At 35.7% G+C, this 83,630-nt stretch carries 55 protein-coding genes, 1 tRNA gene and 1 rRNA gene (2 of these 57 only partly in view); 19 read left to right on the top strand and 38 right to left on the bottom strand.

What is annotated here, in order from left to right; genetic code table 11:
• The 11 genes from PBT91_RS02285 to PBT91_RS02235 form a co-directional block, all read right to left on the bottom strand.
• Positions 1-1,307: ribosomal RNA gene (locus PBT91_RS02285) — 16S ribosomal RNA — on the bottom strand (it extends 221 nt beyond the left edge of the window).
• Positions 1,308-2,016: 709 nt separating this feature from the next.
• The gene (locus PBT91_RS02280) at positions 2,017-3,927 is read right to left on the bottom strand and encodes a putative porin (protein ID WP_270060195.1); all 1,911 of its coding nucleotides are present in this window, start codon (positions 3,925-3,927) and stop codon (positions 2,017-2,019) included.
• A gap of 116 nt (positions 3,928-4,043) precedes the next feature.
• The gene (locus PBT91_RS02275) at positions 4,044-5,363 is read right to left on the bottom strand and encodes a RagB/SusD family nutrient uptake outer membrane protein (RefSeq protein ID WP_270060194.1); all 1,320 of its coding nucleotides are present in this window, start codon (positions 5,361-5,363) and stop codon (positions 4,044-4,046) included.
• Positions 5,364-5,417: 54 nt separating this feature from the next.
• Complete coding sequence (locus PBT91_RS02270) at positions 5,418-8,477, bottom strand: SusC/RagA family TonB-linked outer membrane protein (protein WP_270060193.1); 3,060 nt, start codon at positions 8,475-8,477, stop codon at positions 5,418-5,420.
• Positions 8,478-9,158: 681 nt separating this feature from the next.
• On the bottom strand, positions 9,159-9,437 hold the full coding sequence (locus PBT91_RS02265) for a RagB/SusD family nutrient uptake outer membrane protein (protein WP_270060192.1): 279 nt from the start codon (positions 9,435-9,437) through the stop codon (positions 9,159-9,161).
• A gap of 30 nt (positions 9,438-9,467) precedes the next feature.
• Positions 9,468-9,674: a hypothetical protein gene (locus PBT91_RS02260; protein ID WP_270060191.1), complete on the bottom strand. Its 207-nt coding sequence runs from the start codon at positions 9,672-9,674 to the stop codon at positions 9,468-9,470.
• A 114-nt stretch (positions 9,675-9,788) separates the two neighbouring features.
• Positions 9,789-10,022, bottom strand: a complete 234-nt coding sequence (locus PBT91_RS02255) for a RagB/SusD family nutrient uptake outer membrane protein (protein WP_270060190.1) — start codon at positions 10,020-10,022, stop codon at positions 9,789-9,791.
• 668 nt (positions 10,023-10,690) lie between these two features.
• The gene (locus PBT91_RS02250; protein ID WP_270060189.1) at positions 10,691-12,097 is read right to left on the bottom strand and encodes a RagB/SusD family nutrient uptake outer membrane protein; all 1,407 of its coding nucleotides are present in this window, start codon (positions 12,095-12,097) and stop codon (positions 10,691-10,693) included.
• 11 nt (positions 12,098-12,108) lie between these two features.
• Positions 12,109-15,129, bottom strand: a complete 3,021-nt coding sequence (locus tag PBT91_RS02245) for a SusC/RagA family TonB-linked outer membrane protein (protein WP_270060188.1) — start codon at positions 15,127-15,129, stop codon at positions 12,109-12,111.
• 205 nt (positions 15,130-15,334) lie between these two features.
• On the bottom strand, positions 15,335-16,957 hold the full coding sequence (locus PBT91_RS02240) for a RagB/SusD family nutrient uptake outer membrane protein (protein ID WP_270060187.1): 1,623 nt from the start codon (positions 16,955-16,957) through the stop codon (positions 15,335-15,337).
• A gap of 22 nt (positions 16,958-16,979) precedes the next feature.
• Positions 16,980-20,111 (bottom strand): SusC/RagA family TonB-linked outer membrane protein, encoded by a 3,132-nt coding sequence (locus PBT91_RS02235; RefSeq protein ID WP_270060186.1) that lies wholly within the window; start codon positions 20,109-20,111, stop codon positions 16,980-16,982.
• A gap of 383 nt (positions 20,112-20,494) precedes the next feature.
• On the opposite strand from PBT91_RS02235, the gene PBT91_RS02230 reads away from it, so the two are divergent.
• Complete coding sequence (locus PBT91_RS02230; protein WP_270060185.1) at positions 20,495-21,097, top strand: ribonuclease HII; 603 nt, start codon at positions 20,495-20,497, stop codon at positions 21,095-21,097.
• On the opposite strand, the gene lipB is transcribed toward PBT91_RS02230, so the two are convergent.
• Complete coding sequence (gene lipB / locus PBT91_RS02225) at positions 21,087-21,806, bottom strand: lipoyl(octanoyl) transferase LipB (protein WP_270060184.1); 720 nt, start codon at positions 21,804-21,806, stop codon at positions 21,087-21,089. The two genes, PBT91_RS02230 and lipB, sit on opposite strands and share 11 nt — an antisense overlap.
• Positions 21,803-21,961, bottom strand: a complete 159-nt coding sequence (locus PBT91_RS02220) for a YqaE/Pmp3 family membrane protein (RefSeq protein ID WP_270060183.1) — start codon at positions 21,959-21,961, stop codon at positions 21,803-21,805. Before PBT91_RS02220 ends, lipB begins: the two co-directional genes overlap by 4 nt.
• 152 nt (positions 21,962-22,113) lie before the next feature.
• Between PBT91_RS02220 and lysS the strand changes: the two genes are divergently transcribed.
• The 3 genes from lysS to PBT91_RS02205 all read left to right on the top strand — a co-directional run bounded on the left by lysS (position 22,114) and on the right by PBT91_RS02205 (position 27,215).
• Positions 22,114-23,805, top strand: coding sequence for a lysine--tRNA ligase (lysS, locus tag PBT91_RS02215; protein WP_270060182.1), 1,692 nt, complete (start codon positions 22,114-22,116; stop codon positions 23,803-23,805).
• Positions 23,806-24,007: 202 nt separating this feature from the next.
• Positions 24,008-26,497 carry a zinc-dependent metalloprotease gene (locus PBT91_RS02210; protein WP_270060181.1) on the top strand — a complete coding sequence of 830 codons (2,490 nt, stop codon included), beginning with the start codon at positions 24,008-24,010 and terminating at the stop codon, positions 26,495-26,497.
• Between the two features lie 253 nt (positions 26,498-26,750).
• Positions 26,751-27,215, top strand: coding sequence for a hypothetical protein (locus PBT91_RS02205; protein WP_270060180.1), 465 nt, complete (start codon positions 26,751-26,753; stop codon positions 27,213-27,215).
• A gap of 69 nt (positions 27,216-27,284) precedes the next feature.
• On the opposite strand, the gene PBT91_RS02200 is transcribed toward PBT91_RS02205, so the two are convergent.
• The 10 genes from PBT91_RS02200 to xrtF all read right to left on the bottom strand — a co-directional run bounded on the left by PBT91_RS02200 (position 27,285) and on the right by xrtF (position 41,763).
• Positions 27,285-28,508 (bottom strand): permease, encoded by a 1,224-nt coding sequence (locus PBT91_RS02200; RefSeq protein ID WP_270060179.1) that lies wholly within the window; start codon positions 28,506-28,508, stop codon positions 27,285-27,287.
• A 36-nt stretch (positions 28,509-28,544) separates the two neighbouring features.
• Positions 28,545-31,277 carry a heavy metal translocating P-type ATPase gene (locus PBT91_RS02195; protein ID WP_270060178.1) on the bottom strand — a complete coding sequence of 911 codons (2,733 nt, stop codon included), beginning with the start codon at positions 31,275-31,277 and terminating at the stop codon, positions 28,545-28,547.
• 137 nt (positions 31,278-31,414) lie between these two features.
• Entirely contained in the window at positions 31,415-31,978 is a 564-nt protein-coding gene (locus PBT91_RS02190; protein ID WP_270060177.1) for a helix-turn-helix domain-containing protein, read from the bottom strand.
• Positions 31,979-32,209: 231 nt separating this feature from the next.
• Entirely contained in the window at positions 32,210-32,752 is a 543-nt protein-coding gene (locus PBT91_RS02185) for a DUF3347 domain-containing protein (RefSeq protein ID WP_270060176.1), read from the bottom strand.
• 92 nt (positions 32,753-32,844) lie between these two features.
• On the bottom strand, positions 32,845-34,569 hold the full coding sequence (locus tag PBT91_RS02180) for an efflux RND transporter periplasmic adaptor subunit (RefSeq protein ID WP_270060175.1): 1,725 nt from the start codon (positions 34,567-34,569) through the stop codon (positions 32,845-32,847).
• A gap of 235 nt (positions 34,570-34,804) precedes the next feature.
• Entirely contained in the window at positions 34,805-36,040 is a 1,236-nt protein-coding gene (locus tag PBT91_RS02175) for a TolC family protein (protein WP_333474216.1), read from the bottom strand.
• 325 nt (positions 36,041-36,365) lie between these two features.
• Positions 36,366-40,100 (bottom strand): efflux RND transporter permease subunit, encoded by a 3,735-nt coding sequence (locus tag PBT91_RS02170; RefSeq protein ID WP_270060174.1) that lies wholly within the window; start codon positions 40,098-40,100, stop codon positions 36,366-36,368.
• Between the two features lie 114 nt (positions 40,101-40,214).
• Positions 40,215-40,628, bottom strand: a complete 414-nt coding sequence (locus tag PBT91_RS02165; protein ID WP_270060173.1) for an HYC_CC_PP family protein — start codon at positions 40,626-40,628, stop codon at positions 40,215-40,217.
• 144 nt (positions 40,629-40,772) lie between these two features.
• Positions 40,773-41,219, bottom strand: a complete 447-nt coding sequence (locus tag PBT91_RS02160; RefSeq protein ID WP_270060172.1) for an exosortase F system-associated membrane protein — start codon at positions 41,217-41,219, stop codon at positions 40,773-40,775.
• On the bottom strand, positions 41,203-41,763 hold the full coding sequence (xrtF, locus tag PBT91_RS02155) for an exosortase family protein XrtF (RefSeq protein ID WP_270060171.1): 561 nt from the start codon (positions 41,761-41,763) through the stop codon (positions 41,203-41,205). The genes PBT91_RS02160 and xrtF overlap by 17 nt, the downstream gene beginning before the upstream one ends.
• Before the next feature lie 82 nt (positions 41,764-41,845).
• On the opposite strand from xrtF, the gene PBT91_RS02150 reads away from it, so the two are divergent.
• Positions 41,846-42,304 (top strand): GAF domain-containing protein, encoded by a 459-nt coding sequence (locus PBT91_RS02150; RefSeq protein ID WP_270060170.1) that lies wholly within the window; start codon positions 41,846-41,848, stop codon positions 42,302-42,304.
• A gap of 167 nt (positions 42,305-42,471) precedes the next feature.
• On the opposite strand, the gene PBT91_RS02145 is transcribed toward PBT91_RS02150, so the two are convergent.
• Positions 42,472-43,725 (bottom strand): ABC transporter permease, encoded by a 1,254-nt coding sequence (locus tag PBT91_RS02145; RefSeq protein WP_270060169.1) that lies wholly within the window; start codon positions 43,723-43,725, stop codon positions 42,472-42,474.
• A 146-nt stretch (positions 43,726-43,871) separates the two neighbouring features.
• Here PBT91_RS02145 and purH point away from each other — a divergent pair, with 146 nt between their 5' ends.
• From purH to rodA, 6 genes are read left to right on the top strand one after another with little or no spacing between them, the layout of a single operon-like run.
• A complete protein-coding gene (gene purH / locus PBT91_RS02140; protein ID WP_270060168.1) occupies positions 43,872-45,404 on the top strand; it encodes a bifunctional phosphoribosylaminoimidazolecarboxamide formyltransferase/IMP cyclohydrolase in 1,533 nt (510 codons plus the stop codon).
• 33 nt (positions 45,405-45,437) lie between these two features.
• On the top strand, positions 45,438-46,466 hold the full coding sequence (locus PBT91_RS02135) for a rod shape-determining protein (protein ID WP_013070169.1): 1,029 nt from the start codon (positions 45,438-45,440) through the stop codon (positions 46,464-46,466).
• Between the two features lie 15 nt (positions 46,467-46,481).
• Entirely contained in the window at positions 46,482-47,303 is an 822-nt protein-coding gene (gene mreC / locus PBT91_RS02130) for a rod shape-determining protein MreC (protein WP_270060167.1), read from the top strand.
• Positions 47,296-47,802: a rod shape-determining protein MreD gene (mreD, locus tag PBT91_RS02125; RefSeq protein ID WP_270060166.1), complete on the top strand. Its 507-nt coding sequence runs from the start codon at positions 47,296-47,298 to the stop codon at positions 47,800-47,802. Before mreC ends, mreD begins: the two co-directional genes overlap by 8 nt.
• Positions 47,799-49,694, top strand: a complete 1,896-nt coding sequence (gene mrdA / locus PBT91_RS02120; protein WP_270060165.1) for a penicillin-binding protein 2 — start codon at positions 47,799-47,801, stop codon at positions 49,692-49,694. The genes mreD and mrdA overlap by 4 nt, the downstream gene beginning before the upstream one ends.
• Positions 49,669-50,919 (top strand): rod shape-determining protein RodA, encoded by a 1,251-nt coding sequence (gene rodA / locus PBT91_RS02115; protein WP_270061411.1) that lies wholly within the window; start codon positions 49,669-49,671, stop codon positions 50,917-50,919. Before mrdA ends, rodA begins: the two co-directional genes overlap by 26 nt.
• Before the next feature lie 1,074 nt (positions 50,920-51,993).
• Here the strand turns inward: rodA and PBT91_RS02110 are convergent.
• Positions 51,994-54,135, bottom strand: coding sequence for a carboxy terminal-processing peptidase (locus PBT91_RS02110; RefSeq protein ID WP_443089641.1), 2,142 nt, complete (start codon positions 54,133-54,135; stop codon positions 51,994-51,996).
• Between the two features lie 146 nt (positions 54,136-54,281).
• Here PBT91_RS02110 and surE point away from each other — a divergent pair, with 146 nt between their 5' ends.
• The 5 genes from surE to PBT91_RS02085 all read left to right on the top strand — a co-directional run bounded on the left by surE (position 54,282) and on the right by PBT91_RS02085 (position 59,157).
• The gene (gene surE / locus PBT91_RS02105; protein ID WP_270060163.1) at positions 54,282-55,064 is read left to right on the top strand and encodes a 5'/3'-nucleotidase SurE; all 783 of its coding nucleotides are present in this window, start codon (positions 54,282-54,284) and stop codon (positions 55,062-55,064) included.
• Entirely contained in the window at positions 55,057-55,344 is a 288-nt protein-coding gene (locus tag PBT91_RS02100) for a hypothetical protein (RefSeq protein ID WP_270060162.1), read from the top strand. The genes surE and PBT91_RS02100 overlap by 8 nt, the downstream gene beginning before the upstream one ends.
• A gap of 25 nt (positions 55,345-55,369) precedes the next feature.
• Entirely contained in the window at positions 55,370-56,482 is a 1,113-nt protein-coding gene (lpxB, locus tag PBT91_RS02095; protein ID WP_270060161.1) for a lipid-A-disaccharide synthase, read from the top strand.
• A 25-nt stretch (positions 56,483-56,507) separates the two neighbouring features.
• Positions 56,508-57,080, top strand: coding sequence for a C40 family peptidase (locus tag PBT91_RS02090; protein ID WP_270060160.1), 573 nt, complete (start codon positions 56,508-56,510; stop codon positions 57,078-57,080).
• 70 nt (positions 57,081-57,150) lie between these two features.
• Positions 57,151-59,157: a ComEC/Rec2 family competence protein gene (locus PBT91_RS02085; protein ID WP_270060159.1), complete on the top strand. Its 2,007-nt coding sequence runs from the start codon at positions 57,151-57,153 to the stop codon at positions 59,155-59,157.
• A 32-nt stretch (positions 59,158-59,189) separates the two neighbouring features.
• Here the strand turns inward: PBT91_RS02085 and PBT91_RS02080 are convergent, their stop codons facing one another.
• The 3 genes from PBT91_RS02080 to PBT91_RS02070 all read right to left on the bottom strand — a co-directional run bounded on the left by PBT91_RS02080 (position 59,190) and on the right by PBT91_RS02070 (position 63,390).
• Positions 59,190-59,744: a thioredoxin family protein gene (locus PBT91_RS02080; protein ID WP_270060158.1), complete on the bottom strand. Its 555-nt coding sequence runs from the start codon at positions 59,742-59,744 to the stop codon at positions 59,190-59,192.
• A gap of 74 nt (positions 59,745-59,818) precedes the next feature.
• Positions 59,819-61,198, bottom strand: a complete 1,380-nt coding sequence (locus PBT91_RS02075) for a peptide MFS transporter (protein WP_270060157.1) — start codon at positions 61,196-61,198, stop codon at positions 59,819-59,821.
• Between the two features lie 20 nt (positions 61,199-61,218).
• Positions 61,219-63,390 (bottom strand): S9 family peptidase, encoded by a 2,172-nt coding sequence (locus tag PBT91_RS02070; RefSeq protein WP_270060156.1) that lies wholly within the window; start codon positions 63,388-63,390, stop codon positions 61,219-61,221.
• Positions 63,391-63,579: 189 nt separating this feature from the next.
• Here PBT91_RS02070 and PBT91_RS02065 point away from each other — a divergent pair, with 189 nt between their 5' ends.
• Positions 63,580-64,896, top strand: coding sequence for a hydroxymethylglutaryl-CoA reductase, degradative (locus tag PBT91_RS02065; protein WP_270060155.1), 1,317 nt, complete (start codon positions 63,580-63,582; stop codon positions 64,894-64,896).
• Positions 64,893-65,813, top strand: a complete 921-nt coding sequence (locus tag PBT91_RS02060; protein WP_270060154.1) for a GYDIA family GHMP kinase — start codon at positions 64,893-64,895, stop codon at positions 65,811-65,813. Before PBT91_RS02065 ends, PBT91_RS02060 begins: the two co-directional genes overlap by 4 nt.
• Before the next feature lie 89 nt (positions 65,814-65,902).
• Here PBT91_RS02060 and PBT91_RS02055 read toward each other — a convergent pair whose 3' ends face one another.
• The 6 genes from PBT91_RS02055 to PBT91_RS02025 form a co-directional block, all read right to left on the bottom strand.
• Positions 65,903-68,011 carry a peptidylprolyl isomerase gene (locus PBT91_RS02055; protein ID WP_270060153.1) on the bottom strand — a complete coding sequence of 703 codons (2,109 nt, stop codon included), beginning with the start codon at positions 68,009-68,011 and terminating at the stop codon, positions 65,903-65,905.
• 94 nt (positions 68,012-68,105) lie between these two features.
• Positions 68,106-69,395 carry a hemolysin family protein gene (locus tag PBT91_RS02050; protein ID WP_270060152.1) on the bottom strand — a complete coding sequence of 430 codons (1,290 nt, stop codon included), beginning with the start codon at positions 69,393-69,395 and terminating at the stop codon, positions 68,106-68,108.
• Positions 69,396-69,591: 196 nt separating this feature from the next.
• On the bottom strand, positions 69,592-70,101 hold the full coding sequence (gene lptC / locus PBT91_RS02040) for an LPS export ABC transporter periplasmic protein LptC (RefSeq protein WP_270060150.1): 510 nt from the start codon (positions 70,099-70,101) through the stop codon (positions 69,592-69,594).
• A gap of 58 nt (positions 70,102-70,159) precedes the next feature.
• Positions 70,160-71,521 (bottom strand): hypothetical protein, encoded by a 1,362-nt coding sequence (locus tag PBT91_RS02035; protein WP_270060149.1) that lies wholly within the window; start codon positions 71,519-71,521, stop codon positions 70,160-70,162.
• Positions 71,522-71,538: 17 nt separating this feature from the next.
• A complete protein-coding gene (locus PBT91_RS02030) occupies positions 71,539-72,780 on the bottom strand; it encodes a hypothetical protein (protein ID WP_270060148.1) in 1,242 nt (413 codons plus the stop codon).
• Positions 72,777-73,511 (bottom strand): type III pantothenate kinase, encoded by a 735-nt coding sequence (locus tag PBT91_RS02025; protein WP_270060147.1) that lies wholly within the window; start codon positions 73,509-73,511, stop codon positions 72,777-72,779. Before PBT91_RS02025 ends, PBT91_RS02030 begins: the two co-directional genes overlap by 4 nt.
• A gap of 105 nt (positions 73,512-73,616) precedes the next feature.
• On the opposite strand from PBT91_RS02025, the gene PBT91_RS02020 reads away from it, so the two are divergent.
• Positions 73,617-73,689 (top strand) — tRNA-Phe (locus PBT91_RS02020).
• A 57-nt stretch (positions 73,690-73,746) separates the two neighbouring features.
• Here the strand turns inward: PBT91_RS02020 and PBT91_RS02015 are convergent.
• The 4 genes from PBT91_RS02015 to lpdA all read right to left on the bottom strand — a co-directional run.
• Positions 73,747-77,814 carry a T9SS type B sorting domain-containing protein gene (locus tag PBT91_RS02015; RefSeq protein ID WP_270060146.1) on the bottom strand — a complete coding sequence of 1,356 codons (4,068 nt, stop codon included), beginning with the start codon at positions 77,812-77,814 and terminating at the stop codon, positions 73,747-73,749.
• Between the two features lie 179 nt (positions 77,815-77,993).
• Positions 77,994-80,963 (bottom strand): DNA polymerase III subunit alpha, encoded by a 2,970-nt coding sequence (locus PBT91_RS02010; RefSeq protein ID WP_270060145.1) that lies wholly within the window; start codon positions 80,961-80,963, stop codon positions 77,994-77,996.
• A 46-nt stretch (positions 80,964-81,009) separates the two neighbouring features.
• Positions 81,010-82,224, bottom strand: a complete 1,215-nt coding sequence (gene dinB, locus PBT91_RS02005; RefSeq protein ID WP_443089640.1) for a DNA polymerase IV — start codon at positions 82,222-82,224, stop codon at positions 81,010-81,012.
• Positions 82,225-82,360: 136 nt separating this feature from the next.
• Positions 82,361-83,630: the 3' portion of a dihydrolipoyl dehydrogenase gene (gene lpdA, locus PBT91_RS02000; protein WP_270060143.1), read on the bottom strand. 146 nt of this gene lie beyond the right edge of the window; only the last 1,270 of its 1,416 coding nucleotides appear in the window; the start codon falls outside the window, past its right edge; the stop codon is at positions 82,361-82,363.

The raw sequence follows: 83,630 nt of genomic DNA, 5'->3' as shown, positions 1-83,630 counted from the left end.
ACTACGATCCGAACTGTGATAGGGTTTATAGATTCGCTCCTTCTCGCGAAGTGGCTGCTCTCTGTCCCTACCATTGTAGCACGTGTGTGGCCCAGGACGTAAGGGCCGTGATGATTTGACGTCATCCCCACCTTCCTCACGGTTTGCACCGGCAGTCTGGCTAGAGTTCCCACCATTACGTGCTGGCAACTAACCACAGGGGTTGCGCTCGTTATAGGACTTAACCTGACACCTCACGGCACGAGCTGACGACAACCATGCAGCACCTTGCAATCTGTCCGAAGAAATATCTGTTTCCAAATACGTCAGACTGCATTTAAGCCCTGGTAAGGTTCCTCGCGTATCATCGAATTAAACCACATGCTCCACCGCTTGTGCGGGCCCCCGTCAATTCCTTTGAGTTTCATTCTTGCGAACGTACTCCCCAGGTGGGTTACTTATCACTTTCGCTTAACCACCCAGCCCTCAATTGGGCCGGACAGCTAGTAACCATCGTTTACGGCGTAGACTACCAGGGTATCTAATCCTGTTCGCTACCTACGCTTTCGTCCATCAGCGTCAATATATTATTAGTGATCTGCCTTCGCAATCGGTATTCTGTGTAATATCTATGCATTTCACCGCTACACTACACATTCTAACCACTTCATAATAATTCAAGATCTACAGTATCAATGGCAGTTCTCCCGTTAAGCGGAAGACTTTCACCACTGACTTATAAATCCGCCTACGGACCCTTTAAACCCAATGATTCCGGATAACGCTTGGATCCTCCGTATTACCGCGGCTGCTGGCACGGAGTTAGCCGATCCTTATTCGCAGAGTACCGTCAGCCCTTTACACGTAAAGGGGTTTCTTCCTCTGTAAAAGCAGTTTACAACCCATAGGGCAGTCTTCCTGCACGCGGCATGGCTGGATCAGGCTCTCGCCCATTGTCCAATATTCCTCACTGCTGCCTCCCGTAGGAGTCTGGTCCGTGTCTCAGTACCAGTGTGGGGGATCTCCCTCTCAGGACCCCTACCTATCGTTGCCATGGTAAGCCGTTACCTTACCATCTAGCTAATAGGACGCATGCTCATCTCTTACCGTAACCTTTAATTACAAATCAATGCTAATTCATAATACTATGAGGTATTAATCCACGTTTCCATGGGCTATCCCTCAGTAAGAGGTAGATTGCATACGCGTTACGCACCCGTGCGCCGGTCGTCAGCAGAAAAGCAAGCTTTCCCCTGTTACCCCTCGACTTGCATGTGTTAAGCCTGCCGCTAGCGTTCATCCTGAGCCAGGATCAAACTCTTCATCGTTGTTTCATTAATATGTAACAATCAAATCTTAAGTTTGCGTTCTTATATAAATAAGAAGTTTAAAGCTCAAAAGACGACTCTCTAGTCTTAATTCTTAATTCTACACTTCCATTTTTTTTATAATACCATACAGTACTATTAAAAAATGTCGTTTGTCAATTCAATATGTCAATGAACTCATTTAAAAGTCCGGGAATTACTTCCCTTCGATAGAAATTAAGGACTCGAACCTTAACCAAACCCCAATCGGTATTTCTTAGTTATTCAGCGTGTTAAGAACCGTGTCGCTTTCTCTGAAAGCGGTTGCAAATCTACAACTAATTTTTAAACTCACAAGAAAAAATAAAAATTATTTTTCTGTATTTTTAAACGCTACCTCCAAAGAACCTCGCCGTTAAAGCGGCTGCAAATATACAACCCTTTTTCTTTAAACACCAAAACTTTTTTTAAGTTTTTTTTAAGCTCCTTTTTCAGTATCCTCTCAATGAACATCCGCCCTCGCAACCAACCACTCCGGCGCTAAGCGGGTGCAAATATAATACCCTTTTTTGATTACACAAGGCTTTCTAAAATTCTTCCTATTTTTGATGAAATCGTATCAATTCAAGTCCTTTTTCAGTCATTTCAGACGTAAAACCACTTAACATTAGATTAACAATTTAGAAATAACAGATTTTATGCGAAAAACGCAGCCCTTCTTCCGAAGAAATTAAAGAAAAAAGTTCCAAACAATACCAAAGCGGATCATAAAATCATTGTGCGGATATCGCGGGGCAGAAAAATTATTATTGCCATTAAGCGCAAAATTTAGATTCTCGAGCTTGAAAAATATTCTGGCCTGGTCCACTTTACCGTTGAAAAAGAAATCTACTAATGGATAAGCTCCGTAATTCGATTCGTTTTGCACATAGAATTCCGCTAAAACAGGATCATACCCATCCATTTGGTAAGAAGAAAAATAATTAAATGTAAAGCCGGTCTGTAAATACAGCGCTTTATCGAACCAAAAATCCTTATAATAAAGCGAATTTCGAGTAAGCAGCTCGGGGACATTAAATACATCGCCACCATCGGAGACCTTTTGATACAAAATGGTATTATCCAGAGCAAATTTCCCAAACCTAAACTCCCGTTGGGCTTTGAGCTTCACATAACGCACATCGCTTCCTGATTGAAAAGGTTTGATTGCCCCTTCCCCATTCCTTCCAAAATAAGTGTAATTCTGAATTTGAGTAATCTCACCGCTAAAATTAGCTATTCTTTTCGCAGAAAGTTCAAAGAACAGACTTTGGGCATTTTCGTTATCATAAGCATGCTGCCAGTTATAATTAATATAATTACTCTGATACAGCAAAAAGTTAAGATTGGGAGCCCTACTCGTTTGCTTGAGCCCGAAGTTTAGAAAATTAAATGGATCTATTTGATATCCAGCGGAAGCTATAATATGATTTCCTGAAAAATTATCACCGAAAGTAAATGCTATATCACCATGAAGGTTAAAACCTCCTAAATAATTGTCATAACTCCCACCTACTTCTAGCAACTGCCCATCTAAACGATCGCCAACAACCCCATCTTCACCAACAAAAACAGATTCGTACCAATAATCCAATGATGAAAAACCAGCCCTACCTGATATTTTACCTAAAACTGAATTATCGAAATTGACAGCAACTGTATTTGAAAAATTCTCATATCTCACTTCATCTCTTAAGCCTGTACTTTGAAATGATGATCCAAAAAAACTGTTAGCAGCGTTAGATTGGAGATATTGAAATTTCTTATAACTATAATCCAATCGATGGCTAAAATATAGTTTATTATCTATACTGTCTTGAGCTCCATTTAAGTAATATTGATGATACAGAAAAAAGCCTTTACCATATAAAGTACTTTCTGCATTTTCAAAATTAACATCTAAAACAGATCTATCCTCAAATTCCTCTTCTTTACTTACATAAGATTGAAGAGCATCATCGGTTAAACCTCCATTTTCTTCATTCATTAAATCCTGACTAACAAAATGAGCTTTAGCCCTATACTTTCTATCTTTAGTCTGATAATTTAATGTGGTTCTGAAATTACCTGTACTTGTAAGCATGTGTCTAAACTTCCCGAGTGCCCTAACGCCTTTGTAAGCAACACTAAAATTTAAACGCTCAGAAGTATTTACTGTAAAAAAAGCATCGAGTTGTTGCCCTTGTTCTGGCACGGTTTTAAAATACAACTCTGTTAACGGAGTAGGAACATGATAATAGTTAATATCTTGTGGTTCCATAAAATTATAATGACGCGCTCTGGCTCCGAATTTAGGTTTTATAGTATTGAAATCTCGAAACTCGGTTAGCGCATTATATGTTTGTCCCGTATTTGCAAAAGGAAGTAAACCAAACAAATCCTTTCTGAGATAGTTAAATTTGTAATCTTTTTGAATAGTAAGCGAAGTATCAACCTGCGTTGTATCGTTTTCTACTGAAATTATTTTGAATAGATCGATAGTGGGCTCTGCTACAGAATCTTTTGCTTCGCCTTTAGCTCCTCTATTTGGCAGCTTTTGCTCCTGAGCATGACAAAAAAAACTAAAATTAAAAATCGTAATTAAAAGGAGTACTTTCTTCATTCTAAAATTTATCCAACAAAAATATAAAAATAACGCTACTATTCAGGATTTGGTATAAAAACAAAAAAACCACCCAAATTGGGTGGTTTTTGTGAAATATTATTAATTAAAATACCCTAGCTACCATAACCTGGATTTTGCACCATGTTAGAGTTGGCATCTAATTCATCCAAAGGGATAGGATAAGCTAATCTAAAATCCCCATAAAGGATAGTTTCTGAAATGTTTTGTTCAAGATCTATTTTCTCAATATCACTTTCAGTTCTCAATAAATCCCAATAATATAAACCTTCAAATATTAACTCCTCTCTTCTTTCTTCTATCAAATTAGTCTTTGTTATTTCAGAATAACTGTCAGCATTTCTAGATTCAGGAATCATATTCAAATAATCCAAAGCTAATTCATTTTGACCCAACTCAAAAAGTGCTTCAGCATAATTTAGAACAACCTCTTCATACCTAATGACAATAACATTAGCTTCGCGATCAGGATATTTACCAATATTTCTGAGTTGATCTCCTTCATAACCAAGAATATCAGCTCTTACATCACCATCTTCATACAAATCTATAACATTAGGGGCTACTTCAATATCACCATAAGTATCTCCTCTATAAATGAATTCTAGTGCATCACTTCCAGGATTATCAGTAAGACTAAATGCCAATTCAAATATTGAGTTACTACCTCCATCCTGACCGAAAGATGCAACATAATCTTCAGCTGGTACGATTGAAAAATTACCAGAATTTATCACAATCTCTGCTGCGTCTCGGGCTTCAGCCCACATTTCAAAGTATATAGCAACTCTAGACTCCAAGGCCTTGGCTAAATATTTATTAACGGTTTCCTTTGATTCATCGTAATAATCTTCAAGCATCAAGTCGAATGCAGTCTGAAGGTCAGCCATGATATCCTGCACATTCGAATCCACAGTTTCTCTGGCTGGAATTAAATCATCTCCCTTAAATTCCTTTATATAAGGCACACCTAGATCACCTCCTACGTTCTGCTGCCCATATGTTAATAATAAATCCAAATGAGCCAAAGCTCTAATAGCATAAGCTTGACCTTGAATATGCTGCCCATAATCTAAATCTCCCTCTAAAGTAGAAACATCTGTACCTATAAGTATATTCGCATTCGCAATTACCCCATAAGCATTATCCCAAATATAAGTACTACTTGGCAGATATTCGAAGGCAGCCTCAGTTGAGAATCTACCAGAATTACCATTAGAAAATGTATTTGGTGTTCTAACTTCATTAGTTACTAAATAATCACGACCATAATAACCAGAAGACGTTAACCTGTTTAGAGCTCCTTTGAATATTACTTCCATATCACTAACCAGCAGAACTCCTTCTTCGGATTGTTTTTGCTGTCTCAAAGCTGGCTCCAAATCGTCATTCATACAAGAAGTCGAAACTACCATAGAAGAAAGGAGTAAAACTTTAAAGTATTTTTTTATATTTTTTTTCATAATTCTTTAGAAATTTAAATTCACACCTAATACAACTGATTTAACTGGAGGAGTTGTTATACTTGTAAATCCAGTATAATCCACCTCGGGATCATGTAATAAATAATCGTCTTTAACCCAAGTATAAAGGTTCATACCTCTTACATATAATCTCGCTCCAGACAAGCCTATATTTTCTACTACTTTTGATTGAAAATCATACCCTACAGTTAAGTTTCTCAATCGGAAATAATCACCATCAAATAAAAATTTAGAATTATATCTCCAAGGTTCTCCCGCGAATTCAACTTTAGTTACTCGAGTTTGATCACCTGGATTTTGCCATCTATTCATCAAGACATCATAACCATTATAAACACCTATAGTATAGATGTTCGTCTGATTAAGGTATCTGTGCCAGCTTTCATAAATTTGATGACCTCCAGCATAGTATCCAGAAGCATCTAAGAAAAATCCTTTAAAATCAACATGAAAACTAATACCTCCTGTTAAAGTAGGTAATGCACTAGTTCCTTGATAAACCCTTTCTGCATTATTAAAATTAGTTGTAGTTTCTTCTCTAGACTCATCTGTATACCAAGTGTCTACACCGGTGTCTGGATCTACACCAGCCCAACTAGCCATAAACCACTCATTAACAATAGACCCAGATTGAGATCTAGCGTATGTACTATAATCACTAGTTACTGGTATTTCCTCTCCATTAAAATCGGTACTAACTTCTAAAACCTCATTCTCTACTGTAGCTAAATTACCACTAACTGTAATATTAAAATCGTTAGACCTAACAATATCACCGCTTAATTCTAGTTCGAAACCTTTGTTCTGCATTCTTCCTACGTTTCTATATTGACTTGAAAAACCTGAAGTCATAGAAAGTGGCTCGTCAAGTAAAAGATCATCAGATTTTCTTATATAATATGCTAAAGATCCCGATAATCTATTTTGGAAAAGACCAAAATCAATACCTGCATCAAATGTTTTACTAGTTTCCCAGGTCAAATCAGCATTACCGTATCCTGCAGGGTAACCTGCTCCCGTACCAGCATAATCTGCATCGTAGTTATACAAAACTTGATATAAATTTATATCAATGTTAGCATTTCCTGTTTTACCATACGAAGCCCTTATTTTTAGATTATTAACTGCGTCACTATTACTTAAAAAAGATTCTCTATGAAGATTCCATGCTGCACCAACAGACCAAAAGTCACCCCATCTATTATCTCTAGCAAACCTAGAATTCCCTTCTCTTCTATAAGTTCCATTCAAAACGTAACGATTATCAAAATTATAAGATCCAGTTAACATATAAGATGCTACCGCCCAATCGGTAAATTCCGAATTCGCTCCTGTTGGATTCCCTGCTACCGCTAGGTTACTCAATCCATCTGTAGCAAAATTATCTGCTTCAGCAGAAAGATATGATCTTCTATACTTTTGATACTCCTGAAGCAATTTGAAATTAAAACTATTATCATCTAATGTCAGAGCATAATCAAAAGAGTTTTGAAAAACGTAAGTAGCTGTATTCCTACTGACCTCAAATCCATAACCATTTGTTCCATCACCGTCGCCTGAGACTCTATTATTATAGGTTTTGTAGCGATAAACCTGATAATCTATAGACATTCTGGAAGTAAAACTTAAGCCTTCAATCGGCAGATACCAATTAATGGAATTATTGGATAAAATTCGGGTTAACCTAGACTCATCAATATCATTTTCCGCAATATATAAAGGATTAGGTAGCGATGTGTTCAAATTGTACGTACCATCCTCGTTGTAGGGTTGATCTATAGGAGACATAAAATATTTAGCTGCATGAGGAGATGAAAAATAAGCACTTCCTTCAAGCAAACCATCCTGAAATGTATGAGCCACATTATTAGTAGATGTGAAACTGAAACTATCAGAAAGATCTTTTGTGAAATTTAAAGCCCCAGAAATACGGTCAAAAGTCGATCCGATCACGGTAGCTTCCTGCTTATAATACCCAAGAGAAGTATAGAAATTATAATCATCTGTACCTCCAGTAGCTGAAATTGTATGCTCTTGCATGGGAGCATCTTCATTAGTAACCAAATTATCCCAATTACCTTCTGGTCTACCAGCTTCATTCCAAGCGATAAATCCAGCATAATCACCAAGAGCATTAGCATCAAAGTCTATAGCATCTTGAATAGTCGATAGTCCTTGACTTGCTCCGTAAGTATTTAAAACACCTTCATAAAACAGTTCTTCTCTTTCAGCTCCTGTCAAGGGATCTGGACCATCAATAGCATTATTTGTAAAACCATAATAAGAACTTGCACTTATTGTTGTTTTTCCAGATTTACCTCTTTTTGTATTTATTACAATTACCCCATTAGCTCCTCTAGCTCCATACGCAGCAGTAGCAGAAGCATCCTTCAACACAGTTACGCTAGCTATATCATTAGTATTCAAACTAGAAAGAGGAGACATAGATGACGTAGCATCACTTCCTGAAACATTACTATTTATAACAGGCACCCCATCGATAACGTATAAAGGTTCATTACCTGCGGTTATTGAACTAATACCACGTATCCTAATATCTTGAGTAGATCCTGGAGTACCTGAGGTAGAACTAATTTGCAGACCTGCCACCTTACCTTGTAAAGCCTGATCTATAGATGCAGCCGTAGTTTCCTGTAAGACATTAGCATCGACCTGCACAGAAGATCCAGTCATGTCGTCTTTTCTTTTAGAAACATATCCCATGACTACAACTTCATCTAAAGCGGCTGCATCTACTGATAAAGTTATATCTATAGAACTTTTTGAACCAACTTTTTGTTCCTGAGATGCAAAACCTACGTAACTAAAAACTAACACCGATCCTTGTTCTACCTCAATACTATAATTACCATCGAAGTTAGTTTGGACACCATTATTAGTTCCTTTCTCAATAACATTTACCCCTGGTAGTGGTAAACCATCTTCATCTATCACCGTTCCAGTAACAGTTTTTTCTTGTGCAAAAACTAATTGCACGACTAACACCATAAAAAGTGTCAGCAATCCATGTAATGTTTTTTTCATTATTAATTAATTTGAATTAGCCTGAGCCAAAAATCATAATAATAACTTAATAAACAAAGTTTTTAATATTTATTTTCTCATTTTTTTTGCCAAAATTACTAGTAAACCGTTTTAGTGAATCATTTTTAGTTAAAAAAAAATACTAAAACACCTTTTTTATTAAAATATTGATAGCTACAATATTATTTAAGGATATGTTAAAAATGAAGTATTTTACAATTCAAAAATTAGTAAATTGACTATTTACAGTGAATTCTAATAGTATAATGACAAAAATGAATTGAAAAACTGAAAATTTAATGCCCATAGGCATTTTTATGATTTTTAGATTAAAAGCATAGAACTTAAACATAATTCTACTTTAAATATTTCTACTCTAAATAATAATTAATTAAACAGTAGGTAGAGCTTATCAATTTGCTTCTGTTAACCGATAAGATGCCTATTTAATTGAAAAGATTACTTCTCAAGTCTCGGAATCTATTAAAAATGTTTGAAGTCTAGGCGTAAAAAGAAAAATCATGACAGAATGAATAGACTTGTTATTCCAAATTTAAATAATATAATATCGCGAAGAGTATATTTTATCATTGATTCCGACTTACGGAAATGCTTCTAATCAAAATAATTATAATTTAACAGCCTGGATTCTGATCTTCCTGAGACATTTCTTTATTAGCATTAATCTCGGCTTGAGGTATTGGCTAAATTTGTCCATTCACATTTAAAGATGAAGTTCTTATTTTCAACAACTTCTTCTAAAATATCTAAACATTTGGCATCATACCATCTTTTACCTTCTGCAAATAATTCTACTCTTCTTTCTTTAGAAATTAAAGTAATAAAATTAGATGAATTTAGTTCAGCTTTATCCAAACCTGCTCTGTTACGCACATCATTAATAAAGCTTGATGCTGTATCATAATCTCCATTTCTAGCTAACAATTCAGCATTAAGCAACTCTACTTCTGCATAACGATAAATATATCTCTAATCTGTTTCTGTTGAAACATCATTATATTTTGCTATATATGTTGAGCTAATATCATCTGCATTTGCAATAAGATTAATTCTACTATCACCATCTACAAAAGTATCTAATAGATTAGAAGAAGGAACTACTTCTCTTCTACCCCCAAGACAGGATGGATAAAAGTAGAATGCTAAACCATTTTGATCGTCAATGCTGTAATTCACTCTAAAGATAGCTTCTGAATTGGAACCATTAGAAAATACAGATGAATAATCACCTACTAAAGAATATTCTCCTATAACACTCTACAAAATTGTAGTTGCATTTTCATAATCTTCTTAGTTCATATAAACTTTTGCCAACAATACATTTAAAGCATCATTAGAAAAATGATAAACATCACTATCTGCTATATTACCCTGATTGTCTAGCAAATCAGCTAAATTATAATCGTAAACTTCTTGTTCTGAAGATCTTAAAACATTAGCAGCAGAAGCTCCATTATTTGAAACCAAATCGTTTTCCTGTGGCAAAGGAACGTCACCAAACATTCTTACTAAGTCAAAATACATTAGTGCTCTTACGCCTTTAGCTTCTGCAATTATTGCATTTTTATCGGACTCTTTTATATCATTTACAGATTACAACAACCTCATCGAATTGGCTTAAAGCCACTGATGAAGTTATATTTTTTCGCTTTTACATGTAACTGTTATTTGTCTCGTTTCAAAACCAACATAACTAAATGTTAAATACTACGCTCTCCAACTGTAATCCCATAATTACCATCAAAAAATTAGTTTAAACTCCATTGGAAGTCCCTTTCTCAATTATGTTAACACCCGCAGAGTAAGTCCATCTACAACGGTAGCAGTAATCGTTTTTTCTTGTGCAAAGAACTAATTCCACAACCAGCATCATAAAAATTGTCAGCAATCTAAAGAATGTTTTTTTAATATTAAGTAATTTGAATTAGCCTGAGTCAGAAATCCCCCCCTATTTATATAAAAAAGAGTAAATCCTATTAAAATTCTTATCATGTTAAAAAAGATCTTTTCACTAAGATATTTTTTATGAAATCGGCGACACAACCCTATATTATTTTAGGAATTCCTAAAATTAGATCAAAGTAATCAGCTTAGTACACAATAATTTTAATTCTATTTCCCGTATTTAAAAATTAGCCATAAAAAAAGCCCAAATTCTTCGAATTTGGGCTTTAGCTTAGTTAGCTAAAAAGTTAACTTGAATATCCTGGGTTTTGTTCCATTTTCGAGTTTATATCCAATTCTCTTTGAGGAATCGGAAAAGCTAATTCATAAGAATTCCCATAAATCAGAATTCTATTCTCAGCATTCTCTACTTCGTTCTCCACCTGCTCTGGCGTACCATCTGGTGACCATACTGGGATATTTTGCTTTGTTCGCAACATATCAAAAAAACGTTGTCCTTCAAAGAAGAGTTCCTTCTTTCTTTCTACTAGGACATCATCAATTGTAATATCTGTGTATGCTGAAATACCTCTATTCGTAGCAATTTGATTTATCAATTCAAGTGCTTTACTACTATCGTTATTTAATCTTAAAACTGCTTCAGCATTAGTTAACAAAATTTCTTCATAGCGTAAAATTTTGATACTATTATCACCTCTAATTGAAGGATATTTTAGTTCAACATGATCACCGCTAAAAAGTTCTAATCGTACATCATTTTCATCAAAATTGCTTTCTAAATTTTCTAATGGGTGAATATCTCCATAACCGGCATCAGAATACATATATGCAATTGATGTAGTTCCTAAACGTGCCTGATTACCAATGGCAAGTTCAAATAAAGAATTGGCATTGGATAAATCTTGAGAAAAAGTATTTATATATTGATCGGCGTTAGCCACAGCATATACACCAGATTCTATGATATCTAAAGTATAGTTATATGCTTTTTGCATTGCATTGCTAGTTCCTCGATATAAAAAATATCTAGATGCTAAACCTTTTGCGGAATATTTATTTATTAAATCCTTGGTTCCAGGATTATTAATTCCACTTTCATCTAACATCGATATTCCCTTTTCGAAATCTGACTCTATCTGTTTATAAGTTTCGTTTAAACTAGCACGAGCTGGTTTTAAAACAGGATCGTAGTCTAATAAAATAGGTATTCCTAAGTCTCCGCCAGTATGTTCTTGCCCATATAGCTTTACGAGATCGAAAAATACTAAGGCTCTAAAAACATAAGCTTGACCTTTGGTATTTTTAATCTCATCCTCTTGACCTACACTTGTATAGTCTGAATTAATAATGGTATTAAGCTCTCCAATTATTTTATACATTTGGGTGAAAGTATCAGTGGCATATGCATCTGTACTAATCATATTATAATATGATGGACCTCTAAATCTTCCTGATCCCCCATCGTTATAAGCGATATCTCCTCTCACTGCACCATAAATTATCATATCTCTACCATAGTATGTTACATCTGTAGCATCGATAAAAGCTCCATATAATAATGCGTTTAAATCTTTTACAGAAGTAACTTCCTGTGGTGTGGTTGAGAACTGCTTATTTTCTAAAAAATCATCGCCACATGATGCCATTGATACTACTAAGCATAGCATCATTATTTTTAAAAATTGTCTTTTCATAGTAATATTTTTTAAAATGATAATTTTACTCCCATAGTATAACTTTTAAGGGCTGGTAGATCCAGGTTTATTATCCCACTTGATCTGGTTTCAGGATCCCAATCTAAATCATCATCGAATTTGTGTGTATAGATATTAGTACCTCTAACATATACCATAAATGAATTAAACAAATCGTTATTTAGAACCCTTGCTAAATCATAGCCAATTTGTAGGTTGCTTAACCTAATAAAATCACCATCATATAAATAACGCGTAGAAGTAGCATTATTCTGGTTGTTTGTATTATACACAGTTCTTGGATTTTTTGCTATATCACCTGGTTCTTGCCATCTATCTAAGTTACTGGCATAACCAGGATAATTTAGATCATAAACTCCTCCACTCTGTAAATAAGTAGCCCAGCTATCATAAACTTTGTAATCTAGTGCAAAAGTGAATAAACTTTGAAGGCTAATACCTTTATAGCTAAAAGAGTTATTAAAACCACCTGTATAATTAGGCAACGAATTTCCCTGAACAGCTCGTTCAGCCTTATTATAATCGCTGGTGGTTTCTCCTCCTTTACCGTTTACATACCAAAGGGGGTTACCATTAGCAGGATCTACACCTGCCCATTTTCTGATGAAATAAGTATTGATACTTTCTCCTTCACGAAGTATTTTAGTTCCGGTAATCACATCATTTTCTACTAGATCTAACAACTCGTTTTGCACATAAGATAAGTTTAATCGGGTATTCCACTTAAAATCATTATCAAAAACCTGTGCACCGATACTCGCTTCAAAACCACGATTTTCTAAAGAGCCTGCGTTTGTAAACTGGCTAACTTCAGTTGTACCATCTTCAAGCTCGATATTCGCACCACTAGTTAATGAAAGTGGAATTGCATATAATAAATCTTCAGTTTTTTTGACGAAATAATCAAAAGTACCAGTTATTCTATTATTCAAAAATCCGAAATCTACTCCCACATTGAATGGCTTATTTTTCTCCCAAGTTAAATCTGGGTTTGCAACACCACCTACGTACAATGGTATACGACCATTATATTGGCCTCCAAAATTGAAATAAGCTAAACTTGAAGTTGAACCAATAGATGCGTTTCCTACTTCACCATAACTAGTGCGTATTTTTAGCTGACTTAAAGAAGAATTTCTCAAAAATTCTTCTTTAGCAATATCCCATGCTAAACTTACAGAGTAAAAATCTCCCCATTTATTGTTTTTAGCAAAATTAGAGTTCCCTTCTCTTCTGTAAGAAGCATCAAAGAAATATTTACTATCGTAATCGTAAGTAAGATTAATTAAATATGCTGCATTTGTATATTGTTGTCTCTCACCTAAGGCTTCTAAGTTATTAGAACCTACAGACACTGTAGAAAAACCTTCTTTACCAAAACCTTCTGATGCAGCAGAAACATCACGATATTGATTTTTTTGTGCTTCCTGAACTAAAAGAATGTTGAAGTTATGATTTTCCTCTAATGTAAAATCATAAGATAGTGTATTCTGAAATACATAATTAAAAACACGCGTATCATAAGCATAAGCCCTTCCATTAACAGAGAATCCATCTCCATGTCTAGGGTTTTGATATTCATCTTCTTCTATTACCGTATTATCCAAAGATAAACGAGAAGTATAGGTTAAATGATCTGTAATTTCATAAGAAAAATCCGTTATACTCTGTAATTTTAAAGTCTTAGCCTTTGAAAAATTATTTTCCAACAACATAGGAACATTAAAAAGATTATTCGATAAACGCGGATTATCAGGATTATCTCCAATGTAAAAAGATCCATTCTCATTATAAATAGGATCAGAAGGTCGGGCAAAATATTTCGCCAACATCGGGTTTGAGAATCCACCACCATTAGCCAAAGTTTTCATATTTGAAAAACTAGCACTAATGTTTTGACCAATTGTGATCTTATCGCTTAACTCATAATCGATTTTCACCCTTCCTGAAGTCCTATTAAAAAATGAATTTTTAATAATACTTTCCTGATCAAAATAACCTATAGACGTGTAATATTTTAACCTATCGGTTCCTCCGGTAACAGAGAAGTTAGCTTGCTGTTGCATTGCTGAACCTCTTTCTACTGCGTTTGCCCAATCGCTATTTATATTATTAGGATTCAATTCTTCTTGCACATAATTATCGTATGCACCTCCCATAGAATTTACCAAGCCTTCATTAACTATTTCAGCCCATTGTGATGAATTAAGTGTTGATGGACCATCTACTGCTTTTTCATTAAATCCAGTTTCTAGACTCAAATTAAATTTAGGGGCTCCGGACTTTCCTTGTTTCGTAGTTATAAGTATTGCTCCATTTGCCGCTCTAGCTCCATATAAAGCGGTAGCCGATGCATCTTTTAAAATAGAAATAGATTCTATATCATTATTATTTATATTGGAAAGCACGTCTGCACTGGTACTATTTCGGGTATAATCACCTGAAATAACCGGCACTCCATCTATAACATACAAAGGACTGGTACCTGCATTTAAAGAACTTATACCCCTAATTTGCACTGAGGACTTTGCTCCTGGTTGACCGTTTCCCCCAGCAACAACGACACCCGTAGAATTTCCCTTTAGCATGTCGTTTACCGATGCTATTGGACGATCTTCAATTGCTTTAGCAGTAACTACAGATGCGGCACTGGTTTCTTTAACTGTTTTCTTTCTACCATAACCGGTTACAACTACCTCTTCTAGTGCGGCCGCGTCTACTTCCATGGTCACATCTATTGTAGATTTAATTCCAACTTTAATGTTTTGAGTTGCAAAACCAACATAACTAAAAGTTAATGTTGCATTTTCTGAAACCTTAATGCTGTAATTACCATCAAAATCGGTTTGAACACCATTACTGGTTCCTTCCTCAATTACATTTACACCAGGCAATGGTAAACCATCTTCATCTACTACTGTCCCGGTGATGGATATCTCTTGCGCAATAGATAATTGTACCACTAACACCATAAGCAGTGTTAGCATTCTACTCAAATTTTTCTTCATCATTATTTAATTTCAAAATGAATTAACAAAATTGTTAATTTTTCATAACGAAGCAATGAAAAATAAGCTAAAGTTCTTAACACAAAAGCAATGAAAACGTTTGATATTCTTAACCAGTATTAAATTTAACAAAATGCAAAAGCATCTCTATAAATTAAAAAAGGTTGCTTTTTTAGAGCAACCCTTTAAATCTATCATTTAATCCAAATTAATTTTGATCACTGGAAGTGATATAAGGATTAGCATCTATTTCGGCTTGTGGAATTTTCCAAATCCAATCATCATTCTGCGATGGTCGTTCTTGGAAATAGCCATTTTGATAAAGCACTTTAGCTGCGCCTGAATTGCTATAATCTAAAGGCTCATCCCAGCGAATGTGATCATGGAAACTAAATCCTTCTCCCCATAATTCTATCTTTCTTTGGAATTGCACTTCTGCCATAAGTTCGTCCTGACTATTAAAAACCGAAGCATCGTAATCAGAATCTCTAGATTCTCCAAACTCTTGCAACAGTTGCTGAGCTTGGCTCGTTTGATCCATCATAGCCAACGCCTCGATCTCAATCAAATACATTTCAGAAGCCCTCATATAAATTACATCATCTGGATCTGTTGTACCAGGATTTTTTTGTAAGAATTTCACTGTCATATATGGATGAGTATTGTGCGCGCTAGTCATTCCATATTTTGCTATAATTTCGTCTTTTGCATTTTGAAATTCCTCTTCAGAATCATAATTTGGATCAGACTCATAGCTTCCTCCTTGTCCGTTTGAAGCAGAAGGATTTGTATTAGGTGCTAAGGGCAACCAAGCTTCCTTTCTAAAATCAGTTTCAGGAATCATATCATATAATCCACTATTTATGATCTTTGGATTACTCCTATTTTGACTACCATTAAATGTTGGAGAAATATAATAGAAATAAGATTGATAATAATTAGTTTCACTGTCAATAACTCTTCCTCCCCATATAACTTCAGATAGATCAACAGTATTAAAGCCAGACAACCATTGTGACTCATTTAATAATGGATATCCGTCCCTAGCCAACGCAGCAGATTCAGCAGCTGTTTGCCAATCTCCTTTCGACAATGCAATTCTTGCTTTAATTCCGTATGCCGCATTTAAAGAGATATGAGATTTATTTGCAGGGTTGCTTGCATTTTCAAGATAATTAATCGCTGCGTCGATATCCTGTTCCATTTGAGCATAAACTTCTTCAACTGTTGCACGTGGTGCACTTTCATACGGAGCCTCAGTAGAAAAAACAATAGGTACACCAAGGTCTGTAGATGGATTACCAATTGTATAACCTTTAGCAAAGGTAGTAACAAGCTTATGATAAGCCCATGCTCTATAAGCATAAGCTTGGCCTAAAACATTATTTAGCTTAGGAGTTTCGGCAAAATTACCTGCAGAAACTTTATTAATTATAGAATTAGAACTAGCTATGAAATGATAGCGCTGATACCAAAAATTATAAACCGTTGTATAAGTTGCATTAGTATGCGTTAACCATTGCAGGTCTGATGTCATCCAGCCATTTCCTGGAGAAGAGTGTATAATACTCCCTCCCATCGCATCCAAAGCAGGTATAAAATGACTTTCTCCGCTTCGGCTTGATTCTGCTCCAGGCAATTGAGCCTGAGAGTACACCTGTCTATGTAAGCCATTTAAAATTAGCATCATATTGTCTGTACTCGACAGCGCATCTTCTGCAGATATTGCATCTGTAGGAGAGTTTTGTAAAAAATCATCAGAACAGCTAACACTACTTAAAGCAATTAGCAATAGATATAAAGAAAAACGAGATTTATTAAATATATTCATTATTGTATCTTTTATAGTTTTCTTAAAAGGAAATATTTACACCAGCAGAAAGAACTCTACTTGGATTATAATCATTTCCGCTTGGAGTTCCTGATAAATTATATTGTGGATTAAGACCTTTGCGCTCAGATATCAAAAATAGATTCTCTGCAGATACAAACAAGCGCAGGTTTCTCATACCTATGGTATCAATAAATCCACTATTGAAATTATAAGATAAATTCACATTTCTTAATGAAATGAATGAAGCATCAGTTAACCATCTAGATGACAAAGTCGGGGCCAGATTGGTGTTCCCATTTTCTAGCCTAGGCACATCTGTTTGATCTCCAGGATTTCTCCAAGCATTTAAAGCATCTGGATGCAGTGATTCTCCATAAGCACCTTCATGCATCATATTTGCATAACCATAATCTAATATTTCACCACCTATTTGGTAAGTAAACAAGAAACTCAAATCAAATCCTTTATAACTAAATTGATTTCTAATCGAACCAATTAAATCTGGTATAGCTTCAGCACCAACATAAGTTCTATTAGCTTCAGTATAATCTGTTGAAGTAACATGTTCTCCTTCCTCGTTGATTACCGCAACATACTCACCCGTTTCAGCATCTTCTTCGTAAGAGTAATAAAGTGCATCTCCATTTTCTGGATCTACACCTGCATAATCATACAAAAAGAAATCATATCTGGATCTACCTTCCGTCCATCTCTTAGATCCTGTAACAAAAGGATCTGGTAAAGCAGTTATTTCATTTTTATAAGTAGAAAATTGTAACCCTAAATTCCATTTAAAGTTATCATTATCAACTAAGATACCATCCAGACCTAATTCAAATCCTTCATTATACATATCACCAATATTATCTGGACCTTCATTTAAGCCCATAGATATTGGCAGAGGAACATTGTATAGAAGATCTGAAGAATTTCTTCTATAATATTCTAAAGAGCCACTCAATCTGTAATCAAATAGACCAAACTCTACTGCAACATCATAACTTTCTATAGTTTCCCAAGTTAATGCACTATTTCCTAAATCGGACCAGAAAATCCCAGGATCACCTGCATTCGGCAATAATGAATATCTTGGTTGCGAAATGTAATAATCATCCAGATCATCGTTACCAACTTCGCCATATGATGCTCTAAGTTTTAGATTATTAACAAAACTCACATTAGACATAAAATCTTCTTGATCGATTCTCCATGCACCACCAATAGAATAGAAATTTCCCCATCTAACATCTTTGTCAAATACAGAAGAACCGTCTCTTCGAATTGACGCACTTAAATAATATCTTTCATTAAAATTATAGTTGAGTCTAGAAAAATAACCTTCTAAAGTCTTATCGGAAGTATATCCACTTAATGATGCAATCGTAGAGAAATTATCAAATTCATAAATACCCTCAGCTGTCTGAGTGTTTTTAAAACCATATGTTTCTGAGTACGTTCTATCAAAACTTTCATGACCTAACGTTAAATCAAAACTATGATCTCCAAAAGATTTATTATAATTCAAAATTTGGTTGAAGTTCTCTACTGTTCTTCTAAATCTAGTTTCACTATATCTACCAGCAGGCGCACCATCTCCAACTAAATTATTGTTATATTCTTTATTAATATAGTCGTTCACATCTTGACCATATAAGATATCCAACTTTAATCCATCAATAACCTTAAAGCCTGCGTTTAAACGAACCCCATAGTTATTGGTTTCGGTTTTCTCATTATTCAACAAAACCTCTTCAATGGCATGCCTCCCTACATTTGTAGGTCTAGATTGAATACCATAATCAGGATAACCTTCTCCTCTATCAAATTGTAATTCTCCAGCTGAATCCCGAATGTAATCACCGGTCTCAGGATCTACTATATAAGTAGGATATATCGATCCCATATTTTTCGCAAAACCGAATGGATTTGCAATCGAAGACCCTCTGGAAGAAGGTCCATTTGATTCTGAAAGTGCCATATTAACATTTCCGCCTAATGTTAACCAGTCTGTAGGAGTAAAATTTCCTTTAAGTCTAGCAGTAGTTCTCTCAAAATCACTAGTCACAACATATCCTTCTTCTTTAAGGTTGGAAACAGAAAAAAATACATTGTGATTTTCGCCACCAGCAGAAACATCAACAGAATTGTAAATTCTTTCTCCTGTTCTTTCTAAAGGATCATACCAATCTAAGCCTTTAGCAATAACTTCTGCCTCTGGATTAATTTGGCCATTTTCCAGAACAATTTGATCATTTGGCACATTAAAAGGATTATATCCTAAACGGTTAAATATGGTCGCTGAAGCTTCAGCCGCAGGATTTTCCACATCTAATGAGTTTTTATAACCTTGCCACATAAGTTCATAATACTCTCCTGGATTCACCTGATCATAAAGAGGTATAGCTCTATTAATAACACCAATTTGAGAATCAATATTTACACGTAGTCCCTGATTGCCTTTACCACTTTTAGTTGTTATTAAAACTACACCATTAGCGGCTCTAGAACCGTAAAGTGAGGTAGAGGCGGCATCTTTAAGAACAGTCATTGATTTAATATCATTTTGATTTAGGGCGTTTAACTCTCCTTCGAACTGAACACCATCCACAATTATCAAAGGATCAGTTTCGCCATTTAGTGTCCCTACCCCTCTTATGACGATACCAGGAGAAGAACCGGGTTGACCAGATGCTGATAAAAACTGAACCCCTGTAGCATTACCTTCTATTGCTGATAGTGGAGAAGTAAGAGACCTCTGATCCAATTGCTCAGCTTGTATTGTACTTGCCGAACCGGTAAAAGACTCTTTAGTAGCTGTACCATAAGCAACCACAAGAACTTCATCCAAGGCAGCAGAATCGGTATTCAACGTTAAATTGTATATATCGTCTGTTCCCACAACAATTTTCTTGGTTGTAAAACCAACATAACTAAAAATTAAAGTAACACCTTCCTCTACTCTAATTTTGTACTCACCATCAAAATCTGTCTGGGTTCCATTTGAAGTACCTTCCTCAATTACGTTTACCCCAGGCAATGGAAGACCGCTCTCATCAATAATTTTTCCAGCAACGGTTTTTTGTTGCGCAAATAAAAGCTGCCCCCCTAACACCATTATTAGTGTTAAAAAAACATGTAATTTTTTACTCATTTTTGTTAAATTTGAATTAGCAAGCCGCAAAAATGATAAGAATTTCGAGCTTAACAAAATTCAATAAAATAATCAAATCACTTTGAAGTAAAACGTTTAAGCATAAATAAAAACTTTCATTAGTAAAAAATAGTTCAAATTGCCTCTAAATGCGAATATCTCAAACAACCTACAAATATTTAATGGTTCTTTAAGAAAAACGAAAATGTAACTTTAACATAAAAATTAAATAAAATAATTTCGACAGTACTTTTTGAGACTGTAATTACCTAATGCACAAAATTTGAGATTCCAAGTATAAAAAAGAAAAACATATAAAATATCCGGAATAAATGATATGACTTTGGATCCAGTTAAATAATTTCAAAAAAAAATTGCTAATAATGCTCCTGAAAAGACACCTAAAAAATTACGAATATGAATGCGGTACAGATGAAGCAGGTAGAGGTTGCATAGCAGGTCCTGTAACAGCAGCTGCTGTAATCCTACCAGAATCTTTCAAAAATGAGATCTTGAGAGATTCTAAAAAACTATCATTAAAAAACCGTTTTTCGCTGAGAAAAATAGTAGAAAATGAAAGTAGTACCTATGGAGTTTCACATATATTTATGGAAACCATAGATGAAATTAATATTTTGAATGCTTCTATATTGGCTATGCATAAATCTATTGAGCAGTTAAAAATGCTACCAGAGCATATTATTGTAGATGGTAATAGATTTAAACCCTTCAAGAATATACCTTATGAATGTATTATTAAGGGTGATGATAAATATTTGAGCATTGCGGCAGCATCAATTCTAGCGAAAACGCATCGGGATGAATATATGGAGAAAATCCATGAAGAGTTCCCTATGTACAACTGGAAAAAAAATAAAGGATATCCTACAAAAGAGCATCGAGAAGCTATTAGAGAATTTGGAATCACTAAATATCACCGCAAAAGTTTTAAACTTTTGCCTGAGCAATTAGAGCTTAAATTTTAAAAAACTCTGCCTCAAACAACTCCTGAAAATGCCTTAAAAACTTTTGCTTCACTTCTTCCATATCGACCTGATTTTTACCCAATTCGACATTAAGAGATGTTACTGCTTTTTCTTTAATTCCGCAGGGAACAATATTATCAAAATAACCTAGATCAGCGTTAACGTTTAATGCCAACCCATGCATGGTAACCCAGCGGCTTGCACGAACGCCCATTGCACAAATTTTTCTGGCAAATGGTGTACCCACATCTAACCAAACTCCTGTTTCCCCTTGGCTTCGTTCTGCTTTTATTCCGTAGTCCTTTAAAGTAAGAATAACAGCTTCTTCTAAAAACCTCAAATATTTATGAATATCAGTAAAAAAATTATCGAGGTCTAGAATAGGATAGATCACCATTTGGCCGGGGCCATGATAGGTTATATCTCCTCCCCGATTGATTTTATAAAAAGTAGCACCTTTTTCTTTTAGTTGCTCTTCGTTAATAAGAAGATTAGAAATTTTTCCGCTTTTCCCCAACGTATATACATGAGGATGCTCTACAGAAAGCAGGTAATTAGGCGTTTCTAACTGCATATCTTCCCTCCTGTTCTTTACCTTTATATCCAGAATTTCTTTAAAAAGTTGTTCTTGGTAGTCCCAGGTATCTTTGTAATCTTTAAATCCTAATTCTTTTAATTCAATCTTCTTGTTTTGAGGTATCGTCATCATTTATTAGGATTATTTAAAATTATAAGTGCGGCGATCACTCCGGGTATCCATCCTAATAGCGTTAAAAGAAATACTATAATAATAGAACCACAACCCTTATCAAATACCGCTAGAGGCGGAAAAAATATTGACAAAATAACACGCCAAATACTCATAATTTCGATTTTATCTAAAACAAAAACAAAGATATAATTTCTGCTTCAGATTCATAGCTAATCTTAAATAGATCATTGGTTGGTACTCTGATTGTCATTATATTTGCAGCTGCTTCTTAAAAGGGGAAGCCATTAAATTTTAAAATTACACCATGCAGCTATCTGAACAGGAAATTGTAAGAAGAGAAAAACTGGCTACATTAAGGGAGAAAGGGATTAATCCTTATCCAGCCGATTTATTTCCATTAGATCACACATCTGCCGATATTAAGGCAAATTTCGAAGAAGGTAAAAAAGTTGTAATCGCGGGTAGATTAATGTCCCGAAGAATCCAGGGAAAAGCATCTTTCGCAGAATTACAGGATTCTAAAGGTAAGATTCAGGTTTACTTTAATCGCGACGAAATTTGTACCGGTGAAGATAAGAGCTTATACAACGATGTATACAAAAAGCTGCTGGATATAGGTGATTTTATAGGTATTGAAGGCGAATTATTTAAAACTCAAGTAGGCGAAATGACCGTGATGGTAAAAGACTTTAGCCTGCTTAGCAAATCGATTCGACCTTTACCATTGCCAAAAACCGATAAAGAAGGAAATACATACGATGGCTTTACAGATCCTGAGCATCGCTATCGCCAGCGTTATGCAGATCTTGCAGTGAATCCAAAAGTAAAAGAGATATTCGTAAAACGTACTAAACTTTTTAGTGCAATGCGTAATTTCTTTAACGAATCTGGATATTTCGAGGTTGAAACTCCAATTCTTCAGTCGATTCCTGGTGGTGCTGCAGCTCGTCCTTTCATTACTCATCATAATGCACTAGACATTCCGCTATATTTAAGAATCGCCAACGAACTTTATCTTAAGCGCTTAATTGTTGGTGGTTTTGATGGCGTTTACGAATTTTCTAAAAACTTCAGAAATGAAGGAATGGATAGAACCCACAATCCGGAATTTACTGCAATGGAAATCTATGTAGCTTATAAAGACTACAATTGGATGATGGATTTCACCGAAAAACTTTTGGAACATTGCGCGATTGCTGTTAATGGAACTACGGAAGCTACCTTCGGAAAACATAAAGTTGATTTTAAAGCACCATACAAGCGTGTAACCATGACTGATGCTATTATTGAATTTACAGGATTTGATATTACCGGTAAATCTGAAGCAGAATTATTCGAAGCTGCGAAAGAAATGGGTATCGAGGTAGACGAAACCATGGGCAAAGGAAAACTTATCGACGAGATTTTTGGCGAAAAATGTGAAGGAAATTACATCCAACCAACCTTTATTACCGATTATCCAAAAGAAATGAGTCCGCTTTGTAAGGAACATAGAGAGAATCCAGAACTAACCGAGCGTTTCGAGCTTATGGTTTGTGGTAAAGAAATCGCTAATGCGTATTCAGAGCTTAACGATCCTATCGATCAGCGTGAGCGTTTCGAAGAACAATTACGCTTAGCAGAAAAAGGTGATGATGAAGCTACCGAATTTATCGATCAGGATTTCTTACGTGCTTTAGAATATGGTATGCCTCCAACATCTGGATTAGGAATTGGGATGGATCGTTTGATTATGTTTTTAACCAATAATCAATCTATTCAGGAAGTATTATTTTTCCCACAAATGAAGCCGGAGAAAAAACAGGTTGAACTTACTGAAGAAGAAAAAGCAGTTTACCAATTACTGAAAGATGACGAAAACCATAATATGGATCTTATCAAAGAGAAATCTGGTTTGAGTAATAAAAAATGGGACAAAGCATTAAAATCGCTTAGAAAACATAAAATGATTAATGTTTTTAAAGAAAATGAAGAAATGAAAATAAGCGTTGTATAAGGCTTCCTTTAATTTTAAAAAAACTTGAAAGGCTACATTAATTTGCAGCCTTTTTTTTGATTAGAAAAAAACACTAATTCCATTTTCCTTAACTTCGTTTTAAACCTTTTTAAGAAAAATGAGTCCTAAAAAGGAAGTTGAATAATTCAGTATAGCACATTCAAATAGTTTATTCAGCTTTAATAAAATTCAAACCTAATTTATGACTAACAAATTACCGATTAGAATTTGTGCTGTCGGTCTTTCTTTTTTAATGGCCTCTTGTGCTGTTTTTCAGAAAAACAAGAAAGATCAGTCTGCAAATGCACAAAAAGAAGAATCAAAAGACGGATTAAAACCTTACGCAAAAGTTATCACTAAAGATGCAAAATCAGATAAAGGTCTTTTTACCGTACACAAAGTAAAAAACAAGTATTACTACGAGATTCCAGATAGCCTTTTCAATAGAGAAATGCTTACTGTAACAAGAATCGCCAAAACAGCTTCTGGTATTGGATTTGGTGGTGGTAAACAAAACACTCAGGTTCACCGCTGGCAAAAGAAAGGTGATCAGGTTTTACTAAGAGTAGTCTCTCATGACATCTACGCAGCAGATTCACTTCCTGTTCATGAAGCGGTGGTAAATTCTAATTTCGAGCCGATTTTAAGTTCTTTTGATGTTGAAACTATTGGTAAAGATTCTATAAACAAATCTACCATTATCGAAGTTACCGATCTTTACAAAAAAGATGTTCAGGCTTTAGGTTTAGGCGAAAGATACCGTAAACAATACAAAGTTTCAAGATTAGACGATAGCCGTTCTTTTATAGATACCATAAGAAGTTATCCTGAAAATATCGAAGTTCGACATATTAAAACATACAACGCGGGTAATCCTCCATCCAATTCAACTACCGGATCTATCTCTTTGGAATTCAGCAACTCGATGATTCTTCTACCAAAAGAGCCAATGGAGCGTCGTTATTTTGATGAGCGCGTAGGATGGTTTACTACAAGCCAGACCGATTATGGTTTAGACGCTCAAAAAAGTAAAACCGTCGAATATCTTGACCGTTGGAGACTAGAGGTTAAGGAGGAAGACATGGAGAAATTTAAAAACGGTGAGCTGGTTGAACCTAAAAAGCAAATCGTTTATTATATCGATCGTGCAACGCCAAAAAAATGGGTTCCTTACATTAAGCAAGGTATCGAGGATTGGCAAGTAGCTTTTGAAGAAGCCGGTTTCAAAAATGCAATTATCGCTAAAGAAGCACCTACGGCAGAAGAAGATCCAAATTGGAGCCCAGAGGATGTTCGGTATTCAACCGTTCGTTATTTAGCTTCACCAATTCCTAACGCGAATGGACCTCACGTAAGTGATCCACGTTCAGGAGAAATTTTGGAGTCAGATATCAACTGGTACCATAACGTAATGACCTTACTTAGAAACTGGTATTTTGTACAAACGGCTGCAATTAATGAGGAAGCACGCGGCGTAGCATTTAAAGATGAGATTATGGGACGCTTAATTCGTTTCGTTTCTTCTCACGAAGTTGGTCACACTTTAGGTCTTCCACACAATATGGGTAGTAGCCCGGCTTATGCAGTTGAAGATTTACGTGATCCAGAATTCACCGCAAAATACGGAACTGCACCATCGATTATGGATTATGCACGTTTCAATTATGTAGCTCAGCCAGGTGATGGTGATGTTGCTTTAATGCCAAATATTGGTCCTTACGATAAGTACGCGATTATGTGGGGTTATAAACCCATTCCAGAAAAAGAAGGTAAAGAAGAAAAACCTGTTTTAGACGAATGGATTTTAGAACATGCAGGTGATCCTTTATATCGCTTCGGAAGTCAGCAAAGTGGCGGAGTAATAGATCCTTCTTCTCAAACAGAAGATCTTGGTGACGATGCGATGCTAGCTAGTGAATACGGTATCAAAAACCTGAAGCGTATTGTTCCTAAATTAATAGAATGGACTGCTGAAGATGGCAAAGATTACGAAGATTTAGATGAGCTTTATGGGCAGGTTCTTAGCCAGCTTAATCGCTACATGGGTCACGTAGCTGCTAATATTGGTGGTGTCTACGAAGTGTATAAAACCTACGATCAAGAAGGTGCTGTTTATACGCATGTTACCAAAGAAAAGCAGGAAAGAGCAATGGATTTCTTACAAGAACAATTGTTCGAAACTCCTAATTGGTTAATCGATCAGGACATTTTTAATAAAATTGAATTCGACGGAAATATCGAAAGGATTAGAGGTATGCAAAGCAGTACACTTTCTAATGTTTTAGACTTCGGAAGAATGCAACGTTTACTAGAAAACCAAGAAATAAACGGGAAAGAAGCATATACGCTTCTGGAAATGATGGACGATTTACGTAAAGGAATCTGGAGCGAACTAAATACTGGTCAAAAAATTGACAGATACCGCAGAAATCTTCAAAGAGCGTATATCGATCGCATGGCTTATTTAATGACAGAAGATCAAAAAGCGATCCCTAGCGAATACCGCCGATGGATTAGTAGAACTAATGTAAATGTAGCGCAAAGTGATATTCGCCCAATTGTAAGAGGTGAATTACAAACGCTACAAAGACAAATAAGAAACTCGATGTACCGTTCAGGAGATACGTTAACAAGATATCATCTTCAGGATGCATCAGAAAGAATAGATCAAATCCTTAATCCTAACGACTAGTCTAGCGATAGACTATATTTGATTTATTAGTTTTTTAAGACCTGTCTCCCCCACAAGGCAGGTTTTTTAATTTTTAAATCTTTAATTATCCAACTTCAAAAATTAGCCCACCCAAAATCTTCAATTTATATATCGATTTTTAATAGTTTTAAGACACTTTCTGTTTAAATTAAAAATAAAAAACCCAATACATTATTAAACCTTTATCTTTTTTAAGAGTCCTATTATAGCATTCAGTTTAAAACGCTTCAATATGAAAAGATTATGTTTTATTATGATGATGCTAGTGGCAGTATCTTCATTTGCTCAGCAAAAAGAAGATCGTAGAAAGCCAATAAAAGAACGTGCAGGAATGAATATGACTGCTGAAGAAAAAGCTATTCTGAAATCAAAAAGATTAACATTAGACTTAGATCTAACCGAACACCAACAAAAAGAATTTCAGAAATTATATACAGAACGAGCCAAAGACAGAGCCAAAATGCGTGAAGAAATGAAAGATGCTGCGGAAGATGGTAAGCTAAAAGAAGAAGCTTTCGAAAGAATGAATACTCGTTTAGATAAAGAAATAGCATTTCAACAAGCTATGCTGGAAATTTTGAGTAAAGAGCAATATGAGCTTTGGAAAACAACAAAAAGAATAGAACAGCACAAAAAAAGAATGGCTTTTAAAGATCATCACAGAGATTTTAGAGATAAACACAAAAACCCCAAATAAATTTCAATTTTATAATTGTTCAATTGCAAAAAAGAGAGGCCTAACAGCTTCTCTTTTTATTTTTTATAATTACTGAAAAAAATACTTCACAATAATTCCTCCTGCCAACCAGGCGTAACAAACAAAAGCAATATACTTTAGGGTTTTCTCCATTAATTTACTTTTTGGCGCCATTTCTTTCATTCGCATTACATCGGTTCTTTTAAAGAAACCTAAGTAGATCAAATATCCTGAAATAAACAAAAAAGTAATATTCAGAAAAAAGGTATAATCTATTTTGAAAAATGTTTGATCCTGTACCTGCACACTCGAAGGATCCGGGATTAAATCCAAACTTAAAAATCCATAATGCAACAAGAGCGATGCGCCAACCAGAGAAATAAAAAGTAGCATTAAAATGAAAAACGACATTTTCCAACCATAATATTTGGCATTGATTCTAAGTACCGGGAAAACCACTAGGTCGCTAAAGATAAAAGCGATTACTCCGGCAAAACTTACGCCTTTACCAAACAATAATGCAGCCAGTGGAATATTCCCCATCGAACCAATAAAGGTGATAAAAGCCACTAAAGGCCCAACAATAATATGTTCTAAGATCGTTAAAAATGAGAAATCTGTATTTCCTTGCCCACTATTGATAAACAGCGTTTCAAAAAACGAATCTGGAATAAAAGCAGCTACGATCCCGGCAATGGTAAAACCAAGTGTAACATCTTTCCAAACCATTTTCCATTCCATACCGTATTGCTGAGACACTTTCGCCCAGCTTTTTTCGGTTTTAATTCTTTTCTTCCAAGACTTCTGGTCATCATTATCGTCTTCTTCATCAGTTTGAAGTCTTTCTCTTGCTTTCTTAATTAGTCCTTTGGGATGAAATAATCTAATGAGCAACCAACTGATCAAGATCAGTAAAATTCCGCCTACATATTCTCCTACCACAAATTGCCAACCTAAAAATATTGAGATGATAATTCCTAATTCGATCACCAAATTAGTCGAAGCCAATAAAAAAGCGATACTCGAAACAAAACTTGCTCCTTTTTTAAACAAACTCTTGGTAGATGCCAAAGCAGCAAAACTACAGGAGCTACTTATAAATCCAAAAAAAGTTCCCAATAACACTCCTTTAGATTCATTTTCACCCATAGTTTTTTGCATTCGTTTTTCGGTGACAAAAACCTGAATACAACTACTAATTACATACCCCAAAGCAAAAGCCCACAATGCCATCCAGAAAAATCCCAGACTGGTATTGGCAGCTTCTCCCCATTTGCTTAAAAAATCGTTCATAAATCTTTAGTTTGGTTAGTTAGTTTCGATAACATCTTAGGATAGTGTTGCGGCTCGTAATCGCAACGCATTGCCGATCACAGAAACCGAGCTAAAACTCATTGCCAAAGCAGCGATCATTGGCGACAATAAAATTCCGAAGAATGGATATAGAATTCCGGCTGCAATTGGAACACCAATACTATTATAGATCAAAGCAAAAAATAGATTTTGCTTAATATTCGACATTACTTTATCACTCAGTTTTCGCGCTTTTAGCACCGCTTTTAAATCGCCTTTTACTAGTGTTATCTCTGCACTTTCTATCGCTACATCAGTTCCGGTTCCCATAGCAATCCCGATATCGGCTTTAGCCAATGCCGGCGCATCGTTAATTCCGTCTCCGGCTGCAGCCACTTTTCGCCCTTGTTGCTGCAGTTTTTCTACCTCGCTCATTTTATCCTGCGGCAACATTCCGGCTTTAAACGCAATTCCCATTTCATCGGCTACCGCCTTTGCCGTACGTTCGTTATCGCCGGTAAGCATAATTACCTCAACGCCGTCTTCTTTTAATTTTGTAAGTGCTTCTTTACTGGTTTTCTTCAAAGGATCTGAAATCACTACAAATCCTTCAACCTTACCAGCTACGCTTAAATAAGAAACGGTTTTTCCCTGTTGCTGAAATTGTTCAATTTCGCAATCAATTTTTTCTGAAGAATTGATTCCTTTTTCATCCAAAAGCGCCTTATTCCCCAGTGCTAATTTTTTCTGCTGAAGTTCACCAATCACACCTTTCCCCGTAACCGAATCAAAATTTGAAGCTTCCTCTATCTTAACACCTTTCTCTTTCGCATATTTTATCGTTGCAGTGGCCAGCGGATGTTCACTATGCGAATTTAAAGCAGCGATAAATCCTGCAATCTCAGCTTCAGTAAAATCACCAACACTCACCATTTTTTCTACGGAAGGTTTTCCTTCCGTGATCGTTCCGGTTTTATCAATAATCAAAGTATCGATCTCATTCATCTGCTCTAAAGCCTGCGCATTTTTGATGAGCACACCATTCTGGGCGCCTTTTCCTACTCCAACCATAACCGACATTGGTGTGGCTAAACCTAAAGCACAAGGACAGGCAATAATGAGCACCGCGATGGCATTTACAAAAGCGTAAACGTAAGACGGCGACGGACCAACAATTGCCCAGATCGCAAAAGTGATCACCGAAATAAGTACCACAATCGGTACAAAATATCCTGAAATTTTATCGGCTAAACGTTGAATTGGCGCTTGCGACCTACTGGCATCATTTACCATTTGGATAATTTGGGAAAGCAAAGTTTCATCGCCTACTTGCTCGGCCATCATGGTAAAAGAAGAATTCCCGTTTATAGTTCCTGAAGTTACTTTATCGTCAGCCGATTTTTCTAACGGAATCGGCTCACCGGTAATCATACTTTCATCGATCGACGATTTTCCGTTTTTAATAATCCCATCAACCGGGATTTTCTCTCCGGGTTTTACTTTTAAAAGATCACCTTCTTCAATATCATCTATAGCAACTACCTCTTCTTTTCCGTTTACCACCCGAGTGGCGTTATTGGGCGCTAACTTCAGTAATTCTTTGATAGCGGAATTGGTACGATCGTGTGCTCGGGCCTCTAACATTTGGCCTAACATCACTAATGTTAAAATAACCGTAGCGGCTTCAAAATAAACATGCACTGTACCTGCTTCTGTTTTAAATTGATTAGGAAATAAATCGGGAAACAATAAGCCTAGTACACTAAAAATCCAGGCTATTCCAGAACCAATACCTACCAGCGTAAACATATTCAAATTCCAGTTTACGATAGATTTCCAGGCACGCTCAAAAAACATCCACGTAAAATAAAACACTACCGGAATGGATAATACTAGCTGCACCCAATTCCAATACTGCAAATCCATAATTTGATATAGCGGATTATTACTTAACATATCCGACATAGCAATTAGGAAAATAGGCAAGGTAAAAGCCACCGAAAACCAGAATTTTTTATGCAATTTTAGATAGGTTGAATTTTGTGCTTCTGGCTCAGGATCTTTAGGCACTAAATCCATCCCACAAATTGGGCAATCTCCAGGCTCATTTTCTTCAACTTCGGGATGCATTGGGCAGGTATATGTAATTTTTGGCGCACTTAAACTTTGTTCTTGTACCAAATCCATTCCGCATACCGGGCAATCTCCCGGTTCATCATACATTTTATCGCCTTCGCAGTGCATAGGGCAATACCACTTCCCATCTCCTTTTGCTTTCGGTTTCTTTTTTTTATTCTTCTTTACCCTCTTTTTTTTTTGATCTAATGGATGAATTTGGTAGCCGCCTCTATCATTTTCTAAAGCTTGCTGGAATTGTTCAATTTCGATATGATGATGCATGCTGATTTTTGCTTCCGCTTTTTCAAGATTCACTTCAGCGTTTTCAACACCATCAACTTTATTCAAGGTTTCTTCTACGTGAGCGCGACAACCATTGCAAGACATGCCGCTTACATGATAGTGGTGCGTCATCAATTTTTCTTCAGAAGACTTTTCCGAAGGAATCGATATTTGATAATTTCCGCCGGCATTTTTTAAGGCTTGCTGAAATGTTGAAATTTCGATATGCTTTTTCATCAAAATTTCAGCAGTTTCTTGTTCAAGATCTACGTCAACTTTTTCTACTTCAGGAATATTTTGCAGTGCTTGGGTTACATGAGATTGGCAACCTTGGCAACTCATTCCGCTTACGTTATAGCTCTTTTTCATTATAGTGCTTTGAAAATTTATACAAATTTTCAGGTTTTTGTTTTAAATTAGCTTGTCTTAATTCAATTACAAAAATAAGGTAGCGTAAGCAGTCAGGCTTTTAATATTATGGTAAGTTATTTCAGTTTTAGGAATGCTTAAACAGCATCAAGGCCTTTTCGACCTTTTAGTTGCATTTTTTTATATTCTGAAGGTGTGATTCCGGTTTGTTTTTTAAAGGAAGTCGATAAATAAGCCGCTGTTGAAAAACCGAGCTGGTAAGCCACTTCAGCAATACTCAATTCATCGTACTCTAAAAGCTCTTTGGCTTTTTCGATTTTGAGTTTATTGAAATACGACTGGATGCTTTGTCCTTCTTCCGCAGTAAATAAATTAGTAATAAAACTATAATCGTGATGAAGCTCTGCACTTAAGATTTCTGATAATTTCTTTTGATCGGCATAATTAGAAATCTCGTCAATCAAAACCGATTTTATCTGATTAATGATACGTTCATTCTTAGATTGTAAAAGCTGAAAACCTACTTTTTCTAATTCCGAAGACAACGCATTTTGTTCCGCTGCAGAAAGTTCTCTTTCTAAAATCGCTTCCCCTAAATTCACTTCTTTATACGGAATATCGAGTTTAGACAAAATACCTTCTACCGTCGCGATGCAACGGCCACAGACTATATTTTTAATAGGAATCGCGTTTTCTGCCAAAACTTTAATTTTTAAAAGATCTCTCGCTCAAAGAATAGAGCGAGAGAATAGGGCTTATTATTAATATCTTCAATTTATATATTTATTGCTTTCGTCATTCCGGACTTGATCCAGAATCGTATACTTATTTATAAAAATTATCTTGATGAAACCCTAAATCAAGCCCGCCTGGCGGACGGGCAGGTTCAGGGTGACATTACTTATAATAATTAATTGCGGAAATTCCGCTTTTTACTGAATAGTTTTTTCTACTCTACCGCAATGCAACATTTTATCTCCAAAATACGGATTATTAATTTCTTCGGAAGCTGCAAACCACGATGCTCCTTTTCCATCGAAAGCCATTGGGCAAAATTGCTTATAAATTTCTCCTGAAGCAATAGCGTTTTCAAGCACCGGTTCCATCAAAACCGTTAATTCTGAAAATACTTTTCGTTGTGCTTCTATAGCTGTCTCTTCTGAAATTTTAGTCGCTAATTCAGCAATTTCAGCATTCTCGAAACCGGTCATTTTCTTGGCTGCTTTTTTCGCAGCATTTGCATCGGTAGCCACCAAAGCATCTTTTAATTGTAAATAAGCTACATATTCTGAAGCTACTTTTTCATCATCAAATTCAGCATTTTGGGCTATCGTTTTTGCATTATCATCCTGAGTCATTTCTACATCTTCCTGCGTAGCATCAGTAGTAGATTCTTTGTTTTCCTTACAGCTGGTAAAGCTCATAATTCCAGCTGAAAAAGCTATAGAAAATAGATTTCTAGGTATACGTTTCATAATTCTTTATTATTAAATTTAATTTCGAACATTATTTAGCGTCATTCCGGACTTGCCCCGGAACCTCATCATTATGAGAGCCTGAAAAAAGTTCAGGGTGACGTTATTCTATTATCCCTATTGGGTAAGCTTCTAATCGTTTCTCCACAACCTAACATTTTCGAGCCAAAATATGGATTTTTAATTTCCTTATTTTTACTAAGCCAGGTTGCTCCTTTATTGTTATTTGCCATCGGGCATCGCTGAATATAAAGTTCCTCTATTTCATCGAAATTCGATACTAGTTCTATCATATTTTGTGAAAGCGCTATAAACTCTTTTCGTTGCGTTGCGATATCTTCGGAAGCACTAATCGCTTTAAATGTATTCTGAATTATTTTAAAACGAGTTGCTACCATTTTATTCAGTGCTGCCGTATCGATAGTATTGATTTTTGCTGAAGCTTTTTTCGCAGCCTTCTTTGCTGAAGTAGCATCGCTAACTACCAGATCATCCTTTAATTCTAAATAATCTTCAATCACCGCTCGAAAAGCCAACTGAAAACTTTTCGGTAAATTCATTTCCCTTGCCATAGCTTCATTAGTCCTTTTATCATCTACCGCATTGCGGTTCATCATCGATTTTTTTCCTTGCAATTGCGCCGCAGCGTCTACGGTAAAAGTTCCGTTAGTAACCACCTCATCGCCTTTTTCCAAACCTTCTAAAATTTGATAAGAATCGCGAATTTCACTACCTAATTTCACTTCTTTCATTTCAAACTGAGGTGAATTAGCATCTGTTTTTAAATATACTACCGAGCGCTCTCCCGTCCACATCACCGCGGATTTGGGGATACTTATTTGCGAATTTTCTGTCGCTTCCAAATCAACCTCTGCTTCTACAAACATTCCCGGTTTTAATTTTCCGTTTCGATTAGCTAACACCACGCGGATTTCTGTAGTTCTGGCTGAATTATCTAAAACAGGATTTATAAAATCGATGGTTCCATTAAAACTTTCATCGGCAAAAGCATTAACCGAAATCTGAAGTTTTTGCCCTTCTTTTAAATTAGACAACTGCCCTTCATAAGCATCGAAAACCGCCCAAACTTTCGTGAGATTCGCCACTTTATACAAAGCCTGCCCGCGATTTACATAATCGCCTTGATTCACCATTTTTTCGGTCACTGTTCCCGAATTTGATGCAAAAACAGGAAAATTCTCTTTTACTTTTCCACTTTCTTCAATCGAATTGATTTGCGAATCACTCAGTTTCCAGTTCTTTAATTTATTACGCACTGCCTGATATAATTTAGGCTGAGATTCTTTTAATTTCAAAGCGGTTAACAATTCTTGCTGAGCAGAAATCAGCTCAGGTGAATAAATTGTGGCTAAAATTTGCCCTTTTTTAATTTCCTCTCCGGTAGTGTTGATAAAAAGTTGCTCTATTCGGCCTGAGAAATACGAAGATTGTACGGCGTTTAATTCTTCATTGGCCTCTAAAGTTCCTGAAAGTGTGATGGAATTATCAGTCTTTGAATTTCCAACTATGCTTGTTTGAATATTGGCCAGTTTCATGGCATTTTCCGTCATCGTAAAACCTGCAATAGTAACATCTGTTTGATTTGCCGGGATCAATTCCATACCGCAAATAGGGCAATCGCCGGGTTCTGGTTGCATAATCTGAGGATGCATAGAACATGTCCACATCGTATCTTCTGCAGCATCGTGTTCGGTATGCGTCTCTTTAGTTTTATGTTCACTTCCGCTAAAAATTAAATAGCCGATAAAAAGACCAATGATTAAAGCTAAACCTGTATATATAATTGTTTTTTTCATCTGTTGTTTTTTTTTCCTATCTCCATTTAGTATCGATAATCATCATACTTAATCCTAAATCTTATTTTCATTCAATCTAATGAGATGCTGAATCAAGTTCAGCATGACGATCCGACTTTTTCTTATGCGCAAAGCATTCACGAAATAACCTTTACGTCATCCCGGACTTGATCCGGGATCTCATTTCTATATTCTCTTCTCTAAAATCTCAATACTCAATTCTAACTACTCACTACTAATCAACCAAATACTCTACCATCGCCGTTTGCTGAAAATAATTACTTATCGATTCGACCAATTTCATTTGATAGTCTAATTGCATTTCTTGGATATCTAGCACATCCCGAAAATCTAAACGTTCACTTTCGTAACTGCGCATCAAAATATCCTCAGCATCTTTAGTTAATCCAATATTTTGAAATTGAATTTCTACAGAATATCGCGCTGAATTTCGCATTTCAAGCGCATTGGACAACTTGCTTTCCAATTCATTTAAACGCTGACTTTTATTTGCTGAAATTTGTTTTTTTCGTAACTCATTTTGGGCAGAAACCGAAGAGTATTTATTGTTGAAAATCGGTATCGAAAACGATACCATAGGCATCACAATATCTTTCCCGTTATCGGGAATTGCCATATCGGTGCGCGTTCCTACATTAATATAATCTACACCTAAACCGAATTGCGGAACCGATTCTTTTTGATTTACGGCTTCCGCAAAATCGACACTTTCCAAACTCTCATCGAATTTGGATAATTCCGGATGAACTTTTATTGCTGAAATTCTCATTTCTTCTGAAGGCAATTCCAGTGTATCTACAAGTGTTACTGAAGCATTGTTTTCTCTATTCAGCAATCGATTAAAAGCTACTTTTGCTGAAGTCAATTTATTTTCTAGACTCACCTGCTGATCTTTTAGCCTGTTTTGACGCATTTGCAACTGAAGCACATCCACCGCGCTGGCTTTTCCAACTTCTACACCGTTTAGCGCCAATTCTTCATAAATTTTCAGTAATTCAATATTCTCTTTTATCACTTTAATTTTCTCCTGAAATTCGTACAAATGAAAATAGGCTTTTGAAACCGATAATTTTAGCTTACGCAGAGCGATATCGACTTCAATATTATCTTCTTCAGCTAATGCGCCGGCGTAATCTTGCCTCGCTGAAATTGTACCAAACCACGGAAACATTTGCTTTACCGAAAATTTAGCTTGCTGCGGCCCAGTTCTGGTTTCCGGTTCACTTACAAAATATCCTGCGGCAAATTCGGTATTTGGCAAGGTATTTACGGCGTTAGCTTGCTCTTTTGAAATATCGTATTTCACCCGTAAAGCATCGATCATTGGGCTATTGTTCTGCGCTTCTAGAATATAGTTTTCTAGTTGCTGAGCATCCATTATAAAAGAAAATAGCATCACACAAAGCGATAGAATTTTATATTCCTTTTCTATTAATAATTTACAGTTCACGGTTTACATTTTTTAGTTTTTGAGCTCTTAGCTGAGAGCTTTCAGCAATCAGCTTTTTTAATCAATATTCAACTGATTTAACTTTATTTTCTTACTCAATCAAAATCTCTACAATCTTTCGTCATTCCGGACTTGATCCGGGATCTCATCCTCAGTTTTATGAGATGCTGAACCAAGTTCAGCATGACGTTTACATTTTGAATTCAACTTTTTTATAAATTCAACTTTTTACATTCAGAATATTCTAGCCTTGATTCTTTCAACACATTTTCAAATTAACACATCATCAAATTTTCTAGCTTCTAACAGCGAAGCAATCTCAATTCTAACTACTCAATTCTCTCTTCAACTTCATTTCTTTCTTCCAGCAAAACAAAACCGGAACTACAAAAAGTGTAATTAATGCGATTAACATTCCGCCGAAACTTGGTATCGCCATTGGTATCATAATATCACTACCGCGCCCTGTACTCGTTAAAACGGGCAACAGCGCCAAAATTGTAGTGGCCGTGGTCATTAAACAGGGTCTGATCCTTTTTTCACCTGCTTCCACAACCGAAGCTCGAATAGCTTTAATATTCTCTGGTTCGTTTTTTCCAAAAGTCTGAGTAAGATAAGTTGCCATCACCACACCATCATCTGTCGCAATTCCAAAAAGCGCAATAAAACCAACCCAAACGGCGACACTTAAATTAATGGTATGCATCTGGAACAGGTCTCTTAGATTTTCGCCAAAGAGGTTAAAATTCAAAAACCAATCTTGTCCATACAACCAGATCATTATAAATCCGCCGCCAAAAGCGACCGCGATTCCGGTAAAAACGATAAAAGAGGTGGACACCGATTTAAACTGAAAATACAAAATCATAAAAATGATGAGCAACGCCAGTGGAACCACAATCGATAATGTCTTTGCGGCACGAAGCTGATTTTCGTAGTTTCCGGTGAATTCATAATTAATCCCCTGCGGAACTTTTAATGCTCCGGAGTCTATTTTCTGCTGAATTGTTTGTTGTGCATTTTCAACTACATCAACCTCAGCAAAACCGTCCATTTTATCGAAAAGCACATAACCGATTAAAAAGGTATCTTCACTCTTAATTACCTGCGGACCTTGTTCATACCGAATTTCTACCAGTTCACCTAACGGAACAGGCTTTGCGTTTTCTACCGGAACATAAATATTTTTCAAATCCTCTGGCGAATCTCGAAGTTCCCTCGGATAACGTACTCGAACTGAATATCGTTCCCGACCTTCAACTGTTTGACTTAACATTTTCCCGCCAACAGCTACTTCTAAAACGTCTTGCACATCGCTCATTGATATGCCATATCTCGCTAATCGATCTCGTTTAATGTCTATCAGCAAATAGGGCTTCCCTACAATTCGATCGGCAAAAACAGCTTCATCTTTAACACCGTCAACTGCCTTTAGGATTTCTTCGAGCTTCATTCCAAAAGCTTCAATTTGTTTTAAATCCTGTCCCTGTACTTTTATTCCCATAGGCGCACGCATCCCGGTTTGTAACATCACCAATCGTGTTTCAATAGGTTGCAGTTTTGGTGCAGAGGTGATACCCGGTAACTTTGTAGCGGCTGAAATTTCATTCCAAATATCATCTGGTGAGCTTATCGCAGGTCGCCAGTTTCTAAAATATTCGCCATCATCATCTGGAATTAATTGTTCTCGATTAATTTTAAAGCTTGTATTTATTGAATCTGGGATTTCATTTTCAGTAAAACGGTCGCTTCCGTCGATGGCCAACTCGTTATTTTTCAATACAAAAAATCCATCTTCATTTACTTTAAATCGCTGTCTTTGCCCACTCGCATTTAATGCGTATTCCGGTTTATACTGAATAATATTTTCGTACATACTGAGTGGAGCAGGATCTAAAGCTGACTCAGTTCTTCCTGCTTTTCCAACCACAGTTTTCACTTCCGGAATATTGGCCACCGCCATGTCTAATTGCTGCAAGATTCGTTTATTTTCGGCAACTCCGGCATGGGGCATCGAGGTTGGCATCAGTAAAAATGAACCTTCATTTAGCGAGGGCATAAATTCTTGCCCAGTATTACGCATAATTAGCATACCAGCAATAACAATCGAAAATGGCAGTATTAGGAATATCATTTTATGAGCTAATGCCCAATGTAAGATTCGAGTATAATATCTTCGGAAAAGATTAAAAATAAATAGGAGTCCGAAACATAGAATGGCCACCATAATCACATTCCATAAAATGGAAGTATCTAAACCAAGTGGCCTCCAAAAAACAGCCAACATAAAAATGATAGCTGTTGAGATTATACCAACAACAAGCCAATCATGTTGTTTTTCTGAAGTGATTTTTTGCGCTTTTAGAATTCCGGCGATTCCTAAACCTATTAAAACTAAGCCTATCCAAAATCCATAAAAAATCATTGTAATTCCGGCTACTATCAATATTCCTTGAATAGCTAAATTGAAGTTTTTCCGGATGGTTCTTTTCCTGAAAATACTGGCTGCAAAAGGCGGAATCAAAAATAGCGCTACGATAATCGAAGCAGTAAGCGCCATGGTTTTGGTAAAAGCCAGCGGACGGAATAACTTCCCTTCAGCCCCCACCATTGTAAACACCGGAATAAAACTGATAATTGTAGTTAATACTGCCGTGATGATTGCTCCAGAAACTTCAGCCGTTGCATTATAAACTACCGTATTTGTTGGCAAATTTGCTTCGCTTTCATCTAAATGTCGAATAATATTTTCTGAAAGAATCACGCCCACATCAACCATCGTCCCAATAGCAATCGCAATACCTGACAGCGCTACTATATTGGCATCGACATGAAATAATTTCATCCCGATAAACACCATTAATACCGCTACCGGAAGTAATCCTGAAATAAGAATAGAAGCTCGAAGGTTAAACACCATGATCACAATCACAAAAATGGTGATTAAAATCTCCAAACTCAGTGCTTCGTTTAAAGTGCCTAACGTTTCCTGGATTAGTTCAGATCGGTCATAAAAAGGAACAATGGTAAGTTGCGAAGTGGTGCCATCGGCTAATTCTTTAGAAGGCAACCCACCACTAATAGAAGCAATTTTATCTTTTACATTATTGATCACTTCCATTGGATTGGCACCATTACGGGCAACAACTACTCCGCCCACAACCTCAGCGCCTTCTTTATCTAAAATTCCGCGTCGCGCTGCCGGGCCTAGTGAAACATTGGCTACATCGCTGACTTTTAAAGACGTAAAATCTTTAGAGGAAACTACTGCATTTTCGATATCCTCAATAGATTTTACATAGCCCAGGCCACGCACTAAATATTCGGCCTGATTGATTTCTAAAGTCTGCGCGCCAATCTCACGATTACTTTCTTTTACCGCTTTCACGACATCTTGTAAGCTCACCTTGTATTGGCGCATTTTTTCAGGATTTATATCGATTTGATATTCCTGAACATAACCGCCAATCGAAGCAACTTCTGAAACACCGCTGGCCGAAGAAAGTGCATATTTCACATAAAAATCCTGAATGCTGCGTAATTCCTGAAGGTCCCAACCGCCGGTAACATTCCCTGCTTTATCGCGACCCTCTAAAGTATACCAATAAATTTGCCCTAAAGCTGTTGCGTCTGGCCCCAAAGAAGGACTTACACCTTCAGGTAACAATCCGTTTGGCAATGAATTTAATTTCTCCAAAATTCGGCTTCTACTCCAGTAAAATTCTACATCCTCTTCAAAAATGATATAGATACTAGAAAAGCCAAACATTGAAGAACTCCGTATCGTTTTTACTCCCGGTATTCCCAGCAATGAAGTGGTTAGCGGATAAGTGATTTGATCTTCGATATCTTGTGGAGAGCGACCTTCCCATTTAGTAAAAACGATTTGCTGATTTTCACCAATATCGGGAATAGCATCTACTGCTACCGGATCTCGCGGAAGCGATCCTAAATCCCAATTGAATGGCGCATTTACCATTCCCCATCCTACTAACACAACTAGCAGGATAACGGCAACCAATTTATTTTCTATTAAAAATTTAATGCTTTTGTTCAGCATAAAAAGAATATTTGATCTTAAAAACACATCATTTGAGATAAAGCATGACCTCGAAAAAGGCATAGCAAAATCATCGAAACATAGAAATGCTTCGAAATTAAAATGTGTTTAAAATCAAATACGAAAAACCTGATCCTGTAACTGAATATCGCAGACCAATTTTGGCGGGGAGTAATCTTTAAAAGGAATACAATCGGGTTCTGAAAACTCGAAAAGCTGTAAATAAGAATAGACAAAACCAGTAATAACTAATTGCTGCTGAAAATCAAGATTATTGAAGTTTTGCTTCAGTGTGTCCTGACCTTTTACTTCTAGTTTTTTATTGGTGCAGCAGGATTTTTTTGTTATAGAAGTTTCAGCAGAAGTTGCCGAATTCATTTCCATTCCACAAGTTTTTGCTTTGGTAAAAACAGCGCTATCCACTAATTTTTTTCCGCAGAAATGCTGATCTACCGTAAAAGAAAAGGTAGAAAACAACACCAAAACGGCTATAATGGAAGCGAATATTTTAGCAAAAAACTGTTTCATTTATTACAAAAGTAGTCGATAATCGATAATTTACAACAAAATTCTAAATGAACTGCTTTACAACAATCTAAATAGGCACTTATTCAGCAAAATTAGTAGAAAATAGAGTTGTAAAATTTCAAGATTTAGGGAAATCCTTTCAATTTAAATTTTTCTACTTCGCTTATTTATTCGGTAGTAATAAAAAGCCGGGAGAAGCACCAAAATGAATATCGGATGAATTAAAAATCGCCGCACGTAAAACAAAGCAAGAAAATGTTCATTTTCAATAGTAAATATAAGGTACGTAAAAACACTCCCTACGATGCCCAACAGCAACAAAAATAACACGGCCGAAAACTTTATAATATTGCGATCTACAAAGGCTATTGCAATTATCCCGAGTGAAATAAGGCTGTTTATTACATATCTTAAAATCGTATTCAGAAGTAATAAACCAGGCTCAAAATCTGGAATATCATTTCTCAAATAATCAGAATATTTAAAGAAAAATAGTAAAGGATCATAGAAAATCTTTGCCTCAAAGAATCGAATACTTGCCAGTAAAACGACTAAAATCCCTATCAAAAAAAGCCTATACCTGGTCTTCATTCTTTTCTATATTAGCGTACACTTTTACCCAAACTATCCATAATAGAATAACAGTGCCGTAAATAATTAACGGAAAAACGATCTCATGTAAAAATGATGCATATTCGGGATACTCGTAAATTCCGATAGTTAGTAGTGCAATCCGAATTAAATTCATCGTATAGATAAGCACACTTCCCGCCAAAATATACAAAATGGTCGTTCGCATTTTGGCGAAAAAAGAAAGGATAAAAGAAATAAAAAGGATAATCACACTTATACTATTGCAACCTTCTACCACACGAACAAGAAAGTTTCCTTCAACAAATACTTTCATGGCAGGCTCTTTAGTATGTGGCTCCATTTTTACGGCATAACCCAAAAACTCTATTAGTGCAGCGCTTTGGCGACTAACAAGGTTGGTTATTATGTCTGGAAAATATGTAGTTTGACTTTCAGAAAAGATTAAATACGAATTATATAGTACCGAAAGCAAAAAATAACTTCCTAAAAAGACGGCTACAAACCGAATAACCAGACTATATTTTCTAAAAAGCTGAAGCAATTGTAATGAGTTTCAACAAATTTAGACAAAAGGCTGTAACAGAACTTAGATTTTAAATACTTTTGCCAAAAAATTACAGCTTATGCCATTTGATAAATTAAGACCACAAGTTGAAAAAATTCTGAATACGAAAGAGATATCAGTAGATAATCGATTAACTCAGGTTTGCGAATTATTGATGGAAACAATCCCTTATTACGATTGGGTTGGATTTTATTTTAAAAATGGCGATAAAGAAGAATTAAAACTTCGTTCGTTTGCCGGTGAACCAACAGATCACGATATCATTCCTTTTGGAAAAGGTATCTGTGGACAAGTTGCCGTATCGAATGCGAATTTTGTGGTTCCCGATGTTAAAGCTCAAAACAATTATATTGCTTGTAGCATTCACGTTAAAGCTGAAATTGTAGTGCCATTGTTTTTAAACGGAGAAAATATTGGACAGATCGATATCGATTCTCATACTCCAGATCCATTCTCTAAAGAAGACGAATTATTCTTAGAATTTGTAAACGAAAAAGTTGCCGAGATACTGGAATAGTTCAGTAAGCAGTAACAGTTTTGATAGCAGGCAGTAAAAAATAGATTTAAAAGAGAAAACCTCACGATCCTGATATTTATCTGGACTGTGAGGTTTTCTCTTTTCATCCTCAGAAAAAAATAATTCTTTAAATTGATGTCTAAACTCTAGAATCTATTCTCTAAAAGCTACATTCCTGTTCTAATAGCTTCAACAGGATCTAATCGTGATGCTGAAATTGCAGGAATTATCCCAGAGACTAAACCTATTATTGCTGAAACAGTAGTTCCCAAAACTATATTTCCGAAGGAAAGAATAAATTCAAAATCGCCGGTAAAATTAGAGACAATAATTGTTGTAACCCAGACAAAGAATAATCCGGCGGCTCCACCAATTATTGCTAAAATAATAGCCTCAAAAAGGAACTGAAAAAGAATAAATTTATTTTTCGCGCCAAGTGATTTCTGTATTCCGATAAGATTGGTTCGTTCCTTAACACTCACAAACATTATATTGGCAATCCCAAAACCACCAACTAGTAATGAAAATCCACTAATTACGAGTCCGATTAAATTTAAAGTTCCTGTAATATTATCGATCATATCTGTAAATCCTTTTAACTGATTAACAAAAAAGGTACTTACCTCGCCGGGTTTTATTCCGCGGAAAGTTCTTAGACGCTGTTCTAATATTGCAAGGAATTCGGCATTATCGACATCAGATTCAGGTTTTAGTAATATTTGAGGAAAAATGTTCCTGTTATTTTCTCCATAAATTCTTCGAGTAACATTAACTGGCACATACACCTGGCTGTCTTTGCTACCGCCAAACATGGAGGCACCTTCTTTTTTCAGCAAGCCGATTACCGTGAATTTTCTACCGTACATTCGTACTTGTTTCCCTATTGGATCTATACTTCCAAAGAGATTTTCAGCAATTTCACTTCCCATTACGATCACAGGTGAGCCACTGGCAGCTTCGGATTCGTTAAAAAAACGACCTTCTTCAATATTAATGGCCTCGATATCATAAATCTCGCTCCCTGCCGATACCACGTCTACGCCAAGACTGCTGGCGTCCTTATATTTTATTGTTTCAGCAGGAACATTTTGAGTAAACGTGACCGCTTTTGCTTCGGGAAGATTACGTTTTAAAAACTGATATTCGTCGTAAGTAACATCTGGAAATTGTTGCCACTTCCAACGTGGGATATCGGTAGGACCAAAATTAAAACGCATCACAATAGTAGTACTATTATCCAAACTATTTAATGATCCCGAGATTTCATTCTTTAAAGAATCTACAGCCGCAAGTACTCCAATTATGGAAAAAATACCTATCGTAACGCCAAGTAGCGAAAGAAAAGTACGTAAAAGGTTATTTTTAAGCGCATTAATTGCAAAATTAAAGCTCTCACCAAGCACTCTTAGAAATATAAGCATAATAAAACGGCTGCTTTTTTAGACTGAATTATTTATATGACGCACGGCTTAAATATTCGTTACAAAATTTATTTAGAAATAAGCAAAAACACCTTTAAATTTTTACCTTAAATACTTACTTTTGCCTCTTTAACAAACACAACAAAATGAGCAATTTGAAACAAGCCAAATCTGCATTAATATCTGTATTTAATAAAGATGGTTTGGCTCCCATCGTTAAAAAGCTTAACGAACTGGGAATCACGATTTATTCTACCGGCGGAACAGAAAAATTTATTAAAGATTTAGGTGTAGAAGTTGTTCCTGTAGAGGATGTAACTTCTTACCCTTCAATTTTAGGTGGACGTGTTAAAACTTTACACCCTAAAGTTTTTGGTGGAATTTTAAATCGCCAGGATAACGAAAGTGATGTTAAAGAAATTGCTCAATACGAAATTCCACAAATTGATATTGTAATTGTGGATCTTTATCCTTTTGAAAAAACAGTAGCTTCAGGAGCTTCCGAAGAAGATATTATCGAAAAAATCGATATAGGCGGGATTTCACTTATTCGTGCTGCTGCAAAAAACTTTAAAGATGTACTTTGTGTTTCTTCTGTAAACGATTATGCTGAATTTTTGGACATTTTGAATGAAGGAAATGGAGAGACAAGTTTAGCGCAACGTAAAAATTTTGCGGCTAGATCGTTCAATATTTCTTCGCATTACGACACTGCTATTTTCAACTATTTTAATACTTCAGAAGAAATTCCTGCTTTTAAACAAAGCATTCAGCAAGGAAAATCGTTACGATATGGAGAGAATCCACATCAAAAAGGAACATTTTTTGGAGATTTTGATGCAATGTTTGATAAGCTCCACGGAAAAGAACTATCTTACAACAACCTTTTGGATGTTGATGCTGCTGTAGTTCTTATGAATGAATTTAAAGGAGAAGCGCCAACATTTGCCATTTTAAAACATAATAATGCTTGTGGTCTTGCACAACGTGATACGATAAAGCAAGCTTATGTAGATGCTTTAGCTGGTGATCCAGTTTCAGCTTTCGGCGGAATTTTAATTGCTAATACTGAAATTGATAAAGCTACTGCGGAAGAAATTCATTCTTTATTTTGCGAAGTAGTTATCGCTCCTTCTTTTTCTGAAGAGGCTTTAGCAACTTTAAAAGCAAAGAAAAACAGAATTATTTTAATACAAAAGGAAACTGAACTTCCAAAAAATCAAGTTCGTACTTGTTTAAATGGAGTTTTAGTTCAGGATAAAGACAATAAAACAGATGTTTTAGACGATTTATCTTACGCGACAACTAATAAGCCAACAGAACAGGAAATTGAGGATCTTTTATTTGCTTCAAAAATTTGTAAGCATACAAAATCCAATTCTATTGTTCTAGCTAAAAATAAACAACTTTGTGCAAGCGGAACCGGGCAAACGTCTCGTGTAGATGCATTAAGACAAAGTATCGAGAAAGCAGGTTCTTTCAAATTTGATCTTAAAGGAGCGGTAATGGCTAGTGATGCTTTTTTCCCATTTCCTGATTGTGTAGAAATTGCAGGAAATTCAGGAATTTCAGCAGTAATTCAGCCTGGTGGTTCTATCAAAGATCAGTTAAGTATCGATTATTGTAATGATAATGATATTGCAATGGTAATGACAGGGACCCGCCATTTTAAACATTAATAGAATACATTTTACCAATACATAAAACAACATATGGGATTTTTTGATTTTCTCATTGAAGAAATAGCGATAGATTTAGGAACTGCCAACACCCTTATCATTCACAATGATAAGGTGGTGGTAGATAGTCCTTCGATTGTAGCCAGAGACCGTACGTCTGGAAAGATTACGGCTGTGGGAAAAGAAGCGGCGATGATGCAGGGAAAAACACATGAGAATATCAAAACGATACGCCCATTAAAAGATGGTGTAATCGCCGATTTTGATGCAAGTGAGAAAATGCTCACCATGTTTATTAAAGAAATCCCGGCACTTAAACGTAAAATGTTCACGCCAGCTTTAAGAATGGTGATCTGTATCCCATCTGGTATAACAGAAGTTGAGATGCGAGCGGTAAAAGAAAGTGCCGAACGTGTAAACGGTAAAGAAGTTTACCTTATTCATGAACCTATGGCTGCTGCTATTGGTATTGGTGTAGACATCATGCAGCCAAAAGGGAACATGATCGTAGATATAGGTGGGGGTACAACAGAGATCGCAGTGATCGCGCTTGGCGGAATTGTTTGTGATAAATCAATTAAAATCGCCGGGGATGTTTTTACCAACGACATCGTATATTATATGCGTACTCAGCATAACCTTTATGTTGGTGAACGTACCGCGGAAAAAATTAAAATTCAGATTGGTGCTGCTACTGAAGATTTAGAAGTTCCACCAGATGAAATGAGTGTACAAGGGCGTGATTTGCTAACAGGTAAGCCAAAGCAGGTAAATATTTCGTATAGAGAAATTGCTAAAGCTTTAGATAAATCAATCCTTAGAATTGAAGACGCGGTTATGGAAACCTTATCACAAACTCCGCCAGAACTTGCGGCAGATATTTATAATACCGGTATATATCTTGCCGGTGGAGGATCTATGCTTAGAGGTTTAGATAAGCGTCTGTCTACTAAAACAGATCTTCCGGTTTATATTGCTGAAGATCCTTTGAGAGCTGTGGTGAGAGGAACCGGGATTACATTAAAAACACTTAACAGGTATAAAGGAATATTGATAAAGTAGGAGAAGCAGTAGCTTATGCAGCAAATATTCAATTTTCTGATTCGGAACAAGAATAACATTTTGTTCTTGGTATTGCTCGCGTTTTCTATTTTCCTAACGATACAAACTCATTCGTTTCATAAAAGTAAATTTATAAGTTCGGCCAATTCAGTTACCGGTGGGATTTATTCCTGGAATAATAATATCCAGGATTACTTTTATTTGGACAAATACAATCAACGTTTGATAGAGGAGAATAAAAATCTTCGCAATATTATAAGACAACTAAGCGGAAAAGATACTATTCCCAATTACACAGACACCACTTTTACTTCAGATTATATATTTAGAAGTGCTGATGTTATAAACAATAATTTTTCAAAAAGAGATAACTACATTACTCTTAATAAAGGAGAAAATGATAGTATTGCTGCAGAAAATGGAGTGGTAACCAGCAAAGGAATAATTGGGATTATAGATCGAACAAATTCTAGCTATTCTCGAGCTATTTCTATTCTCAATTCGCAGTCTAAAATAAATGCACAATTAAAAAAATCTAACCATTTTGGAAGCTTAGTTTGGGATGGCAAAAATCCAAATCTTATGCAACTTACCGACGTGCCTAAGCAAGCTCCAGTAGCTAAAGGGGATACTATCATTACCGGTGGCAAAAGTTTAATTTTCCCCAAAGGTCTTTTGGTTGGAACGATAGAGGACTTTAAGTTGGATAATACCGAAAGCTATTACACTATAAACGTGAAGTTATTCAACGACATGACAAATATTGGTTATGTCTATGTAATTGAAAATAAAAACAAAGAAAAGATTCTTTCTTTAGAAGTGGATGGGGATGAATAGCAGTTTAATTTCTAATATCTTACGTTTTATAGGTCTGGTATTGCTACAGGTACTAGTACTTAACAACATAAATTTTATGGGATACGTGAATCCCTATCTTTATATCTTATTTTTACTGCTTTATCCTTTTAACTCTAATCAAAGTTTATTTTTATTTCTGGCTTTTTTACTGGGCTTATCGGTAGATACATTTGAAGACAGTGGCGGAATACATGCAGCTGCTTGTTTAATTTCGGCTTTTTTAAGACCTAATTTACTTCGATTTTCTTTTGGGATAAGCTACGATCACCAAACCCTTCGCTTATCCTCTACTCCACTGGGAGCTAGAATAAGTTATGTGGCTTTAATGGTTGTAATTCATCATTTAGTATTATTTTCTTTGGAAATGTTTAGTTTCAGCCATATAATTCTTATACTTAAAAAGACGTTATTTTCAAGTATATTTACTGTACTTGTTATTTTATTGAGTATTGCGCTTTTCAGTAAAAAATATCGATGAGAAGAATTCTTTTATATATTATTATCCTTACCACAGGCTTAATCTTTCTAGGAAGATTGTTTTACCTTCAGGTTGTAGACGACAGCTTTGCTGTGCGGTCTAATAATAATGCCGTAAAAGTAGTTTACGATTATCCGCAACGTGGTTATATCTATGATCGCGATGGCAAATTAATGGTTTCAAACCAACCCTCATACGATGTAATGGTTATCCCTAGAAACCTAAAAGCTTTTGATACTACCGAGCTTTGCAATATTGTAAGTTTAGAACGAAAGGAACTGGAAAGAAGATTAGATAAAGCAAAAATATATTCTCCTTTTTTACCTTCTGTAATAGTACCTCAACTTACAAAAAGTGAGTATGCATTTCTACAGGAAAAAATGCGTAATTATGAAGGTTTTTATATTCAGAAACGATCACTTAGAGATTATCATGTAGATCATAGCGCCAACGTGCTGGGGTTTATTGCTGAAGTAAGCCCAAATACTATAAAAAACAATCCCTATTATACCAGTGGTGATTTGATTGGACGTAAAGGAGTAGAAAGCGTTTATGAAGACACCCTTAGAGGTGTAAAAGGTGTAAAATATATTCAAAAGGATAAACTGAATAGAGATATTGGTCCCTACAAGGATGGAATTTATGATACCTTACCAGAACGTGGTAAAGATATTACCATTTCTGTAGATTCCGATTTACAGGCCTATGGTGAATATCTAATGACCAATAAGCGTGGCGGAATTATAGCAATTGAGCCTTCTTCTGGAGAAATTCTATCCATGATAACGGCACCTACTTACGACCCTTCAGATCTTGTTGGACGTAAAAGATCTCCAAATTTCAGTAAGATGTGGTTAGATTCTACGGCCAGACCGCTTTACGATCGCAGCATACTTGCGCAATACCCTCCCGGATCTCCTTTTAAGACAATGAATGCATTAATAGCATTACAGGAAGGCGTTGTAGATACCGATGATACATTTTCCTGCCATCATGGATATTCTTATGGCCGAGGTAGAAAAATGGGATGCCATTCCCACTCAAGTCCCTTAGCGATGACGCAGGGAATTGCACAATCCTGTAATTCTTACTTTGCACAAGTTTATAGAAAAATCATAGAAAAATATCCTACTCCGCAAGAAGGTATGGATGCCTGGCATAATCACGTAGCCAGCTTTGGACTTGGCGATTATATGGGTAACGATTTAAGTACCGGTAGACCCGGGAAAATTCCAACTTCAGAATACTATAATAAAATATACGACTACCCAAACTATAAATGGTTTGCTACCGCTACCTTATCGAATGCGATTGGCCAAGGAGAAGTTTTATTAACACCAATACAATTAGCAAACATGACAGCAACTATTGCTAATCGAGGGTGGTATTATACTCCGCACATGATCAAAGAGATTGATGGCAAAGCGATTACAGATGAAAATTTCACCAAAAAACACCATACCACAATCGATCCCGAAAATTTTGAACCAGTGGTGGAAGGCATGCATCAGGTTTATAAAAACGGTACTGCAAGTGCGTTGCAGATTGATGGAATCGAAATTGCCGGTAAAACAGGAACTGCTGAAAATTTTGTAAGAGTAGATGGAAAAAGAATGCAGCTTACAGATCATTCAATTTTTGTAGCTTTTGCCCCGGTAGACGATCCTAAAATTGCCATCGCCGTTTTTGTAGAGAATGGTTATTGGGGTGGTAGATATGGCGGGAAAATCGCCAGTTTAATGATTGAAAAATATTTAAAAGGAACCATAACAAGAACAGATTTAGAAAAGTTTATTATGGATCCTAAGAATAGTTTAGAAGATGAGTATGAAAAACCCTATAGCGGAGAACCTTTCTTAATCAATGATGGCAAGAAAAACGGCTGGCTATGATTGGCTAACGATTTTAATATATTTTTTACTAATTTGTTTTGGATGGGCCAATATTTATTCGGCTTCATTAGGATCGGATCCTTCTGGCAGTTACTTTGATCTTAACGAAGTTTACGGTAAACAGGCTTTATGGATAGGTCTAAGTATTTTTCTAATTGTAATTATTCTGGCGATAGAGGCTAAGTTCTATCAGCGATTCTCAAGTGTTATTTATATCTCCGCTCTTGTTCTACTAGCTGGACTTTTTGTTTTTGGTAAGACAATTTCTGGAGCCACATCGTGGTATGCTATTGGATCATTTAGACTCCAACCTTCAGAATTTGCAAAAATTGCTACAGCTTTGGCATTGGCTAAATATGTTAGTGATATACAAACTAATATTAAGCTCTTTTCTCATCAATTTAAAGCATTTATAATTGTTGCTTTACCAGCAATTTTAATCGTACCACAACCAGACCCAGGCAGTGCCATGGTGTATGCTGCATTCTTTTTTCCTTTGTATAGAGAAGGGATTTCAGCATTATATTTAGTACTGGCTTTATCTGGAGTTTTCATATTTGTGGGCACATTATTACTTGGGCCAATTTGGGTTACTGCTGCGGTGATTGTTTTAGCTGCATTAAGTTTTCTTCTGAAGAAAAAGAAACGACCTGGAATCCCGCTATTGCTATTTATGGTGATTGCTTCAATCGGACTTTCATTTTCGGTAAATTATATATTTAATAACGTTTTTGAACAACGACACCGCGATCGTTTTAATATTGTATTAGGTAAAGAAGTAGATAGCCGTGGTATTGGTTATAATACCAACCAAAGTGAAATTGCCATTGGTAGTGGCGGCTGGACCGGTAAAGGCTGGACCGAAGGAACGCAAACGAAAGGCCATTTTGTACCAGAACAACACACCGATTATATCTTTAGTACTGTTGGTGAAGAATGGGGATTTATTGGAAGTGCTGCAGTCGTATTTTTATTTGTTTGCCTTATGCTTCGCCTAATTTTTTTAGCAGAACGCCAAAAATCGCAATTTAATAGAATCTACGGTTATAGCGTGGTAGGAATAATATTCCTCCACTTTATGGTAAATATAGGCATGGTTATAGGGATATTCCCTACTGTTGGTATTCCATTGCCTTTCTTCAGTTATGGTGGATCGGGATTATGGGGTTTTACAATTCTCGTATTTATTTTTATAAGGCTTGATTCAGATCGTCTTTCTTTTTAATACTGAATACTTATTTTGAACCTTTTATATAACTACTGAAAAGTATTTTAAACACTTCAAATTTCAAGAATAACATTAAATAGGAATTGCATTTAGAAAATCGATATTATCAGCTTTCATCTAAACAGAAAACAAGTTTTATAATAAAATTGATTTTCTGTTGTATCGCTATATTAATTCCGGTAATTTTTATTTCAATCTATTTCAGCATCTATTTTTTAAGCGTTTTCGTTCTCTGGATTCTTTGCTCTGTATTAGCACCTTTTTTCGATATGCCTTCAATGATAAAAACTGGTAAATTGAAATATGAGTCGTTATTTCTTATTTCAGAAAAAGAAAAGAATGATCAGATCACTATTCATGGAGGGACTTTATTCGATTATTATTTCACTCTCGATAAAGATAGCTCGGCAAAACAGCGGAAGAATCTAATCCTTTCAGAATATTTAAAAGGTTTACTACATATTGTAGATTCGAATAGGGAAAATTTGAGCTTAGAAATAATTGGCTCAACTTATATTCTTAATCAACGAACAGCCGAAAAGATAGGATTCGAAGTCCGTAAAACGAATATTGTACAACTTATTATACTTATTCTAAATTACCCGAACCTAATTTGCACGAAATCCTTCACCAGCAAAAAACTTAGCTTTCCTAATTTAAGGGAAATAAGAACATACCAAGCGAATGTTCAAAGTTTGAATAATAGCGCTACGAAAATCCGCAAAATTCAGCATGCAATAGAAAGAAGTCTGACGTATCAAAAAAGTTGATTAAGGATTTCAAACAGATTGAAATTAGCCAAAATTAGAAGGAAAATTCACTAATTTTAATTCCTCTCGATCTTTCTTCCGAAGAAAAACTTGAAGAATCTTTCCCGAAAATCTAAAATAAAACCGCTGAAGAGAATCAATCACTTCAAATTACATCGTACACCGCTCGACCACTAAAAGCACTGCAGCAACAACTAAAATCAAAAAAGGATATATAATTTTTCGTTTCATTTTTATCAAAATTAAAAACGCCCAAAGTTAGAGAACTTTGGGCGTTTTTTGAAATTACATTTATTAGCTATTAATCCTTGATTTTATCTGAATCTGCTACTTTATGTTTAATGTTATTCGTCTTAATATCAGAAAGTACATTTATTGCTTCTTCAACATAAACATCTCGGCTCAAATCCTTATGCCATCTATCTCTTTTTTCCTGAAGCGTAGAATCTGCTTCAAACATTTGCTTTTCGTAAGGTAGCGAAACGAAAGAAAGATCTGTTTTATAATTTTTTAAAGCGTCGTATTGCTTTGCAACTTCTTTAGTTTCATCAGCATTTGCTGCATATTGATCGAAGTTTAAAGAATAGGTATCATCTTCGCTTTGATCTTTAATCCATTTTGCATTTTGCTCTATAAGCTTTATTTGCTCACTTTGCTCCATACGCTTCTTACTATTTTCGATCGCTTCTTCGTATCCAACATAACCATCCCAAATGTCGTAATCTGCGGGATCAATTTTATCCCATGGTAATGGATTATCTTGATCTTTTTCACCTACATCCACATAGCTATAACGATCTGGAACTACAACGTCACTCTTTACGCCTTCTAACTGAGTAGAACCACCGTTTACTCTGTAAAACTTCTGAGTAGTTATTTTCAACGCACCCATGTCTCCATAGTCACTATTTCTTAACCATCGATTTAAATCTACCACATTCTGAACTGTACCTTTACCATAGGTTTGTTTACTTCCTATAATCACAGCTCTTTTGTAGTCTTGCATTGCAGCCGCTAAAATTTCTGAAGCGGAAGCAGACAATTCATTAACCAAAATCACAAGAGGACCATCCCAAACAATTTCAGAATCTTCATCATTAAGAACTTCTTTGCGCTCTCCATTAGATTGCACTTGTACAATCGGCCCTTTTTCGATAAATAAACCTGCAATATCTACTACGGTTTTTAAAGATCCACCGCCGTTATTACGAAGATCCACGACAAGACCTTCCATGCCTTGCTCTTTAAGTGCCTCGATATCTTTACGCATATCTGAAGCTGCATTACGGCTATCATAATCTTCCATATCAAAATAGAATTTAGGCAGATTAATTAAACCATATTGCTTGCCTTCTTTTTCTACCATTGCAGATTTTGCATAAGTTTCTTCGATCTCAACAATATCTCTGGTAAGCTTAACCTGCTCTATATTTCCTAGCAATTTTTTACGCACAGTAAGAGTAACCTCAGATCCTTTTGGTCCTTTGATTAAATCTACTGCATCGTCTAAACGCATGCCTACAATATTTACCGGCTCGTCTTCATCTTCTTGTTTTACTTTTAGGATAACATCTCCGGTAGCTAATTCGTCACTCTTCCATGCGGGACCACCTGAGATCACATCCATGATAGTAATATTGTCATTTTTCTTTTGTAATCTGGCGCCAATCCCTTCTATTTTACCAGACATTGCAACATCAAAACGATCTTTATCTCTTGGTGCGAAATAATAGGTATGAGGGTCAAATTCCTCTACAACAGCATTTATAAAAACAGAGAAATAATCATTTCTTTCTAAGTCGTCGGTTAGATCAAAATATTCAGATAAACTATTCTCTGTAGTTTCACGTGCTTTTTTCTCTAATTCCTCATCACTTTTTACTTTATAATCTGCATCATCTTCTTTTTTATTTTTTTCGTCCTGCTTTAAATCGTAAAATGTAATAAGGGTTGAAAATTTAAGTTGTTTTCTCCAACGTTCCTTCAATTCTTTCTTAGAAGTTACATAATTAAGATCGTCTCCATTGGCTACAAAATCTTCTTCTTTACTAAAATCGAAAGGTTCTGCAAGGATTTCTTTATAAAGATTCTTAGCTTCTTCGTTACGCTTTACAAGCTTGGAATAGGTTAAATCGAAAAAATTAAGTTCTTTATTATTAATTTCATCATCAATCAACATCTTATATTTTTCAAATTCTTCAATATCCTTTTTATAAAAGAAACGTTTTGAAGGATCTAAACTCTCGATATAGTGATTGTAAACTTTTGCTGAAAAATCATCATTAATTTCTTTTGCATCATAATGTCCCTGACTAAGAACATAGGTAATAAGATCAATTAAAAGTTTGTCTTTGTTAGGATCATCAAACTTTTTAGTGGTAAAGCTGCATGAAGTTGCTGCCATTAAAACCGCTAATACCAGGATTTTTAAATTCCTTCTCATATATCGCATAGATTTCTTCATTATATTCTTTCCAAAATACATTAAAAACTGTGCCATTCATCGGCAATGTCTCTAATAATTTGTTAAACTACTAAAATACGGTTTCCGTTTGAAATTACTAATTTAGCATCTATAAAATTTAAGCTATGAGCAAAGAAAAACCGCTAATACTGGTAACGAACGATGATGGTATTACAGCACCAGGAATACGGGCACTTTTACAGGTAATGAAAGAGATTGGAGATGTTGTAGTTGTGGCTCCCGACAGCCCACAAAGTGGAATGGGACATGCGATCACCATCAGCGATACGCTATTCTGTGATTCGGTTACCTTAAAAGAAAATTATAATCATAAAGAGTATAGCTGTTCTGGCACGCCAGCCGACTGTGTGAAAATTGCCACACAAGAGATTCTACATCGTAAACCCGATCTTTGTGTAAGCGGTATTAACCACGGCTCTAATTCTTCTATAAACGTTATTTATTCTGGCACGATGAGTGCTGCTGTAGAAGCTGGTGTAGAAGGAATTCCCGCGATTGGATTCTCGCTACTGGACTATTCTTTAAATGCAGATTTTGAACCTTGCAAAAAATTTGTAAAAGCCATTACCAAAAATGTACTTAAAAATGGATTGCCCAAAGGGGTGGTTTTGAACGTAAATTTCCCCAAATTACCTGCGGAAGAAATTAAAGGTATTAAAGTTTGTAGACAGGCTAATGCCCAGTGGAAAGAAGAGTTTGACAAAAGGACTAATCCACAGGGACGAGACTATTACTGGCTTACAGGAACTTTTGTAAATAACGACATAGGCCAAGATACAGACGAGTGGGCATTAGAAAATGGATATGTTTCTTTGGTACCGGTTCAATTCGATTTAACGGCGCACCATTTTATAAAGGAATTAAACGAATGGAAACTAGATGGATAAAAGCAATGTAATTATTGGTTTTTTAATAGGCATTTCTACAACTATTGCCGGTGTATTTTTGTTTACCACATTTTTCTCTGACTATAGTTTTGAAGCCAGCCTTCGCGATTCTATTGCTAATGATTACTTTGGGAAGTTAGTAGCTATTGGTGCGATTCTCAACTTCCTACCTTTTTTTGTATTTATGCGAAAAAAACAACTGTACCATGCCCGCGGAATTTTATTTGCCTGTCTTGTAGTCGCTATTGCGATAGCTGTCGTTAAAATTCGAAATTTCTAATTATTCAGATTCAAAATTAAAAAGCATGAAATATTATATCATAGCAGGAGAAGCTTCGGGAGATCTACACGCTTCTAATCTTATGAAGTCTCTTAAAATAGTAGATCCAAATGCCGAATTTCGATTTTGGGGAGGCGATCTTATGCAGGCACAGGGCGGCACTATGGTAAAACATTACCGTGATCTTGCATTTATGGGATTTGCTGAAGTTGTGATGAACCTTCGCACCATCATGAATAATATTTCAATTTGCAAAAAAGATATTACTGCCTATAAACCGGATGCTTTGATCTTTATAGATTATCCGGGTTTTAATTTAAGGATAGCTAAATGGTCTAAAGAGCAAGGCTACGCCAATCACTTTTATATTTCTCCACAAATTTGGGCCTGGAAAGAAAACCGAATTAAAGCGATTAAAAGGGATATCGATCACATGTATGTGATCTTACCTTTCGAAAAAGAATTCTACGAAAACAAACATGATTTCCCGGTCAATTTTGTGGGACATCCCCTTATCGATGCAATTGATAATAGGAAAAATACCGATGTAGAAATTTTCAAGAAAGAAAACAATCTGGATAAACGTCCAATTATTGCTTTACTTCCCGGAAGTAGAAAACAGGAAATTTCTAAAATGCTAGAAGTAATGCTAAGTATTACTCAAGATTTTAAAGAATACCAGTTTGTAATTGCCGGTGCTCCAAGTCAGTATCCAGAATTCTATCAGCCTTACTTAAAAAAGACCAATATCAATTTAGTAATGAACAAAACTTATGATATTTTAAGTTGTGCTCATGCTGCTTTGGTCACCTCTGGAACTGCAACTTTAGAAACCGCTCTTTTTAAAGTTCCAGAAGTAGTTTGCTATAAAGGAAGCTATATTTCTTATCACATTGCCAAAAGAATTATTAATTTAGATTATATCTCGCTGGTCAACCTTATTATGGATCGTGAGGTCGTTAAAGAATTGATACAGGGAGAATTCAACTCAGATTCCCTAAAAAAAGAATTAAAAAAGATTTTAGAAGAAAAAAACAGAGCGAGACTTTTAAAAGATTACGATCAATTAGAGCAAAAATTAGGAGGAACCGGCGCCAGTCTGGAGACTGCCAGTCTAATTTATAATACTTTAAAGTAGTTTAGAAATTTATTAAGCCCCAAATATGAAAAGAAGAATGATGATGAAGCCGCTTCTAAAATTTAGCTTAATGCTATGTACCGCCATTTTCTTAACCTCTTGCGGAAGTTCTAAACCCAAGGTAGTCACTACTAAAAAGGAAGTTAGAACTAAAAAAACCAGACATTATAATCCTGAAGTTACCAAACACAACAACACCATCAAACCAAAAGACGAGCGTGTTTATGATATTGTAAATTATGCGATTGGTTTTGAAGGTACCAAATACAAATACGGCGGGACAACAAAACGAGGCATGGATTGCTCTGGCCTTTTATATGTTTCTTTTCAGGAAAACGACATTCAATTACCAAGAACGTCTCGCGCCATGTCACTTCAGGGCGAGCGTTTGTATTTAAAAGATGTTACGGTTGGCGATCTCTTATTTTTCGAAACCAACAAAAATAAAAAGGTGATAAATCATGTTGGGATGGTCGTCGATATCTCGCAAGGAGACATACTTTTTATCCATTCCACAACTTCCTTGGGGGTTGTGATAAGCCGACTTTCAGAAAATTACTGGAACAATACGTTTGTAATGGCACGGCGAGTGATCTAGTAAACAAATTTCGTCAAATTTAGAAATTTTATTATTTTTAAACTGACCCTACTTTCTAATTATCAGAAAGATGGGTTATACAAACATCAAGATTCTTAAGTTCTCGATTGCGGTTTTATGCGGAATTTTGACTGCGTGTTACACCAAAATAGAACTCTCGTATTTCCTTATTTCAGCAGGAATTACAATTCTCTTTTTCCTGTTTTCATTTTTTAGATCTACAAGACAACTTTATCAGGAAAGTTATTTTGGCATTTCCTGTTACGTTTTATTATTTCTCTTCGGAAGCATTTCGTATCAACTAAAATTCCCCGAAAATCAGCATAATTATTTTTCGCATTTTATTACTTCTGAGAATGATTTGTTAAGCATAAAACTGAAAGAAGAACTAAAAACGAACTTTCAAAAAAGATTTATTGCTGAAGTTGATCATATCATCTCCACTAAAAACGATGTAAAGACTGCTGTAAAAGGTGAAATGCTAATTGCTCTTCCATTACAATCCAAAATTGAAGTCGGGCAAAAACTAATAATTCCCGCTTTAGTTCAACCCATAAGATCTCCTTTAAATCCGCATCAATTTGATTATTCAGAATACATGAAATTTCAGGGAATATTTAACCAAATTCAACTTTCCGAAGATCAAATAATATACATTAAAAACCGCGAAACTTCTTTTATGGCAAACCCCAGAACTAGTTTATTAAAAAGCCTAACCTCCGCGGGGTTTAAAAAAGAGGAGCTGGCAGTAATAAAAGCTTTAATTTTAGGAGACCGTACTTCAATTTCAGATAAGATTTATAGCGAATATGCCTCAGCAGGTGCGATTCATATTCTGGCCGTTTCAGGATTACACGTTGGGATTGTATTGTTGCTACTCAATTTTATTCTAAAACCGCTTCAGCAATTAAAATGGATAAAATTTCTAATCACTTTAGCAGGTATTTGGGCTTTTGCTTTACTAACGGGATTTTCAGCTTCGGTGGTTCGAGCTTCTTTAATGTTTAGCCTTATTGCTTTTGGATTACAAATTAACAGGAAGGTAAACTTACTAAATACGATTTTTTCGGCATTTTTTGTTCTAATTCTTATTAATCCATTTTATGTGTTTCAGCTAGGTTTTCAATTGAGTTTTGCTGCGGTTTTTAGCATAGCTCTATTTCAACCAAAATTCAACAAACTCTGGTATCCAAATAACAAGATCATCAGATTACTATATCAAACAATAACGGTGAGCATTTGTGCCCAAATTGGCGTTTTGCCTTTAAGTCTTTTCTATTTTCATCAATTCCCAGGACTATTTTTACTCACCAATATCGTTATCCTTCCCGGCTTGGGAGTTTTATTAATTTCAGGAATATTCGTTTTAATATTGAGTGTTTTTGGCATACTCCCTAAAACTCTAATCGACCTATATTCTTTTCTAATTGAAAAACTAAACCAATACATCGCATGGATTGCCAGCCAGGACGCTTTTATATTTAGAGAAATTCATCTTAGCGTTCCTGCTGTAATTTTTTTATTCGGAATTATTTTAAGCTCCTATTTTTTACTTCAGCTTAAAAAGAGAAAATACGTTTTTTATGTTTTCTGCGGAATCATACTATTTCAAATAAGTATACTTTTTGAAGAATATGAGCATTCTTCCGAAGAAATTTTTATCCTGAATAAATCGGGCAGCACTTTAATTGCTGAAAAGAAATCGGAGAAATTGACTCTCTACGGAAATAAGGCAAAAGATACGAATTGGCGATATTTTGAGAACTTCAAACTAGAAGAAAGAATCTCGAATATTGAATTTCATAAATTACAGAATTTTTATCTTCTGAAAGAAAAACGAATACTGCTAATCGATAGCACCACGCTTTATAATTTCCCTGAATTTAATCCTGATATCCTGGTACTATCAAATTCACCAAAAGTAAATTTAAACCGAGTTATTCAAGTTTTAGAACCAACTATGATTGTCGCAGATGCCAGCAATTACCCGAGTTTTATTCAGCTTTGGAAAGCAACCTGTGCCAACAAAAAAATCCCTTTCTACCAAACTGGCAAAAAGGGAGCTTTTAACTACTAACCACAAACTATTGTTTATGATACAACTAACACTTACTTTGTAAACGTAGGTTTGAAGTTTTCATTGTATTCTTTCCAGGCTTTTTCTGAAGTTAAATTCTTGTACTCATCCTTTGCGAAGATTTTAAGGAAAATTTCTATTTGCTCTGGCGATCTGTAACCTTTTAAAGGTGCTATTAATTCACCTTGCTCATCAAAGAAAACGATACTTGGATAGGCTGAAATATTTAAAGCTCTCGCAAACTCATGCGGACTATTCCTTCTCGCTTTTAATTCTGGATCGTATTGGGGATTACTAAAAACTTTGTCTTTGTAGTTGATTTCCTGTTCTCCTTCAGCATTAAATTTTACCGGATAATAGTTTTCGTTTATAAACTGCGCTACCTGGGGATGCCCAAAAGTGTTTTTATCTAACATTTTACACGGCCCACACCAAACAGTATACGCATCCATAATGATATTTTTAGGCGCTTCTTTTTGAGCCGCCAGAGCTTCGTTCATCGTCATCCAGTTGATCTCGATATTCTCCTGCTGGGCGTGTGCAGTGACTCCAAGAATCATGAAGGCTATAAAAAATAGTTTTTTCATCTTCAAAAATTTCTTTTATAATAACAAAAAACGTTCCTTTTACAGAACGTTTTCTCTAATTTTTTAATCAAAACCTATTCGATAGCTGTTTCCTTTGGTATACCATCTTCCATTTGGCTATCTTCTGCACCATGGGTTAGACGTTTTAAAGGTTTTAATAGCAGTATAATTAATAATCCAAAAATTAAACAGAATATAAAAATACCAGTAAAAATCTGAAATTCAGAAGCATTTTTAATTTGTTCTCCAACTGTACCTGCTACAAAATTCCCCAATCCGGTGGCCGCGAAATAAGCTCCCATCATAAATGAAGCATATTTTACAGGAGCTAATTTTGTTATAAAAGAAAGTGCGACTGGAGAGGCACATAGCTCTCCCAAAGTATGAAAAAGATACGCTAAAACTAACCAGTACATCGCAGATTTACCAAATTCTTCGTATTGCAATGAAGCAAAAGACATAAAAGTAAATCCAAATCCCATTACAATAACTCCTACAGCCATTTTAAAAAGTGAACTGGATTCTTTCCCTCTTCTCTTCCACCATGTCCAAAAACCAGCAACAGCTAAAGCCAGCGTAAATATGAAGAAAGCATTAACCGATTGGAAATAAGAAGCGGGAACTTCCCATCCAAAAATTACACGATCGGTATTTTGTTGGGCATAGATATTCATCAAACCACCGGCTTGCTCGAATGCGCCCCAAAAAACAATGATTATTAAAAAAGAGATTCCCATAACTATCATTCTGTCTTTCTCAACTCTAGTTAAAGGTCTTTTCATGGCCTCTCTTTCTTCTTCGTTTTCAGATTTCCCTGAAAATTCGCCTACACCCTTTAAATATCGTTGGCCAAATATATACACCAATTGACCTATCAACATTCCTATCCCGGCTAATCCAAATCCATAATGCCAATTAATTTTCTCTCCCACTTGACCAATAATAATTCCGGCTAAAAAAGCACCAAGATTAATTCCTATATAAAAAATATAAAATCCTTGATCTCGTCTATCATTTTCGGATTTTGGATATAAACCACCTACCATTGTAGAAATATTAGGTTTAAGACCACCTACTCCTGCTATAATAAATGCCAAACCAATATAAAACGCTTCTATACTTTCGTAAGCTAGCACCAAATGCCCTACACACAAAAGTATACCACCAATCATCACTGTTTTCTTCTGTCCTAAAAATCTATCTGCAATTATACCTCCAGGGATAGAAGCTATATAAACCAGTGTAGTGTACCACTTGTAAAGATTTATTGCTTCATCGTTACTCCAACCCCAACCAGGATTATCAGATGTTACGGAAGCCACAAGAAATAAAGTAAGCAACGCTCTCATTCCGTAATAAGAGAATCGCTCCCACATCTCAGTAAAAAATAATATATATAAGCCTACGGGATGTCCAAAAATTTCTTTCCTTTCTAGGTCTGATCTGTTTGCCATAATTATTAGTGGTGTTTAAATTAAAGGTGTTCTTTAATAAAGTTTGTCATTTTAGTATATAAGTGCAATCTGGTGTTACCACCATATATCCCGTGATTTTTATCAGGGTAAATTGCCCAATCGAATTGTTTATTTGCCTGGATAAGCGCTTCTACCATTCGCATCGTGTTTTGCAAATGTACGTTATCATCGCCACCACCATGAACAATTAGAAAGTCGCCTTTTAGTTTATCTACATGATTAATTGGTGAGTTTTCATCGTAACCGGAAGCATTTTCCTGCGGAGTCGTCATAAAACGTTCAGTATAGATGGTATCGTAAAATCTCCAGCTGATTACCGGCGCCACGGCAATTGCCATGGCAAAAGTATCATTCCCTTTCAGTATTGCATTAGATGCCATAAAACCACCAAAACTCCATCCCCAAATTCCGATTCGATTAGCATCAATATAATCTAATTGACCTAATTGCTTCGCAGCGTCGATTTGATCTTCTAACTCGTATTTTCCAAGTTCGTTTTGTGTTACCTTCTTAAAATCTGCTCCCTTAAAACCAGTTCCTCTACCATCTAAACAAACGATAATATAGCCTTGATCGGCTAAAAGCTGATACCAGTAATCATTAGTATTAAAATAAGTGTTAGAAACCGATTGTGATCCCGGCCCAGAATATTGAAACATCAATAAAGGATACTTTTTAGATGCATCAAAATCTGAAGGTTTAATCGTCCACATATTTAACTCGTTTCCGTCAACAGGAATCGTAGATAATTCTTTTGGCGAAAAATGATAGGGTTTTTCTACTTCTAGTAGCTCGGCGTTATCCTTGATTCTTCTTACCAACTTACCATTTTTCGCTCTATGAAGTGCATACTCCATAGGCGTTTCAGTATTGGTAAATGCATTTATAAAATAGGTAAAATCTGCACTAAAACCGGCATTATTGGTTCCGGTTTTTTCTGTAAGTCGCTTTTTACTTTTTCCGTTAGCTTTTATAGAATAAACATCGCGATTTACACTTCCGTTTTCTGTACTTTGATAGAATATTCGATTGCTTTTTTTATCGTAACCATAGTAATTGGTTACTTCCCAGTTTCCTTCAGTAACTTGGCGCTTCAGCTCTCCATTTTCGTCATAAAGATAAATATGATTATAACCGTCGCGTTCGCTTGTCCAGATAAAACTATGATCATCTAAAAAAGTAAGATTATCGGTGACATCAACATATGCATCGTCTTTTTCAGTAAGAACAATTTTAGCGGAATTATCTTCAGCATTTACAAAAATAAGATCTAATTGATCTTGATGCCTATTTAAAACCTGAACGCTCAAAACGTAATCTCTATTGGTCCATTTTATGCGTGGAATGTAAAAATCGCTATAATCCCCTAGCTTTATTTCTTCAGTTGCTTCTGAAGCTACATCGTACATCTGCAAAGAAACTTCAGAATTCGCTTCACCTGCTTTCGGGTATTTAAAGGTTTGTTCACTTGGATAAAGATCACTTCCGAAGATATCCATAGAAAATTCAGGCACTTCAGTTTCGTTAAACCTTAAAAACGCAATTTTATCGCTCTTTTTATTCCACTGAAAAGCTCTTACAAAACCAAGTTCTTCTTCGTAAACCCAATCGGTAATTCCGTTGATTATACTATTGATTTTGCCATCTTCTGTAATTTGCTTTTCCTTTTTCTCTTCTACATCATAAACATAGATGTTATTTTCAAAAACATAAGCTAGCTTAGAATTATCGGGAGAAAAAGTAGGCTCCTGAACTTTTTTATCGCTAAGCTTGGTAAGATCTTTAGAATTTACATCGTAGATATAGAATATCGCCTTAGATGATCTACGATAAATAGGTTGTGGCGCTGTAGCAAGCAAAATTTTAGTTTCATCATCACTTAAACTAAAATCTTGGAAACTCTTTAGAGCTTCCAAATTTTTGGTATCAACTAAAGTTCGAGTTTTTTCGCCAGTTTTATAACTGTAGACATCGATACTAGTATTTCCAGAATCTGGATCGTGGTTTAACACCACATATTCGACACCATTTTTTAAAGATTGTAGGGATTGTAGATGTTGCTGACTAAACTTCCCGCTCCATATTTCTTCGAGCGTAATTTTCTTTTCCTGGGAAGTCGCAACAGATGCTGCCATCGTCATAAGCAGAACTAAGATTTTTGAGAACCTCATTAAATTTTTTCAAAATTTTATTGCAGGCCAAGTTTACTAAAATTTGCTGAAAAAGCCGCTTCAACTCGTGTTAAATACAACAATTTGTTAAAGCAAACTTCAAAATCACCAAACAGCTTTCTAAAATGAAAGCATTATCGACAACCAAATAACAATTGTATCTTTGCGAAAGAACTATTATTAAATTTCATGAAGGAACCAATTTCTGGCTTTTCAAAGCTGAGTAAGGAAGAAAAGATTAAATGGTTAACAGAAACCTATCTGAATGACGATTCAAAAGCTATTGAAGTCTTAAAACAGTACTGGAATAAAGACGAAAAACTACAACAATTACACGAGGAGTTTACAGAAAATACGATCTCTAATTATTATTTACCCTTTGGTATTGCACCAAACTTTTTGATTAACAACGAACTTTTTGCCATCCCAATGGCAATAGAAGAAAGCTCGGTAATTGCAGCGGCCAGCAAAGCGGCCAAATTCTGGGGAAGTCGTGGTGGATTCAAAACCGAAGTGATCGATACCATAAAGGTGGGACAGGTTCATTTTATTTATAAAGGTAGCGAAGAAAAATTAGAGCTCTTTTTTAACGAATTAGAGCCTAAACTTAGAGCAGCCGCTGCTCCGCTAACCAAAAATATGGAAAAGCGTGGCGGAGGTATAAAAAGTATCGAGCTTAGAGAACGCACTACTGAAGTTGAAAATTACTACCAGCTGCATTGCAACTTTGAGACGGTAGATAGCATGGGCGCCAACTTTATCAATAGTTGTTTAGAGAAATTCGCTGAAGTTCTAGAGAAAGAAGCGGCAATATGGGAAGATTTTAATGCTGAGGAACGTAATATTGAAATTGTGATGAGTATTCTTTCTAATTATGTTCCAGAATGTATTGTTAGAGCTGAAGTGACCTGTCCTTTACACGAACTTTCTGATGACAAAAATTTTAGTGGGGAGCATTTTGCTGAAAAATTTATAAGAGCCGTTAAAATTGCCGAAACTGAACCTTTTAGAGCGGTAACTCACAATAAAGGGATCATGAATGGCATCGATGCCGTTGTTTTAGCTACAGGAAATGACTTTAGAGCAATTGAAGCCGGAGTACATGCTTACGCTTCTAAAGATGGCCAATACTCGAGTTTAACACATGCTAAAATTGAAGACGGAATCTTTAGATTCTGGATTGAAGTTCCGTTAGCTCTGGGAACTGTAGGTGGCTTAACAAGTCTTCATCCACTTGTAAAACTTGCAATGGACATATTAGGACAGCCTAATGCGAGAAAACTTATGGAAATTGTAGCTGTAGCAGGATTGGCACAAAATTTTGCAGCCGTAAAATCCTTAATTACGACAGGAATCCAAAAAGGTCACATGAAGATGCATCTAATGAATATTCTTAATCAGCATAATGCTACTTTAGAAGAAAAAGCAAGTTTGATTGAATATTATAAAACTAATGTTGTTTCTCATAGCGATGTTGCTACGCAATTAGAAAAACTGAGAAAATGAAATTTTATAGCCACGGAAAACTTTTAATTACTGCGGAATATGCCGTTCTAGATGGCGCTCAGGCTTTTTGCCTTCCCACCAAAAAAGGGCAATATTTAGAGGTTAAAGAGAACGCTTCAGGATTGATAAATTGGGTAAGTAAAGATGAAAATGGAAAAGTTTGGTTTCAGGATCAATTTGAAAAAACTTCCTTCGGAATCAAATCTACTTCAGAAACTCAAAAATCAGAAAATGATGCTGAAATTTCCAAGCGTTGTATTCAAATTTTAACTGCGGCTGAAGCACTTTCAGAAAAAAACCTATTCGAAGGATGCGACATTAGCACAACGTTAGAATTTGATCGTAATTGGGGACTAGGGACTTCTTCAACCTTAATTAATAATATTGCGCAATGGTTAGAAATCGATGCATACCAATTACTAGAAAGAACATTTAAAGGAAGTGGTTACGACATCGCCTGCGCTCAGGCTGAAGGGCCAATTACTTACGAGCGAACTAATGCATCTCAAAAATCATTAAAAGCGACTTTTGAGCCAGGTTTTATTCACAACATATACTTTGTTTACTTAAACCAAAAGCAAAATAGCAGAGAAGCCATAGCGCATTATAGAAATCAAACCGAAACCCATCAAAAAGTTTTAGTTGAAAAAGTATCCAATATTACTCAGCAACTCTTAAGATGCGAGTCTTTAACCGAATTTGAGTTATTAATAAATATTCATGAAAATCTAATTTCTAAAGCGATAAACTTACCAAAGATTAAAACTAAGCTCTTTCCCGATTTTGAAGGAAGTATAAAAAGTCTTGGTGCTTGGGGTGGAGATTTTATAATGGCCACCAGCAAAAATGATCCCAAAGCGTATTTTAAACAAAAAGGATATGAGGTAGTAATTCCTTACGAAGATTTAATCCTATAATCTTAAAGATTAGATAAAGAAAAAATCTCGTATATATCAAAAAAAGCCGCTCAATGAGCGGCTTTTTTTGATATATTTTCACCTAAATTCTAGTAGAATTTAGCTCTTTTATCTTCAATATCAGCTTTTGCTTTTAAAGCTTCAAAAGCTCTACTGTTTGCCATCTGGCGACGAGTATTAGTTTCTTGCAGAGCGAATGGCTTGTAAGAATCGAGCTCGGGAGCGTCGCTTTTACTTACTAATTCTACAACATAAACTCCTTTTTCACCAACGATAGGCTTACTAGTTTCACCTACTTTTAGAGCGTAAACAGCGCCCACAACTTCTGGCTCGCTACCTGCTCCTGCTAATGTTGGTGAGCTTAAGTTTACTGCATTAGCAGTTTGTACAATTTTATCCTGATTCTCAGCAACCTGATCTACACTTGTTCCTGAAATTTTATCCTGAATCATTTTTGCCTTTTTCTGCTTGGTTAAAACAGGTATAACTTCAGCAGAAGCATCTTCTGGACTCATTAATCCCTTTTTCTTCTTAGCAGTGATTTGAGCCACAATATATCCAGTTGGAGTTTCAAAACGTTTTACATCACCTACTTTCGCATCATCTTCAAAAGCCCATTGCACTACTCTACGTTGTTGCCCAACACCAGGAATATTTTCGTCAAGTGCTTTTACATCACGTACGGTACGAATTCTATAATCAGCAGCTTTTGCTTTTTCTGTAAAATCACCTTCGCCCGCAGCAATCTCGAATTTTGTTACTTCGTTAAAAAGGCTATTTCTTGTTTCCTCGGTAGCTTCGATTTCTCTAGCTACTGTTGCAATCTTAACAGCTTTTTCTTTTTCTGTTTGCTCTTCAATATAAATAACATGGTATCCAAAATCGGTCTCTACAACCCCTACAGTTCCTTCGTTATTATTTAAAACAAAATCATCAAATTCTGGCACCATCATTCCTGGTCCAAAATAACCAAGATCTCCAGAGTTTTGAGCTGCAGAAGGATCATCAGAAAATTCTGTTGCCAGCTCTGCCATTTTAGACTTATCGCTTTTTACTACACCAGCTAAACTATCTGCCAATTGTTTTGCAGCAGCTTCAGTACGGGCACCACCGGCTTGCGCGCCCTGGTAACCTAATAAAATATGACTAGCTTTTATCGAATCTGGGATTTGTTTGGTCTCTATTAACTTACTCAACTTCCAATATCCATTCTCTTCGTAAGGACCGTAAACTTCTCCCTCTTCAAGATTAAATAAATCATCTGCAAATTTCTTTGATAACTGATTTTTAAATTTGAAGGCTACTGGTTGTGTTAGATCTGAATTTGAATTTACAAATTCCTGATCATCTGAAGTTTTTCTAAAACCTTGAATAGTATCGTTAGATTTAGAAACTGAATTGTACTCTACTCTATCTTCTAACAGCGCACTTAATGAAGATTTAGCTTCTTCTTTATCCTCTGTAGATGCTTCTTCATTAAAAATTACATATTGAATATTTCTTGCTGCTTCAGTTTCAAACTTAGCTTTATGACTATCTACATATTCTTTAATTTCACTTTTAGAAACCTCAATCTCCTCATCTGAAATTGAAGAATAAGGAACCTGCACATAACGCAGATCCATAGTATTATTTTGCAATAGGTAAGCTTGTTTACCCTCAGTTAGCGTTGCACCAACACCTGTACGAATCATATTTGCATAAATATTCTGCGCAGCAGATTCAGAAAGGCCTTCTTCGTAACTTAACCATTGCTGATACATTTGTGGGGAAGTTTGCTTTATGCTCGCCACATATTCTTTTACTCGATTCTCATCGAACATACCAGCTTCGTTAGTAAACTGAGGATTGTTAGACATTTGAGCTCTCATCATTTGTCTTACTTGTGCCTGCTCGGCTCTTATCCCAAGTTCTTCTACTTGCTCCTCTACAATGATTTGATTTAATTGTTGTTCCCATACACGGTTAACAGCCTGAGTAGTTGAAATATTACCACGCATATTTTGCTGATAAGCTTCTACCTGGCGTGCGAAATCTTCTCTCGCGATATCCTCACCATTCACAGTAGCTATGGAGTTATCCTTTGCAGAAAAACCACCGTTCTTCAGGATACTAGGAATAAGGAAGGCAAATAATGCAAACCCAATAACCACAATAATTAAAGCAGACTTCTGCCTAATATTCTGTAATACTGCCATTCTAAATAATTTTTATCAAATATAGTGGGCGAAAATAGTGTTTTTAGCCTAATTATGAAACTTATAATTAGCAAAATCTTAACTTTTTAACGCTTTAATCTTCGGGCTTGATTTTAAGCTCTACAAGATCGATTTTTGTGTTGGAAACATCGAGAATAGTTAATTCAAATTCATCTATTCGAACTACCTCTTTGTGCTGTGGAATTTCTTCAGTATGATTAACGATAAAACCTCCTAAAGTTTCATAATTCTCACCAGTAGGAATGTTTAATCGGTAAGTTTCGTTAATATAATCTACTTCTGCTCTTGCTGAAAATTTATAATGATCTTCTCCTATTTTTTCTTCAACTAATATTGCAGAATCATGTTCATCTTCTATTTCTCCAAAAAGCTCTTCTACGATGTCTTCGATGGTCATCATTCCACTTGTACCTCCATACTCATCAATAACAACCGCGATACTTTTTCGTTTCTTAATTAAAACATTCAGCACATCCTTAACCCACATGGTTTCAGGAACAAAAATCACTGGCAATAAAATTGATTTTATAGACGCCGGCTTTTTAAATAATTCAAAAGAGTGTACGTAACCTATAATATCATCTATAGTTTCGTTAAAAATCAAAATCTTTGAAAGGCCAGTTTCTGTGAATGTTTTCACCAAATCTCCCGGGGCGACATCTTGATTTACAGCAATAATTTCTGTTCGGGGAATCATTACCTCTCTTGCCTTTATATCTGCAAATTGAAGCGCGTTTTGGAAAATCTGAATTTCTGAATCTACCTCATCTTCTTCTTCCACCGTCTCCATCTGCTCGCTAATAAAATTCCCAAGTTCTATTTTACTAAAGGCCAACTGAACTTCATCCCCGTCTGTTTTAAAGAAACGCTTCAGAATCATATCTGAAATCCAGATAACAAATGAAGAAATAAAACTAAAAATGAGATAAAATAAATATGCCGGTACTGCGAAAAATTTCAGCATTGAATTTGCATAAATCTGAAAGAAAACCTTCGGAAGAAATTCGGCCGTCACTAAAATTAGCAGTGTAGAAAGGAGCGTTTGGGTAAATAAGCTTAAATCGGTAACCAAATAATTAAGAATTGCATTGTCTAGCGGCTGCATTCCTGTTAACCACTCCATTATTAGATCTCCCATATAAAAACCGTAAACCACCAACGCAATGTTGTTCCCAACAAGCATCGCTGCTATAAATTTAGATGGCTTTTTGGTTAGGCGCTTTAAAACTTTTGCTAAGAAGTCGTTTTGAAGCTTCTCAATTTCAATATATATTTTATTGGAAGAGACATAAGCGATTTCCATACCGGAGAAAAATGCGGAAAGTAATAATGACAAAATAATAATGATGACTTCTGCACTCATTATTTTTTATGATTTTGTCTCTTTTCTAATTTCCTTCGGAAATTTCTTTTGAAAAAAAACATGAAAATGGCCATTAAGGCCAGAAATATAAAAACATAGGCCCTGCTTCGCTCAGCATCCCAAATGGCAAATGTCTCGAAAATGAAAAATGCTGCAATCACTAAATATGCGTACTCGAAATATCTGAAATACTTTGTCATTTGTCTGACTCGTCTATGTTTTGAATTCCGTTATTAGTCCTAAAGTTGAATTTATCGAATTTTTGATTAGAATCAAAACCCATTCCTTCATTAAAAGATCCATCAGGAAATTTAATTTGATTTGCACGATCGGTAAAAACCCAACTCTGATTTTGATCCCAGTATAATTGGTTGCCTTCTAAAATTGTACTATCTGCTGTAAAAATTACCACATTTCCTCTAAGATCTATCAATCCACTTTTGTCGTAAATAATACCATAATCTGCGGTAACCGTACTTTTTTTATCTTCTTCGTCGTAAAATTCTATATCCAAACCATCTGGAAATTCACGATAAGGAAAATTTCTGTTTTGATAATCCAACATTTTTTCACTCTTCAAAGTGGCTACTACTTTACCTGAATCGGTATACTTAAGCATAATATCTTTTGCAATCCCCTGTGGTGCATCAGCCGGATTTTGAAGTGCCCTCACTTCATTCAAATTACCTTTACATGAAAAAAGCATTGTCACGCCTATTAGCGTGACAATGCCCTGTATTATTTCACGATATGTGATTCTCATATTATAATTGAGGGATGCGAACAGTTTCGCCTATCCAACAACCAATTTGGATAGCATCTCCTGCTTTTTTTCCTTCCTGAAATACATCAGCTTTTTGTGGAGCACGACCATTATAAGCCGCAACTGTTGCATTTGCGTGATTAGAAAGTGATGGATCTACTCTACCAGCTTTAGCTACATATTCTGCAGCCAACCAATATACTGCTCTTTTATTAAACGCAGTTTCTCCACAGTTATTTGCACTTTCTGCATACATACTAGCAATATTCAAATAAGCTCTACCGTAAGATGGCTTTGCATTAACTGTTTTCCTGTAGAAGTTTCTTGCTTGTGAGAAGCTACCAGCATTTTGATAGTTCTTACCTATTCTATAATAAATCTTAGCTTTATCTGCAGCATCTTCTTCTAATTCTGCAGCTTCGTTATAGTACTCTAGTGCTTTAGCTCTTTCGCCATCAGCTTCAGCCAATTGACCTAAAGAATAAGCAGATGCAGCAGAAGGCTCTAATTGATGAAGCGCTTCAGAAATTTTGAAAAATAATGGATCCTCGCAATCCTTAGCTGAAAGACGAGCATTAGCATTTTTTAACCAAGCTACATCTTCTTTTTTAGCTTCAAAATCTTTCTCATAAATAGGCACTAAGTTATCGCAGTCTGCACGCACTCCCAATTTAGTATTTAGAGCTCCTTTTACAGCATTAAAATTAGTCAATCTTTGCTCAGCAATCTGTGCTGTTTTTTGTTCTTTAGAAGTTAAATCTTCTCCAGCATCCTGCTTTTCAATTAAGGATTGTAGACGCTCCGCTTCATAAATTTCTTCTTCATCAATTTTTGCCATTACACGATCGTAAATATCAAAAACATCTTGTAATTCACGGTCTCCAGAATCCTGCATATTTACCATAAGATCAAAATATGCATAAAGACCTTTAGGACTGGTGAAGTTTTCTTTATCTTCAACATAAGCCTTATCAAAAGCTTCCCATCTTTCTTCTGTTGAACCGATTTTATGGGTAAATTTCAAAAGTGCAATATCTGTATACACATCTCCCTTTTTAGTCTTTTCAGGGTAATTTTGAAGACGTTCTTTATAAGTATCAACTAATTCGTTGATGTATTTTGTTTTTTCTTCACCAGATGCGTTTTCAATTTTATACTTCAATACTCTTTCTAAATACTGAAATGTTGCTAAACTATAATCTGGACAATCTTTCTTCACTGTCATTAACGGCTCGTATGCCGCATCATAATTTTTTGCTTTAGCATCATCATAAGCTAAAGCTGCAGTAGTTGTACAATCTTGAGCATATGCTCCCGACCCAAGCATTACCGCCGATAATAATACTATAAATCTCGCTTTCATCTTGTTGTTTGTTATGGTTAATTAAACTTTCTCTTTACGAACCATTGGTCATTCAAAGATAAACCAATTGATAATTTAAAAAAATTCTCTTGTATTAGACCTGAACTTGTTGTACCGCGCTGACCATACTCCAGTCCCAGATTAAGATTAGAGAAATCTCCTCCAATCGGTAAACCTAATCCAAAAGATATGCCAAACTCATCTATCGATTCTCCGTTAAGTTGCAAACCTGTTTCTTCAAAACGTCCTCCCAGTCGATAAACCACTCTATTTAAATAACTTGTGAGTGAGCTATACTCTGGAACAAAATATCCTCCCAATCGATAAGCCTTCCCATCATTATATTCTACATCATTTACCGGAGTACTAAAAACCGAAATTTCGGGTATACTTCCAAACGCAGAATATTCTCCGCCTACAAACCATTTATTTGGCCTACCAATTCCTAAACCTAAAGTTGCTTTAGATGGAAGTGTTATATCCTGAGATTCTACATCGAAGCTTTTAACATTAAAAGGACTTTCTCCACTTGCAGTAAATAGAACGCTAGAGATTTCTCGATAACTATCGGTAGTGATATCAGCTTCTGGAGTATAAACAGCGGAAGCATGTAACTTCAAACCACTATTTAGCTTTGTTTGGTAATCTACTCCGAAGTTAAAATTAAATCCTGAAATATCTGATCGGTCTATATCTCGTGTTCCATATTGAATTCCGTCTCTAAGAACGGTTCTTCTATGCTGAATATTACCAAAATTATAATCGGCATTCACACCAACACTAAGATCTCTAGTTATAGCATAAGCTGCGGATAGAAAAACTTTATTCATCCCTCCGCGACCTCTTAATCTGCTAGCACCATCTTCATCGATGTCAAAAATACGGTATCCTACAGAGGAATACGGAATAAGGCCTAATCCAAAACCAAAGCGGCCTACCGGCACTCCTAAGCCTAGATAATCCAAAGACACATTTTTTGTACGATCTTCTTCATTTAGGGTTTCCTGTTTCGTAGATTCGGCACTACCTCCAACAGTATAAACTGTTCTCGCAAGCCTTGCGTAGCCAGCAGGATTTGTAAGATTCATGTGAATACTATCCGAAAACGTACTAAGGCCTCCCATTGCCCTGTTTTCGACAGTACCTTTAAAATTAGTTAATCCAACACCATAGTAAGAATATGGCGAAGTAGTATTTTCCTGAGCCTTGGCCCAAAAAGCAGAAAATAAGGCTACGATTACTATAAATCGTTTAATCATTGATTTTTGTTAAATTCTAAAATGTAGTTTAAACCTTCCAAAAGAAAATTTGAGTTCGCAAATATGCTATTTTTTAGTCGCTTTGACAAAAATAGACTATCACCACCTGTCAAAATAACTGTTAAATCTTTAAATTTTGATTTATAACTGGAAATCATTCCGTCAATTTCTGCAGCAAAACCAAAACATATCCCACTTTTTATACTTTCTTCTGTAGAGTTGCCTACCAATTTTAGATGGTTGCTATCTGCATGTATTAACGGTAATTTTTCTGTAAACTTATGTACGGCATTAAATCTCATTTGCAAACCTGGGGAAATCCCCCCCCCTAGATATTGAGATTGGTCATTTACATAATCATATGTTACGCATGTTCCCGCATCGATAATTAAACAATTTTGATTTGGATAAGCACATACTGCTGCGGCTGCCAATGCGATACGATCTTTCCCCAAAGTCTCTGGAGAACCATACTTATTATGAAAAGGAATTTTTGTTTGTTGATCTAAGAGTATTGATTTACTTCTTTTTTGAAGAAATTTCACAAGCGAACTATCATCATAAAGTACACTAGATAGAATAGAAAACTCAATTTGAGGGTATGCTTCAAAAATTTCTTCAATTTTTTTATTTTTTTCTGACTTCAGAACTCTAAAAAGCTCCACCGACTTATCATTTTGAAAAACAGCTATTTTCGCAAAAGTATTACCTAAATCGATAACCAAATTCATAGATCAATTTTAAAAAAAGCTAAGGTACAAAAGCTTTTTTTCTAAAAAAGTTTTGTGAGTTTCTAAAAATGAACATATATTTGCAACCGCTTTCGAAAAGCAACTGGTGCCTTAGCTCAGTTGGTAGAGCAAAGGACTGAAAATCCTTGTGTCCCTGGTTCGATTCCTGGAGGCACCACCTTTAAAAAGCCCGCTAATTTTAGCGGGCTTTTTTTATTTGTAGTGCGCTGAATATTTATCGTTTCAAGGCAAAATGAGACTTATATGTAATTTCTTTACCTTCATGCTCAAAGTTAACCTGAAACCAATAATCATTAGATGGCAAGTGAGTTCCCTCTTTAGAACCATCCCAACCTCCTGAAGCTGGTTTAATTTTAGTGATATAAGCTCCGTAGCGATCATAAATATGAACCTCTGCCTCGGGATGTGTTTCAAGTTCAGCAATATTCCAAGTATCATTATAACCATCACTATTAGGAGTGAAAAATTTGGGGTGCTTAAGCACTTTTATTTGCTGAGATGTTACACCACAATAACCTATTTTTCCTTTTACCCTTATGGTATGTATACCAGATGAAACATCATAAAATTGATTTTCTTCTTGAAATTCACCATTATCAAGACTATAAATATAATCTCCTTTTCCATTTACAATTTCAACTTTCACTACCGCTATATCCTTAAAAGGCTCTGAAACTGTAACCAATATTTCTGGTTTGGCAGACACTTCTACAATCACAGAAGTTTCTTTAAATCCGCAACCGGTCTCAACACGACGATCTATTTTTGTTGTTTTAATGATATATTCTCCAGATTGCATCGCCTCAAATTCTACACCTTTATGTACTAATTCGCCATTATAGTACCAGGCTACTTCAAAAACATTTGGATTAAGGCCTGTATAAAAATATGCACCACTCTCTACTTCTCCAGTTTCTGTATTTACACAGACCGCTTCTTTTTCTATCTCTAAATCTTGCAAAGGATGGATAGTTACATTAAAGGAGGTGTATGCAAAACAACTTTGATTAAATTTATTTTGAGCTTTTAAATAAATCGTATATGTTCCCGGCTCGGTAATTATGCTACCCGGCTTAAGAATTGCATTACTATTCTCGAGATCTGTAGTATAGTACATTTCGAAACCTGAAGAAGCAATTCCTGCAGCAGCAGCGGCAGAATAAACACTCGGGATCTCGTAACTTCCGCAAATTTCAATATCCGACATTTCAGAAATCATTGGTGTTTTTGAAACCTTTATATCGAAAATATATTCGTCTTCACATACAAAACGCAGCCCTTCCTTTTTATAAATATAAAGCGTCGTATCCTTGGTAATCTGAGTACCTGGATGGAGTTTTTCACCATTACCGCCAGATTGAGTGAAATACTCTCCTTCTTTAAGATTGGGTAAAATATAAGAATCACAAACAGAAACAGGTTCTGGTCGATCTACACCAACCCCTTCAATATAAACGGTGAAAAATTTCTCGTTAGCACACAATTCGAAATCTTCCCATTTATTATAAATATAAATTCGTTGCGTTTCCCTAATAGTAGTTCCTGCAATGAGCTCGTCGCCTTTTGCATTAGGCTTTGTATAATATTTACCAAACTTTAATTCTGGCAACTCGTAACCAAAACATTTGTAAACATCTATAAAATTTTCTACCGGCGCCACTTCCCGAACCTCTATAAAAAATGAGCTTTCATTAGCACAACTATTTTCCAAATTATTTATAAAAAGTTTTTGACTTTTGTATACAATCGTTCCCGGTAAGATTTGCTTTCCTTTTCTGTTAGGTTCTGTAAAATATTCTCCATTTTCAAGCTCTGGTAAAACATAACCGTTTTCAACGCAAACCAAAACATCATCTAGCGTACTCACTACAGGAACCGGAGTAAGCTCTACAGAAAACTTCATCTCTTTGGCGCAGTTTGAACCATCTGTTGTTTCAGCTGAATAAATGATTATTGTACTTTCAGTAAAAACGGTACCAGGCAAAATCTCATTTCCTTGTTCATCAAAATAATTTCCGATTTCTATTTCAGGCAAAGTATACGTGCCACATGCAAAGACATCTTTAAAATTTGGAATGATTGAAATATTAAAACTCGATTCACTAGTACATTTACCGTTATCACTATAAACGTAAAGCGTAGTGGAAGATCCAATTTGATCGCCAGCTTTTAAACGAGAGCCGCCACCGTTGGATTTTGTATAGTATACACCATTTTGAAGGGTTGGCAAGACATAAGCATTACAGACCACTACATCGTTTAACTGATCTACTTGCGGCAATGGCAAAATGGAAACTTCAAACTTTTCTTGCTTACAAAGAGTCCCATCTTCCATTTCGCCGTAATAATAAATACTGAAATCTTCTGTAAAAATTGTTCCTGGACGAATTTCTTTACCGCCGCCATCAGGCGCGTCATAAAATGCACCGGCTGGTGGAGTAGGCACCACAAATTTATCGCAGTAATAATCGCTTAAGCTGTAATCTTTAATAAGCTCTACTTTAAAACTCGACTCGTTAAAGCAGCCTAAATAAGAGGTATTGTAAATATAATAAGTCCCAGATTTATCGATAACATCTCCTGCTTCCATCTTTTGGCCTTGCCCCTGAGAACGGGTGTAATAATCGCCAAATTCAATTGGAGGTAAAATATAAGAAGAACACTCCACCACCTTTTCCAATTTTGATACTGGTGGAAGTTCGTTTAAACTTACATTCAATGGAAAAATGGTAGAGCAATTCTGCACTAAAGTATCTCTTACTTTACCAAAAACCTGAAAATTTTCGGTGTTTCCAGAAAAACTGAAATTAGAAAGATCTACGACAGGATCACGATCTAGTGCTGCATTAGTTTCAGATCTAAACACATCGAAGAGATATGATCCTTCTCCCAATTGATCCTTAACTAAATCACCAATTTGAGAAAGATCAATTACATTGCTACCATGTGGTTGGCAGACTACAATTTCTTCAGGAAAATCTAAATTTAAAGAACCATTTACTTGCAACTTAAAAGCAGCTTCCGCATTACAAAATTCTCCGGTTTCTTTACTCCTCAGCTTAACTACAATTGTCTCACCTGGCTCACCTTTAAAAGCTTTTAAATTTACCTCGGGTATTTGATTAGCAGCGACAGCATTATCCTTGAAATAAACAAGATCGTACTGCTCTGAACTTAAACCCAATTCCTCATGTCCATTTTTCGTAAGATCAAATAATTGTTCTGCATCTCCATTATCGCAAACTACCAAATCAGGAAGATTATTATAGTTTAAATTTTCTACGTTAATTTGATCGGAAATATCACATTGCCTATCATCTTTTGTTACCCTTACATTATATCTACCCGGCTCTCGAACATCTAAGTAGTAAGTTGTTTCGTTAGGAATTTCCTGATCTTCATAATACCATTTATGCTTATATGAGGCATCCTTTAATCCTGTGTTTAAACGAGTAAAAGTTCCCGAGCACAGTTGGCGATCTGCCCCTAAATCGAGATTGGTTTTAAAACTACCCGCAGCAATTAGAATAGCACTATCATAATTAGAATCATTACTATCTCCTATTACTAGTTTAATTCGGTATTTTTCACCTGCTTTTATTGTTGCTGAAGCCGTAAGTATTTTAGTATACCCCCTCATGTTAATAACAGAGTTAGCGGAACCTACCTGATAGCTTCCAAAATATTCAGGATTATCGCTTTCACAGTTATTGTTGAAGTTAGAATCATTAATCGTTCTAACCGAAATAGGTTTTGTAGTTTCTGGAATTACAGCTATATTCTGAGTTTCACCTGTCGCTACCTCTGTAAGTAGAAACGCAAACACATCACTACTAGCACATTGCCACTGCCCATATTCGTTACTGGCAAAAATAAAATCAAAACTAAACTTTTGTGATAGCGGAATAAATTCAAATTCCAAATAAGCGACATCAGAAATTCTAGTACTTTGCCCAGAAGCATTATTGATAGCCTGAAGGTCTGGATCTACATCGTCATTTATTTCGCTACTTAGATTTTGACCTTCGTACGGACCTTCTGTAAATTTTGCTTTACCTGATCGAATAATAACTCCTTCAGAAATGGGAAAATCTCCTGAATTATTATTAAAATAAGCTACCGCTTCCTTATCAGACTGGGTAACATTCGTAATCTTAACACAAGAATTATCTAACAATCCTGCTACTAATTCTTCTTTAGATACTCCTGCATCATCTATTGTTATGGACTGGCCATAACCTGCAGCAAAAAATAGTATCACCACATATTTTATCAGCTTCATAACAACTACTAGTAAGGTTATAGTTAATTATTAGGTTGAAATACATTTTGGTTAGGTGTTATTGGTATCACAAATAAAACATAAAATTTCGTTAAAAATCAATTTAAATCGATGAAATGCAGCTCTTTAACAAATAAAAATCTCTATAAACGTTTTAGCAGTTAGAAGCAAAATTAGATTTAGGCACTAAATTGAGAATACACTAAACGAGGATCTACCTGAATTTTCTGAAATTCGATGATATCAGCATCAATAGAAATATAATCAAACTCCTTATTCACTTTTCCTATACATAGGTAAATTCCTTTATTATATAATGGATACTTCGCTACATTATCTGGAAACTGTACCGTGTCGAAAATATTATAGTTTACATCATAGAATGTGGCAAAGCACATTTCTTTGCCATTAGAAGTTGTTGTTTTTTTCGTACAAATCAATTTCCCGTAAATTCTTACTTTTTTTCCTACAAAATCTTTAAGCTGTTTTACACTTACAGATTGCTTTACCGGCTGCTGTAATAATTCAAAATAACTACATAACGGAAAACCCAAAAGCTCTATTTGATCGTAAGCATCAACTAACATCGAATATTGAAATTTAGGCAAAGTGTACTCTTTATGCTCGATTTTAAAAAGTCTTGGCTGATCGGTTTTCTTTTTTGATTTTATTTTTCTGAAATAAGCTTCCCAAAGCAGTTGATGTTTGTCTTTCCCTGTAAATCGAAACGCCCCGACTTTTAATAAAATCCTAAGTTGCTCTATTGAAATTTCTACCCTGTCGATAAAATCATCCAGCGATTTATAATACCCAAAAAACTGTCGATTCTCCAGAATTTGCTGTACCGTTCTTGTTTCCAGCTCTTTGATATATCCAAAGCCCAGGTAAATATTTTTATCAAAAATCGTATTGGGATGATCGCTGTTATTAATGCAGGGAGCATGCACATTCCCGCCACAATTTTTTATTTCCTGAACATAGGTTTCAACCGAATAAAATCCGCCACCGTTATTAAGCACCGCCACCATAAATTCTAACGGAAAATATTTTTTCAGATATAAACTTTGGTAACTTTCCACCGCATAAGAAGCCGAATGACCTTTAGGAAAAGCATAACCGGCAAACGAAGAAATCTGTTCCCAAACCTCATCGGTGATCTGTTGTGTATAGCCTTTCTCTTTACAATTACTGCGGAATTGCGCTTCAATCTTCTCCATTTGTCCTCTTGAAGTTTTCTTACCACTCATCCCTCTTCGCAAAACATCGGCATCATCAAAACTTAAACCGGCAAAATGATGCGCTACTTTCATCACATCTTCCTGATACACCATAATTCCGTAAGTATCGTCCATGATCTCTAACATTACCGGATGTCCCTGCTTTCGTCTTTCAGGATTACGATGTCGCTTGATATACTCTTCTTTCATTCCGCCACTGGAAATTCCCGGTCGAATAATCGAACTTGCCGCCACAAGATTCATATAATCCTGAGTTTGAAGTTTGGTTAGCAATCCTCGCATTGCAGGCGATTCTACATAAAAAACCCCCATACAATCACCAATCTTAAGAAGATCATTAATTTTTGGATCATTTTTGAATTTTGGAATATCATCGATATTTTCAACAAAAGCTTCAGGCTGATTTTGCCGAATCAACTCTAAAGTATCGGTGATTTTAGACAAACCTCGCTGCGCCAAAATGTCGAATTTATGAATCCCAACTTCTTCAGCAATATTCATATCGATCTGGATCGTCTGGAAATTTTTAGGAGGTAAAAAAGTCGCTCCGTAATTAAAAACCTCTTCCTCCAGAATCAAAATTCCGCCAGAATGTACACTTAAATAATTAGGAAAACCAGCAATCAAATTTCCATAATTTAAGACCAAAAGTTCCATTTTATCTAAACTGGAAACATGAAATTTTCCCGAAGAAAGCTTATCGATCTCGGCTTTGGGAAGCCCAAAAACCTTTCCTAATTCCCTGATTACCGCACGCCGCTTAAAGGTAACATAAGTTCCCATTAGCGCTACATTATCGAAACTATCAAAAATAAAACGAGTAACATCCTCACGGTCTTTCCAGGAGAAATCGATATCAAAATCTGGTGGTGAGCTTCGGTTTTCGTTAATAAAACGTTCAAAATAAAGATCCAGTTCTATGGGATCTACATTGGTAATTCCAATAATATAAGCCACGATCGAGTTAGCACCGCTTCCTCGCCCAATTACCGGATATTTTTTTTTGCGGGCGTATTTTACAATCTCATAATTAATCAAAAAGTAAGAAACAAAACCTAATTTTATAATCGCCGTAAGCTCTTTATCCAAACGTGCATAAACCTTTTCTGTAGCTTCAGGATATCGTTTTTCAATATTTTCAAAACATAATTTTCTAAGCTTAAATTCATCAGCTTTTTTACCTTCGATTTTCGATAAATTATTGTTTTGCTTTTTACTAAAAGTAAATTCAACATTACAATTTTCAGCTAGCGCTTCAGTATTCGATAAAATTTCAGGAAATTCATTAAAAGCTTCAGTTAATTTTTCTTCGGAAAGCATTTTATCTTCAGGATCTGCCTGCTCTTCGACCGGAAGTTTACTCAGCAATGTATTATTATCGATAGCTCGCAATAATCGATGCGCGTTAAAATCTTTTTTACTTCGGAAAGAAACAGGCTGCAAAACCACCAATTTTGAAGTGTACTTTTTATACTTCGAAAATTTCAGTTTATTGAGATCACGTACTGAAACTCCGATGAATTCATTTTCTCCAAAATCAGTTTTATTAGTTTCCTGCACTTTTTTAAAAGGATAGATCACAAAGCAATTTGCTAATATTGGCGCATTTTGATCAAAATTCTTTTTAGCATGAAGATGTCCTGAGAGATGAGCATTCATCTGTCTAAATCCGTCACGATTTTTAGCGATCACCACATATTGCTGATCTACACCATTACGAAAATCGATCCCTACAAGCGGTTTTACAGGAAAATCCCCGGCCTGTTTTAAAAAATTTAGACAAGCAGAAGTATTATTAATATCGGTAAGGGCTACAAAGCTGGTATTATTAGATATTGCTAATTTCAGCAGATCCTTTTCAGAAAAAGTACCATACCTCAACGAAAAATAAGAATGACAATTTAAGTACATAATTTCCCTTTCCTCTATAGTCTAGAATAGATACTTCTAGCTTCAATTATTGATTTCGATGCGCGAGTACAATTGGTGGTTCGCCATCAAAAGGATTTCGCATTCTTCCAATCGTTCTGGCACCCATGCTTACTGCTCTTACCACGCTACGCTCGCCATATTTATTTTTAATTCGGTCTAGAGAGTTATATAAATTCAGCATTTTTTCACTGTCATCAAATAGATTGATCTGGTAATGCCCGCCTACAAGTCCGCTTAATTTCACTCCCACAAGCCGAATCAACACCCTACGATTGTATAGTTTTTTGAAAAGTTCTTCTGCCTTCGGAATTAAAATATGATCGGCACTGGTATACGGAATCTTTGCCTGAAGTGTACTGGTTTGAAAATCTGAATACCGAAGCTTCACACTAATATTAGAAGCCAGTTTATTGCCTCGCCGCAACTGAAACGCCAAACTCTCGGTCATCGCAACCAAAGTGGCATGCAAACGCGTAATATCTGTAGTATCCTTATGAAAAGTCCGCTCGTTAGAAATCGATTTTCGATCATGAAACGCAATGATTGGCGAATCATCTATTCCGTTAGCGCGTTTCCAGATGGTACGCCCGTTTTTTCCTAAAACGCCTTCTAAAACTTCTACCGGCATCTCCTGAAGCGTTTTTACTTTATAAACCCCTAAGCCCATAAGTAACTGAAACGTCTTGTTCCCAATCATCGGAATTTTATTAACGTCTAAAGGAGCTAAAAAATCTTTTTCGGTGCCATGCCTAATCACACTCATCGCATCGGGTTTAATCTCGCTGGTGGCAATTTTAGAGACTACCTTATTTTGTGATAATCCAACCGAAATTGGTAAACCACTTTCTTTAATGATATTTTGCCTTAATTCTTTAGCAAAGCCTTCTATTCCAAAAAAACGATCCATCCCTGTAAGATCTGCATAAAATTCGTCCACACTCGCTTTTTCAAATAAAGGCACCTGATTTTTAATAATCTCGGTTACCAAATGCGACTCTTTAGTGTAAATACTAGCATTTCCTTTTATATAAACTGCCTGTGGGCAAAGTCTTCTGGCAATTTTCATGGGCATGCCAGATCGTACTCCAAACTTTCTGGTTTCATAACTACAGGAAGCCACCACGCCACGATCTCCCATTCCGCCAACGATTACCGGTTTATTATTTAATTCTGAATGATGTTTTCGTTCTACAGAAACAAAAAACGAATCCAGATCGAGATGTAAAATAGCTTTTGAAATCATACAAAATGGAATTAATCCTATTTATTGGATTAATTCCAAAAGTATAAAAATAAATAAAGCGAGAAAGTTAAAATCTCGCTTTAGATTATTTGCATTTTCAAACCCCTAATAAATACTGACTTTTAGCTTAAAATTATTTATCAACAATATGTGTTGGGCTTCCATAAAACAATTCAGCACTCTCCATAATTGTTTCCGATAATGTTGGATGCGGATGTATAGTAAGTGCCAGATCTCTTGCAGTGGTGCCCATTTCTATAGCTAGTGCAATTTCAGGAATTAAACTACCTGCATTTTTACCGGCAACGCCACCGCCCAGAATAATTTCAGATTCTCTCTCTACAATCAATTTTGTAAGTCCGTTATCGGTTCCTAAAGCTTTAGCTCTTCCGGAAGCCGACCATGGAAATTTTACCACTTTCGCATCGATATTCGAAGAATTTAGCTCTTCCTCTGTAAGTCCACACCAGGCAATTTCAGGATCAGTAAAAACGATCGCAGGAATTACTTTAGCATCGTAAGATGAACCTTTCTCACCTTTAATTACTTCCGCAGCAACACGACCTTCGTGGGAAGCTTTGTGCGCTAACATGGGCTGGCCGGTAATATCACCTATCGCATAAATATTATTTGCTGAAGTTTTACGATTACTGAAAACTTTTATAAAACCATCTTCTCCAATTTCTACTCCCGCATTTTGTGGTTTACTGGCTTTAGTATTCGGTTTACGCCCAATAGCTACTAAAACACGATCGAATTTCTTTTTCTGCTCTTTATCGCCCGACTTCAATACCACTTCAACTTTCTTCTTTTTCACCTCAACCTTTTCAACTTTAGTATCAAAATACAGATTTTTAAAAGGCTGTTCTTTTTCAAAAACCTTTACCAGATCACGATCAGCTCCCGGTAAAAAACCAGAAGTCATTTCAGCAATAGAAACTTCACTTCCCAAATTTGCATACACACTACCAAGTTCTAATCCAATATAACCACCGCCAATCACTAATAATTTCTTCGGAATTTCTTTAATATCGAGTGCATCTTTAGAATTCCAGATAAGTTTGTGATCTATTTCGATATTGGGTAATTCGGTTGGTGTAGATCCTGTAGCGATAATTGCATTTTCGAATTCAAGTTCGTACGAATCACCAGAATTTTCTTCAACTTCCAGCGCTTTTTCATCTTTAAAAAAAGCTTTCCCCTGGATAAACTCAACTTTCCTGGCTTTACTAAGCTGACCTAAACCACCGGTTAGTTTTTTTACAACATCATCTTTCCACTTTCCTATTTTCTTCACATCGATTTCAGGCTCGCCAAAACTCACTCCGAAATTCGATAATTCTGCAGCCTCTTTTTTCACTTTAGCTACATGTAATAAAGCTTTCGAGGGAATACAACCCCGA

This window comes from Zunongwangia sp. HGR-M22 (genome assembly GCF_027594425.1).
In the GTDB taxonomy this organism is placed as follows: Bacteria; Bacteroidota; Bacteroidia; order Flavobacteriales; family Flavobacteriaceae; genus Zunongwangia.
The sequence above is the reverse complement of the archived record's forward strand: the minus strand, read 5'-3'. Positions and strand labels throughout refer to the sequence as shown.

Excerpts from the sequence above, each read along its gene's own strand:
- PBT91_RS02280 (WP_270060195.1), bottom strand. The coding sequence starts at position 3,927 with ATGAAGAAAGTACTCCTTTTAATTACGATTTTTAATTTTAGTTTTTTT.
- PBT91_RS02275 (WP_270060194.1), bottom strand. The coding sequence starts at position 5,363 with ATGGTAGTTTCGACTTCTTGTATGAATGACGATTTGGAGCCAGCTTTG.
- PBT91_RS02270 (WP_270060193.1), bottom strand. The coding sequence starts at position 8,477 with ATGAAAAAAACATTACATGGATTGCTGACACTTTTTATGGTGTTAGTC.
- PBT91_RS02255 (WP_270060190.1), bottom strand. The coding sequence starts at position 10,022 with ATGTATTTTGACTTAGTAAGAATGTTTGGTGACGTTCCTTTGCCACAG.
- PBT91_RS02250 (WP_270060189.1), bottom strand. The coding sequence starts at position 12,097 with ATGAAAAGACAATTTTTAAAAATAATGATGCTATGCTTAGTAGTATCA.
- PBT91_RS02245 (WP_270060188.1), bottom strand. The coding sequence starts at position 15,129 with ATGATGAAGAAAAATTTGAGTAGAATGCTAACACTGCTTATGGTGTTA.
- PBT91_RS02240 (WP_270060187.1), bottom strand. The coding sequence starts at position 16,957 with ATGAATATATTTAATAAATCTCGTTTTTCTTTATATCTATTGCTAATT.
- PBT91_RS02235 (WP_270060186.1), bottom strand. The coding sequence starts at position 20,111 with ATGAGTAAAAAATTACATGTTTTTTTAACACTAATAATGGTGTTAGGG.
- PBT91_RS02230 (WP_270060185.1), top strand. The coding sequence starts at position 20,495 with ATGCTCCTGAAAAGACACCTAAAAAATTACGAATATGAATGCGGTACA.
- lipB (WP_270060184.1), bottom strand. The coding sequence starts at position 21,806 with ATGATGACGATACCTCAAAACAAGAAGATTGAATTAAAAGAATTAGGA.
- PBT91_RS02220 (WP_270060183.1), bottom strand. The coding sequence starts at position 21,961 with ATGAGTATTTGGCGTGTTATTTTGTCAATATTTTTTCCGCCTCTAGCG.
- lysS (WP_270060182.1), top strand. The coding sequence starts at position 22,114 with ATGCAGCTATCTGAACAGGAAATTGTAAGAAGAGAAAAACTGGCTACA.
- PBT91_RS02210 (WP_270060181.1), top strand. The coding sequence starts at position 24,008 with ATGACTAACAAATTACCGATTAGAATTTGTGCTGTCGGTCTTTCTTTT.
- PBT91_RS02205 (WP_270060180.1), top strand. The coding sequence starts at position 26,751 with ATGAAAAGATTATGTTTTATTATGATGATGCTAGTGGCAGTATCTTCA.
- PBT91_RS02200 (WP_270060179.1), bottom strand. The coding sequence starts at position 28,508 with ATGAACGATTTTTTAAGCAAATGGGGAGAAGCTGCCAATACCAGTCTG.
- PBT91_RS02195 (WP_270060178.1), bottom strand. The coding sequence starts at position 31,277 with ATGAAAAAGAGCTATAACGTAAGCGGAATGAGTTGCCAAGGTTGCCAA.
- PBT91_RS02185 (WP_270060176.1), bottom strand. The coding sequence starts at position 32,752 with ATGAAACGTATACCTAGAAATCTATTTTCTATAGCTTTTTCAGCTGGA.
- PBT91_RS02180 (WP_270060175.1), bottom strand. The coding sequence starts at position 34,569 with ATGAAAAAAACAATTATATATACAGGTTTAGCTTTAATCATTGGTCTT.
- PBT91_RS02170 (WP_270060174.1), bottom strand. The coding sequence starts at position 40,100 with ATGCTGAACAAAAGCATTAAATTTTTAATAGAAAATAAATTGGTTGCC.
- PBT91_RS02165 (WP_270060173.1), bottom strand. The coding sequence starts at position 40,628 with ATGAAACAGTTTTTTGCTAAAATATTCGCTTCCATTATAGCCGTTTTG.
- PBT91_RS02160 (WP_270060172.1), bottom strand. The coding sequence starts at position 41,219 with ATGAAGACCAGGTATAGGCTTTTTTTGATAGGGATTTTAGTCGTTTTA.
- PBT91_RS02150 (WP_270060170.1), top strand. The coding sequence starts at position 41,846 with ATGCCATTTGATAAATTAAGACCACAAGTTGAAAAAATTCTGAATACG.
- PBT91_RS02145 (WP_270060169.1), bottom strand. The coding sequence starts at position 43,725 with ATGCTTATATTTCTAAGAGTGCTTGGTGAGAGCTTTAATTTTGCAATT.
- purH (WP_270060168.1), top strand. The coding sequence starts at position 43,872 with ATGAGCAATTTGAAACAAGCCAAATCTGCATTAATATCTGTATTTAAT.
- PBT91_RS02135 (WP_013070169.1), top strand. The coding sequence starts at position 45,438 with ATGGGATTTTTTGATTTTCTCATTGAAGAAATAGCGATAGATTTAGGA.
- mreC (WP_270060167.1), top strand. The coding sequence starts at position 46,482 with ATGCAGCAAATATTCAATTTTCTGATTCGGAACAAGAATAACATTTTG.
- mreD (WP_270060166.1), top strand. The coding sequence starts at position 47,296 with ATGAATAGCAGTTTAATTTCTAATATCTTACGTTTTATAGGTCTGGTA.
- mrdA (WP_270060165.1), top strand. The coding sequence starts at position 47,799 with ATGAGAAGAATTCTTTTATATATTATTATCCTTACCACAGGCTTAATC.
- rodA (WP_270061411.1), top strand. The coding sequence starts at position 49,669 with ATGGCAAGAAAAACGGCTGGCTATGATTGGCTAACGATTTTAATATAT.
- PBT91_RS02110 (WP_443089641.1), bottom strand. The coding sequence starts at position 54,135 with ATGAGAAGGAATTTAAAAATCCTGGTATTAGCGGTTTTAATGGCAGCA.
- surE (WP_270060163.1), top strand. The coding sequence starts at position 54,282 with ATGAGCAAAGAAAAACCGCTAATACTGGTAACGAACGATGATGGTATT.
- PBT91_RS02100 (WP_270060162.1), top strand. The coding sequence starts at position 55,057 with ATGGATAAAAGCAATGTAATTATTGGTTTTTTAATAGGCATTTCTACA.
- lpxB (WP_270060161.1), top strand. The coding sequence starts at position 55,370 with ATGAAATATTATATCATAGCAGGAGAAGCTTCGGGAGATCTACACGCT.
- PBT91_RS02090 (WP_270060160.1), top strand. The coding sequence starts at position 56,508 with ATGAAAAGAAGAATGATGATGAAGCCGCTTCTAAAATTTAGCTTAATG.
- PBT91_RS02085 (WP_270060159.1), top strand. The coding sequence starts at position 57,151 with ATGGGTTATACAAACATCAAGATTCTTAAGTTCTCGATTGCGGTTTTA.
- PBT91_RS02080 (WP_270060158.1), bottom strand. The coding sequence starts at position 59,744 with ATGAAAAAACTATTTTTTATAGCCTTCATGATTCTTGGAGTCACTGCA.
- PBT91_RS02075 (WP_270060157.1), bottom strand. The coding sequence starts at position 61,198 with ATGGCAAACAGATCAGACCTAGAAAGGAAAGAAATTTTTGGACATCCC.
- PBT91_RS02070 (WP_270060156.1), bottom strand. The coding sequence starts at position 63,390 with ATGAGGTTCTCAAAAATCTTAGTTCTGCTTATGACGATGGCAGCATCT.
- PBT91_RS02065 (WP_270060155.1), top strand. The coding sequence starts at position 63,580 with ATGAAGGAACCAATTTCTGGCTTTTCAAAGCTGAGTAAGGAAGAAAAG.
- PBT91_RS02060 (WP_270060154.1), top strand. The coding sequence starts at position 64,893 with ATGAAATTTTATAGCCACGGAAAACTTTTAATTACTGCGGAATATGCC.
- PBT91_RS02055 (WP_270060153.1), bottom strand. The coding sequence starts at position 68,011 with ATGGCAGTATTACAGAATATTAGGCAGAAGTCTGCTTTAATTATTGTG.
- PBT91_RS02050 (WP_270060152.1), bottom strand. The coding sequence starts at position 69,395 with ATGAGTGCAGAAGTCATCATTATTATTTTGTCATTATTACTTTCCGCA.
- lptC (WP_270060150.1), bottom strand. The coding sequence starts at position 70,101 with ATGCTTTTTTCATGTAAAGGTAATTTGAATGAAGTGAGGGCACTTCAA.
- PBT91_RS02035 (WP_270060149.1), bottom strand. The coding sequence starts at position 71,521 with ATGAAAGCGAGATTTATAGTATTATTATCGGCGGTAATGCTTGGGTCG.
- PBT91_RS02030 (WP_270060148.1), bottom strand. The coding sequence starts at position 72,780 with ATGATTAAACGATTTATAGTAATCGTAGCCTTATTTTCTGCTTTTTGG.
- PBT91_RS02025 (WP_270060147.1), bottom strand. The coding sequence starts at position 73,511 with ATGAATTTGGTTATCGATTTAGGTAATACTTTTGCGAAAATAGCTGTT.
- PBT91_RS02015 (WP_270060146.1), bottom strand. The coding sequence starts at position 77,814 with ATGAAGCTGATAAAATATGTGGTGATACTATTTTTTGCTGCAGGTTAT.
- PBT91_RS02010 (WP_270060145.1), bottom strand. The coding sequence starts at position 80,963 with ATGTACTTAAATTGTCATTCTTATTTTTCGTTGAGGTATGGTACTTTT.